The following is a 115,343-nucleotide window of genomic DNA, read 5'->3' on the forward strand; positions in this document are numbered from 1 at the left end:
TGGGGACGCCAGGTCGGTGAAAACACCATCAATCCCTAGGACGAGCAGGCCTGCGGACCCACCGGTCCACGACTACGTCGAAGCGGCGCTCAGCGGCCTCGATACATAGAATCGTCATATTCCGATGGAACTGGGAGACAGCGACATTGGGGCGGCATGCAGTCGCTCAGGAAGCGCTTCCTCGCCGGACGCGTAAGGGAATCGAAACAGGTCCTCGCAGTGAAGGATTGGTACCCCAGCGCACGGGTCCAGCAAGCTCCAGGCCGTCGAGTTCGTCCAGCAGATGGTCCACCGCTGTGATCACTTCGAGTCGTGCGAGATGAGCGCCCAGACAAAAGTGAAGTCCATGGCCGAATGCCAGGTGCCCGGTCGTGTCGCGATGAGGGTCGAACCGATCGGGGTCGCTGAACTTCGCCGGGTCTCGGTTCGCCGAGGCATAGAAGAGCAACGCCTTTGCGCCCTTAGGGATTACCGTGTCGCCGATCCGATAGGGCGCGGTAGCGGTTCTGGTGACCCACTGCACCGGCGAGCCCCAACGCGCGGTCTCCTCGACCGCCGGGCGAAGCAGGCTGCGGTCGGCTTTCAACGTCAGGAAGAACTCGCGGTCCTCGGCGAGCCTGACGAGCAGCATGCCCAACAGGTTTGTAGTGGTCTCGTTGCCGGCGACCAGAAGGATGAGCGCGTAGAAGAAAGCTTCCTGATCGCTGAGCTCGCCGGATTCTTTGGCTGCCTGCAACCAACCCAAGAGATCGTCTGCCGACGTGCTGGACCGCCGGCCCATCTCGACGTCTATGAAGCTGCGCATCTGCACGTAGGACTGAAGTAGCGAACCGACGTATCGCATGACCTCGTGCACCGACCGCGGTCCGAATAGTCTCGCGAACTTGTTGGATACGGTGCGAAAGGCCGGCCACTGAGGATGGGGAATACCCAAGATTGTGGCAATGACGTTGATGGGCATGGGGATCGTCAGCGCCGCGACCATGTCAATGACGTCGCCGTCTCGCAGTGGCCTGATCGCCTCATCGGACAACGCGCGAATATCTGTGGCCAGAGTCTGTACCGAACGCTTGCTGAACATGGGCGCGGTCAGATGCCGCAGGCGGGTGTGATCGGGTGGGTCTGTGGTGAGTACAGCACTGGTGACAAACGACCGCAGCATGATGCCGTCCCTCGACGAGAACACCTCATTGTTGCGAACGGCCTTGTGCACGTCCTCGTAGCGCCCCATCATCCAGACGCCGAGCCGCTCGTTGACGACCACCGGATGCTCACGAATGCGCAGCAGCTCGGGATAGGGGTCGGCGATGTTCTCGGCGAGCGTCGGATCGAATGTGGTTCGTGGCACCGACTTCGGCGCCGATGCAGTGCGTGGGCGCCGTAGATCGCGGTAAGCCCCTGTCGCAACCGGACGCCACAGATCAGTGACGGAGCTGCGAGTTGCAGAAAGCACCGCGCGTGGTGGGGGCCGTAGAAGATCCGTCGACATAACATGACGTTAGGCCGGTCGCAATGGCTCGATAATGACAGAATCAGACAGACATTTGATATTTTCAGACACATGCCTAGTCCGATGGCCCCGGTGTGGGACGTGGCGCGCTCCTCGGCGCCGGGTCGACACATCTTGGAGACCGCGGTACACCACGGCCTCAATCCTGAAATCTGTTTGTCTGGAACAGGACTCACGTCGCAGGGGTTGAGGGACCCGACCAGCGAGATGCATGCGAGTCAGGAACTGACGATGATTCGCAACCTGATCGGCCGACTCGGCGATCAACCGGGACTGGGTACGGAAACCGGTGCGCGCTACACCTTCGCCGACATGGGCATTCTGGGTTATGCACTGATTTCGAGTCCAACCGTTGGGGACGCGATAGACGTCGCCTGCCGGTACGCCGCACTCAGTACCGTCTACCTGAGTCTGGCCGCACCAGAACTCAACAACACCGAAGCGGTCATCGGTCTTGATAACGCCCAGGTTCCTCCCGATGTGCGGAGGTTTCTGCTCGAACGCGATTTTGCAATGTTCCTGCAGATCTTGCCGCCGCTCATGCGTGGCGTTGACGCGCCGATCGCGATGCGACTGGAGGTGGCGGATCTGCAGCTGCCGGCAAGTCTGGTGGAGATCGACAACGTGACGGTCACTGTGGAGAACGCGGTGCGCAACGCCCTGATTGTCCCCGCTGATCTGGTGAGCCAACCGATGCCCGCGCCAGATCCCCAGACTGCGGCGATCTGTATCCGCCAGTGCGAGGAGTTATTGAACCGTCGACGAACCCGTCGTGGCATATCAGCCTGGGTGCGGATGCGGATGATCCAAGATTCGACCCAGATCCCATCCATGGCGACCATCGCGAGGGAACTCTGCATCACCGATCGCACGTTGCACCGTCACTTGGCGGGAGAGGGAACCAGCTACCGCGCACTCGCAGACGAGGTTCGCGCAGCGCTGGCCGCCGAGCTGTTGAGTTCGGGACTCACTGTCGAGGAAACTGCACGCCGACTTGGCTATTCGGAGACGGCCGCATTCACTCGAGCCCATATTCGGTGGAATGGGCGCCCACCCAGTGAGTCCAAGCGCCGTGGGCGGTCAACGGCTCAAACGTGATGTGAGGGCAAGCTGCATGCTCACGCGCCGACGTCGACTGTCGGGCGGTATCGCGACGGTGCCGCAGTCCTTGGTCTAGTGGCGAGACGTTGTGGCCACCAGCTCCGTTCGCGCAGCAAAGTAGCGATGGCGGGTACGGTCAGCGTCCGGACCAGGAAAGTATCCAACAGCAGTCCGCAGCCAATGATGAGGCCGGTCTCGATCATGATCGCGACCGAGCCGATCATCAAGCCGAACATGCTCGCGGCGAAGATCAGGCCGGCGGAGGTGATGACCGAGCCTGTGGTGGCGACCGTCCGTAGAACGCCGATACGCAGATTGCTGCCGCTCTCCTCCCGCAGTCGCGATACCAGTAACATGTTGTAGTCGGCACCGACTGCCACCAGAATGATGAAGGCTAATAGCGGTACAGGCCAGGCGATTTCATGACCGAGTATCCATTGGAAAACGATGACTCCGATGCCGAGTGAGGCGAGGTAGTTCAGCACCACGGTGCCAAGGAGATACAGCGGTGCCACGAGCGCGCGCAGTAGCACCACCAGGATGAGTCCAACGATGACCAGGGTGGCGATGGCAAGTTGGATGAAGTCGGACGAGAGCAGACGCTGGATATCAGAATTGACCGCGGGGAAGCCGGCGACAGAGATCGTGGCGTTCGCCAGCGAGGTGTTCGGCCTGGCTCCATCGGCGACTTGGGTCATCTGGCGGGCAAGGTCCATCGCTTCGACGCTGTAGGGATCGTTGCTGGTCTCCACTGCGAATCGCGCCGTTTTCCCATCGGGTGACAGGAACTGCTTTGCGACGTCGGCGAATTGGCGGTTCGCAAAGGCGTCTGCGGGCAGGTAGAAGCCGGACGCGGCATCCGAACCCGCGGACGCGCGAGACGAGTTCTGAAGCTGGGTGGCGATTTGGCTCATACCGGATAGCATCTCAATATTGCTGTCCGCCAGCGTCTTTACCCCATCGGCCAGCGCGCGGGAACCGGAGGCGAGCTGGCTGATGCCGTCTTGTAGCCGGGTGATGTTGGCCGCGAGATCGGCGGGCTTTCCCAGCGCGCCGAATGCCTTGTTCATGGCATTGACGGCAGTCTGAACGTCGGCGATGGTGCCGGTTACGGTGGCGTTGGTGGCGGGGTCGTAGCGGTCACCCAGCGCGGCGACCTGGGAGAAGAATCCGTTGTTTCTCAGAGCAACCAGGATCTGGACCTGGTCGCGGATTTGAGCGCATTGGGGAGTTGTGACGCACCAGGGTGACCCATTGAGCAGGTCGACGAGCGGGTTCAGGGTGTCGATGGCGCCTTGTGTGCGTTCGGCCAGCGGGCGGATGCCTGGGCCGGCTTGTATTGCGTTGTCGATACTGGGGCTGGTCGCTGAGAGTTGGTGCAGAAGTGGGGCAAACCGTTGGAAGTCCTGGCCGGCGGACTGTGCTTGGGTGAGCACTGGGCCTAATGGTTTCAGTGCGGTCCGTACAGATGTGTCGAGCTGCGCGAGTCCGTTGGCCAGTTGGTTGGCTCCATCGGTGAGCTTGGCGAGGTCATCGCGGCGGGAATTGCCATCGGCGACGGCACCGGCCATCTTGTCGCCGATTTGCCTGTTCTGCCACGATAATTGCGCTTGGTCAAGGCGGGTGCCTGCCGGACGGGTGACTCCGGATATCTTGACCACGCCGGGGATCTGGGAGATGCGCGATGCCATTTCGTCGAGGTCGGCCAGCCCTTTCCCGGTGCGCATGTCGACGGGGTTTTCGACCACTAGGAACTCGGTGATGACGACGTCTTTGCGAAAGTGTCGGTCGAGGAGCTGGTAGCCCTCATTGCTAGCCGTGGTGGGAGGTTGTCCTTTTCGGTCGTCGTAGCTGATCTTCATCGTGGCAGCTGCACCGGAAAGAGCCAGGAGGATCATCAAGCTAGCAACGAGCAACGGCCGAGGGTGACGCACGACCGCCACAGCGACGCTGTTCCAGTACCGGCGGGTGCGGTCGGGCTTGGGTTCACCGATACCGCGTCGGGCCGCCAACGCCAACACTGGCGGCAACAGTGTCACCGTAGCCAGGAAGCCCACAAGTACGGCAACCGCGCACGCTGGTCCCAATCCGGCGAACACGCTCAGCGTGGCGAAGACCATGGCCAGAAAAGCCAGGGCGACAGTAGCTGCCGACGCGAAGATCACTCGTCCGATGCTGGCCGTCGCGTGAATGACAGCGAGATCGGCAGGGGTACCGGCGCGCCGCTGTTCGTGGTACCGGCTGATCAAAAAGACTGTGTAATCGGTTCCTGCGCCGAGAAGGATCGCGGTCATGAATGCCACGGTGAACTGCGAAACCGGCATGCCCAGCTGCCCGAATGCGGACAAGACACCACGGCCGACGGCCAGACTCAGCCCGATGACTAGCAAGGGCAATAACGCGGTAAACAACGACCGGTAGACCATCAGCAGGATCAACGCGATCAACCCGGCCGTTGCGATCGAGATGAACAGCAAATCGTGTTCGGCAGAAGCGATTTGGTCACTGAAGGTTGCCGGGGGACCGGTCACGCGGACGGTGATGTCCGACCCGTCGAAGGCGCGTTGGGCGGTGGCGCGGACTGCCTGCACCGATTCCGCTGCAGTGGGATCACCCAGAGTCCCGGCCACCCCCACCGGTAGGAACCACGCTTTGCCGTCTGCGCTGACGGCTTGTGCCTTCATCACGGGATCGGCCAGCAAGTCCTGCACCAGCAGCACGTGGGCGTGATCGGCTCGAAGGCGCTCGACGAGCCTCGAGTATCGATCCCGCGCCTGCTGCGTCAGCCCAGCGGGGCTTTCCATGGCGACGAACAGCATCGTCTTCGACCCTTGCTCGCCGAACGCAGCGCTCATGCGGTCAACAGTCTGAAATGACGGCACGTCCCGGGGAATGAGGTCGACCGACTGTCGCCGCACAACGGTTTCGAGCTGTGGGAACAACAGCGCTAGCACCACTGCAATGGCGAGCCACCCACCGATCACGAGCGCCTTGTGGTGAACCGTGAAGGCGGCAAGCCTGGCCAGCCGCGCACTGTATTCCGGCGACGCTGCGGGGTCGGCAAGACGGACGCGTCGAGAAACGGTCCCGACACCGTGGACATCATCAGCCACCGTCACGCCCCCTCAAGAGTGGAACTATCGGTATAGCACCGATACTAACGGTTTCCTATTTGCCCGCGCGACCCCCGGGCAAACGGCGGCTATCTCGGCAACCCGGCTCCGAATCATCGAATCAATTTGCAGCACCGTCAGTTTCGTCATCGACCAGGTCATGGCGAACGACGCGCACACGTCCATGCGGGAGGCAAGCCATGTAGCCATGCCGTTTGCCGTACAGCTCCCACGCCGTCTCGTGGCTGTCGGGATCGACATCGATGCAATGCCCGCGGGAGAAGCCCAAATGCAGCGCCCCCTCGTCATCGCACCAGGCCCGTGTGCACACTGCGCCGGCCAAATCGAGTAGTGGACGCTCCTGAGCCGACACCCGGGCGGGATCGATAAGCACTTCTTCGGACGGATGCGACCCGATCGCCGGCAAGGTCAGCCTCATGGGCCGCGCGATGACGAGTTCGTTGTAGTCGTCGAGACTCAGAACCAGGCCTTCTCGCAACGAAACTCGCTGGACGGTGCGCTGTTCGATCCACTGCGTATGCATGTCGGTCTCCTGTTCAACACTCCGATGTGTTGTATTTATGGTACTGCTAGTATCGGAGCGATACCAGAAGGTCCTATTTTGCAGCTCGTGGGTGCGGCGGTGGTGCTGTGCATTTTGCTGCGACGGGCACGGCGGGCAACTTCGAGCAAACGAGTCGTTGGGGACCATTCGTCAAGGGGTGCGTTCCTTGTCGGATCCCGCAGCGACCGCGCTATTGGCGTTCGGCATTCTCGTGACCTGGCCGACCGTCGCTTACATCAGCACGCGCCCCTGGGCGTCGCGTGTCCTGGTGACTGCATGCCACGACCCGGCCGAGCTTGAACGTGCCCGGGACAAGCTCTCCCTCTAGCTCGATTTAGACAACCTCGTCGAGGAAATCGATGACGGCTTCGGAGAACGCGTCGTTGTCGTCTCCAGCGATCATGTGACCAGCGTCGGTCACGTCCACCGTGCGCGCGTGCGGCACGAGGTCGACGAAGTCGTTCACTGTCTCCTCCGACACCACGTCCGACAACAGCCCCCGCACAAGAAGCGTAGGAGCAGATACCTGCCGTGCGCCGTCGATCAACACCATGCTCATCCGGTCGAACTCCGCTGCGCCCTCATCTGGATTACCTTGCAGGAAGCCAAAATTCGACGCCACAAAGGCCGGATCCCACCGCCATACCCAACGGTCGTCGGCGCGCTGCTGCAAGACCTTCCGTAGTCCGTCGAGGCTGCTTGGCTTCGATCTGTGTGGGTTGTACGCGGCGATAACCTCGGCGGCAGACTCAAGATCGGCGAAACCGTCGGGGTGCGCCGCCATGAATGCGACGACGCGCCGTGCGCCCTGCATCTCCATGCGTGGAGTGATGTCCACCAGCACCACGGCGTCCCACAGGTCAGGTGATGCGAGTAGGTGAGTGCCCAGGATCGTCAGACCGCCGAGGGAAGCTCCAATGGCCACAACAGGGTGCCCACCTGCCGCGTGCGAACGCACCGCGAGCAGGTCGCCGCCGAGTCGATCAAGGTCATAGCGGCCATCCGGGTCCCAGTCACTATCCCCGTGTCCGCGCGCATCGTAGGCCGCCGCGAGGTAGCCGCGTGCGTGTAAGCGCTGCGCTGTCGCATCCCACGCATGACGGCTTTGGCCTCCTCCGTGTAGCAGCAATACGGCTGCCCGCGGCTTCGCGCACGGATACAGGTCGACCGCCAAGGAGACTCCGTCGGTGGTGGGCACTCGCTGGAGGACAGGTCTTACCCTGCGCCGCCTGCCGAGCCCGGGGGACATCACGAGGCCGCCTTCTGGCCCACAACAGTCACAGTGCCCTGGGCAGCGCACACAGCCCGCCCGTCGTTGGTAATATCGATTCTCGCGACACCGCTGCTCTTCCCGAGCGAGATGATCTCGGCTACCGCGACGCACGTGCCGCTGGACACCGGTCGGAGTAGGTTCAGCTTGAATTCGGTGGTCGCAACCCAGGATCCGGCAGGAATGACGGGATAGAACACGACGCCGAGACAGTGGTCAACGAGCGCCGACAGACAGCCACCGTGCAACGAGCCGAAGGGCGTCTTTAAGTCGTCCCGGGCGTCCATCTCGACGACGAGGCGTCCCGCTAAGAAATCGGTATGACGAAATCCTAAGTAGCCAGCCAGGCCGCCGGCCGTCAACGCCGCCCCTTTTAACTGGTTGGCGACCTGCGCGTCGAATGCGGCGAAGTTCGCGGACATGTTCACCTCTCCTCGGTGTGGGGGCTGGTGTTTGAGACACTACGCCTGACTTGTTACATCACGTTGCGTCTTGGCCAGAGACGATTGCGGGTAGAAGAAGACGTTGCAGATAGGTGCGCAGTCCGTCTCTGCTTCGATCCCTTGGGCCACGAACGGTGAGCAGACTCAGCACGGTGCGAAGTATCCATTCCGCGGCGTCATCAACGGAGACCCCGGGCGCCAACTGGTTCCAGTGCGTCGCGAAGAGAGGCCGAAGAAACTCGGTGACGAGTTCGAAAAGCATGGTCGATGTTCCCTCGGCAAGGCCCACACCCGCGAGTTCACGATCGCTGCCGAATAGGACGCCGATGATGGGCCTTCGGCGGGCCGCAATCACAGTGTGATCGATGAAATCAACGATCGCAGAACCTAAGTCACTATGGCCGGACAACCGCGGTTCCATCCGGCGTAGGTATTCTTCGGTGGCGCGAATGATGACCCCAGAGATCACGGCCTCGCGACTCGCGAAGTACCGGTAAACCGTCGCCCGTGACACACCGGCATTTCTGGCGATGTCCTCCATAGTGGTGCCTGCGAGACCCTGCACCTCAAGGCAGCGCTCAGCGGCGTCGAGCAATCGGTCGCGCCCTGATCTCCCATCCGCCGCAGCGGACGCGCCCCAGCGCAATGACTTTGTCGCCACGTGATCAGTATGCACACGACTCAGCACTACGCGATCAACTATGCAACAGAGTTTCTAATCTGTCTCAGATAAAGGCACTCCTGGGCCCCTGAGAGGGGCCCCGCCTGACCACGAGCGTGGTTGTTCGCGGCACCGTTCTCTGCTGGGACCACTTTGGGGCCAAACGGCTTGCGCGATGCCGAACGGCGTGCGCGTCCGTCAATGTCACGAGCTGCCCTGAAACCATTACAACTGCTGCTGAACTGCGAAAACGTGCCACCGCCGCTTCCCGGGGGTCGCGTGGTCCTACGTAACACGGGCCGCTTAGATGCGACCTCGCCTAGCCGTCGGTGTCGGTAACCTGTTCAGCGGAAACAACTTTCAGCAGTTTGTCGCGGGCGGCGCAAAGCCCATCTAATGCTGAATTGAAGTCAAGCGCGGCATCGGCCAGCGAGGCGCGGCCGGCTGGATGACCGTGTGCCGCCAGCACCCGTGCTGCATATCGGAGATCGGTCGTGTAATGAATGAGGTCCACGATGTAGCGGGTGGTCGCGGTCGGCGCCGCGCCTTGAGGGCGCTGGAGGTTGCTGGACATCAGGCTTGTCCAGTCTGCGATTGCGCGGCGGTCGAAACTGTACAGCCCCTCGAGCATCCAACGTCGCCACCGGGCTGGACGGCCGCTACGAGCACCGGAAGGAAGCGGTGAGGAAGCCATCAATCGAGCCTAAGAGCTCACCCAGCGTTTTTCTGGGCCCATAAGCAGCGGTCTGAAGCGGCAATCGCCCCGTAAGCCGACCTTTGCCCACCGACGCCGAGACGCCTGTTGTCACGAGACCCCGGCGGCGGTCGCGACGCGCAGCTGGTCGGCTGCCACCCTCCATTTCCGAAGTGTCTGGCCCGCTGATCGGCCGAGTAAAGAGCGCCTTCGGCGCGACTTCGTCGTGGCTTCGCCACCCTTGACACAACCGATCGCAGCGACAGGACGGCCGCATGGGGAGCGGCCCGTTAGTGGCACCGCTTTTACGAGGCGAGTGACGACAGTTTTGACGACAACGCTGACGACAGTTGCTGCCTCAACGACGTCCCCTACACGACAACTTGCGACCTATCGTGCCTGGTCACGGACTCTGCCCGCTCCTGGCAGTGTGGGGGTCAGGGGTTCGAATCCCCTTAGCTCCACCAGGCACGACAGACTCGGTTCGTTGATCAGCTGGCTGTTTGACCACAATTCGTTGCCGGCCGATCCGGCGCATACGCGGCAAATCTGGCCGGTGAGCCGGCCACTAGCAGGACTCGCACAGACCAACGGCAACCCGGCCGATTTTGGTACGTCAGGGTTGCCGGTTGATCAGGTCGATGATTGCCCGTTGGGCTTCACCGACTTCGAGTGGCAGTGTGGCGAACATTTCGGCGATCATCATCGCGACCGGCGTCGTCCACAGCAGCATGCCCAGTGCCGCAGCGTTCTGGCCGCCATGGCTGGTTTCCAGCCGTTGGGTCACACTCGCGAGGGCCGCACCCAGTCGCTCCATGTGTCGGCTATCGAGGCCGGAACGCAGCTCTTTGGTGGATATAAGGATCTCGAGACCGGCCATTGCTTTGGGGTTGGCGAATGCTTCCCAGGCGCCGCGCACCAAGTCGCTGGTGTCGATCGGCTGGTCGGGGTCGGACAACGCTTCGAGAGAGGCGACCAGGCGATCGACGGCGTCGTCGATGACTGCGATCAGCAGGCCGTCGCGGTCGCCAAAGTGATGCTGGATGACGCCCCATGTCACACCGGCGCGTTCGATGATGTGACGTGCGCTCGCGGCTGAATATCCTTCTTCGCGGATGCAGCGGACCGTCTCGTCGATGAGGCGTTCACGAGTGCGGTCACCGCGTTCGCGACGGCCGGTGGTGGGACGGTCGGGACTCCTGCGTGCATTCATTGCCGTCCCTGCCTAGCGTGTCGCCTCATCCCTAGCACATTAGGACACCGGTGCTCGTCGACCGATTGCGTAGGCGTGCTACCCGTGCGTGTTGACGCTTGCCTTTCAAACATGGCATGTGCCATGCTAGCGAAGAGGCGGGTGCCGGCCGGGTCGAACATCAATCGTCAAGCTAAAGCAGCGGGTCCATCGGCACTTGCTACTGAATGTGGCTGCTGCCAGTGGAGCTTCGTCGAGCTCGTCTCCGGCAGGCAAATCCGGCGCGGGCATGGAGGCACGACGGTGACAGAGACGATTCCTCACGATGGCAAACGCGATTCGTCGACGAGGCGGGGACTGTCCGTACTGCAGAAGTCTCTTTTCGGCGTTCTGGCGTTCTTCTTCGTCATCCACATCTTCTTCTGGTACCTCGAATACCGTGTTGGGGTATCGCATGTCGTCGCCTCAACAACGTTGGTGGTGTTCGTCGTCGGCTGCTTCGTGACGACACTGGTCCTTCCGTGGCTACCCCTTCCGGGGCAGCGGGATTGGACGCGGGCGCAGCGACTAAGTGCGATGGTCATCGTGTGGGTGTTCATCGCCCTGATACCACGGTTTATCTGGGAACTGCCGTGGCTCTTGTTCTTCAACGAGATCCGAACGGGCGTCGAAAATGGCGCGCTCTGGACTTATATGTGGTCGCCGATCCTCCTGGGCGGTGACGCACGGTATTTGAATGGTGATCCGCTCATCGTGGTTTTGGAGTGGATCGCGTTCTTCATCGGTTTGTTCGAGGCGTATGCGATGGTGCAGTTCTTCCGAAATGGCAAGCGATTTACCAGCACTCAGCTGTCCTTCATCATGGGCGGCATGATCGTGGAGGTCACGCTGCCTGCCGTCTACTTCGGTGTGGAGATCGCGAACAACATGCAGAGCATGACCAGCCCGGTCGAGATGTGGATCAAGTTCGTGGTCCTGAACCTGTTGTGGTGCACCATGCCGCTGGTCACCTATTTCTGGGGCGTCCGCAGACTGACGCGCCAAGACTTCGCCGTTGCTTTCTAGGCCGTTGGATTCCTTTTGGCTCAGTTGGAAGCGATCCGGTGAAATGCCTTGTAGCGCAGAAGTAATCGGTGGAGTAAGGACTTCGAGCGTATTGGTTTCAGGTAGTCGATGAGGTCGTATGCGCGCCCGGTGGCTGGTTTGGCGATGGTGGTGGCCATCGTGGGCATTGTGATCGTGGCGGCGGGGATGTTCCGCGGCAGTTTCGCTGACACGGTGCCACTGACGGTGCTTTCGCAGCGGGCGGGTTTGGTGATGAATCCGGACGCGAAGGTCAAACTGGTCGGTGTTCCGGTGGGTAATGTTGTGTCGATCGAAGACCGCCCCGACGGTCAGGCCGCCATCCTGCTGGCCATGGATCCGACTGAGCTGACACAAATTCCCGACAACGTCAGAGTCGACATTTCCTCGGCTACGGTCTTCGGGGCGAAATCGATTGACCTTGTTGCGCCGGCGAATCCATCGACGCAGAAGTTGCGGCCAGGGCAGGTGCTGACCGCAGAGCATGTGACGGTCGAATTCAACACCATTTTTCAGCAGCTGTCCTCGGTGCTATCGGCGATCCAGCCGGAGAAGCTCAACGAGACCCTGGGGGCGATCTCCTCGGCGTTCAACGGCCGCGGCCCGCAACTCGGGCGCACCCTGAGCGATTTCGACGCACTGCTGGCCAAACTCGAACCCAGCCTGCCCAATCTCGCCCACGACAGCGCAACAGCGCCCGAGGTGCTCAACGCCTACGCCGATGCCAGCCGCGATCTCGTCACCACGCTCGATGACGCGACCCACATCAGCCAGACGATCACCGAGGAACAGAACAGCCTGGATGCGTTCCTGGTCAGCACAATTGGGCTTGCCGACATCGGCAACGACGTCCTCGGATCGAACCGCGCGGGCATCAGCGACGTGTTCCGAGTGTTGGTGCCCACCACCGATTTGACCAACCAGTATCACCAAGGCCTGAACTGCGGGATCGGCGCGCTGGCCGTGATCGCCTCGGGTCCACCGTTGGAGAAGCCGGGCATCACCGACTCCATCGGATTCCTGCTGGGCCGTGAACGGTACCGCTATCCGATGAATCTGCCCAAGGTCGCCGCCACCGGGGGGCCGCAGTGCACCTCGCTACCAAGAGTGCCATTCGACACCGGGCCACCGTTCGTCGTCACCGATGTGGGAACTAACCAGGCCCAGTACGGCAATCAGGGCATCTTGCTGAACTCCGATGGGCTCAAGCAATTGCTCTTCGGGCCATTGCCCGGACCTGCCCGCAACACCGCTCAGATCGGGGAACCAGGGTGAGCGGCACATGGGGAAACGTCCTGAAATTCGGTGCCTTCGGTGTCGTCATGGTCGTTCTGACCGCGTTTCTATTCATGATCTTCGGGCAGTACCGCACCGGTTCGACCAACGCCTACTCCGCAGTGTTCGTCGACGTATCGGGACTGAAAACCGGTGATTCAGTGCGAGCCGGCGGTCTACGTGTCGGCACCGTCGCCGATATCTCGATGCGGCCAGATCACACCGTGACGGTCGCGTTCGACGCTGACCGCACCGTCGTGCTCAGCAGCGGCACCCGCGCCGCGGTGCGCTACCTCAACCTGGTGGGCGACCGATTCCTGGAACTCATCGACGGACCCGGCTCAGCCAGAGTGATGCAGCCCGGCTCGCAGATCCCCGCCGATCGGACTGCACCGGCGCTGGACCTCGATCAGCTATTGGGCGGTCTCAAGCCGGTCATCCAGGGCCTGAATCCTCAAGATGTCAACGCATTGACCAACGCTCTGCTGCAGATCTTCCAGGGCCAGGGCGGCACTGTGGACTCGTTGCTGACCAAGACGGCATCGTTTTCCAACGGGCTGGCCGACAACAACCAGATCATCGAAGCGCTCATCGACAACCTCAACGCCGTGATCGGCACTCTCGCCACCAGCGGAAGTCAGTTCGCCGATGCTATCGACCGTTTCCAGCGGTTGGTCTCCGAATTGGCCGCCCACCGTGACCCCATCGGTGAGGCCATCAACGCCCTCGACAGCGGCACAACATCGATCGCCGATCTGCTCGGACAGGCTCGCCCGCCGCTGGCCGGCACCATCGATCAACTGAGCCGCTTGGCACCCCTACTCGACGATCAGAAAGGCCTGCTCGACGGGGCACTGCAATCAGCCCCGGACAACTACCGCAAACTCGTCCGGCTGGGCGCTTACGGAAGTTGGATCAACTACTACATCTGCGAACTCACCGTCCGCGTCACCGATCTGCAAAACCGGACCGCCGTCTTCCCGTTCATCAAACAAGACAACGGCAGGTGCGCCGAGTAATGCTGAAATACCGCCAACCACGCCTCGTGCGAACGGGATTCATCGGCGCCGTCCTGATCATTCTCGTCATCACCGTCGGCCTGCAACCCGAGCGGCTCACCGCGTGGGCCACCTCCTTGCGATTCCAGGCAGTCTTCGCCGAAGCCGGGGGACTGACCACCGGCAACGACGTCCGGCTGGCGGGAATGAAAGTCGGTCAGGTGGACGATGTTTCGCTCGACGACGAAGGTAAGGCACTGATCACCTTCAGCGTCGACAGTGCGATCACACTCGGCAACGACACGTCCGCGCACATCAGGACCGGCACCCTGCTGGGGCAGCGCATCCTCACGCTGGAATCCGCAGGCAACAGCCTGCTACGCCGCGGCGCGGTCATACCGCTATCGCGCACCTCCTCGCCGTATTCGCTGACCGAAGCCGTCACCGACCTCACCACCAACACCGCGGGCACCGACACCCAGAATATCAACACGTCCCTGGATGCGTTGTCGGACACCATAGAGCAGATCACGCCCCAGCTGGGGCCGACCTTCGAGGGGCTCACGAAGGTCTCGCGGTCCTTGAACGCCCGCAACGACAGTCTGCGTGAGCTACTCAAGAGCGCGGCGTCGGTCACCGGCACCCTGTCCGAGCGCAGCCAACAGCTCAACACCCTCATCCTTGACGCCAATGACCTGGTCGCCGTGCTCAACGAGCGGCGCGAAGCGATCGTCAGCCTGCTCGCAAGCACCTCGGCGTTGTCGCGCGAACTGTCCGGCCTGGTTGCCGACAACGAGAAAGAGCTGGCACCCACATTGCAGAGACTGAACTCCGTGACCGCGATGCTGGAGAAGAACCGCGACAACATCGCCAAAGCCCTGCCCGGTCTGGCCAAATACGAAATGACCCAGGGTGAAGCCGTGGCCAGCGGATACTTCTACCAGTCCTACGTCCCCAATCTCGTACCGGCGCAGGTCCTCCAGCCGTTCCTTGACTACGCGCTCGGATTCAGGCGCGGCGTCAACAACGGGCAACCGCCGGACAACGCCGGGCCCCGGGCGGAACTCCCGCTGCCCTACAACGGCATTCCGGGTGGTTCCCGATGAACGCCAGGAGGTTACGGCTGGCGGCCGTGGTGGTGTTGGTCGCCTTGCTGGTGGCCGGTGCTGCCGTGCTCATCCGCAACACGTACTTCGCGCCGAAGGTGATCACCGCCTACTTCACCAGTGCCACCGGCATTTACCCGGGCGACGAAGTCCGCATCTCCGGGGTCAAAGTGGGGACCATCGCTGCGATCGAACCGGCCGGCGCCAACGCCAAAATGACCCTGCACGTCGAGCACCGGATGAAAGTTCCTGCCGACGCCAAGGCCATCATCGTCGCGCAAAGTCTGATTTCGGCTCGTTACGTGCAACTCGCCCCGGCCTTCGCCAAGACCGGTCCCACGATGGCCGACGGCGCGGTGATCCCGGTCGAGCGGACCGCAGTGCCCGTGGAATGGGACGAAGTCAATACCCAAATAACCCGCCTGGCAACAGATTTAGGCCCGCACAGCGGCGTCTCGGAGACGTCGGTGTCCCGCTTCATCGACACCGCGGCCAACGCGATGGACGGCAACGGTGCCAGACTGCGCCAGACACTGGCCGAACTGTCCGGTCTGGGGCGGATTCTGGCCGACGGCAGCGGCAACATCGTCGATATCCTGAAGAACCTCCAGACGTTTGTCACCGCGCTGCGTGACAGTAACCAGCAGATCGTCGAATTCCAAGGACATTTCGCGACACTGACCAGTGTGGTCAACGACCGCACTGACCTCAACTCCACCCTGAAAGATCTGAACGCGGCGATCAGTGACGTGCACCGATTCGTCAAAGGCAGCCGCGATCAGACAGTTGAACAGCTGCAAAGGCTGACCAACGTCACTCAAACCTTGGTCGACCACAAACGCGATCTCGAGAACATCTTGCATGTCACGCCCAATGCCATCGCCAACGGCTACAACATCTACAACCCGGACACCCACAGCAATATCGGCTCCTTCGTGTTGAACAACTTCTCCAACCCGGCAGCCTTCCTGTGTCAGGCGATCGAAGCCGTCGCCGACGTCACCGCTGGTGAGACCGCAAAACTGTGCAGCCAATACCTCGGTCCGGCACTCAACACGGTCGGGTTCAACTATCTGCCGTTTCCGTTCAGCTCCTACCTGATGAAATCACCGAGCCCAGAAAACCTCATCTACTCCGAGCCCAACCTCGCCCCCGGTGGGAGCGGGCCGAGACCTGCCGCCCCCGATGCGCCGCCAGCGATCTCCGCCTATACCGGCCTGAACGGCGACCAAGCGCCCCCACCCGGATACGGTGCACCACCAGCAGTCGCCCCAGGCCCCTCGGCGCCGGATCACCTGCCCGCCGACCCCTCTCCGGCCCTCTACCCGGGAGCCCCGGTCCCGCAGTCGCGAAGCCTCAACGACCTACTGCTGCCCGCTGAGGCGACCCCTGCACCGGCATCGGCAGCGGAGGTACCGCCCTCATGACCACTCGCCGACGCAGCCGCATGCTAGCGGTCATCGCCAGCTGTGCAGTAGTGACGCTGTCCGGCTGCGGATTCAACGGCCTCAATTCCCTACCATTGCCCGGTGCGGTCGGACGAAGCACCGACGCCAGCGTCTACCATATTCAATTCGCCAATGTCGGTACCCTGGAACCGAATTCGCCGGTGATGATCGATGACGTCGTCGTTGGCAGCGTCCGACAGATGACCTTCTCCAACTGGCACATCGATGTCGAGGTGTCGGTGAAGCCGGACGTTGTCGTTCCGGCCAACGCCGAAGCCAGGATCGGCCAAACCAGCCTGCTCGGCTCGATGCACATCGCGCTCGACCCCCCGCTCGGCCAACCGCCCACCGGAAGGCTCAATCCCGGAGCGACCGTTCAACTCGACAAAACCTCGACCTACCCGTCGACCGAACAGACCCTGGCGTCGCTAGCCGCCGTCGTCAACGGCGGGGGACTGGGCCAGATCGGCGACGTCATCCACAACTTCGCAGCCGCCCTATCCGGCCACGAAGGCGACATCCGGGATCTGCTGACCCGCCTAAACACGTTCGTTGACACACTGGATCGCCAGCGCGACAACATCATTGCCTCCATCCAAGCTCTCAACCGACTGGCGGGGACCTTCGCCGAACAGCGCGACCTCATCACCACCGCGCTGAAAAAGATTCCGCCGGCACTGGACGTGCTGATCCGCGAACGTCCCCGCCTCACCACGGCACTGGACAAACTGCGCACCTTCAGCACCACCGCCACGGGGTTGGTCAACGACACCCAGGCGAACCTGGTCGAAGACCTGCAGAACCTGCAACCCACCTTGCAAGCGCTGGCCGATGTAGGGCCAGACCTCGACAACGCCCTGGTATTCGGCTCGGTGTTCCCCTTCGGACAAGACCTCATCAAGCGCGGTGTTCGGGGTGACTACATGAACTTCTTCGGCCAAATCGACCTGACCGTGCCCCGGCTCAAACGCTCACTACTGCTGGGCACCCGGTGGGAAGATCAGAAAGCCCAGCTCGTACCTGCCCCCGGCGAACCGTATTGGCAGAAGTACACCTACGACCCACTGGGCCTACCGATCGCTCCGCCGCCCCCGGGTGGGCCGCTCGGCCCGGTACCGGGGAACCCGCCGACACCCGGGCTGAATGCACTTCCACCCGGCGTTGTACTCCCGGTCAGCCCACCACCGCCTGTTGCCTCGGCCAAACCGGCGCAACCAGGCACACCACCGGTCTTCGCCGGACCATACGGCCCCGCCGACGCGACCCCTGCACCCGGAGACCGCTGATGCTCACCCGTTTCATCAAAACGCAACTCGTCATCTTCACGATCGCTTCGGTGGTCGGACTGGGGCTGATGGTGTTCAACTACCTGCAGGCGCCGGTGTTTCTGGGTATCGGCCGCATCACCGTGACCCTGGATCTCCCCGCCGCCGGCGGACTGTACCCGTTGAGCAACGTCACCTACCGTGGCGTTCAGATCGGCAAGGTCACTGACGTCAAAGCCGTCGACGCCAGATACGCCCAAGCGACGCTGTCATTGGACTCCAACCAGAAGATCCCCGCGAATCTCATCGCCCAAGTGCGCAGTGTGTCGGCCGTCGGCGAACAATACGTCGACCTGCAACCGGTCGACCAATCCCCGCCATATCTGCATGACGGCTCGGTAATTGGCATGGGGCAGAGCAGAATCCCGCAACGAGTCGGCCCGATGCTGGATCAGCTCAGTGCGCTGGTTGGGACCATCCCGAAAGACAAACTGAACTCGCTGCTCGACGAATCGTTCACCGCGTTCAACGGCGCCGGCTACGACGTCGGTTCGCTACTGGACTCCTCATCCCGGATCACCGGCGACCTCAACGGCGTCGCCGACCACACCCGCGCTCTCATTGACGACAGCGGCCCCCTCCTCGATGGGCAAGCAGCGACCACCGACTCGTTGAAGACCTGGGCGCACAATCTGGCCGGCATCACCGGCCAGATCAGACAGAACGATCCGCAAGTGAGGACACTGCTGCACACCGGCCCCGGGTTCGCCGACGAAGTCTCGGCTCTGCTCAATCAAGTCAAACCCACACTGCCGGTTCTGCTCGCCAACCTCACCACAGTCGGCCAAGTTCTCGTCACCTACAACAAGTCTGTCGAGCAGCTCCTGGTCTTACTTCCGCCCTACATCGGCGCAATCCAGTCGTCGACACCGGTCAACAATCCGACGGGAGATGCACTGGGCGACTTCTCCATCACCATCGCCGACCCACCCGCCTGCACCGTCGGATTCCTACCCCGCTCGGCCTGGCGCGCCCCGTCGGACACCACCGAAGTCGACACACCCGATGGGCTCTACTGCAAACTGCCGCAAGACTCACCGATCGCCGTCCGCGGCGCTCGCAACTATCCCTGCATCGAGCACCCCGGAAAACGTGCCGCCACCGTGCAGGACTGCGACAGCGACAAACCCTTCGAACCATTGGCTCTCCGCCAGCACGCGCTGGGGCCCGCCCCACTCGATCCCAACCTCATCGCACAAGGAATTCCCCCCGACGCCCGAGTGTCCGCCAATAACCAGATCTTCGGCCCCCTCGACGGCACGCCATTGCCACCCGCGGCCGCCCAGCCGCCCGGAACCACCCCGCCCACGCCGACTCCACCCGCAGAGCCTGCGCCGGCCTCTGGAGCCCAACCCGTAGCGCCAAGCGCATACACCAACCAACCCGCACAGCAGGCACCCGTCGCCGTTGCCCGATACAACCCCCAAACCGGTTCCTACATGGCACCCGACGGGCACCTGTACGCCCAATCCAATCTCGCCGCCACGGCAGCACCCAAATCGTGGACCGACCTCGTCATGACGACGGGATAGTTTGATGCGGAACATAACTCGGCTCACGAACGCCTGTGCCACGTACCTGCTCGCGGGCACTATGGTACTGACGACGGCACCGCCCTCCGCCGCCGACTACGACCAATACGCCATGAACGGAACATTCACCGTCGTCTCAAACGGTGAATGGGCCCAAATGAACGGCCGCTACCAAGACCAGCCAACAGTGCGAAGCACCTGGACGGTGTCCTCCAGGTGTAGCACGGGAATTACCTGCGCAGGCAAAGTCACCAGCTCCCTAGGGTGGACCGAAGACATCTACACCGAAGGCGGCTACTTCTGGTTCGTTCGACACTCAGTCCCCGACTGGATACCGTGCCCCGACGGCAGCACCGCCCCCGGACTCCAGGTCTACAGGTTCTACCCAGCCAAACAAGACGGCACATCACAGCCAATCTCTGACCTGTGGCTCGGAGAAGACCAAACCACCGGCGCCAGCGGAAACTGCGGACGAAACCAATCACTCGTTCTCAACATGCCGCTGAAAATCACCAAGGTCACGTGAGGCGGGCGCCGAGACGCGCAACGCGGCCGAGTCTCATCGCTCCACACGAGCTGACAATAGCCGCCGAGCACTGACGACAGATATGACGACAACGCTGACGACAGTTGCTCCTCGAACTACGCCCGCTACGCGCCAAAATCCGATCTATCCTGCCTGGTCACGCGATCTGCCTGGTCCTGGCAGTGTGGGGGTCAGGGGTTCGAATCCCCTTAGCTCCAGCAGGCACGACAGTCTGTTCGGCGATGGCCGAACCGCTGTTGATGACAAGTCCGACGGCGGCCACGCGTCTAATTCATTGGTCACCTGCCGTGCGGCGCTGAACGCAGGTGATTTGACAACGCCAGCAGTTGACGGTCGATGACCGCACGGCTTCGCCACCACCGACCGGATGATTGCTACCGGATCGACGCCCCCTCGGACGATATGAGGGCACGTGTTGGCGCGAGCGGTCCGCTGCGAGGGCGACGCCGCAACTGCGCCAAACGAACGAGCCGTTGTCGGAGCCCTGTGGGCCGGCTCGCTAGCGCGCCGACCTGACTGTGGGACAGCAGATTACGAAGGCGTCGATCAGAATCGGATCAGCCCTCGAATGTTCACGCCGGCGTGCATGTCGGCGTAACCCTGATTCACCTCTTCGAGGGTGTACTCGCGGGTGACGAGCTCTTCGAGCTTCAACTGGCCGGCTCGGTGCAGATCGAGCAGGCGCGGGATGTCGCGGCGCGGGTTGGAGGATCCGAATAATGATCCGCGAACCTGCTTTTCGTACAAAGTGAGGTCGAACAGCGACATGTCGACGGTCGTCTCGGTCGGGTGGGGGATCGCCGTCATCACAACCCGTCCTCGCTTGCCGACCAGGCTCAGGCCGTGGGCCACGTAGGCGCCCTCGGCGGAATCTGTGGTCACGACACACACATCGGCCATGGCCCCGCGGGTCAGATCGGTGACAAGCGCGTGGGCTTCTTCGAGTGTGGCGGCGGTGTGCGTCGCGCCGAACTCCAGCGAACGGTTGCGCTTGTACTCCACCGGGTCGAGGGCGACGATTACCCGGGCGCCGGCGATCCGGGCGCCCTGAATCGCGTTCATGCCGATGCCGCCCACGCCCATGACCACCACGGTGTCGCCGTCGCGGGTTTCGCCGGTGCGAACGGCGCTGCCGTATCCGGTGGTGACACCGCAGCCGACCAGCGCGGCGGTGTCCAACGCTATCGTCGGATCCACCTTGACCACCGAAGACACCGGAACGACGGTGTACTCCGAAAACGTTCCGAGCACACACATCTGGCCAAGTCCCTGTCCCCGGGCATGGAACCGGAAGGTGCCGTCGAGTTGCGGGCCGGCGATGATGGCCGCGCCGAGCACGCACAGGTTGCTCATGCCGCGCGCGCACGGCTCGCATCGCCCGCAGGCCGGGATGAAGCTCAGCACCACGGGGTCGCCTTCGGCAACGTCTTTCACTCCGGGCCCGACCTCGACGATCACGCCTGCGCCTTCGTGGCCGCCGACCACAGGCAACTGCATCGGCATGTCTCCGGTAACCAGGTGGTCGTCGGAATGACACAGGCCGCTGGCGGTCAACTTGACCAGGACTTCGTCCTCCTTCGGGCCGTCGAGTTCGACCTCCTCGACTTCCCACTTCTGATGCAGACCCCACAGCACTGCGGCCTTTGTCTTCACGTCATATCTCCTTGTAATTCAGTGCCTTTCGGGAGTCCATGTCGCCGGCAAGCTGTTGATGCCGTTGATGAAGTTCGCGATCTGGAACTCGGGTGCAGGCGCCGAGATGTCCGGGATGCGGGTGTAGACCTCGGTCAGCAGTGAGCGCAGCATCGTGCGGGCCAGCGCGGCGCCCAGGCAGAAGTGCGGTCCGCCGCCGCCGAAGGCGATGTGCGGGTTCGGGTTTCGCAGGATGTCGAAGGTGAACGGGTCGGCGAAGACGTCCTCGTCGCGGTTGCCGGAGATGTACCAGAGCACGACTTTGTCGCCGGCCTTGATCTCCGAGCCGCGCACGGTGACGTCCTGGGTTGCGGTGCGGCGCATGTGCAGCAGCGGCGACGACCAGCGCAACACCTCCTCGACGGCGGTGTCGATTCGACCTTCGATGTCCTCGATGAGCAGCGCCTTCTGATTGGGGAATCGGGAGAAGGTGTAGATGGCCTGGGCCGAGGCGTGCCGGGTGGTGTCGTTGGAGGCGACGGCGAGGAGGACGAAGAATGCCTTCAGCTCGTCGTCGGTCATCTTCTTGCCGTCGAACTCGGCCTGCACCATCCAGGTCAGCAGGTCCTCGCCGGGGTTGGCTCGGCGCTGGGGGATCAACTCGGCGGCCACCGCGTGCAGGTCCATGACCGCGCCCATGAACAGTTCCAGCTCGCTCTGGTCGCCGCGGACTCGCGGGTCCGTCCATCCAAGCAGTCGCTGGGCGGCGTTGGTCGCCCTATCTCGGATCTCTCCTTCGGGCAGCCCGAAGAAGCTGCCGAAGATGCGGGCGGGCAGTTTCACCGACACAAGTTCGACAAAGTCGCCCTCGCCGAGGTGGGACATCTCGGTGACCAAGTCACGCGCGTGGCCGCGAATCCATCCTTCGAGCCGACGCATGTTTTTGGGCTTGAATGCGTCCATGGTGATGCCGCGCAACTGGGCGTGCCGCGGTGCGTCCATGGCAATGAACGACTGTGCGATCTCGATCGCCTCGGGCGCGAAATCCTCCATGGTGATCCCTTGGGCGGAGGAGAAGATCTCGGGATGGCGGCTGGCCATCCGGATGTCTTCTTGCTTGGTCAGCGACCAGAAGCCCTTCGTGTTGAGTTCCGGTGGCAGCAGGTCGGATTCGGCCGGCCGGCTCCACGGGACGGGGTTCTCCTTGCGCAGGACGGCGAAGGCCTGATCCCGTTCGTCGGGATGTTGTGTCCAGAACGACCGGGCGCTCAGGTCGATGTCACCGTGGGTGGTGGCAGGCAGGGCTGTGGTCATGGCTGTCCTTCCAGTCAGCGCGCCTGGACAGCGCTGACTGTGGTGCGCGTCACTGTGGCGTTCGGACCCATGGTGGTCGTCGATGGCTCGGCACGGCACAGCCGTGCGTGCCACTTACTGGCCTGTGCGGGCCAGTATCAGGACGCCGCGGTCACCCGACCGGCACGCGGAAGGTTGCCACCAAGCCACCGCCGTCGCGTGCGGAGAAATCGACCCGTCCGCCCATCGCCTCGACGATCTGCTGCACGATCCACAGACCGAGACCGGCAGTTCCTCGTTGGCCGCCTGCGCTGACGTACTTCGCGGTCAGTTCGCCAAGGCTCTCGGCTGGGATGCCAGGGCCTCGATCCAGCACCGCGACGACGAGTTCGTGGCCTTGACGGCCGCAGGTGACATCGACCGGTTCGCCCCTGCCGTGCCGGGAGGCGTTCTCGATCAGATTCGTCAGTACCCGGCGCAGTCCCTGCGCATTCACGAGTACGGCCCCGACGTCTCCGCTCACTGTGAGTCGCATCCGCGGTGGTGCCACACCCGCCGCGTCGGCGGTGGCGGTGATCAGGTCGGCAACGTCGACGCGGCGCACACGGCCGTCGGAAAATGTAGGCCGCCGACTCAATGCCACGTCCGACAAGGCGTCGAGCATGTCGCTGAGATGGTGCACATGACGGTCCGCCAGCTGCAGGCTGACCTCCCGGTCGGACTCCGACATCGGGCGCTCCGAAGTCAGCGCCTCGGTGAGAGCCTCCAAGGAGGCGATCGGGGTACGGAATTCGTGGACCAGCACTTGTAGTCCGTCCTGCTGCGATTCGTACGACCTCAGCAGTCGGGTCCTGAGGTCGCGTTCCTCCTCGGCGGCCGCATGCTCGGCTTCGGCTTCCACCAACGCACGTATGCGAGATCGGTGTTCGCGTTCGGCGAGCGCCGAGAGTCCCGCGGTGATGATCGCCACGAATACCAGAAACACCGCCGACCAGCTCGCCTGTAGCGCAGGGGAGATGCTGACCGGTGTTCGCGGGGATAGGAGCATCGCGATGGGAACGAGTGCGGCACCCAAAAGCACAGCCACCACCAGCGTTTCGGTGAATGACAGGCGGGCGGCCGAGGCGACGATGACGAGCACGAGAACCGACACGACCGGGCTGTACACGCCGCCGGTCAAACTGATGATCGCGAGTGTGAACACCGCGTCGAATACGGTGACCAGCCACGAATGGCGGGTGCGCCGCACCTCCCATTGCGGATTGGCCAGCATCACGGCGGCGTACGCCATCGCCGCCGTGAGGACGGCAAACGTGACCGGAGCATGCTGGCGCACCCAGGCCGGGGCGATCAGCAGTACGACGCCGATGGACAGCACGACCACCGTCCGCACCGCCACCACGATGCGGGCCAGGCTGTAGTCGTCCCGTTCTGCCATACCGGTGACGCGATCGAGCGGTCTCACCCCGCTGACCATAGGGTTCCCACTAGCATCGCGGCAATGAGCGCCAACGCCGGCGGAAAGAAGATCGTCGTCGTGATCGTCGATGACCACGAGCTCTTCTCGCAGGGCCTGGCGTTGCTGCTGACCCGCGAATGGGGTGAGTTGTTCGCCGTCGGGGGCCAGACCACATATGTGGAGGAGGCCGCCGATCTGGTGGCGAGCTGCGATGCCGATGTCGCGATCATCGATCTGTCCATGCCGCCGCTGGGCGGGGTTGCCGCAATCCGCCACATCAAGACTCGCCACCCCAAGACCCGGATACTCGCGCTGTCCGGCACCGAGGATCTGGGGCTGGCCGAGGAGGCGCTGCGTGCCGGTGCCGATGGGTTCCTGCCCAAGACCGCACGGCCCGAGGCACTGGCAGGCCCGCTGTGGACGATCGCCGAAGGCGTTTGCGTACTGGACAGAGCCCTGCTCGGCGCCTTGCTGAGCAACACCCGCAAGCCGTCGCCGGTGCTGCTGGACAGCCTCAGCGCGCAAGACCTTCGGTTGTGGACGCTGTTGGCGACCGGGATGGAGACCGTCGACATCGCGGCGCGGATGCTCGTGTCAGAGCGTACGGCCAAACGCATGGTTGCAGCGCTGCTGCACAAGCTCGGTGTCACGAGCCGGATTGCGGCCGCGGCGATGGCCGGCCGCTTCGGTCTGCTCGACGACCTGGCTGATGCCGACGGGCTCAGTTGACGTGGATCGCCAGTGCGGGACACATCGCGGCCGCTCGTAGCGCCCGCTCCCGCTCGGACTCGGGCGGATCGGCGTTGAGCACGACGATCTGCTCGGCGCCGTCAGGCAGGTCGAACAGCTCGGGTGCGGCCATCAGGCACTGCCCGTGGCCTTCACACAGGTTGTAATCGACGGTGATATGCATGATCGCAGTATCGGCGGCGATCGCAGCGCAGCAGTCGGACCGCAAGAGCCAGATATGGCCTGCATGGGCCAAGTCGCCAAGCCCTACGCGCAACCCGCTACTGCAGGGTCGCGTAGGTTCTTAGGGAATCAAAACCGAGAACCAGCGCAGCATCCAACGAAAGCCAACATGTCCGAGGACGAGATCACAGACGTTCCACCGAATCACCTCTCCATCGATCCGCGCAGCCCCTTCTACGACGAAGAAGTGCTCCGTCGCGACGTGGGTATCCGCTTCAACGGCGTCGAGAAAACCAACGTTCACGAATACGACGTGGCCGAGGGTTGGGTGCGTGTTGAAGTCCCCACCGCGAAGGATCGCCGCGGCAATCCGATGGTCGTCAAGCTCAGTGGCACGGTCGAACCTTATTTCCGCGTAGCGGAGTAGCGCTGCGGGTTACCGGCCGACTGTTAGTCCGCGGCCGCGTGAAACTCGTTAGGTGCGGACGTTCTCGTCGAGCCGCGTCACGTCGGCGCCGGCGGGACCGTGAGCGCGGCCTACGTGAGACTCTGTGCGTATCCGCTCGATCATGTGTGGGTAGTGCAGCTCGAACGCCGGGCGCTCCGAACGGATCCGGGGCAGCTCGGTGAAGTTGTGCCGCGGCGGCGGGCACGAGGTGGCCCACTCCAGCGAGTTGCCGTGGCCCCACGGATCGTCGACGGTGACGACCTCGCCATAGCGCCAACTGCGAAACACGTTCCATACGAACGGCAGCATCGAGATGCCGAGGATGAACGCGCCGACGGTGGAGATCACGTTCAGCGTGGTGAACCCGTCGGTCGGCAGATAGTCGGCGTAGCGACGCGGCATACCCGCGTTGCCCAGCCAGTGCTGCACCAAGAACGTGATGTGGAAACCGATGAAGGTCAACCAGAAGTGCAGCTTGCCCAGGCGCTCGTCGAGCAGTCGTCCGGTCATCTTCGGGAACCAGAAGTAGATCCCGGCGAAGGTCGCGAACACGATCACGCCGAACAGCACGTAGTGGAAATGGGCGACGACGAAATACGTGTCGCTGACGTGGAAGTCGAGCGGCGGGCTGGCCAGCAGCACACCGGACAGACCACCCAACAGGAACGTCACCAGGAAGCCCATCGAGAACAGCATCGGCGTCTCGAACGTCAGCCGACCCCGCCACATCGTGCCGAGCCAGTTGAAGAACTTGATGCCGGTGGGCACTGCGATCAGGAACGTCATGAACGAGAAGAACGGCAGCAGAACGGCTCCGGTGACGTACATGTGGTGGGCCCACACCGCCACCGACAGCGCTGCGATGCTGATCGTGGCGTAGACCAGGGTGGTGTAACCGAAGATCGGCTTGCGGGAGAACACCGGCAGAATCTCCGAGACGATCCCGAAGAACGGCAGCGCCAGCACGTAGACCTCGGGGTGCCCAAAGAACCAGAACAGATGCTGGAACAGCGTGATCCCACCGTTGGCGGGGTCATAGATGTGCGCACCGAGGCGCCGATCGGCAGCCAGGCCGAACAGCGCCGCCGTCAGCAGCGGGAAGATGATGAGCACCAGGATCGACGTGACGAAGATGTTCCAGGTGAAGATCGGCATCCGGAACATCGTCATGCCGGGGGCGCGCATGCAGACCACCGTGGTGATCATGTTGACGGCACCGAGAATGGTGCCCAGACCACCGACGGCGACGCCCAGGATCCACAGGTCGGCACCGGCGCCCGGGCTGTGCATGGCATCCGACAGCGGGACGTAGACAGTCCAGCCGAAGTCAGCCGCACCGCCCGGCGTGATAAACCCACCAAGAGCAATCAGAGCCCCGAAGACGAACAGCCAGAACGACAGCGCGTTCAGCCGCGGGAAGGCGACGTCGGGGGCACCGATCTGCAGCGGCAGCACCAGGTTGGCGAAGCCGAACACGATCGGCGTCGCATAGAACAGCAGCATCGCGGTGCCGTGCATGGTGAACAACTGGTTGTACTGCTCATTCGACAGGAACTGCAGGCCCGGCACGGCCAATTCGGCGCGAATGAACAACGCCATCAAGCCACCGATGAAAAAGAAGCTGAAACAGGCGACGCAATACATGATGCCGATCAGCTTGTGATCGGTGGTCGTAACGAGCTTGTAGATCAGATTGCCCTTGGGGCCGGTACGGGCCGGAAAGGGACGGCTGGCCTCGAGTGTTCGCAGTTGAGGTGCTTCAGCTGTCATGACCTGCTCCGAACTCGGGCAGTGGTGTGGACTTTGTCCCTGTCACGGAATCCGCAGGAGCTGTGTGTGCTTCGTCGATGTCGTGGTCGATCACGCAGGCCTCCAATCGCTTTCGACGTCACCCGTGAGTCGATGCCGTCAGTGCCTGACCCTGCACTCCACGTCCACGACCTACCAGGGAACAAGGTCACCGATCAAATAGGACCGAGTCACTACAATTCGGGCCTTGGCCTGGTGGATCAGTCGAGTTTGACGGGCAGCTGAATAGCGAGCGCCCTCGACTACTGGCGCCGCTGCCCCCGGCAGTGAGCCTCGATAGGCGTTGATCGAATCGGCATCGATCGCTATGTGGCCGATCTGGCACCCGAACGTTATGGATTGCTGCTCGCCGGGGTCGGCGTTCAATGTCAGTGTCAATGCGTGGCATCCCAGAAGACAGCCAAGACCCATAGCCAGCTAGCAGCTCGGTGCGGCGCGGTGGCGTCGATCGGGGCAGCGGTCATCCACTTCGCTGTAACGCCGATGCACTGGCAAGACTGGATGCCGTCCGGGCTGTTCTTCGCATCGATCGCGGTGTTCCAGCTGCTCTGGGGATTCCTCGTGTGGTCACGACCGACGGCGTTGCTACTCATCGCCGGCGTCCTCGGCAATGCCGGTTCGGCCGCGTTGTGGGTGATGTCACGAACCGCAGGTGCGCCTATTGGCCCCAACGCCGGTGAGCCGGAGGCCGTGGAGGCGGCCGGCATCTGTGTGCTCTTGCTTCAGTGCTACGTCGTCATGGGTGCCGGGTGGGCGTTGTCTCGACGTTATCGCACCGACGAAGTTTCGGGGTGGGGGCGGGCTCTGGTGTTGTTGGGCGCCAACACCGTTATGGCCGGCGCAGTCACGGTCGGCCTGGCGTCGACCCTCCAAGGCCACCACCATCACCATGGTGCCGAAGCCGAGGCCGGACAGGAGCCGGCTCACACCACGCACATGGAAGGGCATCCGCACCATGCGGACCCCACGGTTCCGCCCGGTGGCGGACCGACCCAACCCTCGCCTGCAGCGGTGCCGGGCGAGCCGGGGCGACCGGTGACGGACATGAAGCTGAATACTCACAGTGATCAACCCAGTACCGACCCGCCTCGATCGGCTCCCACACCGGGGCCCGAGGCCGACGGTCACCAGCATCATCACGACGACTGAGATCGCGACAACGGCAAGGGCCGGCGCTCAGTGGTCGTGCTCGAAGAGCACCAGCGTGTGCACCAGCGAGCCATCGACGAAGTAGGCCCGGCAGTCGAAGTGGTCTTGGAGTGTGGAGCCGACTTCGGTGGGCGCATTCACCACACCCGAGACGTTCAAGACGGTGATACGTGATCTGTCGACACCCTTGAGGGACTCTTCCAGCGTCAGGGAGAATTGGTCTCGCCCGTCGGCGTCAAGGCTGGTCGCTTCGGTGCGGACGTCGGAAAGACGGGCCGTGGATGCGGACACCAATCGCTTGAGTACCTCTGCCTGGCAGCGATCCTGTGCTGACTGCTCAGCTGTAGGGCGGGTGTCGCTCGATCTCCACGGCGGCAGTGCGCCTGTGGAGATGGCGACGGCGACGACCGCCGCGCCTACCAGGACGAGAACGGCCGTCACCACGAGTCGGCTCCGGTTCCCGTGGTGATCACCGAGGATGCGTTTCACGATCTCCTACCGACAACCCTTGTGCTCCTAGGGCCCTGTGCGTTCTCCACGAGATATGCCCGGCGCCGTCTCGATCGAAGCGTGCAACTGCTCGCCGAAGGCTAGCGAACCGAACTTCTTCATCGAATCTTCACAGAACCACTAGGTCACCCCTATCCAATCCCGGGACGCTCGAAGGCGGATCGAGATGCCGGACCGATGAAAGGGATGCGCTGTGAGTAGGACAAAGATCGTGGTGACCGGAGTGGCTGCGCTGGCCGCGGTGGCCACCATCGGCGCGTGTAGCAACTCAGCCAACAACCAGGCATCATCGACGGCGCCGTCGTCCGCCCAGAGTTCTCCGGCGGCGCCGGCAGCCGCGCACAACCAGGCCGACATGATGTTCGCCCGGATGATGATTCCTCATCATCAGCAGGCTATTCAGATGAGCGACATGATCTTCGCCAAGCAGGGCATCGACCCCCGTGTCATCGACCTGGCCAAGCAGATCAAGGCCGCGCAGGGTCCGGAGATCGACCAGATGCAGGGTTGGTTGAACCAATGGGGCATGCCCGGGATGAACGGCATGCCCGGCATGAACGGTATGCCGGGCAACGCGCCGTCCGATCATGGCAACATGCACGGCTCCGACACCGCTACGGCATCACCCACGAGCACCGCGACCATGCCCATGCCCAGCGGTTCGATGATGCCGGGCATGCCGGGTATGGATGACATGCCCGGTATGGACGGGATGATGTCGCCGGCTGATATGCAGGCACTGCAAACAGCCCAGGGCGTCGAGGCCAGCAAGTTGTACCTCACTCAGATGATCAAGCACCATCAGGGCGCAATCACGATGGCGCAGAACGAGATCAAGAACGGCCAATACGCCGACGCCGTTGCGCTGGCCAAGTCGATCGCGACCAGCCAGCAGAAGGAAATCGACACCATGAACCAGATCCTGAGCAGCCTGTAGGAATCCACGAGGCCGGCGCGCACCCCCGTGGTCCGGCATGACGGGTGAGCACTCGATGCCGCGGAGGGGCATTCGGCGCCTCTGGGGACGTCGTCCACCGATGTCGCTGAGGCGCGGTCGGAACTTGAGGGAAACTTCACAGAACCAACACCAAACCCCTGTGGGCCCAGCGCAGTCTAAGAGGTGAGACTTCGGAAGACGGGATTGGTGATGCCTCGCAAGCCATTTGCCGCCGCACCCATGACACGGCGCGGCTTTCTCGCGGCCGGCGTCCTCGGTGGCGCCGCGTTGGTGGCGTGTAGTCGTTCCACCCGTCCCGGTGCGCCGAGTGGCACCACCGCGGCCGACGCGATCGCCGAGGCCGAGGCGGGCCGCCCGCATAGCGGCAAGACGGTCACTGCGCGCTTGGCGCCGGGGACGGCCGACATCGACCTCGGCGGGACCAAGGCGCGCACCCTGACCTACAACAAAGTGCTTCCCGGGCCGCTGATCCGGGCCAATGTCGGTGACGAGATAGCGGTCACGGTCGACAACGGACTCGACCACCCGACATCAGTGCACTGGCACGGCATCGTCTTGCGCAACGATATGGACGGTGCCGCGCCGGCCAGCCCCGACATCGCGCCCGGTTCCAGCTTCACCTACCGGTTCAGCTCTCCGTATCCGGGAACCTACTGGGCCCACCCGCACGCCGGCATGGACACCGACTACGGCCTGTACGTGCCGGTCATCATCGATGACCCCACCGACCCCGGCCGTTACGACGCCGAGTGGGTCGTGATCCTCGACGACTGGACCTCCGGCGTGGGAACCAGCCCCGACGAGATCTACAGGGGCCTACGCTCGATGAGCGGGCGCGGTGGCTCCATGCCCGGGATGCCCGGCATGGGCCAGATGCCCGGGATGCCAGGTATGGGCCAGATGCCCGCAACGCCGGGCGTGGGCGGGGCAGGGCCCAGCGATCTGCTCGGCGGCGACGGTGGCGACGTGAGCTACCCGTACTACATCATCAACGGGCGCATCCCTGCCGCGGCGACGGCGTTCAGTGCAAAGCCGGGACAGCGCATCCGAATTCGCATCATCAACGCCGCCGCTGACACTGCGTTCCGGGTCGCCCTGGCCGGGCACCGCATGACGGTCACCCATACTGACGGCTTCCCGGTGGTGCCCACCGACGTCGATGCCATCCTGCTGGGCATGGGGGAGCGCTACGACGTGATTGTGACGGCCGCCGACGGTGTGTTCCCGCTCGTGGCCTCCGCGGAAGGGAAGGATGCCGTCGCGCGCGCCCTGCTCACTACGGGAGCCGGCAGCCCGCCGGACTCCGCGTTCCGGCCGCGGGAACTCGCCGGTCGCGTCGGCACCGTCGACACCTTCACTGCCACACCGCAAGTCCAGCTCCCGACCCGTAGCGATGTCGACCTTCAGGCCCGCCTGTCGGGCACGATGATGCACTACAACTGGCTGATCAACGGCCAACCCTACGACCACACGGTCCCGCTGACCATCCATCAGGGTCAGCACGCCACCTTGACCTTCACCAACGCAACCATGATGTGGCATCCGATGCACCTGCATGGACACACCTTCCAGGTCGTCAAACCCGACGGCAGCGCGGGCCCGCGCAAAGACACCCTCATCGTCAAACCGATGCAAACGGTGGCTGTCAAGCTCGTCGCGGACAATCCTGGAATCTGGATGTTGCACTGCCACAACGGCTATCACATGGAGGCCGGCATGATGACCACCCTCGACTACACCGGCTGAGACCGCTCAGCCCACAAACGTGGAAGACAACGAGAGGAAAGGAGCAGGTCCCATGATGTTCTGGTCCGACCACGACATGAGCGGATGGGGGTACGCGGGCATGGCAATCGGGATGGTTCTGTTTTGGATCCTGATCATCGTCGCCATCATCGCACTGGTGCGCTTCAGCACGGGTGGTGCGCAGACTCCTACCGTTCTTCAGCCACCGCCATACCCCGAGTCACCAGAGCAGCTTCTTGCTGCCCGGTTCGCGCGCGGCGACATCGAAGAAGCCGAATACCAACAGCGCCTGGCTGTGTTGCGTGGCGGCACACCCCGCTGACGCCCGCAGAGAGATAGGGCGTTTGACTAATGACGGGGGCACACCTGACCTACGCAGCAGTGATGCGCGAGATCCGACGACAACATTTCGCGGTACTCGCCACCAGCGACGCGGCCGGCCGGCCGGCGTCCGCCGGCATAACCTACGGCGTCTCCAATTCAGGCACCACCATGTATCTGATGACCCGCCGTCATCTGCAGAAGGCCCGCAACATCGTTGCGAATCCACGAGTCTCGCTCGTCGTACCCACGCCTCGGCGGCTGTTGTGGTTCGTTCCTCCCGCCACCATGCAACTCACCGGACACGCCCGGGTGATCGACTGGACGGACCAGGAAGGAACCCGCATCTTCTCTGAGTTCTGGCTGGGGAGACGTATTTTGGATAGTTACCGCAGTCTTCATGTGCGCGGAGAGAGTCGCATCGCGTTTCTGCGTATCGAGCTCGAACCGGTGATCCACACCTACATGGTGGGCACGTCGGTGTGGCGGGTGCGCACCAATATGGAAGCCGGCGCATCAACCGTCATCAGGTCATAGCGACAAGCAATTGCATCTGGCTCCAGTCCCTTCAAGGCGGCCCATCGTCTAGCCGGGTGGGAAGACGAGCAGCGCGGGGTGTCCGTCGCGACCGGCCGGGACGGGGTAATAGCTGCGGTGGGTATCGGGGTCGACGGCCACGACGTGGGCACCGTCGGCGAGGAACGCCGAATTGGTGACGGTCAGGTCGCGGCCGTGCAAGTCCAAGGTGCTCACCGTGCCGCTTTCGGCCGCCACGTAAAGCCGGTGGGCGCCCGGGTCGTAGGCCAGCACGTCGGGGTCCTGGCCGACCGGGTTGGTTGCGGTCACCGCGTGCGTGTTCAGGTCGACGGTGACCAGAGTGGCGTTCTCATCGCAGGCGATGAATGCCAGTCGGTCACCGGTATCGATCGCCAGGCCGTGGGGGTGCGCGCAGCCAGGCAAGGCCACTCGATCGGTGATTGTCAGTGCGGCGGGGTCGATGATGGCCAGATCGTTGGTGCCCTGCACGGCCACCAGCATGCGGTCACTGTCGGAGTCGTAGCCCACGTTGCCGACCTGGCCACCCGCTTCGACCGTCCCGCGCTGGTGTAGGTCGGCGGCATCGAAAACCGTCTCCGTGCCTCCGGTTTCGTTCGTGGTCCAGATGGTGTTGCGCCGTGGATCGTAGGCAAGTCCGTCGGGGTATTCGCCGGTTGCCGCTGATGCGGCGATCTGACCGGTGGCCTCGTCGATCGCAACGACGTGATTGTCCCCGGTCGCGGTGGCGTAAACCCGGTTCAGCGATGGCACCGTGAGCACACCATGCACCCGGCTGATGTTGGGGATGGTGCGGACCACCTGCTGGTGGTCGACGTCGACTTCGATGACTTCACCGGCTCCCAGATGAGCGATGAACAACAGCCGATGAATGGGATCCAGGCTGGCGTAGTCGAAGCGTGAATTATCCCCCGGCAGAGGTATTTCGGCCGCGGGCTGCTGTGTGGGTGTGCGGGCGGGGGGATGGTGCGGAGCCGACGTCAGGCTGCAGGCCGCGACCGCCAGCGCGGCAATGATCACTGATGTCCTGCGGCACCCTCCACGCCGCCAAGCCATCATTCGACTGCGCTCCCAGCCCTGCGCTTGCGCCACAACGTGATTCGCGGAGTCTTCGACTACCGGGGTAACCGATGACTCAGCACTGCCCATTGGTCGGCATGTGGAGTCCGACCTGCACACCTTTCATGGAACCACGTCTGCACCCGCTCGGCGAAGAGGGCACAGGAATGTCACAGGCAGCACCTTGCTGCATGGACTATTATTTACGTATGAATGCAGATAACGTTTCTCCGGCGCCGTTGGAGGAGGACCAGGCGAACCTCATTGTCGAGGTATTCCGAATGCTGGCCGACGCGACCCGCATTCAAGTCCTGTGGGCACTTACTTCGGATGAGCTCTCGGTCAACGAGCTCGCCGACCGGGTCGGCAAGCCCGCGCCCTCGGTGTCCCAGCACCTGGCCAAGCTACGAATGGCCCGACTGGTCCGCACCCGCAGAGCGGGCACCACGATCTTCTACAGCCTGGAGAATGAACACGTACGCCAACTCGTCGTCGATGCCGTTTGCAATGCGGAGCACGCCGGACCGGGGGTGCCCTCCCACCATCGAGGAGAGCCGACCGTCCGAGGCATCGCCACCGACGTCCGGCAGCGAAAGGCCAATCAGCGATGACCGATCACGACCGCTCGAGCCACCCGGATTCCCACCGTCACGACCATCACGAGGGCCTGCGCGGTGTGATCACCGGGATCTTCGCCCCGCATTCCCACGATGCGGCCGACAGCCTCGACAATGCACTGGAGTCCAGCGCAGCGGGGATCCGCGCCGTCAAGATCAGTCTGCTGGTCCTGAGCATCACCGCGATCGCGCAGATCGTCATCGTCGTCGTCTCCGGATCGGTCGCCCTGGCCGCCGACACCATCCACAACTTCTCCGATGCACTGACCGCTGTACCGCTGTGGATTGCCTTCGCGCTCAGCACCAAAGCGGCCACCAGGCGTTACACCTACGGCTTCGGGCGCGCCGAGGATCTGGCCGGGCTGTTTGTGGTTGCCATGATCACCATGTCGGCCGTCGTCGCCGGCTACGAAGCCATCACGCGGCTCATCCACCCACAGCCCATCACACACGTCGGTTGGGTCGCCCTGGCCGGCCTGGTCGGCTTCATCGGCAACGAATGGGTGGCCCTCTACCGGATACGGGCCGGCCGGCGTATCGGATCGGCAGCCCTGGTCGCAGACGGATTGCACGCCCGTACTGACGGATTCACCTCGCTGGCCGTCCTGTTCGCCGCAGCCGGTGTGGCACTGGGCTTCCCGCTGGCCGACCCCATCATCGGGTTGATCATCACCGTGGCCATCCTGGCCGTGCTGCGCACTGCTGTGCGTGACGTGTTCCGTCGCCTCCTCGACGGCGTCGACCCCGAAATGATCGACACCGCCGAAGCCACCCTGGGCACTCGGCCCGGGGTTCGGTCAGTACGCAGCGTGCGCATGCGCTGGATCGGACACCGCCTCCACGCCGACGCCGAACTCGACATCGATCCCGCACTGAGCCTGGCCGAGGCCCATCGGATCGCCCACGATGCCGAGCACGACCTCATTCACGCCGTGCCCAAACTGATCACTGCCATGATCCATGCCTACCCCGCCGACGACGGGAACCCCGCCGAACAGCACCGTCAGAGCGCGGAAGCGATCACGCCTCCGCCCCGGGAGAGTTGAGAAGCCTGCTTGCGGCTACCCCGCCGATCACTCGCGGTCGTAGTGGCAAACGGCCTCCAGCATCACGCCGAACGGGTCGAGCCAGAACGTCGCGAAGTGGGGCGGCGGATACTGGGGGAAATCTTGTGGTTCGTGCAATACCTCGCCGCCCAGTTGTTGCACCAGGCGGTGGACGTCGTGAACGGCTGAGCGTGATTTGACCATGAACGCCAAGTGCTGCAGTCCGGCGCGTGTGCGTGAGTATGGGCTCGGATCGCCTGCGGGATAGAAGAATAGGTACGTCCCTCGCTTGCCGCCCGCGGGGCGGAACGCGAACTGGTCGTCGTCATCGAGGAACGGCTCGAAGCCCACGAGCGGCATCAGCGTGTCGTAGTAGGCCTTGGCCGCCGCCAAGTCAGCGACGTTGATTCCCAGGTGCCCGAGCATGAGTCATCGTGCCCCGCCATGCGCCTCAGTGGCAACGCGCCGTGTGCGCACCGATGTCCGGCAAATTGACTCCACCGTTGGTCCTGGTCCCGTATACACAGATGCATGAACGCGTCCGCTCACATCGGTCGGGTAGGTGGTCTTGCGATCGCATTGGGTATCGGCGCGGCGTTGGCCTCGGCGAATGCGGTGGCGTGGGCGGATTCCGACGACTCCGCCGGCCAGCATCCCGCTGCCTCCTCGGCGCGCGGCCACGCGGCCGGCCCGAGCGCACCCCGAGCAACCAAAGCAACCGCCGATCCGGCGCCCAAACGGTCCACGACGACGCAGAAGGTGACGTCGCAGCTGTCCGCCCCAACGACCGCCCGTGCGGCCGCTGCTCCCAGTGGGCCGGTCAACGTGACCGAGGTAGCGCTATCGGCGGTGGGCGCGTTGGGAACCTCGTATGCCGGAAGCAGGTCGGCAACCGCGTCCACCGCCAGACCCGGCGTCTCGGCACCGGCAGCCACCACGACGACGCCGATCTCGTCTTCCGCAGCACAGATCGCTGTGCCTCCGAACTTGACCGTCGTGTTCAACCAGCTGGTCTATACCCCGCTTCATATCGTCGTACAAGCTTGGATCGCAAGCGAAATCGGCCGACAGGTCGACAACTTCATCAACTCGGCGGCCGGCTCCTATGTGATCGGCAACGGCCCTGACGGCACCGAAGCCAACCACAACGGCGGCGCCGGTGGGTGGTTGCTCGGCGACGGCGGCGCCGGGTGGACGAGCACCCAGGACGGCGTCGACGGTGGCGCGGGCGGTCGAGCCGGGGCCTTGGGCAACGGTGGAGCAGGCGGGATCGGGGGTGCCGGCGCCGATGGCGGTCCGGGCGGGGCCGGTGGGCAGCTCATGGGTATCGGCGGAGCAGGCGGCAACGCCGGTGCGGCCATCGTCGGCGCGGCCGGGGGAGTCGGCGGTGCGGGTGGCGACGCAACCGGCCTGATCTTCGGCATCGGCGGCCATGGCGGCGCCGGTGCCGACGGCACCGACGGCGGCCGCGGCGGTCGCGGCGGTAACGGCGCGGCGTTCCTCGGCAGCGGTGGTGACGGTGGCAACGCCGGCAGGAGCGGTGTCGGCGGCAACTCGACGCAACTGCCGGCACTCGGCGGCGCGGGGGGCACCGCCGGCTGGCTCGGAAGCCATGGCGCCGTGGGCAATTCCGGGGCGACGGCCGCGGCGCAAACCCCCGGCGGATCGCTACCGCCGGTGTCGCAGACCGGCACGTGGCTCACTACCAGTGACGGGCAGGCGGTGATCCTGCACGGCGTCAACGAGGTGTACAAGCTCGCGCCCTATGAGCCGTCCGCGAGTGGCTTCGACGAAGCGGACGCGCAGTTCCTCCGGGACAACGGGTTCAATGTGGTGCGTCTGGGCGTGATCTGGGCGGCCGTGGAGCCGCACCCGGGTGAAATCAATACCGCTTACCTCGACTCGATCCAGGCGACGGTGCAGATGCTGGCGGACCACGGCATCTATACCGTCATCGACATGCACCAGGACCTCTACAGCGGAACGTTCTACGGTGAGGGCGCCCCCGAATGGGCGTCCGACGGCGGCGGACGGCCCAACCAGAACTCGGGGTTCCCGGGCAATTACTACGTCAACGGCGCCATGGCGCACGCCTGGGACGCGTTCTGGGCCAATTCCACAGCACCGAACGGCATTGGGCTGCTGGACAATTACGCGATGACGTGGCAACACGTCGCGAGCTACTTCACCGGCAATTCCGCGGTCATCGGCTACGACATCATGAACGAGCCGTTCCCGGGCTCGAACTACCCGGTCGCCTTGTTCGGCGGTTCCTTCTTCGTTGCGCAACAGCTCACGCCGATGTACAACCAGGTCGCTGCCGCCATCCGCTCGGTCGACGGGACCACGCCGCTGTACCTGGAACCGCCCAACCCCGCGGTCACCGAAATCCCCACCCTGCTCGGTATCCCGATAGCCCTGCTGGGGCGGATCAATGACCCGAATTACGTTGTGGCCTTCCATAATTACTGCGGTCCGATTGGTGGCGAGCTGTGCACCAAGATCGCCGACACGCTAGCGGCGCAAGCGGCGGATTACTCGAAGCAGCAGAATGTTCCGGCGATGATGAACGAGTTCGGCGCCACCGGCGACATCGATGCGCTCACCAAGGAGATGCGATCCGGTGACCGGTACTTCATGAGTTGGGCCGCGTGGGCGTACACCGGCGCGGGTGACATCACCGGGTCGCCCGATGTCGAGGGTCTGGTCTACGACCCGACGAAGGAGCCGACGGGCGACAACGTGAACATCGGCAACCTGCGCACGTTGGCGTCGCCCTACCCGCAGCTGATCTCTGGCACGCCGAAGAACTGGTCATTCACCGACGGCACCTTCACGTTCGCGTATTCCACCGCGAAGATCGATGGCTCCGGGACGTTCGCCGACGGCGCGCTGACCACGATTTCCGTCCCGAAGGTCGAGTTCCCCAACGGCTACGTGGTGACCGTCACCGGCGGCCACGTAGTTTCGGCCGCCAACGCCGCACAGCTCGTAATAGCCTCAGGTCCCGGCGCAACGACGGTCAGCGTCGTCGTCAGCCCCGCACCCTGACCGAGCACTGTCCCGGCGCGGGTCGCGCGTGCTACTCGAGCACGAAGACCGGGATCAATCGGTCGGTCTTGGTCTGGTACTCCGCGTACGGCGGGTAGGCCTCGACGGCCAGCTTCCACCAGTGCTCGCGCTCCTCACCGGATACCTCGCGAGCGGTCAGAGTGACGGTCGTGTCCCCATCCTGAGCCGTGACCGTGGGATTCGCCTTGACGTTGAAGTACCACGACGGATGCGCCGGGTCACCGCCCTTGGAGGCGACCATCGCGTACTTGCCATTTTCCTCGACGCGCATCAGCGGCACGTAGCGCTTCTTGCCGGATTTGGCTCCGGTGGTGGTGTACAGAACCACCGGGCGGTCCATGATGTGGACGCCGTCGGTGGTGCCTTGTTTCAGAATCTGCTCGGTCTGCTCGCGCACCCAATCGGTGGGGCTCAGTTCCGCATTCTCAGTCATGGACCGCTCAACTCCTCTCGTGTTTTGACTATTCCCTCATCCTGGGCGCGCTAACCGACGCTGTGCGCCGCTCAGCAACCGCCACCCGCCTCACCACGGTGAAGCGGGCGGTGGCGTCGGTGCAGGCAGTAGAGACCGAGTGGCTGAACAGGGTCACTGATCGTTGACTCTAGCGCCGATCGATTAGCCTGCGGGCATGACCAGCGATACTGGCCGCGTGCGGGTGGCCGTCCTTGACGACTACCAGAATGTGGCGTTGGAGATGGCCGACTGGTCCGCGGTTTCCGACCGCGCCGACATCACCGTCTTCGACGACCACCTGTCCGACCCCGACGAACTCGTCGCGCGACTGGCCCCATTCGACGTCGTGTTCGTGATGCGGGAGCGAACACCGTTGCCCCGCAGCATCATCGAGCGACTGCCGAAGCTGAAGATGATTGCGTCCACCGGGCCGTTCAACGCCTCCATTGACATGGCGGCGGCCGAGGACCACGGCATTCACGTCGGGACGACCGGCGGCACGGTGGCGTCGACGGTGGAACTGACGTGGGCCCTGATCCTGGCCGGCGCCCGAGATCTGGTTGCCGAGGCGTGCTCGGTGCGCGACGGCGGATGGCAGACGTCGGTGGGCCGCGAGCTGTCCGGGCGGGTGCTCGGCGTTCTCGGGCTGGGCCGCATCGGCGCCCGGGTTGCGCGGATCGGTGAGGCATTCGGCATGCAGGTGATCGCCTGGAGCCAAAATTTGACCGCGGAGGCGGCCGCCGAGGCCGGCGCGACCTACGTCGACAAGGATGAACTGTTCAGCCGATCCGACGTGTTGACGATCCATATGAAGCTCAGCGAGCGTTCCACCGGCCTGGTCGGTGCGGCCGAGTTGGCGCAGTTGAAGCCAACGGCATTGCTGGTCAATACCTCTCGCGGTCCCATCGTCGACGAGGCGGCGCTGGTCCGGGCGCTGCGATCCACCACCATCAAGGCCGCGCTGGACGTCTTCGACACCGAGCCGCTGCCCCAGGCGCATCCGCTGCGCACCCTCGACAACGTGATCGCCACCCCGCACATCGGCTACGTCGCCGACCGGCCCTACCGCATCTTCTACCGCGACGCGGTCGCCGCCATCGGGGAGTGGTTGGACCGCCGCTGATCAGAAAGCGTTCGGGTCCTGCTGCACAGCCGCCGGTACCGGATGCTGGTAGAGCCGCGACGCGTTCTCCCACGTCACCTTGCGGATGATGTCGTCGGGAAGTCCACTGATCTGCTCGCGGATCGTGCGCTGGGTGTGCGGCCATGTCGAGTCGCAGTGCGGGTAGTCCGCCTCGAGCAGGATGTTGTCCGCGCCGATCCGGTCGTACTGGACGAACGACGACTGGTCTTCGACCGCGCAGAAGCGGAAGTTGCGGGTGAACACCTCCGCCGGGGTCAGCCTCTCACCGAGTGCCTTCCACGTTCCGTACATCTCGTGGTAGCTCAGCATGTGATCCAGACGGTCCAGCAGTCCTGCTACCCAGCCGATTCCGCCTTCCGACAAGCAGATTCGCAGCTCCGGGTAGCGGGTGCACACCCCCGAGTACAGCCAGTCGACGGCCGCGCTGATGGCATAGGCGAAAAACAGCACACCCGGCACGTCCGGCGGAGCGTCGTCGGTGGTGGACGGAGATGTGCCCGACGAACCGATGTGCAGGTTGACCACCGTCCCGGTCTCCGCGCACGCCGCCATCATCGGCTCCCAGTAACCGGAGTGGATGGTCGGCAGCCCCAGCAGCGCCGGGTTCTCGCTGAAGGTCACCGCATGGAATCCGCGCTCGGCGTTCTCGTGGATCATCCTGGCACCCACTCCCGGATCGAGCAGCCAGGGCAGCTGGCAGGGAATGATCCGGTCGGGGTAGGCCCCAGCCCACGCCTCGATGTGCCAGTCGTTCCAGGCCCGCACCGACGCCATGGCCAGGTCGCGGTCGGTGGTCACCTGCTGCAGCCGCTGGCCGGCGAACCCGGGCAGGAACGATGGGAAGTTCAGTGACGCGTACACGCCGTTGATATCCATGTCCTTGACCCGGGCATGGATATCCCAAGCACCGCGGCGCATTTCGTCGAACCGGGCCGGTTCGAAGCCGTACTCCGACACCGGCCGGCCGACGACCGCGTTGAACCCGACGTTGGGCAGCGACTGCCCGTCATACATCCAGGTCTGACCGCCGTCCTCGGTGTCGACCACCCGCGGGGCCCGGTCGGCGAACTTGCTCGGCACCCGGCCCTCGAACGTGTCCGGCGGCTCGACGATGTGGTCGTCGACGGAGATGACGGTGTAAAACCGTTCGGCGCGTTCGGGTTCGGGCAGGAACGTGACGGTGCGGTCGGCGCCGGTCTTGGCGGTGGTGAAGTTGAGGTTCGACTGCAATTCGTCGATGGAAGCCATGGGAGTTCCCTTTCAGTCCAGCACGCCGCGGTCGGCCTTGATGGTCATGCGCGCCGCGCCGGCCCAGTACACGTCGGCGGCGCGTTCGATCAGCGAGGCCCGCATGCCGACCAGGTCGCCGTGGTTCATCTTCGACGGGGTGCGCCCGCTGACCAGCACGTCGTAGGCCAGCCGGCACACCCGCTCGATGGAGACCGCCCGGTACACCGCCGCGGCCAGGTCGTGTCCGGTGGCGATCACGCCGTGGTTGGCCAGGATCACCAGGTTGGCGGAACCGATCTGACCGGCCAGTTCGGCTGCGCGCCAGGGAGTGTCGATCTCGCCGTCGTACTTCTCGACCAGATACATGTCATCGAGGAACAACGCCCCGGTCTGGTGGACGAGCTGGGGCAGCATTCCCAGCGCCGCGATGAGGCTGACGTAGTAGGGATGGTTGTGGATCACCACCCTGGAATCGGGTCGCTGCCGGTGGATTTCGGTGTGGATGTGGATGGCCGGCGTGACGTCCCAGCGGCCGCGGACCACGTGTGCGTTCTCGTCGACGACGCAGATGTCGGATGCGGTCAATTCCTGCCACCACAGCCCCCACGGGTTGACGTACATCTCGGAGCGAGGCTTGTCCGAGCGACCATCCGGCCCGGTCTGGCCATCGGGCTGCCAGGTGATGTGGCCGGCCATGTTCTCGGCGAAACCGATCTCGGCGAGGTGGCGGAACGCGATCGCCATCTTCTGCTCGTCGGTGAGGTCGACGCCGATGGGCGGCGTCTTCGACGGGGCCCAGACTCCCAGGCCGCCCCGGCGCACTTCCGATGTGCTCATGATCGCTCCAGTATCGAGTGGATGGTTTCCCGGAGTTGGCCTTTGGCGATCTTTCCGCCGGAGGATCGTGGCAGCTCGTCGAGCACCTCGAGTCGTTCGGGCAGCAATTCCTTGGAGACCCCCTGCTGCAGCAGGTGCTCGACCAGCGCGGGCAGCTCGAGGGTGTCGCCGGGATTCTTGAGTTCGGCGAACACACACACCCGCTCGCCGAACAGGGGATCGGGCATGGCCACGGCCGCGGCTACCGCGATGGCGGGGTGGCTGGCCACGACCTCCTCGACGGCGACCGCGCTGATGTTCTTACCGCCGCGCAGGATGAAGTCCGAGGTTCGGCCCGCCAGCACCAGGTAGCCGTCCTCGTCCAGGTCGCAGATGTCGCCCATCCGCATCCAGCCGTCCTTGGTGTACAGCTTGTCGTGGTCGGTGCCGCCCAGATAGCCCAGGCTGAGCGCCGGCCCGCGGCAGACTGGCTGTCCGCGACCGGATTTCGTGACGTCGTCATCGCCGTCGAACAGCCGGACCTGCATTTCGGGGACGATGCGCCCGGCGGTCCGCAACCGGTGGTGCAGCGAGTCGTTGACGGTGGTGGCACTGAGCATGCCGGTTTCGTTGGACCCGTAGAACTGCAGGATCGTGACCCCGGTCAGCTCCTCGAACTGCGCGGCCTGCGTGTATGGCAGCGGCTCCCCGCCGGTGAACACCACCCGCAGGCTGGAAAGGTCGCGCTCGCGCGAGGCGTGGTTGGCCAGGATCATCATCAATTGCGTACTCACGCAGCACAACACGGTCACACGATGACGCTCGATGGCGGCGCAGGTTGCGGCGGCGTCGAACCGCTCGATGCGTACGGTCGTCGCCCCGAGGTAGATCGGCGTCGTGTGGGAGGTCCAGATCCCGAAGCCGAACGGGGTGGGGATCACCGGCAGGACGATGTCGTCGGTCGTCAGTTCACCGTTGGCGACGGCCTTCTGGTGAAAGTAATGCCACCGATTCTGGTTGTGGACAACGCATTTCGGTAGTCCGGTGGTACCCGAAGTGGAGTTGATCAGGAAAGGGTCGTCAGGCCCCACCGGTGAGAGTCCGGACATCGAACCCGGGGAGGGCTCGATGGCGAGGTCGCCGGCGCCGATCACCACGGCCGGCACCGCAGCCTCGGCACCTGCCTGTGCGGCCTGCGGGGAGCGACCCTCGTCGCTTATCAGGAGCGAGGGTTGGGCGGTCCGCATGATCTGTGCGGCCTCCCGCACGCCGGCCCGTGCGCCGAGGCCGACACTCACCGCGCCGCAACGTTCGATCGCCACCAGCAGGACGTGAATGGCAATGCTGTCGCGGTGCCAGATCGCCACCCGGTCACCGGGCGCCACACCCCGCCGATGGAGCTGCACAGCCAGGTTGGTGGCGGCATTGTCGAACTCCGGCCAGGTCAGTGCCCGTTCGGGTGGGTCGAGGCTGAAGTCGATGTAGGCCGCTTTGTCCGGCGCCGCGGCGGCGTTGCGACGGACGCAGTCGGACAGCGTCGTGTCCGTCCACCAGCCGGCCGCCCGGTATCGCGCCGCTTCGGCACTGGTCGTGGCGGCAGCGTCGACAGCCATCACCAAATCATATGAAAATAAGGCGGCGCGTCAATGATCCCAGTGCCGGACCATCGCGGGGTCGACGGATCCCGCGGAGCCCGGGTAGTGCTGTGCGGTGATCAGATGCGCGGCGGCCAGGTCATGGGCCAGGTGCGCATCGCCGGCCTCGATGGCGTCGATCACCCGCCGGTGTTCCTCGAGGACTGCCAACCGCTCGTCGACGGGGATGGCGCCCTCATCGCTCACCCGAGTGGACCAGCCCTGTTCGTGTGCCGACCACAGCGTCTCCAGGGCCCCGGCGAGCATGATCATGGTCTGGTTCCCGCACAACGCGACCAGCGCCTCGTGGAAGCGCCGGCTGGCCGAGATCGCGCGCTGGAAGTCATCGGCGGCGTCGACGGCTTCGGCATGCAGTTCCCGCAGCGCCGGAACGACGGCGTGCCCCGGTCGGCGCGCTCGGCGCACAGAGCCGCACACGCCGGCTCCATCTGCCGTAGTGCGCCCCCGACGTCGGCCAGGCTCACGTCCTGCGATCCGAGAACCAGGCCGATCGTGTACGCGACATTCGCGGCGTTGGGCCGGCGCACCACCGCACCACCGAGCTTGCCCCGGCGCACCCGCAGCAGTCCCTCGGCCTCCAGGATCCGCATGGCTTCACGCAACGACGGCTTGCTGACCGGGAACTCCCGCAGCAGTTCGTCCTCTTTGGGAAGGATGCTGCCGTCGGCGAGCTCGCCCAACAGAATTCGCCGTCGCAGTTGATCGGCAACCTGCTCGGCGAGGCGGCGGAATTGAATCGTCGGTTCGGACACTTATTTCTGTCTGCTGGTAAGTGTGTGCATCGTACAAGGGTTGCCGGACTAGACGAGGAGAGCAGCGATGGCGACGATGATGGCAATAGGTTCGTTCGCCGGCTTGCCGATCGACGATCCGCAGGCATTGCAGGACGTCGAGATCGACATACCCGAACTGCGTCCCCGCGACGTGCTGGTCGAGGTGGCCGCGGTGTCGGTCAACCCGGTCGACATCAAACGGCGTCAGACCCTCGAGCCCAGCAGCACGCCGGTGATCCTCGGCTTCGACGCGGCCGGTGTCGTCACCGCCGTCGGGCCGGACGTCAGCACGTTGTCCGTCGGTGACGAGGTCTGGTACGCCGGCGACATCTCCCGGCCTGGCACCAACGCCCAGCTGCACGCGGTCGACGAACGGATCGTGTCGCGCAAACCGCGGTCACTGTCATTCGCCGACGCGGCGGCGTTGCCCTTGACGACGATCACCGCGTGGGAATCGCTGTTCGACCGATTCGAACTCACCCGGGAGTCACGCGGCGACTTGCTGATCATGGGTGCCGCCGGCGGTGTCGGCTCTGTGATGATCCAGTTGGCCAAGGCGCTGACCGGCGTGCGGGTGATCGGCACGGCGAGCCGCGCGGAGTCCCGCCAGTGGGCCGGCGACCTGGGCGCGGACGTGGTCATCGACCACCACAACCTGCGCAGTGAGGCGCTTGCCGCCGCGGCCGACGGCATCGACTGGGTGTTCTCGCCGCATTCGGCGGGCAACGTCGAGGACTATGCCGAGATCCTGAAGCCGTTCGGCCATGTCGTCGCGATCGACGACCCGAAGGACCTGGACCTGATGCCGCTCAAGACCAAGAGCATCGCCTGGCATTGGGAGTTCATGTTCACCAGAGCGCTGTTTGCGCTGCCGGGTCAGCAGGAGTTGCTCGCCGCAACGGCGCAGCTGGTGGATGAGGGGATCATTCGCAGCACCGTCACGAAGACGATCGACGATTTCAGCGCGGCGGGTCTGCGAGAGGCCCATAAAGCGGTCGAATCTGGCCGCATGGTGGGCAAGATTGTCGTCCGCCGATGATGGCGGGGCGGCCGACCGCACCCAAAGGCGGGTCCGCCGTCGCCGCCGGTGGCGGGCTTACTTGTGCGCGGGGCGCTTCAGCAGGAACTGAAGCCAGCGAACGTCGATCAACATGAGGTTCAACGTATGGGCCAAAATTAAGGTGGCAAGCTCTTAGCGGTAATACGTCGCTAAGAATATTTGCCAGAACGCCATTAATTTCGGCCTGGCCAGCGGTTCTGCGCGAGCCCGCGTGACGCTTTGATTGCGAGAAAGCAGCGTGAGCGTTACTTCCCGGAAGCCGCTCCGTGGTCATCGACGCGGGACCGTTCGACGCTCGACCAGTAGCTGCGCTCCCGCTCGGTGAATTCGTTGTCGGTGATGGCGCCGAATGCGGCCGCCTCCCTGGCGAACCGGTCGGCCGCGTCGGGCAACGCGTCGGGACCGTCGAGCCGGAAGCAGCTCGGCGCAAGTGGTCCGAAGAGTAGCGCCCGCTGCAGATCCGGCCAATTCTCCAGTCGCGGCTCGACACCTGCAGCCCGGGCAAAACTGATGGCGGCCAGGTTCATTCGCGTCTTGCGTGGCCCGGCTGCGCGGCACGCGGCGACGGCGTTCCGCTGGTCAGTGTCATGGGCTTCGATGACGCCGCCCCAGCTGTAGGCGATCCATCGGGCCTGCAATTCCAGAGGTACCAAATAGCCACCTGACTGGTCCCACATGCCCATGAAGGCCAGCCCCGGCAGGTCGGGGTGGAAGGTGTACTTGTCGGCGTCGAAGCCACCGGCATCGAGGTTCAGGGTCGCGCGAACGTCGCCGTCGAGGAACGGCAGGCTCAGCGTGAAACCCGTCCCGAACACGATGCCGTCGAATTCGTCGGTGTGCCCGTCACCGAACGTCACTGTGGGTCCGTCGATCGACCGCAGCCACGGCCGGACGCTGATCGATCCTTCCGCGACGGCCGGCAGATAGTTCTGGTTGAGCGTCACGCCGGCGGCAAAGAGTGAATCCGCCGGCCGCGGGGCGCCGTACTGCTCGGGGCTGCCGGCGGATTCGACGACGATCTCCTTGAGCTGGCGGTCGATCTCGGCGACGGGCAGCGCCTCGTCGGCCAGCGCCCCGTATCGCGTGAACATTCGGTGATCCGACGGCACGCCCGCTACGAATTTCGGCAGCACGTAGCGCTGGCGCCGTTGGGTGACCGCGACGTGTTGCGCGCCGTGCCCGGCCATGTCGGCGGCGATCTCGAGGGCACTCACCGCGCACCCCGCGACCAGAACACGCTTGCCTCGATACGCCGCCGGGCCGCGGTATTCATACGAGGAGATCGCGCCGGCTGAGCCGGTGAAGGTATCCAGCCCGGGGACGGGTGGAACGAACGCGGAATGAAACCGGCCGGTGGCGACGACGACCTTGTCGAAGTGTTCGTCCCCACCGCCGTGACTGACCGCCCAGCGCTGCCCGGCGCGCGCGACGGCCTCGACACGAACGCCGAATCGGATGCGGGAGTCCAGCCCGAACAGGCGGGCGTAGCGGTGTAGGTAGTCGAGAATGTCGGCACCCGAGGGGAACACGAGATCGCCGTCGAGGGGCAGGTCGCTGAACGCGGTCAAGATGCGGCTGGTGTTGGTGTGCATGCCTGGCCACACACCGCTTCGCCCGGGCAGTGCGGTCCATTGACCGCCCAGCGTCGGACCCTGCTCGAAGATCGACGGCTCGAAGCCCTGCGACAGCAGCCACCGTGACACCACCAGCCCTGCCGGGCCTGCGCCGATCACTGCGACGTTCCCCGTCATTCGGCGAAGTCTGCCACGGTCTGTCGTACGATCGCCTCGATTTACGAGGGGAGACGGAAATGGGAGTTGGCTGGCGGATTTCGCGCCTGGCGGGTGCGGTACTGGTCGCCGCGGTCGGCTTGGCCAGTCCTGCAGTGGCAGCGCCGCCGCCGACGCCCGGCATTGAGGTCGACGACGAAAGTGGCCGATGCACTGCAGGTTTCGCCGCGCAGGGCAATGACGGCAGCTACTACTTGCTGACCAGCGGGCACTGCGATGCGCACGACGGCTCGGATTGGACATACGGCAGCGACGACACCCTGCTCGGGACTATCAGCGCCAGCGAGGTGAACGGCGACAAGCGCGACGCCGCCATCATCCGCCTTGCCCCACAGGCCGGCGCACCAACGGTGATGTCGGCGGCCGGTACCCGGTGCGGGATGTGCTGGGCGCCAGCCAACCTCACGCCGGTATGCCGTTCTGCAAGGTTGGCGCCGTCACGGGGGAGACGTGCGGCGAGGTCAAAGGCGTCGAGGGCGACGTCGTCGAAGCGAGCGTCTACAGCCTCGAGGGGGACAGCGGCAGTCCGGGCTTCGTCAAGAATCCTGACGGCACCGTGAGTGCGGTCGGCGTCTTGATGTCTTCACCCGACGGGGATGACTACACCACTTACTTCACCCTGGTGCAGCCCCTCCTCGCGCAGTGGGGACTGCGGATCCTGCCCTGACAGCGCGTCAGGCCGGCTGGCCGTACACCGCCACCACGACCGAGCGGTCCAGGCTGTTGACCGACCAGACGCCGATCGCGGTGTTTGCGCAATTGGACATGATCGCGAAGGCGGCCGGGTCGTAGTACCACTGGTTGATGACGTCGAGGTTGTTGATCGCCAGCGCGGGGTTGATGGCCACCGTCTGGGTGACTGTGCCACTGAAACCGGCTGCGGCGGCACGACTCTGGGGGGTGGAGCCGTCGGAGCCGAGGTCGCCGTCGAGGGCGCGGTTGGTGAGCACATCGTTGGCGTGCCATTCGGCGGCCTGGGTCAGCGCAGGGTTCTTCTTGATGTCGGTGGAACAGCCGGCCTGGTGTTGGACGGTGTAGACGTTGGCGACGACGCCGTTGTTGAGACGGGTGTTGTCGGCGTGCGCGGCCGGTGCGACGGCCATGGCCAGCAGGGCTGCGGCGCCCGCTGCGATGCCGGTGTGAATTGTTCGGTGGTGCAACGTCATTCCTTACCTAGGCGGATGGGACGTAGCCGGCGGCGGATTGGCGCAGCTGCCAGATGGCGGCCGGGCACAGTTCCTGGGCGGATTGGCTGATCAGATAGGACGCCTGGAACTCGTCGCTGGTGTTGAAGTCGGCTTTGATGGTGTTGACCAGTTGGCCGTAGCTCACGCCGGAGTTGATTTGGTCGCACACATTGTGGCCGTAGGCCAGGGCGGCGTCGGCGTTGGGGAAGTTGTAGCCCGGCCGTACCGTCACGTTGACCAGGTAGCCGATGTCGTCGGCGCGGGCGGGTTGCGCGCCGACCAGGAGGCCGACAGCGCTCATGGCGGCGAGGCCGGCGGCGACCAACAGGCGGGGTGCGGCGGTAGGCATGGCCATGGTCTGTCCCAGTGGTTGATCGGCGCAGGTCGCGGGCGTACTCGGGTCATAAGGTACATCACACCGCCGCGTCGCATCCCGGAATTGATCGTCCGGCGACCGGCCTGCCGGCTCCGACACCGGTGAAGACGCGGGTGCGAAAAAGCGGCCTAAAAGATCGTGGACCGGGGTTTCTCGCGGGGGCGCTGCGGGGGCGTCGGCTTCGAACCTCTTTCGCTCAGCCTGCGCCGATCTTTCCGGATGGACCGTCCTCGCACTCTTCTAGCCTGATTGGCTCAGTCGTTCACACCCGCCCAACGCCGGTCGACGGCATGCAAGCCAAGCCCCAACTGCTTCGCCCGATGCGCGGCGACCGGGGCAATTGACGACATATACCTATAGGTGTAAGGTTTACGACGCTTGGTGGTGCAGGTCACATCTCGGCCACAAGCGCTGTGCCGCAGGCCCTTAACGCAGATGCGGGCAAGCGTAGATTTCGCTCGCACCGTCGATGCGAGAGAACCGGAAGGTGGGTTACGTTTGATCGTCGGACGTGACGCCGTGGTTTTGACGCGGGACACCAGCCGCTTGGCCAGGATCTCATCGGCGCCGGCTGCCAAGCCGTTCCGTGCGCTCGGTGGTTTCTTCGCGATGGCCCTGGACGTCCTGGTGTCGATACCGCGGCGACCATTCGCCTGGCGGGAATTCCTGGTCCAGTCGTGGTTCGTGGCCCGGGTATCGATGGTCCCGACGTTGATGTTGGCGATTCCGTTCACGGTTCTGATGGTCTTCACCTTCAATATCCTGCTGGTGGAGTTCGGTGCCGCCGACTATTCGGGAACCGGAGCCGCCTACGGAACCGTGACCCAGATCGGACCTGTCGTAACGGTTTTGGTGGTCTCTGGCGCAGGTGCAACTGCTATGTGCGCCGATCTGGGCGCCCGGACCATTCGTGACGAACTCGACGCGTTGCGCGTCATGGGTGTGAACCCCATTCAAGCGTTGGTCGTGCCTCGGGTGCTAGCCGCAACCGTGGTCGCGACCCTGTTGTCATCGGTGGTCATCCTGGTAGGGCTGATCGGCAGCTTCGTCTTCGCCGTGTTCATCCAGCATGTGACCCCGGGCTCCTTCGTGGGTGGCCTAACCGTGATCACGAAGGCGCCCGACGTGGTGATTTCGTTGATCAAGTCGACCTTGTTCGGAATGGCGGCCGGGTTGATCGCTTGCTACAAGGGGGTGTCGGTCGGTGGGGGACCGGCCGGCGTCGGCAACGCGGTCAACGAGACGGTCGTCTACACGTTCATGGCGCTCTTCGCGATCAACATCATCGCCACCGCGGTCGGCGTGAAAGCAACCCTATGAGCAGCAGTGTGCCCAGCAAGGCTGGGTCGCAACTCCGGCATCTCATCGATGGTTGGATCGGCGGCCTCACGCGGATCGGGACGCAGGCGCAATTCTATTTCCGAACGCTGGTCGCCACCCGGGATGCCGTCGTCCATTACAAAGTCGAGACGATCCGACTGATCGCCCAAATGAGCCTTGGCACAGGTGCTTTGGCGGTCATCGGCGGCACAGTGGTGATCGTCGGCTTCCTGACGCTGTCCACTGGAGCCCTGGTGGCGGTGCAGGGTTACAACCAATTCGCCAATGTCGGTGTCGAGGCGCTGACCGGCTTCGCATCGGCATTTTTCAATGTCCGGCTCATTGCACCGGTGATCGCCGGAATCGCGTTGGCCGCCACCATCGGTGCCGGTGCCACCGCACAGCTGGGTGCGATGCGGATCAACGAAGAGATCGATGCACTTGAAGTGATGGGTGTGCGTGCAGTGGCCTACCTCGCGTCGAACCGGGTCTTGGCCGGCGTGGTGGTGGTGATCCCGCTGTACTGCGTCGCGATGATCACCGCTTTCCTGGCTGCGCGATTCGGCACGACCGTGGTCTACGGGCAGTCCAGCGGTGTCTACGACCACTACTTCGGAACCTTCTTGAACCCGATCGACATCGTCTGGTCGTTTCTCCAGGCGATCTCGATGGCGATCGTGATCATGCTGGTACACACCTACTACGGCTTCACCGCTTCGGGAGGACCGGCCGGGGTCGGTGAGGCAGTCGGGCGAGCCGTGCGCACCTCGATGATCTCAGCGGTCTTCGTCGTCTTGTTCCTTTCGCTGGCCATCTACGGTCAGTCCGGCAACTTCCATTTGTCGGGATAAGTGATGTCATCGCGAAACGGTGCTCGCGGTGGCCACCCGCTGTGGTGGACGGCCGGTCTCTTCGGGGCCATCATCGGCATGGCTGGAGTGTGTTCGGCGTTGTTCGCCGGAACTTTTCGCACGTATGTACCGGTCACGCTGACATCTGATCGAAGTGGTCTGGTGATGGAGTCCGGTGCCAAAGTGAAGATGCGCGGCGTCGAGGTGGGGCGCGTGTCCGGCATCGTCGGCGGCAGTGGACCGGTCGCGCTGAAGCTGGAAATATCGCCGGACCAGATCGCCCACATTCCCGCCAATGTCGACGCTCAGATCAAGGCCACGACGGCGTTCGGAGCGAAGTTCGTCGACCTCGTCTACCCCGCAGACCCCAGCACGAAGCGCTTGGCCGCCGGTGCGGTGCTGCACTCGCGAAACGTGACAACAGAGGTCAACACGGTGTTCGACAGTCTCGTCGGGCTACTGCGCAAGATTGACGTCTCCAAAGTGAACTCCGTGCTCACCGCACTGGCCGATGGTGTTCGCGGCGAGGGTGATCTGATGGGACAGGCCATCACCGATGCCAATCAAGTTCTGCTCGCGGTGAATCCCCGCATGGACACGGTGGCCGCGGACTGGCGTTCTTTCAAGGGCTTCAGCGACGCCTACAAAGCCGCGGCGCCCGACATTCTCGCCACCATGGATGCGGCCAGCACCACCAGCGAGACCATCACTGCGGACTCGAAGGACCTGGATGCACTGCTGCTCAACACAATCGGCTTGTCCAACAGTGGAATCGGCCTGCTTGCTCCGAATCGAGACAATGTCATCAAGAGCGTCAACGTCCTCGAGCCGACAACCGCTCTTCTGCTCAAATACAACCCTGAATACACCTGCACCGTCCAAGGCGCCAAGATATTCCTGGACAAGGCCGGACAGTGGTTCGGGGGGAACGGACGCACGGTTTACCTGGATGCGGGCTTGGCGTTCGGGGACGACCTCTACCGCTACCCCGAGAACCTCCCACTGGTCGCCGCCAAGGGTGGCCCGGGCGGTAAGCCGGGATGCGGGTCACTGCCTGACGTCGCCAAGAACTTCCCAGTGCGCCAGCTGATCACGAACACCGGGTGGGGCACCGGCCTCGACTGGCGGCCCAATCCCGGTATAGGCCAAACCTGCTCGGTCGACTACTTCCCGGTCACCCGGGGAATCCCCGAAGCCCCTCACGTGGGGCAGTGCTTGCCCGGACCGGCGCCCGGCCCCCGTCCGCCCTATCCCGGCGGTCCTCCGTACGGAGCGCCGTGGTACGCGCCCGACGGCACACCCCTCTACCCGGGCTTGCCGCAGCCTCCCGCGGCGCCGCTGCAGACCAGCCCGGCGGCCACACCGCCCTCCCCGTAACAGTGATGAGCGAGGAGCATCCATCGTGAACACCAATGTGCGCCGTGCCGCGATCAGTTTCGCGATCTTCGTAATCGTCTGTCTGATCGGGACGTTTGCACTGCTGGCCGTCTTCTCTCAGTTCCGGTTCTCCCGAGAGCAGGTTTACCGCGCAGAGTTCACCGATGTCAGCGGGTTGACCACCGGTGACTTTGTCCGGATTGCCGGCGTCGAGGTCGGCAAGGTGAAGAGAATCTCGATCACTGACAATGCACTGGCTTTGGTGGAGTTCTCCGCGGACCCTACGGTCTTCCTGACTAAGGGAACCAAGGCCGCGGTACGGTGGGAAAACCCGATCGGGGACCGGTACCTTGCCCTGTTGGAGGGCGCAGGCCGAGCTGAGCGCCTCGATCCGGGCGGAACGATAGCCGTCGCCAACACCATGCCGGCGTTGGATCTCGACACGCTATTGGGCGGCTTCCGGCCGTTGTTCCGGTCTCTGGATCCAGAGCAGGTGAACGCACTGTCGTCTCAGCTCATCGCCGCCTTTCAGGATCAGGGTGCTTCGATCGGGTCGTTCCTGAACCAAACAGCCTCAGTCACCAGCACTCTCGCCGATCGAGACGAACTGATCGGCCAGGTCATCACCAATCTCAACACCGTGACGGCATCACTGAGCGGGCAAAGCGGACAGTTCGCCAAGGCAATCGACTCGCTCGCCCAACTCGTGCACGGGCTGGCGACGCACAAACAAGACATTACCAACGCCGTCGCCTACACCAATGCGGCGACCGGTACGATCGCCGATCTGTTAGATCAGACCCGTGCGCCGATGAAAGATGTTGTGACGCAGACGGACCGAGTGAGCTCCATCGTCGACGCCGATCATGACTGGTTCGACAACTTCCTGGAAACCGTTCCGCATTCCTACAAGGTCCTCAGCCGGCTCGGCATCATGGGTGATTTCTTTACGTTCTATCTCTGTGACCTGATTCTGAAAGTCAATGGCAAAGGTGGCGAACCGGTTTACGTCAAACTGGCCGGCCAGGACACCGGACGGTGCGCGCCGAAATGAAGTCCTTCGCTGAGCGCAATCTGTTCCTCACCGGCGTGGTCGGTGCAGCGACGATCGCTGCAATGGTGGGCGCCGCTCTCGAGTACGACAAACTGCCGTTCGTCGATTCCTCGAGGGAGTACACCGCCTATTTCGCCGACTCGGGTGGGTTGCGGCCCGGGGCCGCCGTGCAGGTGGCCGGCTATCGGGTAGGAGAGGTCTCGTCGGTTGACCTTCGCGGCGCCGAAGTAGTAGTGACGTTCGACGTCGACGACGGCATTCGTCTCGGGCAGCAGAGCGAGGCAAATATCAGGACCAAGAGCCTGCTGGGCGCGAAGGTCCTCGAGATCACTCCGCGTGGCGATGGTCAACTGGCACAGCCGATTCCGCTAGCACGGACAAAGTCGCCCTACCAGTTGCCCGACGCACTCGGGGATCTTTCGGCCACCATCAACGGACTCAACACCGAATCGGTCTCCAATGCCCTGGCCACCTTGGCCGATACTTTCAAGGACACACCCACGGCTCTCCGGCAGGCAGTACAGGGGGTCGGACAATTCTCTCAGACACTCGACGCTCGAGATGCTGCCCTGCGCAACCTGCTCGCCGATGCCAACAAGGCGACCGGGGTGTTGTCCGAGCGCGCCGATGAGATCGCGAAGCTGGTCGTGGACAGCGATGCCCTGCTGGCCGAATTGCGAACACAGAGTGATGCTTTGGAACAGATCTCCGGTAACCTGTCGAACCTGGCCGGACAGTTGGCCGGATTCATCGCCGACAACAAGACCCAGTTGCGGCCGACGCTGGACAAACTCAATTCCGTTCTCGCGACTGTCGATAACCGCAAGGCCGGTCTGCAGCAGGCGATCAAGTACCTCAATCAGTACGCCATGTCGTTGGGTGAAAGCGTCGCCTCCGGACCCTTCTTCAAGGCGTATATCGCAAACCTGCTCCCTGGCCAATTCGTTCAGCCGTTCGTCGATGCGGCCTTCTCCGACCTCGGCTTGGATCCGAATGTGCTGTTGCCGTCTCAACGCACTGACCCGCAGATCGGGCAACCGGCCACCCCGCCGCTGCCGGTGCCGTTCCCACGTACCGGCCAGGGCGGCCAGCCCAACCTCAATCTGCCCGACGCGATCACCGGAAACCCCGGCGACCCCCGCTATCCATACCGAGAACCACTTCCCGGTCCACCACCCGGCGGGCCGCCGCCAGGCCCGCCTGCGGCACTCCCGTCCGCTCAGCCGGCCCCGGTCGAAGGGGGCCAGGGATGACGTCACGCTTCATGCGCACCGGCATAGCCCTCGTCCTGCTGGTGACCCTGGCCGCTGCCGTCCTCGTCCAGATCCGCAATCACGAGGCCGTACGGCGACTGCATGTCGTCGCCTACTTCGACAACAGCAACGGGCTGTTCACCGGCGACGAGGTGCGCATACTCGGGGTTCCGGTGGGACGGATCGACGGCATCGAGCCCGAGCCGCAGCGGGTCAGGATCAGCTTTTCCATCGATCCGAGATACCAAGTGCCTGCAGACGCCAAGGCCGCGATCATCTCACCGCAATTGGTCACCTCCAGAGCTATTCAACTCACACCGGCCTATACGGGCGGTCCGGCTATGCACGACGGTGCGGTGATCCCGCAATCGCGCACCGTCGTGCCTCTGGAGTGGGACGATCTGCGCCAGCAGTTGGTGAAGTTGACCGACGCCCTGCAGCCGACGCAGCCCGGCGGCGTGAGCACCCTCGGTGCGATCATCGATACCGCGGCGGACAATCTACGGGGTCAGGGGCCGAGCATCCGCGACACCGTCATCAAGATGTCCCAAGCCTTTTCCATCCTCGGTGACCGCAGCGATGACATGTTCTCCACCATCAGAAACCTCTCCGTCGTGGTTACAGCCCTGCAGGACAGTTCGGCGCTGCTGGTGCAGTTCAACCAGAACCTTGCCGCCGTTACCGCTGCGCTGAGCGCGTCCCCGGCCGCGATGGGTAAGGCGGTGAAGGATCTCAACGACGTCGTCGGTGACACCACGAAATTCATCAGCGATAACCGCGAGGCCATCGGTACAACGACCGACAAGTTGGCGTCCATCACCACTGCGGTACACGACAGTCTTGACGACGTCGAGCAAGCGCTGCACCTGTTCCCGAACACCCTGCAGAACTTCATCAACATCTACCAACCGACTCAGCAGGGGATCACCGGCGTACTGACGATGCAGAACTTCGCCAACCCAATCTCGTTCCTGTGCGGGGGAATTCAGGCGGCCTCCCGGCTCAACAGTGAGCAATCGGCCAAGTTGTGCGTGCAATATCTCGCTCCCATCATCAAGAATCGGCAGTTCAACTTTCCGCCGCTGGGCGCGAACTATGTTGTCGGAGAGTCAGCCAGGCCGAACGAACTCACCTACTCCGAAGATCGGCTGCGACCCGACCACCGGCCCACCATGGCGCCGGCGGAGGGCCAGGCGGCACCGACAGACCCCGCTGCCGGCCTGTCCGGGATGATGGTTCCCCCGGGAGCTGGGTCGTGAACCGGATCGGGCGAAACCTCTTCAAATACAGCGTTGCCGGAGTTGCGGTTCTGACGGCTGCCACCGGCACCACGGCCTGTGAATGGCACGGTTTGAACTCGCTGCCAATGCCCGGCACCGAAGGTCGAGGAAACGGGTCCTTCACTGTGCAGGCACAACTGCCGGACGTCGGCTATATCCAGCAGAATTCCCGCGTACGCGTCGGTGACGCCAACGTGGGGACCATCATGAAGATCGAACGCCAAGGCTGGCATGCGCTGGTAACGATCACCCTCAACAATGATGTCGATCTTCCTGCCAACAGCACAGTCAAGGTGGGGCAGACCAGCCTGCTGGGATCACTGCATCTCGAACTGGCCGCACCCGTCGATTCTGCACCGCAAGGCAAGCTGCACGACGGATCTCTCATCCCGCTGCAGAACGCCGGCGCTTACCCCGGCACCGATGAGACTCTGGCGGCATTGTCATTGCTGCTCAATGGTGGCGGTATCGGGCAAATCCAAGACATAACCGCGGCGTTCGCGACTGCGTTCGCTCACCGCGAGGCGGACCTCCGCAGCCTCATCTCACAACTCGACCAGTTCACAGCACGTCTCGACGCGCAGACGCACGACATCATCGCCGCCACCGACAGTTTCAACGGCCTGGTCACCCAATTCGCTGATCAAAAGCCAGTGTTGGACAGAGCGATACGGACTGTCCCTGATGCGCTCGCCGTGCTGGCCGAGCAGCGCGGCCACCTGGCCGACGCGTTGGCGGCGTTCGGCAAGTTCAGCGCCGTGGCAACCGATACGGTCAACCAGACCAAGGAGAATCTCGGTCAGGAGCTCAAAGAGGTCGCACCGGTGTTGCACTCACTGGCCGATGCGGGGCCTGATCTGACCCGCTCCCTTGACTTTCTCGGCACTTTCCCTTGGCCGAAAGGTCCGTTGGACAACTGGATTCGAGGCGACTATGCCAACATCACTGCCATCGTCGACCTGACCTTGAGCCGTATCGACAACACGATCTTCACCGGCACACGGTGGGAGGGCGACCTGACCGAGCTGGAGATGCAATGGGGACGCACCATCGGCCAGCTGCCGAGCCCGTACACGGCGGGTAACCCGCTCGTTGCTCCGTACCACCTCGATCAGGGACCGTGAGATGCATCTGAGCAAGTGGATCAAGCTGCAACTCTGCATTTTTGCGATCGTCACGGTGGTTGCCGGCGCGGTCATGGTGTTCGGTTACATCGACGTCCCGGCCATGCTGGGTGTCGGGAGATATACAGTCACGATGCAACTTCCGCAAACAGGCGGGCTGTATGAGGGCGCCAATGTGACATACCGCGGGACGGAGGTCGGCCGGGTCAGCGCCGTGACACTGACGGAGTCCGGAATTGATGCGAAGCTGTCGCTGCGGTCCGACCTGCGCATCCCGTCGGACGTGGATGCGCAGGTGCACAGCACATCCGCGATCGGTGAGCAATACGTCGCGCTGATACCTCGCATTGGGGGGACTCCGCCACTAAAGAACGGTGATGTCATCGACACGAACCGGACGTCGGTACCGCCGGACATCGGTGAACTGCTTGACGCGGCGAACCGCGGGTTGGAGGCCATACCGCGCGAGAACGTGAGAACTGTGATCGACGAAAGCTACTCGGCCATAGGAGGTTTGGGACCCGAACTGTCGCGCATCGTGAAGGGATCCACAAAGCTGGCGATCGACGCTCACGACAACCTCGATCCATTGGTGTCACTGATCGACCATTCCGGGCCGGTCCTGGATTCGCAAGCACAATCCGCAGGCGCCATCCACGCGTGGGCCGCTCACCTGGCCGACCTGTCCAGTCAGCTCAAAGACAACGACCGGTCTCTTGCCGGACTTCTGAAGAGCGGCGCACAGGCGGCCGATCAAGCAGGCCAACTGATGGATCGACTTCGTCCGAGCCTGCCGGTTCTGATGGCCAACCTCGCCGGCATCGGCCAGCTCGCGCTGACGTATCAGCCCGCGATCGAACAGTTGCTGGTGTTGATACCCATGGGGGTCCAGGTGATGGCGGCCGGGACGGTGGCCAACCGAGACAGCCAACATCCGGGATTGGTGTTGTCGTTCAATCTCAACCTCAATCTCCCGCCACCATGCACCACAGGCTATCTGCCTGCCCAACAGCAGCGGATTCCCTCCATGGTCGATACACCTGACCGAACGGCCGATGATCTGTATTGCCGCATACCCCAGGACTCTTGGGTGGCGGTCCGTGGAGCGCGCAATCTGCCGTGCCTGACCAACCCGGGGAAGCGGGCGCCGACAGCGAGAATGTGCCGAAGTGACGAGCAATACGTACCACTCAACGACGGGTTCAACTGGAAGGGTGATCCGAACGGAACGCTGAGCGGTCAAAGCATTCCCCAGCCGCCGCCGGATTCGGCGCAGCAGGTGCCCGTAGGGCAGGCTCCGCCGATCGCCGTTGCCTACTACGATCCCACGACCGGTAATTATGTCGGACCAGATGGCCTGAACTACACCCAGTCAGATCTGGTCGCGCACAGCGGACCTCGAACATGGCAGAGCATGCTCGTCCCGACCCCGTGAACCGGATCAGGAACAGGCGGTCAGGCCGATGTCTCTTCGGCGCCTCGCCGGTAGGCGTCGTTCGCCGTAACACCGTAAAGGAAGCTCCGGATTCGTTCGGCGAACACCTCTTTCACCGTCAGATCGTTGACTTTGATCGCCTCGGCGAGGTGAGGATATTTCTCGGCATCGAATGGGGGAAACAGAACGTTCCGTCCGCGGGGCATCCGGACCGCCTCGGACAGAACGGCGCCCACGCAGAGTGTCTCCATCCCGTCCAGGATCTGCGCGTGCAGGTGGACGGGTACACCTGATTCGGTGAGGAAGCGGGCGGCGTCTTCGAAGCTGCCGATGAGCGTCTCGCGCGGGAGATGCTCGATCAGGATCGACGCCGCGTTGCGGTGGCGCAGCACGGACTGCCGGAAATTCAGTGCGAGACTGACGAAGTACTCCGGCCAGTCCGGTCCTGGCGCGCGCCGCGGTTTGATGACCGATTTGCCGGCGATATGACGAGCGACCGCAATCAAAATCTCGTTCTTGTCGGCAAAGTGGTGGTAGAGCGACGGGGCTCGCACCCCGAGGTGCGCGGCGAGGCGAGGCAAACTGAATGCGTTGAGTCCCTCGGAATCGATGATCTCGATTGACGCCTCGACTGCGGCGGCACGGCTGATCAGCGGCTTGGATGGTCGCGGCATGTCAGCGCGCCCCGAATCCGCGGGCAGACCGCGGAGTCCCTCGTCGCATGTGGGTCACTATACCGAGCGCAGGGGTGATCACCGTGGTATCTTGCCCGTCCTGGCCAGGCGGCGCCGCCAGTCATGCGCGCCGAGGAGGCGGACGGCACGTGCAATCAGACGCGCACGTGCCGGAACGACTGGATACCAAAGTGGCTCAGACTTCATCGCGATCCGCTCCTCGACCACCGACTGCTGCCGGCAATACTTGAGCACGCCTTGTGCCCCGCCGAAACGGGTACCGAGACCGGAATTCTTCCAGCCGCCCATCGGTAGTGGCAGTTGGAAAGTCGCGACAAGCGCGTTGTTGATCGAGACCGATCCAGCCTCGATCCGACGCGACAATCTGTCGGCCTTTGCTCGGTCCCGGGTCCAAATGCTGGAGCTCAGACCATATTCGGAGTCGTTGGCCAAGGCGATCGCTTCGTCGGCGTCGGCTACCCGCATGACAGCCACGGTCGGCCCGAATGTCTCCTCCCGCATACAGCGCATGGTGTGGTCGACATCAACCAGAACTGTCGGCTCGAAGCAGTTGCCCTGCCGCCGTTTGCCTCCCACCACAACGCGGGCACCTTTGGCGACCGCGTCCTCGACGTGCTCTGCGACGATGTCCAATTGGGTGGCGGTCACCATGGCGCCGATATCGGAAGAAAAGCTGCCGGGAGCGTCCATGCCCTGGCGAAGTGCGCTCACCTTGCGGGTGAGCAGTGACACGAACTCTTCGTAGACCGGTGTTTCGACGTAGATCCGTTCGACACCGATACACGCTTGACCGGAGTTCGTCATCGCACCCCACACCGCGCCGGCGGCCGCGCGTTCGAGATCGGCATCAGCCAGGACGATACATGCGTCCTTGCCGCCGAGCTCGAGGCTGCACGGGATCAACCGTTCGGCACAGCGCACGGCGATCGCCCGGCCGGTGCGTACCGAGCCGGTGAACATGATCATGTCGGCTTGATCCACCACCGCAGCTCCGGTGGCGCCGCCGCCGTTGGCGACCGCGAGAATTGGGGGAGCCCCAATTTCCTCGCGCCAGCCGCGAACCGCTTCCGTCCACGTCAGCGGAGTGACCTCGGAGGGCTTGCACACCACTGCGGCACCAGCGACCAAGGCGCCGACCACGTCCATCATCGGACCCGCCAGCGGACCGTTCCATGGCGTGATCAGTCCCACGAGTTGATGTGGCCGGACCTGAACCCGCAATCTGCGCAGCGCGTTCGCCGGACCCGCCGGCTTGACGCGCCGGTCCGCCAGGAATTGTTCGGCGTGCTTGGTGTAGTAGTTGATCACGTCGACGGCTACCGACATCTCGAGTGAGGCGTCCGCCCACGACTTGCCGGTCTCCTGTTGAATCAACCTCAGCAGGCGTTGCTCGTTGTCGAGTAACCAATCAAGCCAGCGCAGCAAGTGAGCACCTCGGCCGCGCGGACCCATCTCCTCCCATGCCGGTTGGGCCTCGCGCAGCTCCGCGCAGAGGGCAGCGACCTGCTCCGCGTCGACATCGGGGACGTCGCCGATCGCCGTGCCGTCGGTAGGGCGCCGCACAGTGATCATCGGCCCAGGCATGAGCGCTCCGTTGCTTTCGTCTTTAGCGGATAATCTAACATCGTAAGATTTACAGACTCTGTGGCGCAATGGCTGCGGCCGTCCCTCCGCCGGCCGGACCCACACGATAGATGGACTTGAGCACCTGGTAGGCCGCTAATCCTTCGGGTCCCAACTCACGGCCCAGGCCGCTGGCCTTCACGCCTCCGAACGGTGACCGGATGTCGAGTTGGTAGTCATTGACTCCCACCGACCCGGTGCGGATGGCGCGGGCAATGTTGGTCGCGCGTTCGGAATCCTTCGACCACACCGTTCCTGCCAGTCCGAAGTCGGAGTCGTTGGCAATCGCGATGGCTTCCTCATCGTCGCGATAGGGGATGAGGACCACGACGGGCCCGAAGATCTCCTCCTGCGCGAGGCGGTCCGCATTGCCGACTTCGGCGAATACGGTGGGTGCCACGAACCATCCGCGAGGATGATCCCGCGGGGCCTTGCCTCCGGCCACGAGTTTGGCGCCGCCGGCGATCCCCGCTGTTATGTAGCCGAGCACGCGATCTCGCTGTGCCGCGCTGACCAATGGGCCCACCTCGGTGCAGTCGTCCAGTGGATCGCCGACGATCAGATTGTCGGCGAGTGCGGCGATGGCATCGACGAATTCGCCGTAGCGGGAATGTGGTACCAGTATCCGCGAGCTCAGATGACAGGTCTGTCCGTTGTTGGCAAACGACGCCGAACGTAGCCCGGCGATGGTGAGGTCCGCATCGGCGTCGTCGAGGATGACAGCCGCGGACTTGCCCCCGAGTTCGAGGGTGACCGGCCGAATGAGCTGCCCGCACGCCGCGCCGATGGCACGCCCGGCCGTTGTGGATCCCGTGAATGCCACCTTGTCGACGCCCGGGTGGCTCACCAGGTGTGCACCCGCAGCCGCATCGCCGGGTACCACGCTGAGTACGCCAGGCGGGAGGCCGACCGCCATGGCAGCCTCCGCGAAAACGAGAGCGTCCAAGGCGGTTTCGAGCGCAGGCTTGAGTACCACGCGGCAGCCGGCGGCGAGCGCGGGTGCCAACTTCATCACTGCCAGGGCCTGCGGGTAGTTCCACGGCGTGATGGCGGCAACGACTCCGACCGGTTCTCGCCGGACGATCGTGTGACCGATGAGCGCGGGTCGGATCTCCTCGACTTCGTTGTTGGCAACGAGCTTCGCGTAATAGCCGACCAACGCCGACGGAAACGCGCCGTTGGCGCCCCGGGACAGAGAGATCGGCATGCCGTTCTCACGGCTGACCAAGGTTGCGGTGGTGGAGGCGCGGGCCCCGAGAGCAGCGGCGAAACGCCTCAGGATGTCCACACGCTCGGCGGGCTCGGTGGCCGACCACGCTCGTGCCTGGGGGCCGTGAGCGGCGGCGACTGCGTCATCGATGTCCTTCGTGTCCGCACAGCCGGCGGTGCCCAGCACTTCTTCGGTCGCTGCCTCGAACACCGGAGCGGCGGCACTCGCCGGCCGCAACTTCCCTCCGACGAACAGCGTCCCGGTGGTGAAATCGGCGGTCATCATTGATGTCCTTCAGTCGTCGGTGCGGCGTACAAGACACCGCCTTCGATGAGTTGCTCGACGGCATCGGGGCTCAGCGACAGCATCTTTCGGGCCACCTCTCGGGTGTGCTCGCCGAGCAGCGGCGCCGGTCGGAGCTCCGCTGCCGCGATATGGCGGTACACCGCGGGCCGAGTCTCGGTGGGCAGTGCGACGTCTAACAGCGGATGTTGCATCTCGACGTAAAGCCCGCGGTGGCAGACCTGTGGATCGGTGAGCACGTCTGCGCCCCGATACATCGGCCCCGCCGGCACGCCGATCTCCTGAAGCTTCCTGGCGGTGTCCAGAGGTGACCGTGCGCGGGTGTAAGCGCTCACGATCTCGCGGAGCTCGCGGCGCGCCGCCCATCGGCCGGCCGCGGTGGTGAATCGGGGATCGTCGGCCAGCTCGTCCTGCCCGAGTGCCGTTGCGATGGCGGGCCAGTCGGCCTCTGGGCCGATCGTAACCGCACACCATTCGTCATCGCCCTGGCATGGGTACACGCCGTGCACGCTGGAATCGCCCCCGACCGGTGCGCCGGCCTGCTGCCCCCACAGCGATGCGTACAGGACGTCGAGCTGACTGACCGCGGTCTCAGCTTGTGAGAGGTGAATGTGGGCGCCGACCGCCGCACGGTCTCTTCTGATGAGTGCGGCCAGCGTCGCGATGGCGGCCAGGCGGGCGACGAGATGGTCGGGGAAAACTGTTACGGCATCGTGGAACTGGTGCCATGTATCCGAATCTGAGAGTTCATCTCGCCAGAGGTGGCTGATGCCGGTAGACGAGCGCACCAGCGGTCCGTACCCCATCCGTGTGCTCCACGGACCGGTGTCCCCGTAGGCGCTGCTCTCGGTCAGGACGATCCGCGGGTTGAACCGCTGAAGCGTGCTGTACGACAGGCCGAGAGACGCGAGTGTTCCCGGCTTGAAATTGGCGAATACTGCGTCGGCCTGGCTGACGAGCTCACCGAAAAGCGCAGTCCCGCAGTCGGTGCGCAAGTCGACGCCGAATGCGGCCTGGTTGCGGTGGGTCCACGCGAATGATTCGCTGATCGACTGACCTGGCCTGCCCTGCCGCAAGCCATCGGGATAAGAGGGACTTTCGACTTTGATCACATCGGCGCCCAGGTCACTGAAGAGTCGCCCCAGCTCGCCACCGGCGACGATGACACCAAGATCGAGAATGGTGAGGCCGCTCAGGGGTCGGCCGCCGGTGGTTTCGGTCAGCACGGGGGTGGGCCCGGTGAGCCATGCGGCCTCGCTGCTGCCCGCTGCGGGTGCCGGCCACCGGATCCCGGCGCGGTGGCCATCGATCACGATGCAACCGTTCGGAACCGTGAGCCCAGTCGCGTCGTCGAGGTCGACCGTTGTCCATGCGCCGGTGGCCTCAAAGTGGTCTGCGCACAACACTTCACGCGGCGGCAGAACCGCGGCGATTGGTATTCCGCGTTCAGTGCCCGACGCGACCAACTGCGCCATGGTGCGGGAACGGAAAAGCGTGGCGATGGCGGCACCGATTCGGTCGAAGGCGGCCGCCCGGGCGGCGATCGTGTCGAAGCGCGGGTCGAGAAACTCGGCGGGCTCACCCAGCCACGCCCGCATGGCCCGCCATTGGCGGGGGGCGAGGATACAGATGCGTACCCACCCGTCCCGGCAGGCGAAGATCGGGTAGGAGTCCTGGCCGTTGGGGCGGCCGCGCCTCGGATTGTTGATTCCTCGAGCCACTGCGGCTTGGCCGTGGGAGCCGAACGGGGGGTCCAATGCCTGGAGGACCCCTTCGTATCGTGAGAAGTCGACATGATCACCGCGTCCGCTGTGGATGCGGTGATAGTGAGCGACCAGAACGGCCCAGGCGGCCTGAGCGGCGGCGGTCGCCGACGCGATGCCGTCCGGTGGCAGGACCGGCGCTCCACCCGGCGGACCGGATCGCGACAACACCGATGACATCGCATACAGCACCGGGTCGGAGGCCGTCCAGCCCGCCAGTGGGCCAGCCGTGCCGAAGTCGGTGATGATCATGGTGACCACGTGTGGGTACCGGTCCGCGAGCTCGGCGCACGATGTACCGAATAGCGCTGCTTGACCGGGGATTCCACTGTCCATGACGATGTCGGCGCTCGCGACCTGATCGAAGAATCGTGAGCGGTCACCGCGGACGTCGCCGTCGAGAACGACGCTGCGCTTGTTGGCATTGCGGAGTGTGAAGGGCAGGCTCTGCGTTCCGATGGATGGTGATTCACGCCGCGATGGTGAGCCGCCCGGGGGTTCGACCATGAGGACGTCCGCGCCGAGATCGGCGAGGATGCGCGCGGTTTGAGCTGCGGGCCCGACGGTGAGGTCGAGAACCCGCACGCCGCTCAGTGGAGAGTCGGACATCAGCACGCCCATCGTCCTTCCTCGATCTGGACTGCGCCGTCAGGTTACGAAGACGGTGCAACATCCGCAATACCTAATGGCTATAGTTTTACTAACTGTGTCGAGCGAAGGAATTGGCGGCTGATGAAAATCCGTTTGATCGGTTCGAAGTGCGCGGGGCATGCGCGGTGCTACGCCGTCTCGCCCGACCTGTTTCCCATCGACGACGAGGGCTTTTGCATGCTCGAAGAACGAACGGTTCACCCCGACGAGGTCGCCGCCGCGCAGGCCGGTGCGGCTGCCTGTCCAGAGCTGGCACTTGTCATCGAGGAAGGCGACGATTGACGCGATAAACCTACAGGCGTAAGGTTTCACGAACTGTTGCAGGTCACGGGATCCTGAGTGCGAGGAGAAACATGAGACTTGAGGGCAAAGTCGCCGTCATCACCGGCGCCGGTTCGGGCCTTGGCCGGCACTGTTCACAACTGTTCAGTGCTGAGGGCGCCAAGGTTGCGATTGTCGACATCGACTCCGACCGCGCCGAGCAGACCCTGAAGTTGGTGACCGAGGACGGCGGTGACGCGATTGCGATTACCGCAGACGTTTCCGACAAGGAGCAGATCACCGCCGCGGTCGACCAGACCGTCGAGCACTTCGGCAAGCTCGACATCGCCTGGGCCAACGCGGGGATTGTTTCTCGCGGCGGGGCGGCCGCTCTGGGTCTCGAGGATCCCGTTGCCTTCGAGGACATGACCGAAGCCGATTGGCAGGACGTGCTCGGCGTCAACCTCAATGGTGTCATCTACACGGCTCAGGCAGCGGTCCCGCACCTCAAAGCCAATGGCGGTGGCACGATCCTGGCCACTTCGTCGGCGGCATCGCTGGTGGCGTACCCGAGCATCCCGTTCTACTGCGCCACCAAAGCTGGCGTCAACGGACTGGTTCGTGCGCTGAGCCTGGACCTCGGGCGCTACGGCATCCGGGTCAACGCGATTGCGCCGACGCACGGTATGTCACCCAACTTCCTGATGCCGCCCGGCTCGCCGGTGGTCGGCATGTCCTACGAAGAGTCGGCTGGCCCGTGGAATCCCACCGTGTCACCCATTCCACTGAAGCTCACTCGGCCGCCATCACTGTCAGACAACGCAAAGATTGCACTGTTCTTGGTCTCCGACGATTCGGGATACATGTCGGGTGCGGTGATCGGTGCGACTGATGGAGGAACGCTGGCTCGCGTCGGCATGTGGTTCCCGGATGACCTCAACCCGCAGCCGGTCGCCTGACACCACGACACTTTGAGGAGACCGCTGAGATGACGACCACTGAGAAGGTTCCCGCTCATTTGGTGACCGATTTCGATGTGTACGACCCGAGCCTGGCTGAGCCCGTCGATGTGATGCAGCAGAAGATGGCCGAGTTGGCCGCGATGGGTCCGGTGGTCTACTCCACCGCTCATGGTGGCCACTGGATCGTGACGCGCTACAAGGAAATTCACCAAGTACTCACCGACACCACCACGTTCTCGAGCTACCCCAACAACTTGGTGACCCCGGCCGATTTCGGAAAGTTCATCCCACTGGAGATCGACCCGCCCGAGCACACCGCATACCGCCACGCTCTGCAGCCCCTGTTCAGTCCGCAGCGGATGAAACGACTCTCGGACGACATTCGCCGCGTGGTCAATGAACTGATCGACCAGTTCGCCGCCAAAGGGGAAGCCGAGTTCATCTCCGAATTCGCCCATGAACTGCCCGCCAAGGTTTTTCTGGCACTGATGGATTGGCCGCTTGCGGACGCCCAGATGTTCACCGAGGCTACCGACGCCGTGCTGTTCGGGAAGCCCGGTGGGACCAAAGAAGAGTCCGACCAGGCGATGATGATGGCTGCGATGACCATCGCCGGCTACTTCAACACCGTCATCACCGAGCGGCGCGCCAACCCTGGTAACGACGCCACGTCCACTTTGATTCACACCGAGGTCGACCTGCCCGACCGCACCCGGTTGCTCACCGACGAAGAACTGTTCCGGATGTTTTTCCTCCTTCTGATGGGCGGCCTGCACACCGTGCAGGGGTCGCTCGCCTGGTCGGTCGTGCACTTTGTGAACAATCCGGCGCAGCGGGAACTCCTCATCGCCGACCCCAGCCTGCTGCCCAAGGCCGTTGAAGAAGTCCTGCGCATCGAGGCAGCGGTGACGGCGGGCCGGCGGGTCACGTGCGACACCGAACTGGGTGGGGTGCACCTGGCCGAAGACGATCAGCTCATCGTCTTGCTGTGCACCGCCAATCGCGACCCTGACTACTTCGAGTCGCCGGAGACCTTCGATATCACTCGGAATCCCAATCGGCACTTGTCATTCGGGTCGGGGCCGCATCGCTGCCTCGGCTCTCATCTGGGGCGTATCGAATTGACCATTGCGCTGGAGGAACTCCACCGTCGTATTCCGGACTATCAGCTCGTCGAATCCGACCCGCCGGTCTTCCACTCCACGCAGGTGCGCGGGTGCCGCCGCATGCCGATCACCTTCACTGCCGAGAAGTGAGGCGGCCATGACCACATCGTTGCCTCGGCCCGACCGGATCCGGCGAGCGATCGAGCTGCTGCGGAATGACACGACCGACAAGTTCGACGACGTAGTGACCTTCTCCGCGCACGAGTTCACCGATCCAGAACTCGCTCAGCGTGAGCGGGACCTGATCTTCGGTACGGTTCCGTCGATCATCGCCCACGCCTCGGAGATCGCCAAGCCGTACGACTTCATGACCGTGCAGATGCCGCGCAACAACGTACTGCTGGTGCGCCAGAAAGACGGCGGCGTCAAGGCGTTCGTCAACCTGTGCCGGCATCGCGGGGCCTTGCTCGAGGACAACGAGAAGGGCCGTTGCAGGTTCTTCTCGTGCCCCTACCATCGTTGGTCCTACGATCCGGACGGATCGTTACGAATGATCACCCGCGACAACACCTTCGGTGACATCGACCGGACCAAACAGGGGCTGGTCGAGTTACCCTGCGAGGAGCGGCACGGATTCATCTGGATCATCGACAAGGCCGATGCCGCAATCGATGTCGCAGCCTGGCTCGGGCCGGAGATGGATGCCATCCTGGCCGGTTACAACCTGGACGATCTGGTGTGTTTCCGGGCAGCCGGGTTCGACGAGCCGACCAACTGGAAGATCATGCAGGACGCCTTCCTGGATGGTTACCACATCCAGTACGCCCACCCGAACTCCGCCGGCAAGATCATCCACACCAATGTGATGGCGTTCGAGGACTTCGGCAGGCACTGCCGATTCATCGCGCCGCGAAAGTCGATAGACCGGTGGCTGGAAGAGGACCCCGGCGACCGGCCGCTTGACCCGTATGTCACCGAGACGCACTTTCTGTTGCCGAACAGCACGCTGCTACGGCAGCCCGACCACTTCCAGCTGCTGACGTTCCGGCCGCATCCGACCGACCCGACCAAGTCGCGGATGGAACAACGACTGATGGTTCCCGCGCTGGAAGCCTCCGGCATGGAGGAGGACCACTGGAATCATCGGTGGAACAAGAACTGGGAGATATTGCTGACCGTTCTGCACAACGAGGATTTTCCGTTGCTGCGCAACTCCCAACACGGCATGGGCAGCGCCGACGCCGGAGGCATGGTGTTGGGTCGCAACGAAACGGCCAACCAGGTGTTCCGGCGGGAGACCAAGCGTCTCCTTGCCGGTAGCCCACCGTCCTGAGCGCGATGATCAAGTACGAATGGCGCACAGAGCTGAGTTCGTCTGAGGACAGGGAGCTTTCGGGCCTGCTGGCACGAGCCGAGGACTACGACGCTGAACCCGGTTACAACACTATCGATTTCGCCGATGTGGAGAGGTCGCTGCCGGACACTACTTCGGCTCGGCATCTGCTCATCTGGATGTTGCCCCACGCCACCGCGATGGATGAGCCACCTGCGCCGGAGTGCATCGCAGGCCTGCTCCGCTTGACGGATGGATCGGCGGGCAGCGCTGAGGCCACCGTTGTCATCGAGCCCAGGCTCCGGTCGATCGGCATCATGACGTTGTTCCTTGAACAGGTCGGGCTCGACACGGCCGCTCCGGGCGGCTGGTTGGGTACCGGGTTGCACACCATCACGTCGTGGGCTCGGGGGAACCATCCGGCCAGTGGGCGGCTCAGCAACCGTTTCCTGATCCCCCGAACACGCCGGGTCTGGCAACTGATCCGCGGCACGGAATCCGAGGCGGATCTCGTCGCCGCGCCTGTGCTCGAGCCCAGCGGCTCCACCGGCAGTGGCCGACGCTTCGCGCTGAGGGAAAGCGGACGGCTCATCGGTTCCGTGACGATGCGCCGGCAACCGGTTCTGTCCGAGGAATTCGGCGAGTGCACGGTCGTGAGCGCCATCGAGGCCGCACCCTCATCCCCGCCGGAAGCACTCCGACGTCTCCTCGACGGCGTTGTCGCCATCGCGGCGGATGCCGGCCTGTCGGGCGTCATCGTGAACGTCGACTCCGATGACACCCGACTGGTCAACGCCGCCCGCTTGACGGGTTTTCACCACGACCGCACCGACGTGCGTTACCAACTCGGAGGAAACAGTTGAACGCGCCTGTGCCAGAGGAGCTTGTCGCGACGGTGGCGGCGCATGGCAAGGCCGTCGCGGCCGCCGACAACGACGCGGTGCTGGCAGACTTCCTGCCCGACCGCATCGGTCAGCTCATTGCGTCGGCGGCCGTCCCGAACCACCTGAAGGCGTGCGAAGTGCGCAGCATTGCCGACGTCGGCGACGAACGGTACGACGCCGTGATCCGCTATACCAAGCCCGACGACGACTGGTTCGAATTGCGTAGCCGCTGGGTACGATTCGAGGACGGTACCTGGCGGGTCTTCAGTGTTCGCAACATCCCCGACACGCCCCCGTGGATGGATATGGCGGGTCCCGCCGATGACGGACTCGACACGCCGCACTGGGAGGAGCTGCGTGACGGGAGATTGGTCCTGCAACAGTGCGCGGTTTGCGCCCGCTGGATCTGGGCCCCGCGGCCGATCTGTCCGGATTGCCACTCGTTCGAATTGGATTGGCACGAAGTCGATCCCGTCGGCACCATCTACTCGTGGACACGAACCTGGCAGCCTTTCGCCCGAGAGGCTACCGGGCACCTGCCGTACGTCGTGGTTCTGGTTGAGCTGCCTGCTGCCGACAGGCGACGCGTGGTTGGCATCCTGACGCATGCGGACGGTGTGCAGCCGACCATCGGTGCCGCGGTACGTGGGCAGATCGAGCCGCCCCCCGACGACGAGCACTGGCCATTGATTCGGTGGCAACTCGAAGTGGGCGGGCGATGAGTCATTTCCGTGGTGCCACCGCCGTCGTCGGTGTCGGCGCGACGGAGTATTACAAGCGCGGTACAAGCCCGTATTCCTCAGCGCAGCTGGTGATGCAGGCCATTCTGAGTGCATGTCACGATGCTGGTGCAGACCCGCGAGAGATCGACGGGTTTGTCTCCTACGCAGGTGATTCCAGCGAAGGACTGATGCTCGGGGCTGCGCTGGGAGTCCGTGAGGTCCGCTGGTCAACCCAGATATGGGGTGGTGGGGGAGGCGGCGTGGCCGCGGCTGTGAACTGCGCTGCCGCTGCGGTGTACAGCGGACAAGCCGACTGTGTCGTGGTGTACCGCGGCCTCAGTGAAGGCACCGACGGCCGTGGCGCCTACAACAAGGGGCACATGGGCCACCTCTACACCGCGCACGGGATGCTGGCACCAGCGCAAGTGTGTGCTTTGCGCACCCAGCGGATGCTGGAAGTCGACCGGGTACCCGCCTCTGCGCTCGAAGCGGTGGCCCTGGCCGGATACCAGCATGCCCAGAACAATCCGAAAGCGGTGGCATACGGCCGCCCGTTGGATCACGATCGCTACCAAGCTAGCCGGATGATCTCCGAGCCGCTGCGGTTGTTCGATTGCTCTCGCGAAAATGACGGAGCCACAGCGATTCTCATCGTCCGATCCAGCCGGGCAGCCGAGTATCGGGGCCGCCCCGCCTACATTCTGTCCGGGGTGCAGGGTGCCGCGGCAGGGTGGAGTGAGTCCGTCGAGAACGAGCACGACTACACAAGCGCAGGCTTTCATCCGGCGATGGTGCAGCGATTGTGGGCCGACGCGCGCATTGGACCGAAGGACGTCGACGTGGCTCAGGTGTACGAAAACTTCACCGGCCCAGCTGTCGCGGCAATGATCGATCATAGGCTGTGCCCCAACGGTCCAGCGGCGGGTGATTACTTGACAGTCGACAACCTGACCGTCGGTGGGGGAGGGCTGCCGATCAACACCGCCGGTGGCAATATCGCCGAGGGATTTGTGCACGGTATCGGGCTGGTTGCCGAGGCGGTACGCCAGATCCGCGGCGGCTCACCCAATCCGGTCAACGATGCCGACATCTCGCTTCTGATCGGTGGACCCATGGCACCATTGGTGAGCTCCACAGTATTCGGCTCAGCAGCAGCAATCTGACCGGAAGTCACAGGATCGAGGAGGACGATGGCCGCGACCGTGGCGTCTGCACTGCGCTGGTGGGCCAGGACCAAAGGCGACCAGACTGCGCTGATCATCGGCGACGAACAGATCACCTATCGCCAGTTGCACGAGTGGACCGGCCGCCTGGCGAGGTGGCTGGCCGACCAGGGAGTCAAGCCAAGTGACCGTGTCGGAGTGCTGGCGCCCAACACGCCGCAGTGGCCGGTCGCGGCACTGGCCGTGATGAAGTGCGGTGCGACGCTGGTACCGCTCAACGCGCGGCTGAAGCCGGCGGAGGTGCGGAAGATCGCTGATGATGCCGACATCAGTGCCGTCATCGCCGCGTCGACCCACGTCGATGTGGTTGACGAAGCACGCACGGCCGGACGCGATTTCACCGTATGGGGCCTCGGCGTCGTCGATACCCATCGGACGGGCGATGCGGACGACTTCGTGATCGAACCCGGCCCTGAGGATCCGATCGCCGTGATTTTCACCAGCGGGTCCACCGGACTGTCGAAGGGCGTGATACTCACCAGCAACACGCTGATGGGCATGGTGCTGGAGAACACCCTCACCGAGGAGGGTTTCCGGCCCGGCACCGTCACTCTGCTCGTGTTACCGCTGGCGTTCACACCCGGACTGGTCTACGGGCTGTTGATCACGTCGGTGCTCGGAGGAACCTTGATCGTCGAGCCAGAGCTCAACCCGTCACGAGCAGTGACCTTGATCGAGAACCATTCGGTGCGTGCACTTTTCGGCGTTCCTCTGGTGTTCGACGCATTGTCGCGCGCCGAGGAGTTCGCGGACGCCGATCTCAGTTCACTGCAGACCGCGATCGTCGGCGGCGCTGCCGTGCCGGTCGACCTGTTGCGGCGCTGGGCCGAAAAAGGTGTGCTGCTGCGTCAGATCTACGGGATGACGGAAACCGGCGGCGTTGCCACCGCGACCCTCAAGGCCGAGGCGCTCGAGCATCCGGACTCGTGCGGTAGCGGATCGATCTTCACCGAGGTGGCAGTGATGCTCGACGACGGATCGCTCGCGGGCCCCGGGGAACTCGGGGAACTGGTGGTCCGCGGTCCCGGCGTGACACCAGGCTATTGGAATGACCCGCAGACCACCGCAGCCGCGATTCGCGACGGTTGGCTGCACAGCGGCGATGTCGGTGTGCGCGACGAGCAGGGCCGCATCACCTTCCGTGATCGCATCAAAGAGCTGATCATCTCCGGCGGCATTAACATTTCACCGGTCGAACTTGAGTCCGCGATAAGCGCGCTCGACGGTGTCGACGAGGTCGCCGTCATCGCGGCACCAGATCCCCGGTTCGGGGAGACGCCGGCAGCCATCATCACTGTCGCCGCCGGCTCGAACCTCGATGAAGCTGCCGTGGTCCAGCATTGCGAACACGTGCTGTCGGACTACAAGGTGCCTCGCTACATCGTGCTGCGTTCGGAAATGCTGCCCCGGCTGCCCAGCGGCAAACTGGACAAGCGCGCGATCCGCGCCGAGTACAGCGACATCCCGGACCGATTCCAGCGCGCTCGGTAGCGAGCCGGCATAGGCCAGGTCGAGCGTCTCTTGATCCGCGCAATCCGCGTCGACGAATCGCCTAGATGATCTAGGATTCGGCCATGATTCGGCCGACGTACGTGGTCATGACAGCGTTCGCAGTGGCCCTCGGCGGCATGGCGATCGCCGCTCCCATCGCGAATGCCGGACCGCTGCCGCCGTGCTCGTACACCCTGTCGCCGCCCGTCGTCGGTCCCGGTGGGGTCTCCGCGACGGCGGAACTGGAGCAATGTGGACCGGGCGGGGGTCCGTATAAGGCGGTCGCGTGCCTGCTGGGTGCCGACGGGGTCACGCATTGCGCGCAGGGACGCGGGGCGGATCCCGCGACGATCACGGTGCCGTACCAGCCGGGCGTCACCTACATCGCGACCGGCCGCGGCTGCCCGGTCTGGCTGGGGCAGAACGTCGCGCCCGACTGCCAGCTCCTCGGCCCGCTCAACGCGACCCTCTAGGAAACACATGTCGATCGATAAGGCCGCGGTCGTCGCGGGCAGTATCCGTCTGGCCTCCGGCGTGCATTTTCTGGCCGACCCCATGGGTGCCAACAAACTGTGGGGCGAGCCGAACGATCCGGGTCCGTCGGCGCGGCTGCTGCTGCGGTCGATGGGCTACCGCGACGCGCTGATCGGCGGACTTCTGCTCTCGGCGGGCCTGCGCGGACGCAATACCCGCGGCTGGTTCTTGGCTTCCGGCGGCGCCGACGCGGCCGACCTTCTAGGCGGAAGCAGCGTGCACAGCGAGCTCACCCGCGGACAGCAGATCATCGGGCTCGGCGGCGCGGTGGTAGGCATCGGCGTCGGACTGTGGGGAGCGACTCGGCGGCGCAAGCCTGTGCCGGAGGTCGTGTCCTAATTCGGCGGGCAGGAGTTCTGCTTGCGGTAGCTGCCGCGGTTCTCGTGCAGTGCAGTCCTGCGCCCGACCGGCCGCCTGGCGCGTCGTCGTCGGTGACCACGACCATCACGCCGGCAGCCCTTGTCTCGCCGGTGACCGCGGCGGAGCTCGGCGCCTCCTGGCGTCCTGGCTGCCCAGTCGCTCCCGAACAGCTGCGCCGTGTCGAGGTGGACTACCTCGGACTCGACGGGCAGACCCATCGCGGCGCGCTCGTCGTTCACGAACAGGTGGTCGCCGACATCGTCGCGATCTTCGCCGACCTACGCCGGAAGGCCTATCCAATCGCGAAGATGCAAACTCCTGACCACTATCCCGGGGCCGCCGACGAACTGTCGATGGAGGACAACAACACCTCCGCCTTCAACTGCCGCCCACTGCCCGGCAGCACGAGCTGGTCGCTGCACGCCTACGGCCGCGCCATCGACGTCAACCCACTGCTCAATCCGTACATCGATCGCTCCGGTGATCTCGAGCCGACCACGGCCGGGCGCTATCTTGATCGCCGCCGCAGTGACCCGGGGATCCTGCACGCCGGCGACCCGGCCGTGCGGGCCTTCACCGATCGCGGGTGGACGTGGGGCGGCAGCTGGCACAACCCGATCGACTACCAGCATTTCGAACACCGCTGAGAGGTAGCAATCATGCAGTTGTGGGAACTGGTTGCCCGCGAGCGCATCCGGGACACCTTGGCCCTGTACAACTGGTCCGGCGACGCAGGCCGCCTCGAGGACCTCACCCAATCCTTCTGTCCCGACGGGATACTCGAGATCCGCGGGACCGCCACGGCGACCGGCCGCGCCGCGATCGCGGAGTTCCTCGGAGGCGTGACCCCTGCCCCGCCGGCTGTCACGGCCCAGCCTCAGGTCAAGCGGATCGTGCGGCACACCCTGACGAACGTGCGCTTCACCGAGCTGACGCCGCAACGCGCGCAGGTGTCGTCGTACTTCACGGTGTTCACCGAAGTCGGGCTGGACCATTACGGCCGCTACCGCGACGTCTTCGCTCCGGTCGACGAGGCGTGGTTGATCGCCCACCGATTCGTCTCGACGGATTGGGCCGCGCCGAATTCGACGATGGCACCGCCGTCGTCGGTGTCGTAGAAGTCAGGCGTACAGACGGGCCGCCAGCGATTCGCCGAATGCGAGCAGCGCGCCGCGGCCGATGTCCAGGATCGCCTCGTCGAAGTCGCTGTTGTCCCGGTAGGCCAGCTCGAGCACGCGATCGGCCATCTCGACGGCCACCAGCATGGCCCGCGGGTCGGTGTCGGCGGGGATGAGTTCGACGTCGACGAGGATGTTGTGCAGCCGGTCGGCGAGGGTGCGCATTCGAGCGTGGACATGTTTGGTCACGGTGGGGGAGGTCCGCCCGCCCAGCCACATCCCCGCGGCACTCGGATGCTTGCGGTAGTAGTCGACGTGCAGGTTGATCTCGTTGTTGAGCAGGTCGGCGATCGAGGTGATCGTCCACGTCTGCTCGGCGGCGACGCAGCGCGCGTCGATCTCCGTGCAGTGCCGCTCCATCAGCTCGTCGAAAATGGCGTCACGGTCGGCGAAGAACCGGTACAGCGACGGATAGGACACCCCGGCGCGGTCGGCGATTGTCCGGGTGGTTGCGGCGTCCACACCCTGCTCGTCGGCGATGGCCGCGGCGGCGTCCAGGATCCGAGCGACGGTCTGGCGGCTGCGGGCCTGAACAGGCGCTCGGCGCGGAACCGGCACCGTGGTCATCGCCTACCTCCTGGGGAACTCTTGACAGTGGTTCGCAAAACTATAACACTATTCACGTTACAGTTCCTGTTCTGATCCAGAAAGTGCCGCGATGACTGTGAGCTCCCTCAACCAGGCCCGCCCGACGCAGCCGCTGCGCGGCCATGTCGATGTCTTGATCGTGGGTGCCGGTATCTCCGGCCTCGGGATGGGTCACTATCTGGCCACCCTGCAGCCGGGCAAGAGCTTTGCGATCGTCGACAGCCGCGACGCGATCGGCGGCACCTGGGACCTGTTCCGCTATCCGGGCATTCGGTCGGACTCCGACCTGCACACCTTCGGCTACGAGTTCAAGCCTTGGACGAGTGACAACGCGATCGCCGACGCCCACGAGATCCTCGACTACCTACACGAGGTCATCGATGAGGACGACCTGGCCCGACGTATTTACCTGCACCACAAGGTGTTACGGGCCGACTTCGCCTCGGACGCCGCGCTGTGGACCGTCACCCTGGAGCGTGACGACGAACAGTTCGAGGTGACGTGTGACTGGTTGTTCGGAGCGACCGGCTACTACGACTACGCCAGCGGGCACCGGCCGCACTTCGAGGGGGAAGAGGACTTCGAGGGCGAAATCGTGCACCCGCAGTTCTGGCCGGAGGATCTGGACTACACAGGCAAGAAGGTCGTCGTCATCGGCAGCGGTGCCACGGCCGTCACCTTGATCCCTGCGATGGCCGGCGACGTCGACCACATCACCATGCTCCAGCGCTCACCGTCTTATGTGATGCCGCTGCCGCGCAAGGACCCGATCGCCAACTCGTTGCGGAAGGTGCTGCCGCCCAAGGCCGCCTACGCCGCTACCCGGCGCTTCAACATCGGTAAGGGCCGCTTCATCTACAACCTGTGCCAGCGCCATCCCAAGCTGGCGCGCAAGATCATCCGAGGCATCAATGTCAAGGCGCTGCCCGAGGGATTCGAAGTGGACACCCACTTCAACCCCAAGTACAACCCGTGGGACCAGCGTCTGTGCGCGGTGCCCGACGCGGACCTGTTCCGCGCGATCGCGAAGGGCAAGGCGTCAGTGGTCACCGATCGCATCGCGCGGTTCACCGCGAACGGGATCCTGCTGGAGTCCGGCAAGACGCTCGACGCCGACATCATCGTCACCGCAACCGGTTTGAAGCTGCTTCCGCTGGGCGGCATCCAGGTGTCCGTCGACGGTGAAGTAAAGGACCCGAACAGGTCGCTGCTCTACAAGAGCTTCATGATCTCCGACATCCCGAACCTGGCGTTCGCGTTCGGCTACACGAACTCGTCGTGGACGCTGAAGGTCGGCCTGGTATGCGAGCACCTGTGCCGGCTGCTCGCCTACATGGATCGGCATGGCTACACGACGGTGGTACCCGTCGTGGACGACCCGAACATAGAGAAGCGTCCGATGCTCGACTTCTCCGCCGGCTACGTCCAGCGCTCCGTTGACTTGTTCCCGCAGCAGGGTGCGACCGGTCCCTGGACTGTCGAGATGGACTACTGGGCGGATCACGACCGGCTGCGGAAGGGCCCCGTCGAAGATCCCGCGCTGCGCTTCAGCACAGCTGTTGGGGAAACGGCGGTTTCGGACCTGGCTTCGGGCCTGACTCGCGCATGAGGCGACCCACCTTCATTGAGGTGGATGGGCGGCGCACCCGAGTCCGTGTCGACGGCGATCCGGACAATCCGCCGCTCGTACTGATTCATGGAATCGGACGCAGCATGGAGGACTGGTCCACCCAGTACGAACGGCTGGGCCGCTCCTACCGCACGATCTCTCTCGACGTGCCCGGCTTCGGTTTCTCCGAGCGCCCCGGGGAAACCATCACCTTGCCGGTGCTGGCTCGCGGCGTCGTCGGTGCCCTCGATGCGCTCGGTGAGAAGAGGCCCGTGCATGTGGTCGGCAACTCGCTGGGGGGCGCGATCGCTCAGCAGCTGCTCGTCGAGCACCCCGATCGAGTTGCCAGCCTGGCGCTGATCAACAGCGCGGGCTTCGGCAGCGAGGTGACAATGCTGCTGCGGATGCTCACCATGCCGGTGCTTGGTGCGATGAGCATTCGACGGCCCACCCGTATGAGTGCGGTGCTGATGGAGCGGGTGATTCACGCGGACAAGGCAATTGCCACCAGGCAACGCATCGACCACGCGTTCGCGCTTGCGTCCCAGCCGGATGCCGGTGCCGTGATGCGTGAGACCGCACTGGCCCTGGGCACGCCGCGCGGGGTGCGGCCCGAGTGGCGCCGAGAACTCGCCGACGGCGTCGCTCGAACGCCCCGCCCGACGTTGATCATGTGGGGCACGCGAGATCGCATCCTTCCCTCACACCACATCACCGAGGCGATGCGGGTGTACCCCCACGCCGAGGTGCACCTGCTCAATGGTGTCGGCCATATGCCGCAGATCGAATGCCCCGAGCGGTTCGCCGGCCTACTATTGCCATTCCTGTTGCGCGCCAGCGCCTGAGCTCAGCGTGTATTGATCCCGTTTCCTGAAGCGCAGCAGGTATTCGGCGGGAATGGCATGGGCATGGGTGTCCATGCGGCTCGTCGCGGCGTCCTCCTCAGTCGTCGGCGATGCCGGCTCCAGCGAGTGCGGGCACGGTCTGCTCGGCGCGCAGCACCGAGTGTGCGCCTGCCATGAGCCGTTCCGCCAGCTGACCGAGGCTGTTGCCCTCGGGCGTGTGTCCCCAGATGCTGATGCCCTGGTGAGTGGTTGGTTCCCAGGTGGATTCGTCGACGACGATCGGGTTCCAGCCGACCTCCCACTCGAAACCCGACGGGCTGACCGCGTAGAACGACAGCTCCTTGTCGTTGGTGTGCTGGCCGATCGACAGGGCCATGTCGAAGCCGAGTTCCTTGATCCGCTGGTGCGCCATCGTCAGGTCGTTCAGCTCGGCGACCTGGACGTTGCAGTGCTGGATTCTGGTGCGTATCGGGTTGAGCGGCAGGCGTGTTGTCGCGGCGATCGCGATCGTGTGATGACGCTCGTTGACCCGCAGGAACCGGATCTTGAACTTGAGGCCACTGATCGTCTCGTCGATGTAGTCACTCAGCCGGGCGTCGAACACGGTGCTGTAGTAGCCGCGCATCTGATGCGGCCTCTTGGTGGCGATCGCGACATGACCCACCCCGGCCGGTCCGGTGATGAAACCGCCACTGGCGTTCAGCCGCAACGTCTCCGACCCCGCGCGGGGGCTGACGTAGATCTCCTGGGCCAGTCCGTTCGGGCCGGGGAATCGCGCGAATCGCTCCACGCCGCGCAGGGCGGCCTCCTCGGCGGAGCCCTCGGTCACCGGCACCCCGTGTCCGCGCACGCGCGCCTCGATGGCCTCGAAGGTGGCGTGGTCGTCGATCTCCCAGCCCAGTGCGGTGGTGTCCTCGGCGGGACCGCGCTGCAACAAGAAACGGCACTCGTTGTCGTCGAGACGGAACCGCATAACCCCGGGCAGCGTCTCATCGAGATGCATGCCGATGGCATCGCGGCCGAATCTGCGCCAGTCGGAGAACCTCTCGGTTTCGACGACGAGGTAGCCGAGGTGGACCTTGCCGAAGACGTCGGTCGTCATGCGATCGCGAGTTTCGATTCGGCGGAGAGGAATTCGGTGACGAGCTGGTTGAACAGATCGGACCGCTCCCATTGCATCCAGTGTCCGGTATGCGAGGTCATCACCAGCTCGGCGTTGGGCATGAGCCGCAGCAACATCGGTCCGCCGGCGGGCCGGTTGACCTTGTCGTCTCGACCCCACAGCACCAATGTCGGTGTGCCGAGCCGACGGATCCGCTTGTCCCGGGTCAGGTCCATCCGCCAGAGGGTCCGAATCCCCGACGGGCGTCGCAGCGGCGGATTGGCCACCACCTCGGGATCGATCGAGGCGCGATAGCGCAGGTCAATCAGGTCGTCGGGCACCGCTGCTCCGTCGTAGACGAGGTGGGTGCGGATGAACGTCGCGAGCTTCTCCCGGCTGGGTCCGTCACCCGAGTAGTACGAAAGCAAGCTCTTCAGTCCGTCGGTGGGAAGGCCGCGGGTTGTACCGATCCCACCCGGGCCCATCAGGACCAGCTTGCCGACGCGCTGTGGCGTGTCCAGGGCCAGCCGCAGAGCCGCCGCGCCGCCGTAGGAGTTGCCGACCAGATGTGCCGACGGCATGTGCAATTCGTCGAGGAGGCCGCGAATCGTGTCGGCCAGGTACCCGAACGGGTCGTTGTGGTCTACGAACTTGCTCGACCGCCCATAGCCGGGCATGTCCGGTACCAGCACACGGAAATGCTGTGCCAACGCCTCGATGTTGCGGGAGTAATTCGACAGTCCCGACGCGCCGGGGCCGCCACCGTGCAACAGCACCACGGGCGGTGCGTCACCACCGGTGTCGGCGATGAAGACCTCAGCACCGTTCACGCGTAACGAATATTGGCACTTCACTCCGAACATGCGTGGTCCTTAACTCGGACGACGGGCGCGGTCAGCCCCGCCGGGGGAGGGGGCAACGGCTGACCGTCGTTGCCGGCCGCGTAGATGAAACCGTCCGGTCGAACGGCAACGACCGATGCATTCTTCTTCGCCAGCCAGGCGATGAGCGTGCCGTCACGGTCGACGAGCTGGCTTGCGTCCCGGATGGTGCCCGGCGGAACGATTTTCATGACGGGCACGCCGGCTCGGTGCCACGGCAGCCAGGGGCTTTCGGGGCCGGTGTGAAGGAGCGCCCACTTGCCGCCGATGACGTCATCGAGTCGGACCTCGACGCCGTTGTCGCCGACGACCCACGGCTGTGGAATCAGCCAGCCGGCGGCCGGAACGCCGTTGTCGACGCGCAGCCCGGAGCGGTACTGCGCATCGGGTAGCCACCGATGATTGCGTAACCACGCGGTGAAGCCGGGTACCTTGCTGGCGGTGCGGAAGGATCGGTCGCGGACGGCCGCGCGCAGACGATTGCGTTCGATGATGACTTGGCCGACCTTGACCGCGCGTCGGGTGACTTCTTTGACGTGGGGCATTCGCTCGGCCTGGTAAGTGTCGAGCACCGAGTCGGGGAGAGTTCCGCAGATCACGGCGTGCAACTTCCAGCACAGGTTCGCGACGTCGCGGATGCCCGCACACATGCCCTGGCCGATCCACGGTGGCATTGCGTGCGCCGCGTCGCCGGCCAGGAAGACTCGGCCCACTCGCCATCCGTCGGCGAACCGAACGTGGTGGCTGTAGCAGGCGTAGCCGATGATCTGGACATTGGTCCTGGTGATCCCTTGGCGGCTCAGGACGTTCCAGACAGCGTCCTCGTTGAGGAGGTCGTCCTCGTCTTCGTCTTCGCGGACCGGGAACTCCCACCGATGGTGTCCTAACGGCGTCGGGCAGTCGACTGTCGGGCGTTCGGGGTTGCAATGGAAGCGAAGTTGGTCATGCCCGGGCCAGCTCTCGATCACCTTGGTATCGATCACGATCCAGCGCTCGGAATACGTTCGGCCGGCGAATCCGACACCCAGCTGCCCGCGAATGGCGCTCGAGCCACCGTCGGCGGCAATCACGTAGCCGGCCCGGATGCGGATGAACTGATCTCTCCTCAGATCGGCGAGCATCAGTTCGATCGAGTCGGAGCGTTGGGTGAGGCGAAGACATTCATACTCGAGGAGGAGCGAGACGTTCGGGAACCGGCTGACGCCCCGGCGCAGGACGCCTTCCACCGCGGGTTGATAGATGAACTGTTGCGGTGGGTGACCGTTACCCCGATCCGCGGGCACCAGCTTGACGATGCTCACGCCGTGCGCGTCGACGAAATCGGCACCGGCGCCGGGCTGCATGTCGGCGTTGAGTTGGTCCGCCAGGCCTACCTGCTGCCAGATCCGCAGCACCTCCTCGTCAGTCGAGATGGCGCGGGCGCGGAAGTAGATATCGGGATCACGTTCCACCACAACGACTCTCAGGCCCAGCTGGCCGAGGAGGTTGGCGGCGGTGGCACCGACCGGACCGTAGCCGACGATCGCGACGTCATACGTCGAGGCGCTGCTCATAGCTGTCTCCGATCTGGCTGCCGGATCACCGTTGACCGGCACTTGTTCCGTAGTGATCGATACGGTAGTGTAGTGATCACTACGGAGTCAAGGAGTGCGGAGAAAATGGCCACAGCGGAGGGGTCGAGGCGCCGGACGCGTCGCCTCGACGGCGAACTGTCACGCACCAAGATCCTCGATGCCGCGACCGAGATCGCCGCCGAAAGAGGTTACGAGGGAACGAGTATCGGCGCGGTCAGCGCAAAGTGCGGTTTACCGGCCAGTTCCATCTACTGGCACTTCAAGGACAAGGACGACCTCATCGCGGCGGTCATCGAACGCAGCTTCAACAGCTGGCTGAACGTCTGGCAGTTGCCGGACGACCTGGTCGCCCTTGATCGGCTCGTGGACGCCGCAACCGGAACCGCCAAGGCGCTGATGGAGTCACCTGACTTCCTGCGGCTGGGGCTGATGCTGGCACTCGAACGCCGCCCGGTGGAGCCGCGGGCACGGGCGATGTTCGTCGAGGTCCGCGACCAGGCGTTCGACGCGCTGACACGCAGCCTGGAGGGCATGGCTGCCGGCCTGACCGGCGCCCAGATACGCCAACTCGCGACCTATGCGATTGCCGGTGCGGACGGATTGTTCATCGCCAAGGAGATCGGAGGCGACAGTGTCGACCTCGGTGCGATGTTCGAGATCCACGGGCGGGCACTGCACGCCACCGCAATCCGGATGCTCGAGGAGAACGAGGCGCGGTCGCACTGAAGGGCAAGCCGGTCTATTCCGCTGCGCGGCAGTACCTATGCGACCGAATCGCTTCCGATGAGCTCGTCGAGGTCGGGTAGGGGCTGCCGGCAGATCTCGTCCGCCTCGTCGGCGGGCAGGCCCAGCATGACCAGCACGCCGCGGGTCGCGCTATCGGAAGCCTCGGCGCTCTCGCGCTCGGGTTGAGTGCGTAGCAGCTGTCCCAATCCCATCAAGGCGCCGGCCGCCACCGACAGGGCCAACTCCGGGTCGGTCACGGTGAATCGTCCGGCCTCCGCTGCGACGGTGATGTCCCGCAACGCCCGCGGGCCCAATCCACGGTCGGAGTGCATCAGGGTCAAACCGGTGTTGAGCAGTACCCGAGAGGTCTCCGGGCGCTGGCGAAACAAGCGGCCGACGATCCGAAAGCTGCGGGCGAACGTCAAGGCCGGATCCTCTCCGTCCACGGCGAGCTTGTCCAGTAGTTCGCCGATCGCATCCAGGATGTCGTTGACCGCGGCCTCGAACAGCTGTTCCTTGCTGTCGAAATGGTTGTAGAACGACCCCATCCCGACGTCGGCCGCCTGCGTGATCTCGAGCACCGGCACGTTGAGCTTTCCGGCAGCGATGAAGCCCTGAGCGGCGCGGACGAGCGCGTTGCGTGTTTGCGTTTTACGTCGCTCGAGGCGGTTTCCCGCCGTGGCCTGGGCCCCTGCCATGGGCAGATAGTAGCAGCAGAGCTCATTACTGAGGATTTCGTCAGAAACCTTGACTGAGGATCCTCTCGTAAGTGATGATTTCGTCAGTTGAGGAGAGGAGGCGAAGTGACCGAGCACCTCGACGCCCACAACGGCCTGCACAGCGAGCAGGGTGCACTGCGGGGCGAGCATCCTGGGCGATCGGACAACCCCGTCATCAAGGTGCGCGACCTGGCCTGGCTGGAGTTCGAGAAGCCGGATCTGGAGCGTGCCGAAACGTTCGCCCGGGCATTCGGTTTCACGACGGTGCTGCGCACCGATCACGAGCTTGCGCTGCGCGGCACCGACGCGGGTTCGGTGTGCGTGATCATCCGGCGGGGGCCGCGGTCGCGATTCGTCGGGCCGGTGTTCGCCGCGCAGGACGTCGTGGACGTCAAACGGCTTGCGGCCGCGGCCGGCAAGCCGACCGGCACGCTGCCGGAGACCCTCGGTGGTCTGGTGGTCGAACTCGTCGACCCGGGCGGGATGCCGGTGCGCGTCGTCGCCGGAATGCGCGAGCTGCCCGACCTTCCCGCTCAGCTCCCACATCGATTCAACTTCGGACGAGAACTGCTGCGCACGAACTCGACTCAACGACCGCCGCGTGAACCGGCACGCGTCCAGCGACTGGGGCATGTCGTGCTGCAGCGGACCCGCTACCGGCGCGCGCTCGACTGGTACCTCGACCACCTCGGATTGATCGTCAGCGACTTCTTGTACTACCCGGGCCAGCGCGAGCGCGGACCGACCATGAGTTTCATCCGCTGTGACCGCGGCTCGACGCCCGCCGACCACCACACGCTGGCCATGGTGCTGGGACCTTCGGATCGTTACGTCCACTCCGCCTATCAGGTATGTGACCTCGACGCCCTGGCGGCCGGCGGAGAGTATCTGCGCGAGAGCGGCTTCCACCGCTCGTGGGGCATCGGGCGTCATATCCAGGGGAGTCAGATCTTCGACTACTGGCGCGATCCGGACGGCTTCCTGGTCGAGCATTTCGCTGACGGCGACATGTTCGACAACACCCTCGAGCCGGGTTGGGCGCCAATGACGGCTTCCGGCCTTGCCCAATGGGGTCCGCCCGTCACGAAGGATTTCCTCGGGATCTCGCCCAGCAGGGAATCACTACGCGAGATGCGCTCAATGGTGAGCGCCATCCGTCACGACACCGAATTCGACCTCACCCGCCTGCGGGGACTACTGAAAGTGACACGCTCATGAGCATTTCGGTCTATCGCACCGTCGACGGATGGTGGGCCGGCTCGGCCGACTCCGTTGCCCGAGTCGACACCGCGGCATCGACAACCGCTCAACTGCTGGCCGACCGGGCGGCCCTCGAAGCCGCGGGCACCAGCACCGACACGGTGCCGACGTCGACGCTCGAGCTGCTGTCTCCGATCACCGCGCCATGTCGGGTGATCGCGCAGATGACGAACTTCGCGTCCCATGTCATTGACACCGGTGGCAACCCGAAAACCGTGCCGCTGACGTTCTTCCGGAAGTCCTCGGCATCGATCACCGGACCGTACGGCGACATCGTCAAACCTGCTCACGTCCGGTTGCTGGACTACGAAGTGGAGATCGGCCTGGTGATCGGACGAGACCTCCCGGTCGGCACCACCATCACCGCGGACAACCTCGCCGACTACGTCTGCGGGGCCGTGGTCACCAACGACGTGTCCGCGCGGGATGTGCAGCTGACCAAAACGCAGTTCTACGAGGCGAAGTCGTACCCCGGCTTCACTCCGGTCGGCCCGGCGCTGGTGCTTCTCGACGCCGACGAGTTGACGCGCTTCGACGAATTGCGCCTGCAACTCAAAGTCAACGGCCAACAGCGGCAGGACAGCACGGTCAAGACCGACATGATCTATCGGCCGGCGGAGGCGCTCGCCGCGCTGACCCGCTTTCAAGACCTCGCCGCCGGTGACCTGATATTGACCGGAACCCCGGTCGGCACGGCACTGTCCGCACCTCCGAAGGCGGTTCAGAAGATCGTCGGGCTGCTGCCCGACGATCTGAAGTGGAAGCTGTTCTTCAAGGGGCAGGCCAAGAATCCCAAGTATCTGCGCGACGGTGATGTCGTCGAGGCGACTGTCGGAACCGACGATGGCAAGATCGACCTCGGAACCCAGCGCAACGGAGTCAAATTCGCATGAGCGCTCTGCCCACCTTCGTGCCCGTGGTGATCGTCGGTGCTGGGCCGACAGGCATCGCGGCTGCGACCAAGCTCGCGCAGTACGGCATCCATTGCCTGCTGCTCGATCGGTGGGCCGATGTCTATCCCCAACCGCGGGCCGTCCACCTCGACGACGAAGTGTTCCGTCTGCTGGCGGGATTGGGAATCGCCGAGGAGTTTGCGGCGATCTCGCGGCCGACCCGGGGATTGCAGCTTCGTGATCCGGCGATGCGCGTGCTGGCCGAGTTCCGCCGCGAAGGCCGTTCCAGCGCCAATGGCTACCCGCAGGCCAATATGTTCGACCAGCCAGAGCTCGAACGGCTGCTGCGAAACAACCTCAAGAAGTATCCGGAAGCCGTCTTGCGGGGCAATGCCGAGGTGGTCGAAGCCGTTCAGGTCAGCACCGATCGCGTCCGTGTTGCCTTCACCGACCGGCTCAGCGGCGAGCAGCACACCGTGGATGCGCGATACGTCCTCGGCTGCGACGGTGCGAACAGTCTGGTGCGCAGGGCTATCGGGGCCCGCATGGAGGATCTGAAGTTCGAACAGCGCTGGCTGGTCGCCGACGTGTCGACAGACGCCGACCTGCGCCAGTGGGACGGCGTACACCAGGTGTGCGACCCGTATCGCGCCGCCACATATATGCGGATCGGGTCGGACCGTTATCGCTGGGAGTTCCGCCTGCGTGACGGCGAAACCGCCGACACCTACTGCACACTCTCGGCGCTGTATCCACTGATTCGGCCCTGGGTTGAACGTGTGGCCGTCGATGACCTCCATCTGGTGCGGGTCGCCGAATACACCTTCCGTGCTCAGGTCGCCACGCGGTGGCGCCGGTCGAACATGTTCATCCTCGGCGATGCCGCGCACCTGACCCCGCCGTTCATCGGCCAGGGTATGGGTGCCGGGCTTCGCGACGCGACGAACCTGGCGTGGAAACTGGCCGGTGTGGTCAACGGCTGGTGGCCCGACACAATGCTCGATAGTTACGAGGTCGAGCGAAAACCGCACGCTCGCAAGCTGATCCGACTCGCGCTTGCTGTCGGCGCGGCGATGACGGCTGGCGGGCGCGCCGGAGACGCGCTGCGCCGGATCGTGGTGCCTCGGTTGCATCTGATACCCGGTGCGCGCGGCAAGATCGTGGGCAGCGCAACCCCGGCACTGCGCAGCAGTGCGCTCGTGGTTCGTTCGCGGGGGCTGCGACAGCTGGCCGGAAGGCTGTGTCCGAATCCGCTTATGCCCGACGGCAAGCGATTCGACGAGATCGTTGGCCACCGATTCGCCGTGGTCACCACCGAGTCGCTCAAGCCCTCTCAACGCGATGACATGGATCACCGAGGTGCGGTGGTGATTTCGGCACGTCCCGGGTCGGAGTTGGCGATGTGGCTGCGGGGCGGGAGAGCTGGCGCCGCGGTGGTGAGGCCCGACCGGACTGTGTTCCTGGCGGGCCGCGTTCTGTCCGACGTGCTCGATGCGGTACCGGCGTTCGGGCCGCAGTCAGCTCACGGCTCTGGCCAGTAGCGGTGGTAGCTGATCGGCCACCAGCGGAAAGGACAGCGGCGAGGTGAACGCGATGGCGCCGGACTGCTCCCTGGTGGTGAAGACATTGCGGTTGCCGAACGCTGCTACGGCGGGAATTGCTTGTAGCGCAGCGATATCCGCGTCACCCTCGGTACGCCACAGCAGCACGTCGACGCCACCCAGCGCGGCGTCGATCTGGTCGAGTGGGATATAGGCGCGATCATCGTCGGCGTGACCGAACGCGTCGAGCGTGGCGGGGATGACGAAGCCCATCTGAGTGAGCCATTCGGTCTTCCAGCCGGCTCGGGTCGCGATGGCGCTGTCTTGCCACCGCGTCGAGCCCTGCAGCGAGGCGATCGACTTGCCCTGAAACTGTGGAAACGTCCTGGCGACATTGGTGAAAGCGGCGTCGATCGCCTCGATTTGAGACTTCATCGCTTCGGGCCGAAATACCGCCTGGGCGATCGCGGTCGACTGTTGCTTCCAGGATTCGAAGAACGGCACCGCGCCCGACTGGGGGATGGTCGGGGCGATCGCCGAGAGCCGTTGGTAGGAGGTGGCATCGACACCCGCGTTGGCGGCCACGATGAGATCGGGTTTCAGCGCGGCGATTCGGTCGATCTGGATGCCGTTGGCCAGGCTCAGCACCGTCGGCTGGGCCCCACCGAGGCGGGGCTGCGCCCACGGCCAGACCGCATACGGTTGATTGCCGAACCACTCGGTTGTCGCCACCGGGACGACGCCGAGCGCGAGCAGATCGTCCTGCTCGGTGAAGCCGGCGCTGACGACGCGTCGCGGCGGTGCCGCGATGTGCGTACTACCGAACGCGTGAGTGACGGTGACCCCGCCCGGGGCCGCCGAAGCGGTGGCCGCCGAGACGACTGCGAGCCCGGTCGTGGCAGCCAGTTCGATAAAGCCCCGTCTGCTCAACTCCGAGTGCACGGCGACTCCTGTCTCGAGGTCATTGGGACGACTGCCGTAACGGTACAGCTGATCGGCCGTATCGTGATGCGGTGAAACGATGGGGCTCCCGCTGGATACTGGCCGCGGTGTCGATCGCCCTGTTCTGCGTCCAGATCGACTACTTCGCCGTCAATCTGGCGCTGCCGAGGATCGCCGCCGATCTGGACACCACCACGACCGATCTGCAATGGGTCATCAGCGTCTACATGCTCACGCTCGGCGCATTCATGGTGCCGGCTGGGCGGATTGGCGACATCTTCGGCCGGCGCCGCGCGCTCTTGACCGGTATCGCCGTGTTCGGAGTCGCATCAGTCTGCTGCGCACTGGCCCCCAGCGCCGTGGTGCTGATCGCCGCCCGCGCCGCACAGGGTATCGGCGCCGCCTTGATCTTTCCGGTCTCGGTCAGCGTGTTGACGAATGCTTATCCGGCTGAGCAATCAAGCCGCGCAATCGGTCTGGCGTACGGGATCGCCGGTCTTGGAAATGCGGCCGGCCCGGTTGTCGGTGGCATTCTGACCGACACCCTGGGGTGGCGAGCGGTGTTCTGGTTGCTGGTCCCGTTCGCTCTGGTGTCACTGATCCTTGGTGCGCTGGCGATCCCGGAGACATTCGACCACACGGTTCCGCGTCGGTTGGATCTGGTGGGTCTCGCGTTGATCACCACCGGGGTCGGGCTCTTCACGCTGACCGTCGATCGCGCGCCCTCCTGGGGATGGACGTCGGTGGCCACGATCGGCGCCGCCGTCGCGTCGCTGGCGCTGCTTGGCGTTTTTGTCTTCGCCGAACGCCGGACTCGCTGGCCGCTGTTGGATCTCTCGCTGCTGAGCAACGCGAGGTTCGTGGTCTTGGTCGCCGCGGGCACCGTGGCCAACATCGCCTACGCGGTGACGGTGTTCCTATCGACGCTCAATCTCCAACAGGTCCGTGGACTGAGCCCGCTTGCGGCCGGGCTGATGTTCCTCGGCCCGTCGGCCGGCGCGGCACTGGGCGGCGTCATCTCGGGTCGTCTCGCGACGCGTCATGCCCCCGCCACGGTGATGGGCGTCGGATGCACAGCCGCGGCAGTGGCGTTGGCGGCGCTGGCTGCTGCGGCCAACCCGGTGCTGTACGTCGCCGCGCTGACCGCATGCGGGTTCACGATGGGATTGGTGTACGCCTTCACGACGGTCGCAACGCAGACCGTTGTGGCACCGCAACGCGCCGGCGAGGCCGCCGGAGTCACGCTGACCTTTCTCGTCACGATCGCCGGAGTCGGGGTGGCGGTCGCCGGGACGTCACTGGAAGTGTTGCAGCGCAATGGTTTCAGTACCGGCGGTGGCATCGGCACGATACTGGCGATCATCGCAGCCCCGCTGTTGGTGGCGGGGCTCGCCGTCCTCATGCGGGCGCGGCAGGCACGGCAAGCTAGTTGACCGGCACGTCGAGAATGGGGCGCTGGACCCCGGCGCCGGGGCCGTCGAAATGCCACCACTCACCGGAGTAGACGGCCAGTCCACCAGCGGCCATTGCTGTGCGCAGCCGGGCGCGGTTGGCCTGAGCCGTGGCGCTGACCCCGTCGGTGGCAAATGCCTGCGCATGGGCGGAGAAGTCGTCGAAATCAGTGCCCATGTCGACCAGTTGCCCGCGCTCGGCAATCGTCACGTCGACTGAACGACCCGCCTCGTGGCTGCGCGCGTACGGGCCGGGTTTGGCCACCCATGCCGGGTTGGGTACCGCCTCGAACATCCGCACCTGGACATCGTGCGGGCGGTAGCAGTCCCAGAACACCAGGACATCGCCCTGTGCCCGCAGAGTCTCGGCGGCCTTCGCCAGCCCTGGCGCCATCGAATCGTGCACCAGGCAGCGCGCGTCCGCCGGATACAGCGGCGCACCGACAAAGTTGTGCGGCGTCGCGTAGCGCAAGTCGATCAGAGCGTCGGGCACCACTGCGCGCACGTCCACGAATCCGGCCGCGGCGGCTTGCGGAGTGACCGGCGGGACATCACCGCCCGGGAGGGCGTGGACCGGTGCCGCCGCTCCCATCGGGGCCGACAAGATCGCCGTGATGGTCAACAGACCGCGGAGGACCCGCACCTCAGGGCTGCGCCTGCTGCGGATTCCCGATCCGCCGGTCGGCGGTGAGCAGCAAGTTGTCGTAGGCCGATCGCGGCGGCGACGCCTCGAACTGAGACAGGGCGACGAAATCGGCGACCACCTGATCGGCGAGGAGCCGGAGTTTGATGTTGGCCTCCTGGGAACGCCAGCGCAGCAGGTCGAATGCGGCCTGCGAATCAATGCCGTACACAACCATCAGCATGCCCTTGGCCTGTTCGATGGTCGCCCGGTTCTCGGCGATCTCGGCGATCGCCTCGGTGAACTGCTTCTGGTTGCGGTCTTCAATGGGCGTGACGTCGACGTAGAAGCCCTTGGTGCCGATCACCTCGCCGCTTTCGTCCTGCAGCTTGTCGGCCACCACGATCACGTGGTGGATCCGGCCGGTGGTGTCCACGATCCGGTGTCGGGTGCTGAAGGCCTGGTGGTGGCGGCGCACATTGTCCAGGGTGGTCGCCACCTGCTGATAGTCATCGGGATGCTTGTGCGACAGCACCAGCTCCGTGGTCGGCGACACCGTGCCGGGCTCGTAACCGTGCATGAGCTGCACCTCGTCCGACCACTCCCAGCGTTCGTCGTCGAAGTAGAACCGGAATTGCCCCGCCAGTTGCGGACGCGCGTCGGCCACGTCGTAGCCGTCATCACCGTTCGGTGCCGGATCCTCGTCCGCAACCATTGACACCCCTCGCCCCAACAACCCTTGGTTGTCTCCCTGCACAGATGCCGCAGCAGGCCGGACGCCGAAGAGTGCCGTGTAGGCAGAACCCATCGCCGTCCCAGGTTCTGCGGGCAACGATTTTTGTACTACGACACCCGGTGTCTTTTCAAGCGGACGTGCCAGTCGCGACGTGCCACGCGAGGGTTCTGGGACTGAGGTGACACCAGTGACAGATGTAACGAAACGCCGTCGGCGTCGAAATCACTGGTACAGGGCGTTCACGCCACGGGGACGCCGCCCTGCGAGCCGAGGATGACACGACGGTGACGATCACGACGAATGCAGCTGTCTGGGTGCGTCGCACCTCACTCGGTCTCGGCGCGTTGGGCGTTTGGGCCGCCGTCCTCGCAGTTCCGGTGGCCGCCGCCGACCCGTCTGATCCCGCTGATCCGCCGGCCCCGGCGGTGGTAACCGGCGACGCCGGCGCCCAGCAGGCTCCGGTACCGGTTCAGCATCTCTCCAGCCCGGACAACCTGCCCCCCGGCACCACCTCGACGGACGTGCCGCCGCAGGGCCGGCTGGGCTACTGGCGCGACCTGTTACATGCCATGCGCACCCAGCAGGTGTCCGGCGGTGACGCGCTCTTACTGCTGACCCAGCGTCCGCTCGACGCCAATGCCGCGCCCCCGCCCGGCATGTCGTCGACCCCGACGGGGCCGGTCGGGACGTCGGCCGTGCCGCCCGCGGCCGATCCGCCCGCGGCCGATCCGGGTGCGCAGGCAGGCTAAGCCCGTTCCACCGCGGCGACCGCTGCGGTGATGGTCGGCTGGTAGCGGCCTTCCGCGTCGAACTCGTGCCACCATTCGGTGCGTTGCACCATCCGCAGTGTCTTGTCAGGCAGTGCGGCGATCATCAACCGGATCCCGGCGCCGGACAGTTCGAGATCGAGGTCGATCAAGAGGTTGAGCACGGTCGACTCCAAGACGGTCTGTCGGACCAGGTCGAGCACAACGGTCGCCGGCTGGGTGTCCGCCTCGAGAGCCGCGTTGCAGATCGCGGCGATATTCGGACGCACATTGGCCGCATAGAGGGGGACAAGGCACCTGAGCACGAGCGGGTCGGCCGGTATCAGTGCGGCGTTCTCGGGTTGTTCGATCCACGCGTGGTCGTCCTCGCGCACGACCTGAACGACGTGCGGCGAATTCACAAGGTGCAGCACCAACAGTAAGGTGACCGCAACCGCGACGGCCACCGCGGCGATGAGTCCGAACGCCAGACCGACCAGCGCCACACCGACGGCACCGAAACACTCCCGCGGGTTGAGGTGGTAGAGCCGGCGCAACGCGCCGACGTCGACCAGTCGGGTCACCGCGACGACCACGACCGCGCCGAGCACCGCCTGGGGCAGCAGGCTCAGCAACGGCGCGACGAAAAATGCGACCATCACCGCGAGCACGACCATGACGAGTCCACTGATCTGGCTGCGCGCTCCGTTGCGCAGATTCACCGAGGTCTGTGCGAAACCTCCCGCCGGAGGCAGTGAGTGAAAGAAGGCACCCGCGAACGATGCGACACCCAACGCCAGCAGCTCGCGGTCGGGATCGATCGTCGGTTCCTCCGCGCGGCGAGAGGTCCGGGCGACCGCAATGGTCTCCAAAAACGCCATCACAGCGATCGCGAATGCTCCGGGAAGCAACGGCACGATATGACGGTCCAGGCGCGGGACCTCTGGAAGCGGGAATCCGGAAGGCACCGTCGGGATGAGACTGACCCCGTGTGTCGGGAACGCCACCGCGGCGCTGACCGCGATGCCCGCGGCAATGACGATGAGCGGGCCCGGAATGCGCGGAAAGAATCTCATCAACGCAAGCAGCACGACCAGGCAGACCACCGACACCGCCACGGTGACAAGGCTCGCGTTCGGGATGTCCGACAGCGCTGCCCATGCCACTTTGAAGAAACCGGTGGTGCGCGGATGCGGCGCGACGCCGAGCAGCTTGGGTAACTGGGCCGCCATCACGGTGAGCCCGACCGCGATCTTGATGCCCACCAGCGTCATGTCGCTGATGTTGTCGACCAGCATGCCCAGCCGAAAAACCCTCGCGATCAACAAGAACAGCCCCACCAGGAGTGTGAGGGTGATCAGATCGCCACGCTGATCCTCCGAGCCGATGAGGACGCCGCCGGCGAGCATCGTCGACGCGGTCAACGTCGAAACGGTGGACGAGGTGCTGATGCTGGCGACTCGCGAGCCACCGATGAAGGCGTACACAACCACCGGGACGATGCAGGTGTACAAGCCCATCTGCACGGGCATGTTCGCGACGGTCGCGTATGCCATCGCCAACGGGATGACTACCGCGCCGGTGCCCAACCCTGCCGGAATGTCGGCCTTCAGCCAACTCGCGTGATACGGCCGGATGGCCGGGGCCAGCCAGGTGGGTGCGGTGGTGGGCACGACCGGAATTGTGGCACCTGGGCGCCCCGCGCGTGCGCTATAGATTCCTCAGTCGATCACGAGTCCACGGCGACGCCGACGACGACTTCGTTGCGGCGCCGGCACGGCAGGGTCCACGGTGGATCGTAGAACCACGCCAGCGGATCACCCGTCGCCTCGATCTCGTGGCGATACAGGGTTTTCAATAGCTGACCGATGCGCGCATTGACCGCCGCCGGGTCGGTGCTTCCGTTGAATCGCAACACCGCAACCGTCTCCGCGGGAACCGGCACCAGACGAACCCGGTCGTCCTTCGGTGTGGGCAGGGTCTCCAGGGTGTACTTCGAGGGCATGAAGAAACGAATGACCCATTGGCCCGATGGCATGCGTTGGGTCGCGACCGGCGCGGTCATCGCAATCTTCTCGCTGGGTTGTTGAGCCACCGGAGCCGTCATGGCGATCTTGGTGCTGCCGGAGTTGGCACCGAAGATGTAGCGGGCCAGTAGCCGGAATCCCTGATTTCGGGCGGCCTCCTCGTCGGCGTCGATGGCTGTCTCGGCGGCGATGCGGGGCCCGTATCGCCGGATCTCGACACCGTCGATTGTGCGTTCGACTGTGAACTCGGGCTCTTCGGTGCCGAGCCGGATGCCCACGATGTTGCCCACACCCTCGGCGATCTGTACCGCCGTTCCGACAATCGTCTTCAACACGGACACCTCCCTATTTCACAACAGGCATACCCCGCCGGCAGGTGAAAGCCGATGACATGTTTCTGACGCACTTTCAGCCCTCCCGACTGCCGACTCGGGCGCTGCATATATCGTCCGGGCATGACTCGGGTTTCGGTGATCACCGGTGGTGCGGGCGGCATGGGGCTGGCGACGGCGAAGATCATCGGCCGGGACCACTCGTTGGTGCTGTGCGATGTCAGGCAGGACCGACTGGACGCCGCAACCACTGTGCTGGCCGGCCTCGGCATCAGTGCGACAGTGGTCAACTGCGACGTCACCGACCGGGATGCCGTCACACGACTCTTCGAGACGGCGGCCGACATCGGCACGATCGCATCGGTGATCCACACCGCGGGTGTCAGCCCGAGTATGGGCGATGCCGACTACGTCATGACCACCAACGCGATCGGGACGCTCAACGTCAACGAGGTGTTCTTCGCCTCGGCCGGCGAAGGATCGGCGATCGTCAACGTCGCGTCGATGGCGTCGCACATGTTGCCCGACGAGATCGTTCCGGCACAGCATTTCGACCTGGCCTTCACCGATGAACCGCGGTTCTTGACCGAGATGCTGGCGGCGTGCGACATCGCGGGGGAGGAGATGCGCTCCGGGCTGGCCTACGGCGTGAGCAAGACCTTCGTCCGGTGGTACAGCTCCGCACAGGCCGAACGGTTCAACGGCCGCGGCCTGCGCATCGTTTCGGTGTCACCGGGATCCGTGGACACCGAGATGGGTCTGCTGGAAGCCGACGCCGGTGCCGGAGCGATGGTCGCCAACGCAGCCGTGCCCCGGTGGGGCAAGGCTGAGGAGATGGCCGAGCTGTTCGCCTTCTGCGCGAGCGACCGCGCCACCTACCTGACCGGAACCGACATCCTCAACGACGGTGGCGTGATCGCGTCGATGCGGGAACGGGCCCGGCTGGCCGCCCAAAACGCCTAGGGGCGGGTCAGTTTGGCGTATCGCGTGCGGTGTTCGTCGGTGGACCCGAACTCATACTGCAGCGCGGTGAGCCGCTTGAAGTAGTGGCCGATCGCCAGCTCCTCGGTCATGCCCATACCGCCGTGGAGTTGGACGGCGTTCTGGCCGATGAATCGAGCGGCTCGACCAATGGTCGCTTTGGCCGCCGAGACCGCGCGTGCCCGAACCTGCGGCTCGGCTTCCAGGTTCAGCACTGCGAGATACACCGCGGCAACGGACTGCTCGAGTTCCATGTACATATCGACCATGCGATGCTGCAGGACCTGGAAAGTGCCGATCGGCTGACCGAACTGCTGACGTTGCTTGCAGTACTCCACGGTGTCGGACAACACCTTTCGCATACCGCCGACCGCCTCGGCGCATACCGCGGCCGCACCTTCGTCGCGGGCCTGGGCCAGCGACGAAGACGCATCCCCGGCCAGCAGCGCGTCGGCAGGTAGCCGAAGACCGGCAAAGGTGAGGTCGGCTCCGCGCCGGTCGTCGATGGTGCGATAGCCGTGAACCGCCAGCCCCGGCGGCGGGTCGGCGGGATCGAACTCGGTGAGGAACAGCGAAACGCCTTGCACGTCAGTGGGTTCACCGGATGTCCGCGCGGTGATCAGCAGATGGGTGGCCAGCGGTGCTGCGGTGACGACGACCTTGTCGCCGGTGATGACCCACTGCTCACCGTCGCGGACCGCTGTGGTCGACACCGCATGATCACCGGTTTCCGGCTCGGTGCCGGCCAGGGCGACGATGGCGCTACCGTCGGCGATGCGCTCCAGCAGCGCTGCGGCGGCCGGGTGGTCGGCTCGCTGCAGCAGACCGCCCGCCACCACCACGGTATCGACGAAGGGCTCGATCGCCAGGGCGCGGCCGAGTTCCTCCGCGATCACCATGATCTCGACCGGGCCTCCGCCGATACCGCCAACAGACTCTGGGAACGCGGCGCCGAGGATGCCGAGTTCGTAGGCCAGGCCACGCCAGATCTCAGGCTGCCAGCCCGGTCCGATCTTGGCCGCGGTGCGGCTCTTCTCGAGGTCGTAGCGGGTGGCCAGGAACTTGCTCAGGCCGTCACGCAGCAGCTCTTGTTCTTTGTTCAAGTTGAAGTCCATTACAGCCCCAAAGTCGCTTTGGCCAGAATATTGCGCTGAATTTCGTTGCTGCCCGCGTAGATTGAGCCGGCGCGATCGTTGAAGTAGCGGAGTGGGGCGACCGCCTGCCACGGTTTGCCGCTGACGTAGCCGTCCGCGGGTGGTTCGAAGTCTGCGACCGGTCCACCCGGGCGGGTCGCGTGCGGCTGGTATACCCGGCCGCGCGGCCCGGCCGCCTCCATCGCGAGTTCGGTGATGGCCTGCGAGAGTTCAGTGGACAGGACCTTCAGCATCGAAGACGCGGCGCCGGGGTTGCGGCCTTCGGCAACTGTTGTCAGGACGCGGTATTCGAGGATCTCGAGCACTTCGGTGCGGATGCGGATATCGGCGAGTTTGGCCGCGAATGCGGGGTAATCGATCAGCGCGCCGCCGGTGGGTCCGGGCTGAGTGGTGGCCTCGGTGGCGATCGACTCTGCCATCACCTGCAGCGCGGGTGCCGTTGCGCCGCCGCCTCGTTCGAACTCCAGCAGATATTTGGCGACCGTCCAGCCGTCGTCGATCTCGCCGATCACGTTCGACTTCGGCACGCGCACCGCGTCGAAGAAGATCTGGTTCTGCACCTTCTCACCGGAGGTCATCACCAGGGGACGGATCTCGATGCCCGGCGTGGCCATGTCGATGAGCACGAACGTGATGCCCTGCTGGCGCCTGGCCGATCGTGAGGTGCGAACCAGGGCGAAGATCCAGTTGGCCTCTCCCGCGTGGGTGGTCCAGATCTTGCTGCCGGTGCAGATGAGGTCGTCACCGTCGTCGGTAGCCGACATCGTGAGGGCGGCCAGGTCCGAACCGGCCTCGGGTTCGGAGTAACCCTGGCAGAAGAACACCTCACCGGTCAGGATGCGCGGCAGGAAGAAGTCCTTCTGTTCCGGCGTGCCGTAGGCGATGATCGCGTGCGCGACCATCCGGATGCCCATCGGCGACAGCGACGGCGCGCCCGCCAGGGTCGACTCGCGGCTGAAGATGTAGTGCTGGGTCAGCGTCCAGTCGCAGCCGCCGTATTCGACCGGCCACGCGGGGGCGGCCCAGCCGCGCTCGTGCAGGATCGCCTGCCAGGCCATGCTGGCCTCGTGATCGGCGTAGACGCTGGTCATCAGCCGGCCAGCCGCCTGCAGATCAGGGGTGAGCTTCTCGTCGAGGAACGCCCGCACCTCGTCCCGGAATTCGAGGTCCTTCGCTGACCATGACAGGTCCATCTGCTGTTCCTCCATCTGCGCACGGCCGTTCTCAGAAGTAACCGTAGCCCGTCGTCCGTGGCGGGCTGCGCTGGGTGTCGTTAATTCTGCCGCTCGGGTTTGAGGTTCCAAGGCCCGGGGAACAGGTTCGGAGGACGCCGCCGGGCAGTCCCCTCACAACGTGACACTGAGAGGTCCGGTCCCTGCACAAGGGACCGGGCCTTTCGTCTGTGCGGGTCAGGCTGTGGGCGCGGCACCCAGCACCCGCTGGATGTCGGGCTTCATCTCCTGGAGCTGCCCACCCCAGTACCCCCAACTATGGGTGCCGTTGGGCGGGAAGTTGAACACGCCGTTGCGTCCGCCCGCGGCCTGATACCGAGCCTGGAACTGCTGATTGGTGCGAATGGTCAAGCCCTCCAAGAACTGCGCGGGAATCTGCGCGTTGCCCAGGCCGGCGTCGAGGTCGGTCGGGTTGCCGTTGCCGCTGTAAACCCAAACGCGGGTGTTGTTGGACACCAGCTGGCCGATGTGCAGCATCGGATCGTTGCGTTGCCAGGCACTTCCGCCGTACGGACCCCACATGTCCAGCGCGTTGAATCCGCCGGCGTCAGCCATGGCCACCGAGACCAGCAACGGCCAGGAGTTGGCCGACAGGTTCAGGAAGCCCGACAACGATCCGGCGTAGACGAACTGGCCGGGATGGTAGGCGGCCATGATCAATGCGGCGCTGCCTGACATCGAGAGGCCGACCACCGCGTTCCCGCTTGGGCTGACGCCCTTGTTTGCCGAGAGCCAGGCCGGCAGCTCCGACGTCAGGAATGTCTCCCACTTGTAGGTCTGCGTGGTGCCGTTGCCGACCGCGGGCCGGTACCAGTCCGTGTAGAAGCTCGACATGCCGCCGACCGGCATGACTACGGAGATTCCGGAGCCGTTGAACAACGGGAATGCGTTGGTGTTGATGTCCCAGCCGCTGCGGTCGTCCTGAGCGCGCAACCCGTCCAGCAGGTAGACCGCCTTGGCGCCCCCACTCTGGAATTCGACGGTGATGTTGCGTCCCATCGATGGCGACGGGACGCTGAGGTACTCGACCTCGGCGGCCGCGGCCGTTGGTGGCTGGGCCGCGACGGCGCCGAGCACCAAGAGCGAAGCGGCTGCGGCGGTGGCCGCTCGAATGATCCCCCGATTGCGTATGTTGCGAAATAGATCCATGAGTAGTCCTGGTCTGCAGTCGTTCCCTCCCCGACCTACCTGAGCTATCGGAGGCGGTCCACCATCAGTTACGCCGGCGAAAGTTCAATCGATCGTGTTGTCTCGGAGACCGTGGCGGTTCTCGACGCCGCACCGAGCCGTGTGTTAGTCGGCATCACCGGGCCGCCCGGGGCGGGCAAGTCGACACTCGCTCAGGCGGTGGTGAGTCGGATCCAAGGAGCGTCGTACCTGCCGATGGACGGCTTCCACCTCTCCAATACCGTGCTGGCGCGGCTGGGCCGGTGCGATCGCAAAGGCGCCGCGGATACCTTCGACGCGGCCGGGTACGTGAGTGTGTTGCACAGGGTGCGGTCCGACTACCGCCTGCGGGATGTCTACGTACCCGACTTCGACCGTCGCCTCGACGAACCAGTCGCAGCCGGACACGTCATTGCTGCCGACTGTCGGTTGGTGATCACCGAGGGCAACTACCTCGGCGTGCCCGACGGCGAGTGGTCAGGCGTGCGCGGGCTGCTGGATCGCCTCTTTTATGTGGACTGTCCGGCGGACGTGCGATGGGAACGGTTGGTGGCTCGGCATATTGCCGGCGGGCGTACGAGGGCGGCGGCCGAGGCGTGGGTCGACGAGGTCGACGAGCCCGATGCCACGTTGATCGCGACGACGCGGCAGTGGTGTGACGCGGTCATCGACGGCTGCTGAGGCGCCGAACGTAACCCCAGGGCGCGATCCGACGCCGAGCGTCACCCTCGCGTTACATTCGGCGAGCCGTCAGCAGCAGCGCGCGGTCGGGTTGGCGTCGGCGTCGGCGTGCCGTTTGCGCCAATACTGCGCCTCGCTGAGCACCGGTTCGCCCGGATGTGTGCGGGCCCGGTGCTCCAGATAGCGGCGGTAGTGGCTGTCGCCCATCAATGCGCTGACGTACCAACGGATCTGGCGTGCGGTGCGGGTAGCGCCTCCCATTGCTTCTGCACCTCCTTCTCGGCGGCGGTGGAGATCAGGCTCGACGGACCGAAGATCTTCGACGGCACCGGGGTGTCGTCGCTCAGCGGCGGGCCGCCGCCGCGGAGGGCCCGCAGCGCCACGATCACTCCGGCGACGAACACGATGATCACGGCCGCGGCGAACACGATCGACAGCGTGCCCTGGATGAAGGTGTTGCGGATGACGGCGTGCAGCTGATCGACGTTCTTCGCCGACCCGAAGGCCGTCTTGCCCGCGTCCGCGGCGGCGCGGTACTGGAAGTGCTGTGTCCAGTAGCCGACCTTGGGATCGCCGGAGAAGATCTTCTGCCACGACGCGGTGAGCGTGACGGTCAGATCCCACAGCAGCGGGACCGCAGGGATCCAGGCCCATTTCAGCAGACCCCGCTTGACGACCACGACCGTCACCACCGTCAACGCGATCGCCGCCAGCAACTGGTTGGCGATACCGAACAGTGGGAACAGCGTGTTGATTCCGCCGAGCGGATCGGTGACGCCCATCAGCAGGATGGACCCCCAGCCGGCGACCACCAGCACGCTGCAGATCCACGCCCCGACCCGCCAGCTCGGGTTGCGCAGCCGCGTGAACGGGCCGCCGAGGTTGGCCAGTCCGTCGGAGAGCATGAAGCGGGCGACCCGAGTGCCGGCGTCGACGGTGGTCAGGATGAACAGCGCCTCGAACATGATCGCGAAGTGATACCAGAACGCCCGAAGACCCGGCCCGCCGAACACCTGGTGCAGCACTTCGGACATGCCGAACGCCAATGTCGGCGCGCCGCCGGTGCGCGAGATGATCGAGTGCTCACCGACACTTGCAGCGGCCTCATTGATCTGACCCGCGGTGATCGGGGCCCCGGATAGGCCGAGCCCGTTGACGTATTTGGCCGCGGTTTCGGCCGTCGTACCCGTCTGAGCCGACGGTGCGTTGATCGCGAAGTACAGATGCTGGTTGAGGATTGCGGCGGTGATCAACGCCATGATCGCCACGAACGACTCGGTGAGCATGCCGCCGTATCCGATCAAGCGCATCTGGCTTTCCTTCTCCAGCAGCTTCGGCGTGGTTCCCGAAGAGATCAGAGAGTGAAAACCAGACAGCGCCCCACAGGCGATGGTGATGAACAAGAACGGGAAAAGCGAGCCGGCGAACACCGGGCCGGAGCCGCTCTCGGCGAACTTGGACACCGCCGGAGCTTCCATGATCGGCCGGGCCAGCAGGATGCCGACCGCGAGCAGCACGATGGTCCCGACCTTCATGAACGTCGACAGGTAATCGCGCGGCGCCAGCAGGAACCAGACCGGCAGCACCGACGCGGCCAGGCCGTAGACGATGATGCACCACGACAGCGTGACCTTGGACAGCGTGAACCAGTTTGTGCCCCAATCAGTATCGGCCACCCAGCCGCCGCTGGCCACGGCCAGCAGGAGCAGGGCCACGCCGATCAACGAGACTTCGGAGACCCGCCCGGGCCGCAGGAAACGCAGATAGAGACCCATGAAGATGGCGATCGGGATGGTCATCGCGATCGAGAACACGCCCCATGGGCTTTCCGCGAGTGCGCCGACCACGACCAGTGCCAGCACCGCCAGCAGGATCACCATGATGGCGAGTACGGCGATGATGGCCGCGACGCCGCCGATGGCGCCCAGCTCGTCGCGCGCCATCTGTCCCAGGGAGCGTCCGCGGCGACGGGTCGAGATCGCCAGCACCAGGTAGTCCTGCACGCAGCCGGCGAACACCGCGCCGAGGATGATCCAGATTGTGCCGGGCAGATACCCCATCTGCATGGCCAGGACCGGGCCGACGAGCGGGCCGGCCCCGGCGATCGCGGCGAAGTGGTGACCGAACAGCACCCGCCGGTCGGTGGGCATGTAGTCGGTGCCGTTCTCGAAAATCTCTGCCGGAGTGGCGTTGTCGTCGCGTGGGCGAACGATCTTCATCTCGATCAGCCGCGCATAGAACCGGTAGCCGATGACGTAGGTGCAGATTGCGGCAATGACGAACCACACCGCGTTGACGGTTTCGCCGCGGAAGAACGCGATGATGGCCCACGCGATCGAACCGAGGACTGCGATGGTGCCGAAGATCAGTTTGTGCCGGAGGGTGATCGGCGATCGGTCGACGACGGCCACCGGCGGCAGATCGGGATCGGTGCGGATGTAGGTGACGTCGCCCTTGGTCTCTTCAATGTGTTCCGACGGCGTGCCGGTCGGTGCAGCCACAGTGTTTCTCCTTGCCGAGACGTGTATTGCCAGGCCGTTGCGTCATCCTTTCATTCACAGGTTCGGCGGGATCGGGAACGGGCCGGAAAACCCGCGGCGACTTGTCAGTGCCGTGGAGGGGCCCGGGGAACTGACCACGCCGAAGCTGTTGTTATCACGCAGAAGTTCGAGTAGCACGCACGATAACTACAGCCTCGGCGGGCCAGCCCCTAGTCGCGCTCGTAGAAGGCGCGCACCGTGTCAACGGTGTCGGCCTCGGCTGGACTCTTGTCGTCGCGGTAGCGCAGCACCCGGGCGAACCGCAGTGCCATGCCGGCGGGGTACCGGCTGGAGCCCTGCACGCCGTCGAACGCGATCTCGACGACCTGCTCGGGACGAACCGGCACCACATACTGATCGAGCGGACCCACCGCGAGCTCGCTGAACCTCGCGGTCTGCCACTCCAGCATGGCGTCGGTCATGCCCTTGAAGGTCTTGCCGAGCATCACGAAGCCGCCGCTGTTCGGGTCGCGTGCGCCGAGATGAATGTTGGACAGCTTCCCGGTGCGCCGCCCGGAACCCCACTCCACGGCGAGCACGACCAGATCCAGCGTGTGTACCGGCTTGACCTTCAGCCAGCCCGCACCCCGACGGCCCGCCTCGTAGGGCGAACTGGGGGACTTCGCCATCACCCCTTCGTGACCGGCGGCCAGTGTGACGTCCAGAAACTTCTGTGCGGCAACAGCATCCGTAGTCGCGAGCCGGTCTACACGCTGATCGTCGGGCACGATCTCGTCCAGTGCGGCCAGCCGGGCACGCGTCGGCTCGTCGAGCAGGTCGACACCGTCCAGATGCAGGATGTCGAAGAAGAAAACCGAAAGCGGCTGCGCCGCCCGCGCGGCGGCGACGTCGATACTTCTCCCGAATCGCGAAGCGGTGACCTGGAACCGGTGGGGGCGGTTGTCGGAGCGCAGGGCGATGGCCTCGCCGTCGGCGATCAATTCCGTTACCGGCAGCGCGAGCGCCGCGTCCACCACCTCGGGCAGCCGGGCGGTGACGTCGTCGAGGCTGCGCGTATAGACGGTGACGTCGTTGCCGGAACGGTGAATCTGCACGCGGGCGCCGTCGAGTTTCGCCTCGAAAATGGCGTCGCCGCTGAGGCGTTCGAGGGCGTCGGCCACGCCGGTGGCGGTCTGGGCGAGCATGGGGCCGACCGGCCTGCCGACCTTGAGAGTGAATTCGTCTAGCGCTTCGGCCCCGCCGGTCAGCGCCGAGGCCGCCACCGCCGGCAGGTCGCCGCCGAGCATGGCGGCACGGCGGACGGCGGCGACGGGCAGGCCGGCCGACTTCGCGACTGCGTCAGCCATCACCCCGGCCAGCGCACCCTGACGGAGTTCGCCACCGAGCAGCCGGCGCAGGAACACCTGCTCGGTCTCGGTGGCCGCGCCAAACAGGCCGCCGAGCAGTTCGGCCCGTCGGGCTTGCGACCCCTTGCCGGCGACGGCGCCGATCTCGGTGAACGTCGCGTCGACCGCCGACACCGTCAGCGAGGGCTCCTCAGCGTGTGGGGGCAGTGAGCGCAGCGCCGCCCAGCCGACCCCGATCTGCCGTTGCGGTAGCTCGCCGGACAGCCACGACACCACCACCTGCACGACTCGCGGATCCCCGACGCCGGTCAGCAGTTGGGCGATCCGCGCCACCTTGGCCAGCCGCGACGACGTCGCCGACACATCGGCTGAGGCCGCCGCGACATCGCCGAGCAACATGCCTCCAGGTTGGCACGACATCAAAGACAACGCGCGCCGCGTCAGGCGACTTCGAAGGACACCGAATGCCAGCCCGTCGCGCCGTCCGGCGCCGGCGGTGCCTGGTCCTCGGTCTGCACCGCGCCGGTGTTGTCCGTGGCGCGCACCGTGATCGCGTGCGTACCGGTCTGGGTGGCCGTCCACGGAAAGCTCCACAGCCGCCAGGTGTCGTTCGAGTACGCCGCGCCGAGCTTGGCCTGCTGCCACGGTCCATCGTCGATGCGGACCTCGACGGCCTTCACGCCCCGGTTCTGCGCCCACGCCACCCCGCCGAAGGTCACCGGCCCCTTGCCAACCCGCTGACTGTCACGCGGCACGTCGATCCGCGACTCGGTCTTTATCGGGCCGCGCTCGGACCAGCCCAGCTTGCTCCAGTAGGCCTGCGCCTTGTCGAAGCGGGTGAGCTCCAAATCCACCACCCACTTGGTGGCCGAGACGTAGCCGTACAGCCCCGGCACCACCAACCGGGCGGGATAACCGTGCTCGACGGGCAGGGGCACGCCGTTCATCCCGATCGCCAGCATCGCGTCACGCCCGTCGGTGAGCGCCTCCACTGGGGTGCCCGCGGTGAACCCGTCCACCGATGTCGAGAGCACCATGTCCGCGTCGGTGTGAATACCAGCGTCGCGCAACAGGTCCCGAACCCGGTAGCCGGTCCAGGTCGCGTTGGAAATGAGATCGCCACCGACCGGGTTGGACACGCAGGCCAGCGTCACGACCTTCTCGATCGGCTCGAATCTCTTGAGGTCGTCGAAGGTGTAGGTGAGTTCACGGTCCACCATCCCGTGGATGCGCAACCGGAAGTCGGCGCGCGAGAGCTGCGGGACGCTCAGCGAGGTGTCGATGCGGTAGAAGTCGCCGTTGGATGTGATGAAGCTCGGCAGCTGGACGCCGGCCGGCGTGATGTCGGAAGGAACCGGCGACGGCGGCGGTGCCGACGGCAGCGCGAAGCTGTCCCGGTCGCCGGACACGCTGTGCAGCCGTCGACTGATCACTGTGCCCGCGACGCCGCCGAGGAGCCCGAGTCCGACGAACCCGAGCGTGGCCAACGAGAGCCGGCGTCCCGGATCCACTTCCGAGGCGTCGGTGGCAGGGCCGACTGGTCCTTCGGAGATCCGGCCGGAGGTGAGCAGCCGCAGCACCAGGATCCCGCACACCGCGCCGAGCAGGGTCGGGATGATGTCCACCGGCCGGGCGCCGGGACGGGCCAGCACCGCGGCGCTTCCGGCGCCGGCCGCGAGCGCGAATGCCAGTGAGCCGACCGGTACGCGAGACCGCTCCCAGATCGCGGCGGTGGCCGCGAGCACCGCGACGACCGCGATCACCGCCACCGACAGGAACAGCTTGTCGGCCGTGCCGAAGGTCAGGATCGCCCATTCCTTCACCGGCCCGGGCGTCGCGTTGATGACGGCCGTGCCGACGGCGGTGCGGGCGTCGGCGGCCGGTGAGAAGAACGCGGCTGTCAGCTGGACTACGCCGAGGGCGACGGCGGCGGCCGCCACCCCGGCTCCCATTCGCAGACCGACCGTGGATCGGGCCATGCGAGCCAACCTACCGCTGGGTAGGCACCCTTGGTCATTACCGATTGATGACGAGCGGTAACGTGCGTACCGGCTCGGGCGCCACCGGGGTGTCCCGCGAATCGAACAGCGAACTGTAAACCGCACGGGAGCCGTGCCGGCGTCAACTGACAGGAGTAACAGATGGAGATCTCGGGCAAGAAGGTGGTCGTCATCGGCGGCGCATCAGGCTTCGGCCGGGCGAGCGCTGAGCGGCTGGCCGCCCAGGGCGCCAAGGTGGCGGTCCTCGACCGCGAAGGCACCGACGGCCCCGAGGTCGCATCCGGTGTCGGGGGCCCCTTCATCCCGGTCGACGTCACCGACTTCGCGGGCACCGAAAAGGTGCTGCAGCAGGCGGTCGACGAGCTGGGCGGCCTGCACGTCGTGCTGACCACCGCCGGCGGCGGTGTCGCGGAGAAGACGTTCGGCAAGAACGGCCCGCACGCCCTGGAGACCTTCCAGAGCACGATCAATCTCAACCTCATCGCCAGCTTCAACATCAGTCGCCTCGCGGCCGCGCACATGGCCAACAACGAGCCCGAGGACGAGGAGCGCGGCGTCATCATCAACACCGCCTCGATCGCCGCGTTCGAAGGCCAGATCGGACAGGTCGCCTACACCGCCGCCAAGGCCGGTATCGCCGGTATGTGCCTGACCATGGCCCGCGACCTCGGACCGGTCGGTATCCGCGCGCTGGCGATCGCGCCGAGCCTGTTCGCCACCGGCCTGACCAAGGGCATTCCCGACGAGTTCGCCAAGGCGCTCACCAAGGACGCCGCCTTCCCGAAGCGGCTGGGCCGGCCGGAGGAATTCGCCATGCTGGTCTCCGCGATCGTGGAGAACCCGATGCTCAACGGCCAGTGCATCCGCCTGGATGCCGGGCAGCGTTTCGCCCCCAAGTGACCAAGGCGCTTTACCGCGGCAACGACTGACTGTGGTAAGGCATTAGAGCAATAGGGATTGGGCCGGGCACCGCCGCCTCGAGGAGGATCCGATGGGTATCGCACTGACCGACGACCACCGTGAACTCAGCGAGGTAGCGCGCTCGTTCCTGACTACGCAGAAGGCCAGGGCGGCGGCGCGCGCACTTCTCGGCGACGACGCCGAGGAGGCGCGTCCGCCGTTCTGGACCGAGCTGGCCGGGTTGGGCTGGCTCGGGCTGCATGTCGACGAACAGTACGGCGGTTCGGGTTTCGGCCTGCCCGAGCTGGTGGTCGTCATCGACGAGCTCGGCCGTGCGGTGGCGCCGGGCCCGTTCGTGCCGACCGTCGTCGCATCGGCGGTGGTGTCCGCCGTCGGCAGCGACGAGCAGAAGGCACGCCTACTGCCCGGCCTGGTCGACGGATCAGTCACTGCCGCAATTGGATTCGGCGGCGACGTCACGGTCTCGGGGGAGACGGCCAGTGGTGATGCCGGCGTGGTCCTCGGCGCCGGCCTTGCTGAGGTGTTGGTGCTTGCCGCCGGTGACGACGTGGTGCTGGTGGAGCGCAGCGGTGACGGCGTCTCGGTGGACCTGCCCGGCAGCCTCGACCGGGCGCGGCGCTCCGGGCGGGTGACGCTCCGCGACGTCTCGGTGGCCGGCAACGTGCTGGCCGGGGCGCGCACCGCCGCGGTGGCCCTGGCACGGACGCTGTTCGCCGCCGAAGCCGCGGGTGGAGCGTCGGACTGTGTGGACGCCGCCGTCGAATACGCCAAGGTGCGTGAGCAATTCGGCCGCACCATCGCAACCTTTCAGGCGATCAAGCACCACTGCGCCGACATGATCGTCGGCTCCGAGTCCGCGGTCGCCGCCGCGTGGGACGCCGCACGGGCGGCCGGCGACGACCAGAAGCAGTTCGAACTCGTTGCCGCTGCTGCCGCGGCATTGGCATTCCCGGCCTATGTTCGCAACGCGGAGTTGAACATTCAGGTGCACGGCGGCATCGGCTTCACCTGGGAGCACGACGCACATCTGCACCTGCGCCGGGCGCTGACGGTGCAGGCGGTGTTGGGCGGGGACGGTCCGGTCACCGACGTGTTCACCCTGACCGACGCCGGTCACAGCCGGGCCAACAGCCTGGACCTGCCTCCCGAGGCTGACGATCTGCGTACTCAAATCCGTTCTGACGCAGCTGAACTCGCTAAGCTCGACGAGAAGGCGCAACTCGACGAGCTGATCGCGAGCGGATACGTCATGCCGCACTGGCCGAAGCCGTGGGGCCGTGCCGCGGGCGCCGTCGAACAGCTGCTGATCGAGGAAGAATTCGCCGCCGCCGGTGTCAAGCGACCGGACTACGGCATCACCGGCTGGGTGATCCTGACCCTGATACAGCACGGAACCCCCTCGCAGATCGAGAGATTCGTCGAGAAGGCGTTGCGTAAAGACGAGATTTGGTGCCAGCTGTTCTCCGAACCGTCAGCGGGCTCGGATGCCGCGGCGGTCAAGACGCGGGCTACCCGCGTCGACGGCGGCTGGACCATCACCGGCCAAAAGGTGTGGACCAGCGGGGCGCACTACTGCAAGCGCGGCCTGGCCACCGTCCGCACCGACTTCGAGGTACCCAAGCACGCCGGCATCACGACGGTGATCCTGGACATGGAGGCGCCGGGAGTCGAGGTGCGGCCACTGCGCCAGATCACCGGCGGTGCCGACTTCAACGAGGTGTTCTTCAACGACGTGTTCGTCCCCGACGAGGATGTGGTCGGGGAGCCGAACGCCGGCTGGACGGTCGCGCGGGCCACGCTCGGCAATGAGCGGGTCAGCATCGGCGGCGGCGCAGGCACGATCGCACCGGCCGCGGCCTGGCTGGTGTCGCTGACCAAGGCCCACGGCGACCGGGTCGCCGGCGCGGTGCAGTGGGTCGGCCGGTTCTTGGCCAGGGATCAGGCGCTGCGTCTGCTGAACCTGCGACGCGTCGTCCGTGCGCTCGAGGGTGCCGGCCCGGGGCCGGAAGGCAACATCACCAAACTCATTCTGGCCGAACAGTTTCAAGAGCAGGGCACCATCGCCGCGGCCCTGGTCGGTCCGGAGGCGGCGCTCGACGGCGGCGAGGGTGAACTGGCCGGTCGGTCGGCGCTGGGGTCCCGGGCCCTGTCCATCGCCGGCGGAACATCGGAGATCACCCGCAATCAGATCGCCGAGCGCATCCTCGGTATGCCACGCGACCCGCTGATCAAGTAATTGACGCGGTGATACGCCGTTGGCAAACCGTTTCTGTGGTATTCACCGCCGGAACTGCAGTTGTTGGCTAATCTTCGTGCATGCGAATGAAAGGTCTGGCACTGGCCACACTCGTTGTTGTTCTGGCGGCCTGCGGTTCCAGTCCCAAGGCTGGCACCCCGACCACCCAGGTCGCGAAGGCCGACGACATCAAGATCAGCGGCGATGCGTCGACGCCGGTCAACAAGCTGGCGATCTCGGCGATCGCCGATCTGCAGAAGTACTGGGGCGAGGAGTATCCGAAGCTTTACGGCAGTGACTACAAGCCGGTCGCGGGCGGCTTCTTCGCGGTGGTCCCGTCGTCCGGGAAACTACCGCCGTGCGCCGAGAGCTCCAGCGACATTTCAGGCAACGCCTTCTACTGCGCAACCAAGGACGTGGTGGCGTGGGACTCCGAAAAACTGCTACCCGAATTGCAGTCGAAGTTCGGCGATTTCGTCATCCCGATCGTGCTGGCACACGAATGGGGGCACGCCATCCAGGCCCGGTCCAATTTCACCGCACGCACGGTGACCAAGGAATTGCAGGCCGACTGCTTCGCCGGTGGTTGGGCCAAACACGCCAAGGATGCCGGGGTCTACAAGGTCAACGCCGCCGAGATGGACAACGCCCTGGCCGGCATCCTCGAGTTGCGCGACTCCCCGGGAACCAGCAACATCGACCCCTCGGCGCACGGCAGCGGCTTCGACCGGGTCGGTGCGTTTCAGGACGGCTATGACAACGGGCCCACCGCGTGCAAGGCCTACCGTGACGACAACCCGGTGGTCGTCGAGTTGCCGTTCCAGAACGCGGAGGACGAGGCAGCCGGTGGCGACATGCCGTACGACGCGATCGTCAACGACGTGCCCTACGACATCGAGGACTACTGGGCGCACGTCTATCCGGAGCTGACCAACGGCGAGGCGTGGGTTCCGGTCAAAGGGCTGGAGCCGTTCGACCCGGCCAACCCGCCGACGTGCGGTGGTAACCGGGCCGAAGGATATGCGCTGTTCTATTGCGTCCCAGAGGATTACATCGGGTGGGACAACGTAGACGCGATGCCGACGGTGTACCGCCAGGGCGGCGACTTCGCCGTCGCGACCCTGCTGGCCACGCAGTTCGGACTGGCCGCGATGACCCGGGCCAACGACAAGTCCGATGACAAGACCCAGTCGCTGCGCGGCGACTGCTTCGCCGGCGCGTACACGGCGAGCGTCCTGCTGCAGAACCGTAAGGACACCAGCAGTTTCGGTATCTCACCCGGTGACCTCGATGAAGCCATCACCGCGCTGCTGGTGTTCCGCGGTGACGGTGACGTCGAACGCCAGGGTGCCGGTTTCGAGCGAATCCGGCACTACCGCAACGGCGTGATCAATGGCGCGGAGGCCTGCCTCAAGGACTGAACGGCGCACTGTCCCGGTGAACAGATCCGCCATGTTGTCCTGTCCGGCACTCGTCAGGCATGCTCCGGGGTGTGGCAGGCAGCGACAAACTGGTTCTGGGTGCGAGTGGTTTCCTCGGCTCGCATGTGACGCGGCAGTTGGTGGAACGCGGTGACAACGTCCGCGTCATGCTCCGCAAGACGAGCTCCACCCGCGGCATCGACGACCTGTCGGTTGAGCGCTTCTATGGCGACATCTTCGACGACGCCGCGCTGAAGGAAGCGATGGACGGCTGCGACGTCGTGTACTACTGCGTCGTCGACACGCGCGCCAACCTGCGCGACCCCGCACCGCTGTATCGCACCAACGTCGAGGGGCTACGTCACGTCCTCGACGCAGCGGTCAACGCCGACCTGCGCAAGTTCGTGTTCACCAGCACGATCGGCACGATCGGACTGGGCACCGGCGAGGTCGTGAACGAGGAGACCCCGGTTGATTGGGGCAACAAGGGCGGCGGTTACATCGGCTCGCGGATCGCGGCCGAGAAGCTGGTCATGGACTACCACCGCGACAAGGCGCTGCCCGCCGTCGCGCTATGCGTGTCCAACACCTACGGCGCCGACGACTGGCAGCCGACGCCGCACGGGTCTCTGGTTGCTGCCGCTGCTGCCGGCAAGCTGCCCTTCTACATGGATGGGATGGCCACCGAGGTGGTCGGCATCACCGACGCAGCCCGTGCGCTGCTGCTGGCTGCCGACCACGGCCGGGCGGGGCAGCGCTACATCATCTCGGAGCGCTTTCTGTCCTACCGCGAGTTGTACGAGACCGCTGCGCGCGCCGTCGGCCGGCTGTCGCCTCGATGGGGCATTCCCAAACCGGTGATGAAGGCGATCGGGATCCTCGGCGGTGCCGCCGCCGCACTGACCCGCCGTGACCTGCCGCTGAATCCGACCACCGTGCGGCTCATTGGAATCATGGCGCCGATGGACCACAGCAAGGCGGTTCGCGAACTGGGCTGGCAGCCCCGCGATGTGCACGAGTCGATCCGGGAAGCCGCCGAGTTCTTCGATCGGCGTCGACGCGACCGTCAGGGTCCCTGAAGAATCCCTCGGGTTTGCCGACGGGTGACTACGCTCGTGACGTGTTTGCGGCCCGGCTGATCCACAGATCACAGAGTGGGGCTGCGTGAGCCCTTCGAACGTGCGCGATCGGATCGGATTCGCCGCAGGCTTGTTCGGCTGGGTCGCATTGCCCTACCTCGCCGGGTCGGTGTTGTCCTGGCAGACCTTCGGCGGGGGGATCGGGCCCGCGTTCTTCCCGCCCGCGGGGGTGACGGTCGCGGCCATGCTGCTGACCCGGCGGACGATGTGGCCGGTGATCGTCGCCGCGATCGTGGTCGCCGAGCTGGCCGTCGACCTCCGCTACGGAGCGGGATGGCCGGCAGCGGCGGGATTCGCGGTGGCCAACTCGGTAGAGGCGCTCGTCGGAGCGTCGCTGGTGCTCGCCTGGTGCAAGGGGCCACCTGATCTGCGCAAGCGCGAGGACCTGGCCCGATTCGTGGCCGGTGCCATGCTGCTGGGGCCGCTGCTGGGCGGCGTGATCGGCGCGACGACAACTGCGCTGCATGATCAGGTCGCTTGGCCGATGGCGATGGTGCACTGGTGGGCCGGCGACGCCGTCGGCGTCTTGATGATCGGCGCGCCGATCTTGTTGTGGCCGTTGCAGTCCCACATCCTGCGGGCACGGATGCTGGAAACGATGACCGTCCTCACCGGTATGGCGGTGCTGACGGTGGTGTCATTTCGGCTCGAGCTTCCGCCTGCATTGTTCCTCCTGCCCGTGATGGCGTGGGCGGCGTTACGACTCGACATGCTCGGGGCGGTGCTCTGCGGCGGGGCGCTTGCCTTCACCGCCAACGGCATGGCCAATGCCGGATACACGACATTCGAGAACCTCGATCTGCGCCGGCCGGGTCAGCTGGCGATCGCTCAGGCCTTCATCGCCGTCGTCGTACTGGTGGCGATGTTGACGGCGCAGGAAGCGGGCGGCCGGGTCACCGCGGTGCGACAGCGCCAAGCCGAACGACGCGAGCGGGAGCGCCTGGAAACGCTGGCGAACCTGGGCCAGATGCTCTCCGGTGCCCTGACCCAGAATCAGATCGGGGATGCCGTCCTCGGACAGGTGATCAACGAAGCGGGCGCACAAGCACTCGCGGTGGCACTCCTGAATGACGACGGCACCGCACTCGATTGGCTGGCGATGGGCGGCTATCCCGAGTTTGCGGCGTATCAGTTTCACGACAGCGTGGCCTTGGACGAGCCCACTGCGGCCACCGACGCGGTCCGCACGGGTGAGCCCGTGATCATTCGAACCGTCGCGGAGTATCGCCGACGGTATCCCGAGAACGCCAAGTGGATGGTCGCCAGCGGCGGCGCGGCCGTCGTGAGCTGGCCGTTGACGGCGGGTGGCAAAGCCCTTGGGGCGCTGGTGCTGGCGTGGGCCGACACCCAGCCGCTGGACACCGCGCAACTCGCCTACACCTCGGCTGTCTCCACCATGATCGCGCAGGCGCTGGTACGCGCCCGGATCTACGCAGACGAACACGCCCGCGCGGCGGTCTTGCAGGCAGCGGTGCTGCCGACCAGCCCGGCCCCGATCGACGGTGTGGACGTCGGGGTCAGTTACGAGCCCGCCGATCTGGTGCAGGGTCTCGGCGGGGACTGGTATGACGCGCTCGAATTGCCGGAGGGCCGAACGTATCTGGCCGTCGGCGATGTGGTGGGCCACGGGCTGCCCGCCGTCGAGGACATGGCCCAGCTGCGCACCGCCGGGCGAGCGCTGGCCCTGCACGGTTTGCCCCCGGCCCAGTTGCTGATGGCGCTCAACGTGTTCACTCGCCGCGCCAGCAACGGGAAGTTCGCGACAATGGGTGTGGCCGTGCTGGATCCGGCGTCCGCCACCCTCTGTTACGCCTCTGCCGGTCACCCGCCACCATTGCTGCGACGCGCGTCGACCGGGACGGTCATTCGGCTGGTCGGTGCGCACGGTCCGGTGTTGGGCCCGATCGAGCGCGCGTCCTACAGCGAGGGCACCGTCGAAGTCGGGGAGGGAGACATCTTCGTCATGTACACCGATGGGCTCATCGAGCGGCGCGGTCAGGACATCGAATCCGGAATGCAGCGCGTGGAGCAGCTCGTCGGCGACTGGAGTGGTGGCGAGGCGCTGCCGTCGGCCTGCCGGCAACTGACCCAGACGGTGGCGCCCCCACCCCGCAACGACGACGTGTGCGTGCTCGCAGTGCGCTTCGGCGCTACCGACGCACCGAGTTCACCAGTTCCAGGATTGACACGGTAGCCTCGGCCAACGCGGCCGCCTCCTCACTACTGAGCTGCCCGCATATCCAATCCCAGTGGGCTGCAACGGTATCCCCGGGCGATGGCGGCGGTGCCAGCGTCACATCGCCGCGGCGCCAGCGGACCGTTTCCGGCTTCGGGTCGCCCAGCAGGAGCCGCCTACCATCGAATCCCAGTGGCTGGGAAACCAGCACAACGTGCTCGTCGTCAACCGACTCGACCAGGCCCCACCGGATGCGGCACGCCTGCAGGATGCGCAACGGTGTGGTCGGGTCGCCGTCGAGGAAGCGGACCCACGGATAAACGACGAACACATGAAAGCTGTGGTGCGCCAGGCCATGTTCGTGGACCTCATCGAGCAGGCCGGTGGGCTGGCGGGCGAAGGCGGTGCGCAAACGCCTCGTGAGGGTAGCTGGATCGACGGCGTCCAGCAGTGGGCCGCCCACCCAATAGCTGCGCACCACCTCGGCGTGCAACGGATCGCTGATGCCGGCCGCAGCGGCGATCTCCTCGAGGTATGTCCAAGCGCCGTCGAACCCCTGCGCGTGTCCGGAGATCTCGTCATATCCGCGGCCGGGTAGTAGAACCGTGGCGTCAGGGGGGCCGCAGTAGCCCAGCTCATTCGGCGGAAAGGCGAAGCGGGCAAACAACTCCCAGCCATTGCGGCTCGTCGGCAGGTGGGTGGTCATGAGGAGTCGTCGAGTCCGCTGCCCATCAGCCGGAGACCGGTCCACGCTGCTTGCGCACCCTGTGCGTCGGTCTTCTCGACCACGAATCCCATATGAATGATCACCCAATCGCCCGCGTTGAATGTCTCCTCGGGAAGCATGCCGATGTTGACCCGACGGTGCTCGCCGGCAACGTCGACCAGCGCCAGCTGACCGCCATATCCCTCCACCAGGCTCACCACCCTGCCGGGTATGCCCAGACACATCGCGTCACACCCCCTGCGCCGCAAGCTTTTCGCGCAGTGTCGCCACTGTGTCACGTACCGCGTCCACCGCGGCGTTCACAGACGCGCGCACCGGTTCACTCAACCCGATTCCCTCTGCGGTGTCGGCCACCTCGCACCCGACGACAACGGTGGGCGGCGCCACACCGCCCAGCGCCCGCAGGCTGGCGAAGACGGTGCCGGGGTCCATGCCATGGGCATCCAATGCGGCTGTGGCACCTAACGACTCGTGGTCGGCGACGAACACGTGCAGGGCTCCTGGCGAACCCCGGTCCGGTAGGGCGTCGACCAGCACCAGTGCCGCCCACGAGTCGAGTAGGTCGTAGGCCAGGTGCATGCCGCCGATACCGTAGTCGGTGACCTGAATGTCGGGCTCTGCACCGACGGTCTCGCCCAGGGAGCGGATCACTTCGGATCCGAACCCGTCGTCGCCGAGGAAGATGTTGCCGATCCCGGCGACCAGAATGCGTTGCTTCATCGGATCGCTACATGTGTCGCATTCTCATGTAGCGCTGGACATCCGGGATCGACCGGATCCCAACCACCACGCCCGCCACCACGACGATTGCCACCAGACCGCTGGCGATCCATCCTACGACTGCCATCTCGAACTCCATTCTTGACTAGACGGTTTCACGTCGAGCGGCTCGACCTCGTCGGGCGCGAAGTAGAGATAGCGCCCGTACCAGGCGTGCAGATCGGCGGCCGGATCGTCTTCGACCACGACGCCGACATGCGTGTTGCCGTCGACGTCTTCGTGAACGGAGGTGACCCGTGCGGTCTTGCCCGCCACGAAGATGTCTTGCGCGTCGGCGCGACGGCTCGGCCGCAACCGCACCCGGCTACCGCGGGACACCGGGACACCGGCCACCAGGACGGCGTCGACCTCGGGACGGACCTCATGGTCCACCGACGGATCCCACCAGTCGACGCCGTCGGGCACTTCGGGGATGAGACCCCGGGGCGTGGATTCAGCGTGCGGGTCGCGGAGCACGCCGTGCAACCGCTGCATCGCCTCCGGTGACATCGCATCGCAGCGCTCGATGATGGCGGCTGCCAGCGGATCGGTTGCGCGTGCCTGGGCTTTCTCCTCGTCGGTCATGGTCATCACCCGCAAGGTGAGGATCTCGTCGATCTCGGTCGAGTCGAAGAGGGCGCCCTCGCTCTGCTCTGCCACCTGCGGATGGTCGTAGAGAATTATCGGGGAGACCAGCAGGAGGTTGTCCTCACCCGGCGCCCCGGCAAGGACCGGGAAGCACCGATTGTGCCGGCAGCGTGCCGCTGCCGCCTCGTAAGCCGGTACCGGTTCGAGCAGCGAGACGAACCGGCCGCCGCAGATTTCGGCGATGACGTGCGTGCCGATCATCGACGCGGCGATGGCCTCGTGCGGCTCCGTGGCAGCCGCCGCGGTGTTGACGACCGTGAGACTCACGCGATCCAGGCCGTCATCACGAGCCACGTCGACGGTTACCGCGCCGCGCAGTTCATGTCGGGTGCGCACCAGCCTGCCCCCGTCGAGAGCTTCCAGCTCAACACCACCGGGCACCGTCAATGGCAGTGTCCACGACCGCTGTCGACCGTTCAGATCCAGCGGGCCGAAAGCGATCTCGCACTCCACGGCCTCATCCCAGGTCAGCCACCGCCCGCCAGGTGTCACGAGTTCGTCGGTTGGAACCCAGTTCTCGCCGTCGAATCGTTCGGCCTGCCGCCGCTGGAGTTGCAGGAACCGCACGACGAGCGTCAGCGTTGCACCGTCGTCGACCAGAAACTGGGTGTCCAGTGAATCTTCTTCGCCGATACCGGCCCCGGCGGCACCCGGAGGCCCGAGAACGCCGAACTGCCAGCGGCATTGGTTCTTTCGGGACGATGCCCGGTACGGGTAGAGCAGATACCCCTCG

105 protein-coding genes and 2 pseudogenes (2 of these 107 cut by a window edge) are annotated in these 115,343 nt (G+C 64.9%); 57 read left to right on the forward strand and 50 right to left on the reverse strand.

The features are described from left to right. A protein-coding gene (locus tag AB431_RS09240) for an MCE family protein (protein WP_230986017.1) crosses the window boundary here: on the forward strand, positions 1–39 show its 3' portion. It extends 1,119 nt beyond the left edge of the window; 39 of the gene's 1,158 nt are visible here — the last part of the coding sequence; its start codon lies off the left edge, out of view; its stop codon occupies positions 37–39. 127 nt (positions 40–166) lie between these two features. Here the strand turns inward: AB431_RS09240 and AB431_RS09245 are convergent, their stop codons facing one another. Continuing rightward, complete coding sequence (locus AB431_RS09245; RefSeq protein ID WP_225509173.1) at positions 167–1,348, reverse strand: cytochrome P450; 1,182 nt, start codon at positions 1,346–1,348, stop codon at positions 167–169. 225 nt (positions 1,349–1,573) lie between these two features. Here AB431_RS09245 and AB431_RS09250 point away from each other — a divergent pair, with 225 nt between their 5' ends. Then, positions 1,574–2,608 (forward strand): AraC family transcriptional regulator, encoded by a 1,035-nt coding sequence (locus tag AB431_RS09250; protein ID WP_179475362.1) that lies wholly within the window; start codon positions 1,574–1,576, stop codon positions 2,606–2,608. A 20-nt stretch (positions 2,609–2,628) separates the two neighbouring features. On the opposite strand, the gene AB431_RS09255 is transcribed toward AB431_RS09250, so the two are convergent. The 7 genes from AB431_RS09255 to AB431_RS09290 form a co-directional block, all read right to left on the reverse strand. Further along, positions 2,629–5,724, reverse strand: a complete 3,096-nt coding sequence (locus AB431_RS09255) for an RND family transporter (protein WP_225509172.1) — start codon at positions 5,722–5,724, stop codon at positions 2,629–2,631. 121 nt (positions 5,725–5,845) lie between these two features. After that, the gene (locus tag AB431_RS09260; protein WP_036339711.1) at positions 5,846–6,268 is read right to left on the reverse strand and encodes a DUF6188 family protein; all 423 of its coding nucleotides are present in this window, start codon (positions 6,266–6,268) and stop codon (positions 5,846–5,848) included. Between the two features lie 355 nt (positions 6,269–6,623). Further along, a complete protein-coding gene (locus tag AB431_RS09265) occupies positions 6,624–7,538 on the reverse strand; it encodes an alpha/beta fold hydrolase (RefSeq protein ID WP_047329672.1) in 915 nt (304 codons plus the stop codon). Continuing rightward, the gene (locus tag AB431_RS09270) at positions 7,538–7,981 is read right to left on the reverse strand and encodes a PaaI family thioesterase (protein WP_036345885.1); all 444 of its coding nucleotides are present in this window, start codon (positions 7,979–7,981) and stop codon (positions 7,538–7,540) included. Before AB431_RS09270 ends, AB431_RS09265 begins: the two co-directional genes overlap by 1 nt. Positions 7,982–8,039: 58 nt before the next feature. Continuing rightward, positions 8,040–8,663: a TetR/AcrR family transcriptional regulator gene (locus AB431_RS09275; protein ID WP_225509170.1), complete on the reverse strand. Its 624-nt coding sequence runs from the start codon at positions 8,661–8,663 to the stop codon at positions 8,040–8,042. A 319-nt stretch (positions 8,664–8,982) separates the two neighbouring features. After that, positions 8,983–9,294 carry a hypothetical protein gene (locus AB431_RS09280; protein WP_225509169.1) on the reverse strand — a complete coding sequence of 104 codons (312 nt, stop codon included), beginning with the start codon at positions 9,292–9,294 and terminating at the stop codon, positions 8,983–8,985. Between the two features lie 679 nt (positions 9,295–9,973). Next, complete coding sequence (locus AB431_RS09290) at positions 9,974–10,570, reverse strand: TetR/AcrR family transcriptional regulator (RefSeq protein WP_047329673.1); 597 nt, start codon at positions 10,568–10,570, stop codon at positions 9,974–9,976. A gap of 282 nt (positions 10,571–10,852) precedes the next feature. Here AB431_RS09290 and AB431_RS09295 point away from each other — a divergent pair, with 282 nt between their 5' ends. Then, positions 10,853–11,614, forward strand: a complete 762-nt coding sequence (locus tag AB431_RS09295; protein ID WP_047329674.1) for a membrane protein — start codon at positions 10,853–10,855, stop codon at positions 11,612–11,614. Between the two features lie 20 nt (positions 11,615–11,634). Here AB431_RS09295 and AB431_RS30915 read toward each other — a convergent pair whose 3' ends face one another. Beyond that, on the reverse strand, positions 11,635–11,772 hold the full coding sequence (locus AB431_RS30915) for a hypothetical protein (protein ID WP_162489404.1): 138 nt from the start codon (positions 11,770–11,772) through the stop codon (positions 11,635–11,637). Here AB431_RS30915 and AB431_RS09300 point away from each other — a divergent pair. From AB431_RS09300 to AB431_RS09325, 6 genes are read left to right on the forward strand one after another with little or no spacing between them, the layout of a single operon-like run. Next, positions 11,723–12,907 carry an MCE family protein gene (locus AB431_RS09300; protein WP_047329675.1) on the forward strand — a complete coding sequence of 395 codons (1,185 nt, stop codon included), beginning with the start codon at positions 11,723–11,725 and terminating at the stop codon, positions 12,905–12,907. The genes AB431_RS30915 and AB431_RS09300 overlap by 50 nt on opposite strands. Further along, entirely contained in the window at positions 12,904–13,926 is a 1,023-nt protein-coding gene (locus AB431_RS09305) for an MCE family protein (protein ID WP_047329676.1), read from the forward strand. The genes AB431_RS09300 and AB431_RS09305 overlap by 4 nt, the downstream gene beginning before the upstream one ends. After that, on the forward strand, positions 13,926–15,011 hold the full coding sequence (locus AB431_RS09310; RefSeq protein ID WP_047329677.1) for an MCE family protein: 1,086 nt from the start codon (positions 13,926–13,928) through the stop codon (positions 15,009–15,011). Before AB431_RS09305 ends, AB431_RS09310 begins: the two co-directional genes overlap by 1 nt. Beyond that, the gene (locus AB431_RS09315) at positions 15,008–16,438 is read left to right on the forward strand and encodes an MCE family protein (protein WP_047329678.1); all 1,431 of its coding nucleotides are present in this window, start codon (positions 15,008–15,010) and stop codon (positions 16,436–16,438) included. Before AB431_RS09310 ends, AB431_RS09315 begins: the two co-directional genes overlap by 4 nt. Next, the gene (locus AB431_RS09320; RefSeq protein ID WP_047329679.1) at positions 16,435–17,745 is read left to right on the forward strand and encodes an MCE family protein; all 1,311 of its coding nucleotides are present in this window, start codon (positions 16,435–16,437) and stop codon (positions 17,743–17,745) included. The genes AB431_RS09315 and AB431_RS09320 overlap by 4 nt, the downstream gene beginning before the upstream one ends. Continuing rightward, complete coding sequence (locus tag AB431_RS09325) at positions 17,745–19,316, forward strand: MCE family protein (RefSeq protein ID WP_047329680.1); 1,572 nt, start codon at positions 17,745–17,747, stop codon at positions 19,314–19,316. Before AB431_RS09320 ends, AB431_RS09325 begins: the two co-directional genes overlap by 1 nt. A 1,093-nt stretch (positions 19,317–20,409) precedes the next feature. Here the strand turns inward: AB431_RS09325 and AB431_RS09335 are convergent. The 3 genes from AB431_RS09335 to AB431_RS09345 form a co-directional block, all read right to left on the reverse strand. Further along, positions 20,410–21,516 carry an NDMA-dependent alcohol dehydrogenase gene (locus tag AB431_RS09335; protein ID WP_047329681.1) on the reverse strand — a complete coding sequence of 369 codons (1,107 nt, stop codon included), beginning with the start codon at positions 21,514–21,516 and terminating at the stop codon, positions 20,410–20,412. An 18-nt stretch (positions 21,517–21,534) separates the two neighbouring features. Beyond that, positions 21,535–22,809, reverse strand: a complete 1,275-nt coding sequence (locus AB431_RS09340) for a cytochrome P450 (protein WP_047329682.1) — start codon at positions 22,807–22,809, stop codon at positions 21,535–21,537. A 151-nt stretch (positions 22,810–22,960) separates the two neighbouring features. Then, positions 22,961–24,253 (reverse strand): sensor histidine kinase KdpD, encoded by a 1,293-nt coding sequence (locus AB431_RS09345; RefSeq protein ID WP_235435865.1) that lies wholly within the window; start codon positions 24,251–24,253, stop codon positions 22,961–22,963. Between the two features lie 36 nt (positions 24,254–24,289). On the opposite strand from AB431_RS09345, the gene AB431_RS09350 reads away from it, so the two are divergent. Continuing rightward, positions 24,290–24,976 (forward strand): response regulator transcription factor, encoded by a 687-nt coding sequence (locus AB431_RS09350; protein ID WP_200902709.1) that lies wholly within the window; start codon positions 24,290–24,292, stop codon positions 24,974–24,976. On the opposite strand, the gene AB431_RS09355 is transcribed toward AB431_RS09350, so the two are convergent. Then, positions 24,969–25,160, reverse strand: coding sequence for a ferredoxin (locus AB431_RS09355; protein WP_047329684.1), 192 nt, complete (start codon positions 25,158–25,160; stop codon positions 24,969–24,971). The genes AB431_RS09350 and AB431_RS09355 overlap by 8 nt on opposite strands. A gap of 168 nt (positions 25,161–25,328) precedes the next feature. Between AB431_RS09355 and AB431_RS09360 the strand changes: the two genes are divergently transcribed. After that, the gene (locus tag AB431_RS09360; RefSeq protein WP_047329685.1) at positions 25,329–25,586 is read left to right on the forward strand and encodes a DUF3297 family protein; all 258 of its coding nucleotides are present in this window, start codon (positions 25,329–25,331) and stop codon (positions 25,584–25,586) included. A gap of 48 nt (positions 25,587–25,634) precedes the next feature. Here the strand turns inward: AB431_RS09360 and ctaD are convergent, their stop codons facing one another. Continuing rightward, positions 25,635–27,377 carry a cytochrome c oxidase subunit I gene (gene ctaD / locus AB431_RS09365; RefSeq protein WP_047329686.1) on the reverse strand — a complete coding sequence of 581 codons (1,743 nt, stop codon included), beginning with the start codon at positions 27,375–27,377 and terminating at the stop codon, positions 25,635–25,637. A 420-nt stretch (positions 27,378–27,797) separates the two neighbouring features. Between ctaD and AB431_RS29500 the strand changes: the two genes are divergently transcribed. After that, positions 27,798–28,565: a hypothetical protein gene (locus AB431_RS29500; RefSeq protein ID WP_144418227.1), complete on the forward strand. Its 768-nt coding sequence runs from the start codon at positions 27,798–27,800 to the stop codon at positions 28,563–28,565. Positions 28,566–28,592: 27 nt separating this feature from the next. Here AB431_RS29500 and AB431_RS09375 read toward each other — a convergent pair whose 3' ends face one another. Further along, positions 28,593–29,054 (reverse strand): hypothetical protein, encoded by a 462-nt coding sequence (locus AB431_RS09375; protein ID WP_235435866.1) that lies wholly within the window; start codon positions 29,052–29,054, stop codon positions 28,593–28,595. A gap of 214 nt (positions 29,055–29,268) precedes the next feature. Between AB431_RS09375 and AB431_RS09380 the strand changes: the two genes are divergently transcribed. The 4 genes from AB431_RS09380 to AB431_RS09395 all read left to right on the forward strand — a co-directional run bounded on the left by AB431_RS09380 (position 29,269) and on the right by AB431_RS09395 (position 32,637). Continuing rightward, on the forward strand, positions 29,269–30,012 hold the full coding sequence (locus tag AB431_RS09380; protein ID WP_047329687.1) for a DUF305 domain-containing protein: 744 nt from the start codon (positions 29,269–29,271) through the stop codon (positions 30,010–30,012). Positions 30,013–30,222: 210 nt separating this feature from the next. Beyond that, positions 30,223–31,779 carry a multicopper oxidase family protein gene (locus AB431_RS09385; RefSeq protein WP_047329688.1) on the forward strand — a complete coding sequence of 519 codons (1,557 nt, stop codon included), beginning with the start codon at positions 30,223–30,225 and terminating at the stop codon, positions 31,777–31,779. A gap of 52 nt (positions 31,780–31,831) precedes the next feature. Continuing rightward, a complete protein-coding gene (locus tag AB431_RS09390) occupies positions 31,832–32,101 on the forward strand; it encodes an SHOCT domain-containing protein (RefSeq protein ID WP_047329689.1) in 270 nt (89 codons plus the stop codon). Between the two features lie 62 nt (positions 32,102–32,163). Next, entirely contained in the window at positions 32,164–32,637 is a 474-nt protein-coding gene (locus AB431_RS09395) for a pyridoxamine 5'-phosphate oxidase family protein (RefSeq protein ID WP_235435867.1), read from the forward strand. A gap of 48 nt (positions 32,638–32,685) precedes the next feature. Here AB431_RS09395 and AB431_RS09400 read toward each other — a convergent pair whose 3' ends face one another. Further along, positions 32,686–33,675: a YncE family protein gene (locus AB431_RS09400; RefSeq protein WP_369803004.1), complete on the reverse strand. Its 990-nt coding sequence runs from the start codon at positions 33,673–33,675 to the stop codon at positions 32,686–32,688. Positions 33,676–33,923: 248 nt separating this feature from the next. Between AB431_RS09400 and AB431_RS09405 the strand changes: the two genes are divergently transcribed. Continuing rightward, positions 33,924–34,325 carry a metalloregulator ArsR/SmtB family transcription factor gene (locus tag AB431_RS09405; protein ID WP_047329691.1) on the forward strand — a complete coding sequence of 134 codons (402 nt, stop codon included), beginning with the start codon at positions 33,924–33,926 and terminating at the stop codon, positions 34,323–34,325. Then, positions 34,322–35,377: a cation diffusion facilitator family transporter gene (locus AB431_RS09410; protein WP_047329692.1), complete on the forward strand. Its 1,056-nt coding sequence runs from the start codon at positions 34,322–34,324 to the stop codon at positions 35,375–35,377. The genes AB431_RS09405 and AB431_RS09410 overlap by 4 nt, the downstream gene beginning before the upstream one ends. A gap of 27 nt (positions 35,378–35,404) precedes the next feature. Here the strand turns inward: AB431_RS09410 and AB431_RS09415 are convergent, their stop codons facing one another. Beyond that, a complete protein-coding gene (locus AB431_RS09415) occupies positions 35,405–35,803 on the reverse strand; it encodes a VOC family protein (protein ID WP_047329693.1) in 399 nt (132 codons plus the stop codon). Between the two features lie 105 nt (positions 35,804–35,908). Here AB431_RS09415 and AB431_RS09420 point away from each other — a divergent pair, with 105 nt between their 5' ends. Next, positions 35,909–38,428, forward strand: a complete 2,520-nt coding sequence (locus AB431_RS09420) for a cellulase family glycosylhydrolase (RefSeq protein ID WP_082135613.1) — start codon at positions 35,909–35,911, stop codon at positions 38,426–38,428. 31 nt (positions 38,429–38,459) lie between these two features. Here the strand turns inward: AB431_RS09420 and AB431_RS09425 are convergent, their stop codons facing one another. Further along, positions 38,460–38,882 carry a nitroreductase family deazaflavin-dependent oxidoreductase gene (locus AB431_RS09425; protein ID WP_047329694.1) on the reverse strand — a complete coding sequence of 141 codons (423 nt, stop codon included), beginning with the start codon at positions 38,880–38,882 and terminating at the stop codon, positions 38,460–38,462. Positions 38,883–39,078: 196 nt separating this feature from the next. Between AB431_RS09425 and AB431_RS09430 the strand changes: the two genes are divergently transcribed. Then, positions 39,079–40,026: a D-2-hydroxyacid dehydrogenase family protein gene (locus tag AB431_RS09430; protein WP_047329695.1), complete on the forward strand. Its 948-nt coding sequence runs from the start codon at positions 39,079–39,081 to the stop codon at positions 40,024–40,026. Here AB431_RS09430 and AB431_RS09435 read toward each other — a convergent pair whose 3' ends face one another. The 4 genes and pseudogenes from AB431_RS09435 to AB431_RS09450 all read right to left on the reverse strand — a co-directional run bounded on the left by AB431_RS09435 (position 40,027) and on the right by AB431_RS09450 (position 44,500). After that, positions 40,027–41,295 carry an amidohydrolase family protein gene (locus tag AB431_RS09435; protein ID WP_047329696.1) on the reverse strand — a complete coding sequence of 423 codons (1,269 nt, stop codon included), beginning with the start codon at positions 41,293–41,295 and terminating at the stop codon, positions 40,027–40,029. 12 nt (positions 41,296–41,307) lie between these two features. Next, positions 41,308–42,114: a class II aldolase/adducin family protein gene (locus AB431_RS09440; RefSeq protein WP_047329697.1), complete on the reverse strand. Its 807-nt coding sequence runs from the start codon at positions 42,112–42,114 to the stop codon at positions 41,308–41,310. Continuing rightward, complete coding sequence (locus AB431_RS09445; RefSeq protein ID WP_047329698.1) at positions 42,111–43,706, reverse strand: class I adenylate-forming enzyme family protein; 1,596 nt, start codon at positions 43,704–43,706, stop codon at positions 42,111–42,113. Before AB431_RS09445 ends, AB431_RS09440 begins: the two co-directional genes overlap by 4 nt. Before the next feature lie 30 nt (positions 43,707–43,736). Further along, positions 43,737–44,500: pseudogene (locus AB431_RS09450) on the reverse strand (FadR/GntR family transcriptional regulator). Positions 44,501–44,567: 67 nt separating this feature from the next. On the opposite strand from AB431_RS09450, the gene AB431_RS09455 reads away from it, so the two are divergent. Further along, positions 44,568–45,560 (forward strand): zinc-binding alcohol dehydrogenase family protein, encoded by a 993-nt coding sequence (locus AB431_RS09455; protein ID WP_047329699.1) that lies wholly within the window; start codon positions 44,568–44,570, stop codon positions 45,558–45,560. Between the two features lie 266 nt (positions 45,561–45,826). Here AB431_RS09455 and AB431_RS09460 read toward each other — a convergent pair whose 3' ends face one another. Further along, on the reverse strand, positions 45,827–47,332 hold the full coding sequence (locus AB431_RS09460; RefSeq protein WP_047329700.1) for an NAD(P)/FAD-dependent oxidoreductase: 1,506 nt from the start codon (positions 47,330–47,332) through the stop codon (positions 45,827–45,829). A 59-nt stretch (positions 47,333–47,391) separates the two neighbouring features. On the opposite strand from AB431_RS09460, the pseudogene AB431_RS09465 reads away from it, so the two are divergent. Next, a pseudogene (locus tag AB431_RS09465) lies at positions 47,392–48,038 on the forward strand (S1 family peptidase). Between the two features lie 7 nt (positions 48,039–48,045). Here AB431_RS09465 and AB431_RS09470 read toward each other — a convergent pair. Both AB431_RS09470 and AB431_RS09475 read right to left on the reverse strand, forming a co-directional pair. Then, on the reverse strand, positions 48,046–48,537 hold the full coding sequence (locus AB431_RS09470) for a CAP domain-containing protein (RefSeq protein WP_047329701.1): 492 nt from the start codon (positions 48,535–48,537) through the stop codon (positions 48,046–48,048). Positions 48,538–48,544: 7 nt separating this feature from the next. Beyond that, complete coding sequence (locus tag AB431_RS09475; RefSeq protein WP_369803005.1) at positions 48,545–48,913, reverse strand: DUF732 domain-containing protein; 369 nt, start codon at positions 48,911–48,913, stop codon at positions 48,545–48,547. Between the two features lie 630 nt (positions 48,914–49,543). On the opposite strand from AB431_RS09475, the gene AB431_RS09480 reads away from it, so the two are divergent. The 8 genes from AB431_RS09480 to AB431_RS09515 are packed head-to-tail and all read left to right on the forward strand — an operon-like array spanning position 49,544 to position 58,628. Continuing rightward, entirely contained in the window at positions 49,544–50,254 is a 711-nt protein-coding gene (locus AB431_RS09480) for an ABC transporter permease (protein WP_047333256.1), read from the forward strand. Further along, complete coding sequence (locus AB431_RS09485; protein WP_047329702.1) at positions 50,251–51,105, forward strand: ABC transporter permease; 855 nt, start codon at positions 50,251–50,253, stop codon at positions 51,103–51,105. Before AB431_RS09480 ends, AB431_RS09485 begins: the two co-directional genes overlap by 4 nt. A 3-nt stretch (positions 51,106–51,108) precedes the next feature. Beyond that, positions 51,109–52,482: an MCE family protein gene (locus AB431_RS09490; RefSeq protein WP_047333257.1), complete on the forward strand. Its 1,374-nt coding sequence runs from the start codon at positions 51,109–51,111 to the stop codon at positions 52,480–52,482. 25 nt (positions 52,483–52,507) lie between these two features. Then, entirely contained in the window at positions 52,508–53,536 is a 1,029-nt protein-coding gene (locus AB431_RS09495; RefSeq protein WP_047329703.1) for an MCE family protein, read from the forward strand. Next, positions 53,533–54,789 carry an MCE family protein gene (locus AB431_RS09500; protein WP_047333258.1) on the forward strand — a complete coding sequence of 419 codons (1,257 nt, stop codon included), beginning with the start codon at positions 53,533–53,535 and terminating at the stop codon, positions 54,787–54,789. The genes AB431_RS09495 and AB431_RS09500 overlap by 4 nt, the downstream gene beginning before the upstream one ends. Next, a complete protein-coding gene (locus AB431_RS09505; RefSeq protein WP_047329704.1) occupies positions 54,786–56,048 on the forward strand; it encodes a virulence factor Mce family protein in 1,263 nt (420 codons plus the stop codon). Before AB431_RS09500 ends, AB431_RS09505 begins: the two co-directional genes overlap by 4 nt. A 5-nt stretch (positions 56,049–56,053) precedes the next feature. Further along, on the forward strand, positions 56,054–57,193 hold the full coding sequence (locus AB431_RS09510) for an MCE family protein (protein ID WP_082135875.1): 1,140 nt from the start codon (positions 56,054–56,056) through the stop codon (positions 57,191–57,193). Between the two features lies 1 nt (position 57,194). Next, positions 57,195–58,628 (forward strand): MCE family protein, encoded by a 1,434-nt coding sequence (locus tag AB431_RS09515; RefSeq protein ID WP_047329705.1) that lies wholly within the window; start codon positions 57,195–57,197, stop codon positions 58,626–58,628. 20 nt (positions 58,629–58,648) lie between these two features. Here the strand turns inward: AB431_RS09515 and AB431_RS09520 are convergent, their stop codons facing one another. From AB431_RS09520 to AB431_RS09535, 4 genes are all read right to left on the reverse strand, one after another. Beyond that, a complete protein-coding gene (locus AB431_RS09520) occupies positions 58,649–59,302 on the reverse strand; it encodes a TetR family transcriptional regulator (RefSeq protein ID WP_047329706.1) in 654 nt (217 codons plus the stop codon). A 78-nt stretch (positions 59,303–59,380) separates the two neighbouring features. Beyond that, positions 59,381–60,907: an aldehyde dehydrogenase family protein gene (locus AB431_RS09525; RefSeq protein WP_047329707.1), complete on the reverse strand. Its 1,527-nt coding sequence runs from the start codon at positions 60,905–60,907 to the stop codon at positions 59,381–59,383. 49 nt (positions 60,908–60,956) lie between these two features. Beyond that, entirely contained in the window at positions 60,957–62,438 is a 1,482-nt protein-coding gene (locus AB431_RS09530; protein WP_047329708.1) for an aldehyde dehydrogenase, read from the reverse strand. After that, the gene (locus tag AB431_RS09535) at positions 62,438–64,837 is read right to left on the reverse strand and encodes a CoA transferase (RefSeq protein ID WP_047333260.1); all 2,400 of its coding nucleotides are present in this window, start codon (positions 64,835–64,837) and stop codon (positions 62,438–62,440) included. The genes AB431_RS09530 and AB431_RS09535 overlap by 1 nt, the downstream gene beginning before the upstream one ends. 117 nt (positions 64,838–64,954) lie before the next feature. On the opposite strand from AB431_RS09535, the gene AB431_RS09540 reads away from it, so the two are divergent. The 12 genes from AB431_RS09540 (at position 64,955) to AB431_RS09595 (ending at position 74,867) form a co-directional block, all read left to right on the forward strand. Continuing rightward, entirely contained in the window at positions 64,955–65,155 is a 201-nt protein-coding gene (locus AB431_RS09540; RefSeq protein ID WP_047329709.1) for a ferredoxin, read from the forward strand. 71 nt (positions 65,156–65,226) lie between these two features. Continuing rightward, entirely contained in the window at positions 65,227–66,093 is an 867-nt protein-coding gene (locus AB431_RS09545; RefSeq protein ID WP_047329710.1) for an SDR family NAD(P)-dependent oxidoreductase, read from the forward strand. A gap of 29 nt (positions 66,094–66,122) precedes the next feature. Beyond that, complete coding sequence (locus AB431_RS09550) at positions 66,123–67,352, forward strand: cytochrome P450 (RefSeq protein WP_047329711.1); 1,230 nt, start codon at positions 66,123–66,125, stop codon at positions 67,350–67,352. A 7-nt stretch (positions 67,353–67,359) separates the two neighbouring features. Further along, complete coding sequence (locus AB431_RS09555) at positions 67,360–68,535, forward strand: aromatic ring-hydroxylating dioxygenase subunit alpha (protein WP_047329712.1); 1,176 nt, start codon at positions 67,360–67,362, stop codon at positions 68,533–68,535. A 5-nt stretch (positions 68,536–68,540) separates the two neighbouring features. Then, the gene (locus AB431_RS09560; RefSeq protein ID WP_047329713.1) at positions 68,541–69,398 is read left to right on the forward strand and encodes a hypothetical protein; all 858 of its coding nucleotides are present in this window, start codon (positions 68,541–68,543) and stop codon (positions 69,396–69,398) included. Next, positions 69,395–70,141, forward strand: a complete 747-nt coding sequence (locus tag AB431_RS09565) for a Zn-ribbon domain-containing OB-fold protein (RefSeq protein ID WP_047329714.1) — start codon at positions 69,395–69,397, stop codon at positions 70,139–70,141. The genes AB431_RS09560 and AB431_RS09565 overlap by 4 nt, the downstream gene beginning before the upstream one ends. Further along, a complete protein-coding gene (locus tag AB431_RS09570; protein WP_047329715.1) occupies positions 70,138–71,304 on the forward strand; it encodes a transporter in 1,167 nt (388 codons plus the stop codon). Before AB431_RS09565 ends, AB431_RS09570 begins: the two co-directional genes overlap by 4 nt. A 27-nt stretch (positions 71,305–71,331) precedes the next feature. Beyond that, on the forward strand, positions 71,332–72,855 hold the full coding sequence (locus AB431_RS09575) for a class I adenylate-forming enzyme family protein (RefSeq protein ID WP_047329716.1): 1,524 nt from the start codon (positions 71,332–71,334) through the stop codon (positions 72,853–72,855). An 83-nt stretch (positions 72,856–72,938) separates the two neighbouring features. Continuing rightward, positions 72,939–73,328 carry a hypothetical protein gene (locus AB431_RS09580; RefSeq protein ID WP_047329717.1) on the forward strand — a complete coding sequence of 130 codons (390 nt, stop codon included), beginning with the start codon at positions 72,939–72,941 and terminating at the stop codon, positions 73,326–73,328. A gap of 7 nt (positions 73,329–73,335) precedes the next feature. After that, positions 73,336–73,728 carry a DUF4267 domain-containing protein gene (locus AB431_RS09585; protein WP_047329718.1) on the forward strand — a complete coding sequence of 131 codons (393 nt, stop codon included), beginning with the start codon at positions 73,336–73,338 and terminating at the stop codon, positions 73,726–73,728. Between the two features lie 17 nt (positions 73,729–73,745). Further along, positions 73,746–74,396: a M15 family metallopeptidase gene (locus tag AB431_RS09590; protein WP_369803062.1), complete on the forward strand. Its 651-nt coding sequence runs from the start codon at positions 73,746–73,748 to the stop codon at positions 74,394–74,396. 12 nt (positions 74,397–74,408) lie between these two features. Then, on the forward strand, positions 74,409–74,867 hold the full coding sequence (locus AB431_RS09595; RefSeq protein ID WP_047329719.1) for a nuclear transport factor 2 family protein: 459 nt from the start codon (positions 74,409–74,411) through the stop codon (positions 74,865–74,867). A 3-nt stretch (positions 74,868–74,870) separates the two neighbouring features. Here the strand turns inward: AB431_RS09595 and AB431_RS09600 are convergent, their stop codons facing one another. Then, positions 74,871–75,494, reverse strand: a complete 624-nt coding sequence (locus AB431_RS09600) for a TetR/AcrR family transcriptional regulator (RefSeq protein WP_047329720.1) — start codon at positions 75,492–75,494, stop codon at positions 74,871–74,873. Between the two features lie 91 nt (positions 75,495–75,585). Between AB431_RS09600 and AB431_RS09605 the strand changes: the two genes are divergently transcribed. Together AB431_RS09605 and AB431_RS09610 are read left to right on the forward strand one after the other, a co-directional pair. Further along, positions 75,586–77,124: an NAD(P)/FAD-dependent oxidoreductase gene (locus AB431_RS09605; protein WP_047329721.1), complete on the forward strand. Its 1,539-nt coding sequence runs from the start codon at positions 75,586–75,588 to the stop codon at positions 77,122–77,124. A 20-nt stretch (positions 77,125–77,144) separates the two neighbouring features. Then, on the forward strand, positions 77,145–77,969 hold the full coding sequence (locus AB431_RS09610; protein WP_235435868.1) for an alpha/beta fold hydrolase: 825 nt from the start codon (positions 77,145–77,147) through the stop codon (positions 77,967–77,969). Positions 77,970–78,066: 97 nt separating this feature from the next. On the opposite strand, the gene AB431_RS09615 is transcribed toward AB431_RS09610, so the two are convergent. From AB431_RS09615 to AB431_RS09625, 3 genes are read right to left on the reverse strand one after another with little or no spacing between them, the layout of a single operon-like run. Beyond that, positions 78,067–79,071, reverse strand: a complete 1,005-nt coding sequence (locus AB431_RS09615; protein WP_047329723.1) for a VOC family protein — start codon at positions 79,069–79,071, stop codon at positions 78,067–78,069. Continuing rightward, positions 79,068–79,934, reverse strand: a complete 867-nt coding sequence (locus AB431_RS09620; RefSeq protein ID WP_047329724.1) for an alpha/beta fold hydrolase — start codon at positions 79,932–79,934, stop codon at positions 79,068–79,070. The genes AB431_RS09615 and AB431_RS09620 overlap by 4 nt, the downstream gene beginning before the upstream one ends. After that, positions 79,922–81,505, reverse strand: a complete 1,584-nt coding sequence (locus tag AB431_RS09625; RefSeq protein ID WP_047329725.1) for a bifunctional 3-(3-hydroxy-phenyl)propionate/3-hydroxycinnamic acid hydroxylase — start codon at positions 81,503–81,505, stop codon at positions 79,922–79,924. The genes AB431_RS09620 and AB431_RS09625 overlap by 13 nt, the downstream gene beginning before the upstream one ends. Positions 81,506–81,610: 105 nt before the next feature. On the opposite strand from AB431_RS09625, the gene AB431_RS09630 reads away from it, so the two are divergent. Beyond that, on the forward strand, positions 81,611–82,252 hold the full coding sequence (locus tag AB431_RS09630) for a TetR/AcrR family transcriptional regulator (protein ID WP_047329726.1): 642 nt from the start codon (positions 81,611–81,613) through the stop codon (positions 82,250–82,252). Positions 82,253–82,287: 35 nt separating this feature from the next. Here AB431_RS09630 and AB431_RS09635 read toward each other — a convergent pair whose 3' ends face one another. Continuing rightward, entirely contained in the window at positions 82,288–82,950 is a 663-nt protein-coding gene (locus AB431_RS09635; protein WP_047329727.1) for a TetR/AcrR family transcriptional regulator, read from the reverse strand. Positions 82,951–83,055: 105 nt separating this feature from the next. On the opposite strand from AB431_RS09635, the gene AB431_RS09640 reads away from it, so the two are divergent. The 3 genes from AB431_RS09640 to AB431_RS09650 are packed head-to-tail and all read left to right on the forward strand — an operon-like array spanning position 83,056 to position 86,665. Further along, on the forward strand, positions 83,056–84,189 hold the full coding sequence (locus tag AB431_RS09640; RefSeq protein ID WP_047329728.1) for a VOC family protein: 1,134 nt from the start codon (positions 83,056–83,058) through the stop codon (positions 84,187–84,189). Then, complete coding sequence (locus AB431_RS09645; RefSeq protein WP_047329729.1) at positions 84,186–85,124, forward strand: fumarylacetoacetate hydrolase family protein; 939 nt, start codon at positions 84,186–84,188, stop codon at positions 85,122–85,124. The genes AB431_RS09640 and AB431_RS09645 overlap by 4 nt, the downstream gene beginning before the upstream one ends. Further along, positions 85,121–86,665, forward strand: a complete 1,545-nt coding sequence (locus tag AB431_RS09650) for a bifunctional 3-(3-hydroxy-phenyl)propionate/3-hydroxycinnamic acid hydroxylase (RefSeq protein ID WP_047329730.1) — start codon at positions 85,121–85,123, stop codon at positions 86,663–86,665. The genes AB431_RS09645 and AB431_RS09650 overlap by 4 nt, the downstream gene beginning before the upstream one ends. On the opposite strand, the gene AB431_RS09655 is transcribed toward AB431_RS09650, so the two are convergent. Further along, positions 86,642–87,607: an ABC transporter substrate-binding protein gene (locus AB431_RS09655; RefSeq protein ID WP_200902711.1), complete on the reverse strand. Its 966-nt coding sequence runs from the start codon at positions 87,605–87,607 to the stop codon at positions 86,642–86,644. The two genes, AB431_RS09650 and AB431_RS09655, sit on opposite strands and share 24 nt — an antisense overlap. A gap of 71 nt (positions 87,608–87,678) precedes the next feature. Between AB431_RS09655 and AB431_RS09660 the strand changes: the two genes are divergently transcribed. Continuing rightward, entirely contained in the window at positions 87,679–89,040 is a 1,362-nt protein-coding gene (locus tag AB431_RS09660) for an MFS transporter (RefSeq protein ID WP_235435869.1), read from the forward strand. Here the strand turns inward: AB431_RS09660 and AB431_RS09665 are convergent. Both AB431_RS09665 and AB431_RS09670 read right to left on the reverse strand, forming a co-directional pair. Next, entirely contained in the window at positions 89,033–89,650 is a 618-nt protein-coding gene (locus tag AB431_RS09665; protein ID WP_144418453.1) for a M15 family metallopeptidase, read from the reverse strand. The genes AB431_RS09660 and AB431_RS09665 overlap by 8 nt on opposite strands. Before the next feature lie 52 nt (positions 89,651–89,702). Continuing rightward, positions 89,703–90,395, reverse strand: a complete 693-nt coding sequence (locus tag AB431_RS09670; protein ID WP_047329731.1) for a PAS and ANTAR domain-containing protein — start codon at positions 90,393–90,395, stop codon at positions 89,703–89,705. 305 nt (positions 90,396–90,700) lie between these two features. Here AB431_RS09670 and AB431_RS09675 point away from each other — a divergent pair, with 305 nt between their 5' ends. Next, the gene (locus AB431_RS09675) at positions 90,701–91,165 is read left to right on the forward strand and encodes a hypothetical protein (protein ID WP_052960244.1); all 465 of its coding nucleotides are present in this window, start codon (positions 90,701–90,703) and stop codon (positions 91,163–91,165) included. Here AB431_RS09675 and AB431_RS09680 read toward each other — a convergent pair. Then, positions 91,162–92,835: a SulP family inorganic anion transporter gene (locus AB431_RS09680; RefSeq protein WP_047329732.1), complete on the reverse strand. Its 1,674-nt coding sequence runs from the start codon at positions 92,833–92,835 to the stop codon at positions 91,162–91,164. The two genes, AB431_RS09675 and AB431_RS09680, sit on opposite strands and share 4 nt — an antisense overlap. Positions 92,836–92,891: 56 nt before the next feature. Then, entirely contained in the window at positions 92,892–93,524 is a 633-nt protein-coding gene (locus AB431_RS09685) for a heme-binding protein (protein ID WP_047333266.1), read from the reverse strand. A gap of 120 nt (positions 93,525–93,644) precedes the next feature. Between AB431_RS09685 and AB431_RS09690 the strand changes: the two genes are divergently transcribed. Next, on the forward strand, positions 93,645–94,484 hold the full coding sequence (locus tag AB431_RS09690; RefSeq protein WP_047329733.1) for an SDR family oxidoreductase: 840 nt from the start codon (positions 93,645–93,647) through the stop codon (positions 94,482–94,484). Here the strand turns inward: AB431_RS09690 and AB431_RS09695 are convergent. From AB431_RS09695 to AB431_RS09705, 3 genes are all read right to left on the reverse strand, one after another. Next, positions 94,481–95,617, reverse strand: coding sequence for an acyl-CoA dehydrogenase family protein (locus tag AB431_RS09695; protein WP_047329734.1), 1,137 nt, complete (start codon positions 95,615–95,617; stop codon positions 94,481–94,483). The two genes, AB431_RS09690 and AB431_RS09695, sit on opposite strands and share 4 nt — an antisense overlap. Then, positions 95,617–96,849, reverse strand: coding sequence for an acyl-CoA dehydrogenase family protein (locus AB431_RS09700; RefSeq protein ID WP_047333267.1), 1,233 nt, complete (start codon positions 96,847–96,849; stop codon positions 95,617–95,619). The genes AB431_RS09695 and AB431_RS09700 overlap by 1 nt, the downstream gene beginning before the upstream one ends. Positions 96,850–97,065: 216 nt before the next feature. After that, entirely contained in the window at positions 97,066–98,037 is a 972-nt protein-coding gene (locus AB431_RS09705) for an esterase family protein (RefSeq protein WP_047329735.1), read from the reverse strand. Between the two features lie 87 nt (positions 98,038–98,124). On the opposite strand from AB431_RS09705, the gene AB431_RS09710 reads away from it, so the two are divergent. Further along, a complete protein-coding gene (locus AB431_RS09710; protein WP_082135614.1) occupies positions 98,125–98,736 on the forward strand; it encodes a nucleoside/nucleotide kinase family protein in 612 nt (203 codons plus the stop codon). Between the two features lie 69 nt (positions 98,737–98,805). On the opposite strand, the gene AB431_RS29895 is transcribed toward AB431_RS09710, so the two are convergent. The 4 genes from AB431_RS29895 to AB431_RS09725 form a co-directional block, all read right to left on the reverse strand. Next, positions 98,806–98,997 (reverse strand): YbdD/YjiX family protein, encoded by a 192-nt coding sequence (locus AB431_RS29895; RefSeq protein ID WP_082135615.1) that lies wholly within the window; start codon positions 98,995–98,997, stop codon positions 98,806–98,808. Next, the gene (locus tag AB431_RS09715) at positions 98,943–101,237 is read right to left on the reverse strand and encodes a carbon starvation CstA family protein (protein WP_047329737.1); all 2,295 of its coding nucleotides are present in this window, start codon (positions 101,235–101,237) and stop codon (positions 98,943–98,945) included. The genes AB431_RS29895 and AB431_RS09715 overlap by 55 nt, the downstream gene beginning before the upstream one ends. 209 nt (positions 101,238–101,446) lie before the next feature. Continuing rightward, entirely contained in the window at positions 101,447–102,982 is a 1,536-nt protein-coding gene (locus tag AB431_RS09720; RefSeq protein WP_047329738.1) for an ATP-dependent DNA ligase, read from the reverse strand. A gap of 41 nt (positions 102,983–103,023) precedes the next feature. Then, a complete protein-coding gene (locus tag AB431_RS09725) occupies positions 103,024–104,562 on the reverse strand; it encodes a molybdopterin-dependent oxidoreductase (protein WP_047329739.1) in 1,539 nt (512 codons plus the stop codon). A gap of 162 nt (positions 104,563–104,724) precedes the next feature. On the opposite strand from AB431_RS09725, the gene AB431_RS09730 reads away from it, so the two are divergent. The 5 genes from AB431_RS09730 to AB431_RS09750 all read left to right on the forward strand — a co-directional run bounded on the left by AB431_RS09730 (position 104,725) and on the right by AB431_RS09750 (position 112,494). Beyond that, positions 104,725–105,483, forward strand: coding sequence for an SDR family NAD(P)-dependent oxidoreductase (locus AB431_RS09730; RefSeq protein ID WP_047329740.1), 759 nt, complete (start codon positions 104,725–104,727; stop codon positions 105,481–105,483). Positions 105,484–105,574: 91 nt separating this feature from the next. Beyond that, positions 105,575–107,740, forward strand: a complete 2,166-nt coding sequence (locus tag AB431_RS09735) for an acyl-CoA dehydrogenase (protein WP_047329741.1) — start codon at positions 105,575–105,577, stop codon at positions 107,738–107,740. A gap of 80 nt (positions 107,741–107,820) precedes the next feature. Then, positions 107,821–109,161, forward strand: coding sequence for a neutral zinc metallopeptidase (locus AB431_RS09740; RefSeq protein WP_047329742.1), 1,341 nt, complete (start codon positions 107,821–107,823; stop codon positions 109,159–109,161). 59 nt (positions 109,162–109,220) lie between these two features. Beyond that, complete coding sequence (locus AB431_RS09745) at positions 109,221–110,240, forward strand: NAD-dependent epimerase/dehydratase family protein (RefSeq protein ID WP_047329743.1); 1,020 nt, start codon at positions 109,221–109,223, stop codon at positions 110,238–110,240. An 85-nt stretch (positions 110,241–110,325) separates the two neighbouring features. Then, complete coding sequence (locus tag AB431_RS09750; protein WP_047329744.1) at positions 110,326–112,494, forward strand: SpoIIE family protein phosphatase; 2,169 nt, start codon at positions 110,326–110,328, stop codon at positions 112,492–112,494. On the opposite strand, the gene AB431_RS09755 is transcribed toward AB431_RS09750, so the two are convergent. From AB431_RS09755 to AB431_RS09770, 4 genes are all read right to left on the reverse strand, one after another. Continuing rightward, positions 112,451–113,182: a DUF6390 family protein gene (locus tag AB431_RS09755; protein WP_047329745.1), complete on the reverse strand. Its 732-nt coding sequence runs from the start codon at positions 113,180–113,182 to the stop codon at positions 112,451–112,453. The two genes, AB431_RS09750 and AB431_RS09755, sit on opposite strands and share 44 nt — an antisense overlap. Then, on the reverse strand, positions 113,179–113,427 hold the full coding sequence (locus AB431_RS09760; RefSeq protein WP_047329746.1) for a HypC/HybG/HupF family hydrogenase formation chaperone: 249 nt from the start codon (positions 113,425–113,427) through the stop codon (positions 113,179–113,181). Before AB431_RS09760 ends, AB431_RS09755 begins: the two co-directional genes overlap by 4 nt. A gap of 4 nt (positions 113,428–113,431) precedes the next feature. After that, the gene (locus tag AB431_RS09765; RefSeq protein WP_047329747.1) at positions 113,432–113,923 is read right to left on the reverse strand and encodes a hydrogenase maturation protease; all 492 of its coding nucleotides are present in this window, start codon (positions 113,921–113,923) and stop codon (positions 113,432–113,434) included. A 114-nt stretch (positions 113,924–114,037) separates the two neighbouring features. Beyond that, positions 114,038–115,343, reverse strand: partial view of a hypothetical protein gene (locus tag AB431_RS09770; protein ID WP_047329748.1) — the 3' portion only. 50 nt of this gene lie beyond the right edge of the window; the window shows 1,306 of its 1,356 coding nt (coding positions 51–1,356); its start codon lies off the right edge, out of view; it ends in the stop codon at positions 114,038–114,040.

Source organism: Mycobacterium sp. EPa45 (genome assembly GCF_001021385.1).
Taxonomy (GTDB): Bacteria; Actinomycetota; Actinomycetes; order Mycobacteriales; family Mycobacteriaceae; genus Mycobacterium.

Bases quoted from the DNA above. Each gene is read 5' to 3' on its own strand.
- AB431_RS09250 (WP_179475362.1), top strand. From the start codon at position 1,574: ATGGCCCCGGTGTGGGACGTGGCGCGCTCCTCGGCGCCGGGTCGACAC.
- AB431_RS09260 (WP_036339711.1), bottom strand. From the start codon at position 6,268: ATGCATACGCAGTGGATCGAACAGCGCACCGTCCAGCGAGTTTCGTTG.
- AB431_RS09265 (WP_047329672.1), bottom strand. From the start codon at position 7,538: ATGTCCCCCGGGCTCGGCAGGCGGCGCAGGGTAAGACCTGTCCTCCAG.
- AB431_RS09270 (WP_036345885.1), bottom strand. From the start codon at position 7,981: ATGTCCGCGAACTTCGCCGCATTCGACGCGCAGGTCGCCAACCAGTTA.
- AB431_RS09280 (WP_225509169.1), bottom strand. From the start codon at position 9,294: ATGCTCGAGGGGCTGTACAGTTTCGACCGCCGCGCAATCGCAGACTGG.
- AB431_RS09290 (WP_047329673.1), bottom strand. From the start codon at position 10,570: ATGAATGCACGCAGGAGTCCCGACCGTCCCACCACCGGCCGTCGCGAA.
- AB431_RS09300 (WP_047329675.1), top strand. From the start codon at position 11,723: ATGAGGTCGTATGCGCGCCCGGTGGCTGGTTTGGCGATGGTGGTGGCC.
- AB431_RS30915 (WP_162489404.1), bottom strand. From the start codon at position 11,772: ATGGCCACCACCATCGCCAAACCAGCCACCGGGCGCGCATACGACCTC.
- AB431_RS09310 (WP_047329677.1), top strand. From the start codon at position 13,926: ATGCTGAAATACCGCCAACCACGCCTCGTGCGAACGGGATTCATCGGC.
- AB431_RS09315 (WP_047329678.1), top strand. From the start codon at position 15,008: ATGAACGCCAGGAGGTTACGGCTGGCGGCCGTGGTGGTGTTGGTCGCC.
- AB431_RS09320 (WP_047329679.1), top strand. From the start codon at position 16,435: ATGACCACTCGCCGACGCAGCCGCATGCTAGCGGTCATCGCCAGCTGT.
- AB431_RS09325 (WP_047329680.1), top strand. From the start codon at position 17,745: ATGCTCACCCGTTTCATCAAAACGCAACTCGTCATCTTCACGATCGCT.
- AB431_RS09340 (WP_047329682.1), bottom strand. From the start codon at position 22,809: ATGACCACAGCCCTGCCTGCCACCACCCACGGTGACATCGACCTGAGC.
- AB431_RS09350 (WP_200902709.1), top strand. From the start codon at position 24,290: ATGAGCGCCAACGCCGGCGGAAAGAAGATCGTCGTCGTGATCGTCGAT.
- AB431_RS09355 (WP_047329684.1), bottom strand. From the start codon at position 25,160: ATGCATATCACCGTCGATTACAACCTGTGTGAAGGCCACGGGCAGTGC.
- AB431_RS09360 (WP_047329685.1), top strand. From the start codon at position 25,329: ATGTCCGAGGACGAGATCACAGACGTTCCACCGAATCACCTCTCCATC.
- ctaD (WP_047329686.1), bottom strand. From the start codon at position 27,377: ATGACAGCTGAAGCACCTCAACTGCGAACACTCGAGGCCAGCCGTCCC.
- AB431_RS09385 (WP_047329688.1), top strand. From the start codon at position 30,223: ATGCCTCGCAAGCCATTTGCCGCCGCACCCATGACACGGCGCGGCTTT.
- AB431_RS09390 (WP_047329689.1), top strand. From the start codon at position 31,832: ATGATGTTCTGGTCCGACCACGACATGAGCGGATGGGGGTACGCGGGC.
- AB431_RS09395 (WP_235435867.1), top strand. From the start codon at position 32,164: ATGCGCGAGATCCGACGACAACATTTCGCGGTACTCGCCACCAGCGAC.
- AB431_RS09405 (WP_047329691.1), top strand. From the start codon at position 33,924: ATGAATGCAGATAACGTTTCTCCGGCGCCGTTGGAGGAGGACCAGGCG.
- AB431_RS09410 (WP_047329692.1), top strand. From the start codon at position 34,322: ATGACCGATCACGACCGCTCGAGCCACCCGGATTCCCACCGTCACGAC.
- AB431_RS09415 (WP_047329693.1), bottom strand. From the start codon at position 35,803: ATGCTCGGGCACCTGGGAATCAACGTCGCTGACTTGGCGGCGGCCAAG.
- AB431_RS09420 (WP_082135613.1), top strand. From the start codon at position 35,909: ATGAACGCGTCCGCTCACATCGGTCGGGTAGGTGGTCTTGCGATCGCA.
- AB431_RS09425 (WP_047329694.1), bottom strand. From the start codon at position 38,882: ATGACTGAGAATGCGGAACTGAGCCCCACCGATTGGGTGCGCGAGCAG.
- AB431_RS09430 (WP_047329695.1), top strand. From the start codon at position 39,079: ATGACCAGCGATACTGGCCGCGTGCGGGTGGCCGTCCTTGACGACTAC.
- AB431_RS09435 (WP_047329696.1), bottom strand. From the start codon at position 41,295: ATGGCTTCCATCGACGAATTGCAGTCGAACCTCAACTTCACCACCGCC.
- AB431_RS09440 (WP_047329697.1), bottom strand. From the start codon at position 42,114: ATGAGCACATCGGAAGTGCGCCGGGGCGGCCTGGGAGTCTGGGCCCCG.
- AB431_RS09445 (WP_047329698.1), bottom strand. From the start codon at position 43,706: ATGGCTGTCGACGCTGCCGCCACGACCAGTGCCGAAGCGGCGCGATAC.
- AB431_RS09455 (WP_047329699.1), top strand. From the start codon at position 44,568: ATGGCGACGATGATGGCAATAGGTTCGTTCGCCGGCTTGCCGATCGAC.
- AB431_RS09460 (WP_047329700.1), bottom strand. From the start codon at position 47,332: ATGACGGGGAACGTCGCAGTGATCGGCGCAGGCCCGGCAGGGCTGGTG.
- AB431_RS09470 (WP_047329701.1), bottom strand. From the start codon at position 48,537: ATGACGTTGCACCACCGAACAATTCACACCGGCATCGCAGCGGGCGCC.
- AB431_RS09475 (WP_369803005.1), bottom strand. From the start codon at position 48,913: ATGGCCATGCCTACCGCCGCACCCCGCCTGTTGGTCGCCGCCGGCCTC.
- AB431_RS09480 (WP_047333256.1), top strand. From the start codon at position 49,544: ATGGCCCTGGACGTCCTGGTGTCGATACCGCGGCGACCATTCGCCTGG.
- AB431_RS09485 (WP_047329702.1), top strand. From the start codon at position 50,251: ATGAGCAGCAGTGTGCCCAGCAAGGCTGGGTCGCAACTCCGGCATCTC.
- AB431_RS09490 (WP_047333257.1), top strand. From the start codon at position 51,109: ATGTCATCGCGAAACGGTGCTCGCGGTGGCCACCCGCTGTGGTGGACG.
- AB431_RS09500 (WP_047333258.1), top strand. From the start codon at position 53,533: ATGAAGTCCTTCGCTGAGCGCAATCTGTTCCTCACCGGCGTGGTCGGT.
- AB431_RS09505 (WP_047329704.1), top strand. From the start codon at position 54,786: ATGACGTCACGCTTCATGCGCACCGGCATAGCCCTCGTCCTGCTGGTG.
- AB431_RS09515 (WP_047329705.1), top strand. From the start codon at position 57,195: ATGCATCTGAGCAAGTGGATCAAGCTGCAACTCTGCATTTTTGCGATC.
- AB431_RS09520 (WP_047329706.1), bottom strand. From the start codon at position 59,302: ATGCCGCGACCATCCAAGCCGCTGATCAGCCGTGCCGCCGCAGTCGAG.
- AB431_RS09525 (WP_047329707.1), bottom strand. From the start codon at position 60,907: ATGCCTGGGCCGATGATCACTGTGCGGCGCCCTACCGACGGCACGGCG.
- AB431_RS09530 (WP_047329708.1), bottom strand. From the start codon at position 62,438: ATGACCGCCGATTTCACCACCGGGACGCTGTTCGTCGGAGGGAAGTTG.
- AB431_RS09540 (WP_047329709.1), top strand. From the start codon at position 64,955: ATGAAAATCCGTTTGATCGGTTCGAAGTGCGCGGGGCATGCGCGGTGC.
- AB431_RS09545 (WP_047329710.1), top strand. From the start codon at position 65,227: ATGAGACTTGAGGGCAAAGTCGCCGTCATCACCGGCGCCGGTTCGGGC.
- AB431_RS09550 (WP_047329711.1), top strand. From the start codon at position 66,123: ATGACGACCACTGAGAAGGTTCCCGCTCATTTGGTGACCGATTTCGAT.
- AB431_RS09555 (WP_047329712.1), top strand. From the start codon at position 67,360: ATGACCACATCGTTGCCTCGGCCCGACCGGATCCGGCGAGCGATCGAG.
- AB431_RS09560 (WP_047329713.1), top strand. From the start codon at position 68,541: ATGATCAAGTACGAATGGCGCACAGAGCTGAGTTCGTCTGAGGACAGG.
- AB431_RS09570 (WP_047329715.1), top strand. From the start codon at position 70,138: ATGAGTCATTTCCGTGGTGCCACCGCCGTCGTCGGTGTCGGCGCGACG.
- AB431_RS09575 (WP_047329716.1), top strand. From the start codon at position 71,332: ATGGCCGCGACCGTGGCGTCTGCACTGCGCTGGTGGGCCAGGACCAAA.
- AB431_RS09580 (WP_047329717.1), top strand. From the start codon at position 72,939: ATGATTCGGCCGACGTACGTGGTCATGACAGCGTTCGCAGTGGCCCTC.
- AB431_RS09585 (WP_047329718.1), top strand. From the start codon at position 73,336: ATGTCGATCGATAAGGCCGCGGTCGTCGCGGGCAGTATCCGTCTGGCC.
- AB431_RS09595 (WP_047329719.1), top strand. From the start codon at position 74,409: ATGCAGTTGTGGGAACTGGTTGCCCGCGAGCGCATCCGGGACACCTTG.
- AB431_RS09600 (WP_047329720.1), bottom strand. From the start codon at position 75,494: ATGACCACGGTGCCGGTTCCGCGCCGAGCGCCTGTTCAGGCCCGCAGC.
- AB431_RS09605 (WP_047329721.1), top strand. From the start codon at position 75,586: ATGACTGTGAGCTCCCTCAACCAGGCCCGCCCGACGCAGCCGCTGCGC.
- AB431_RS09615 (WP_047329723.1), bottom strand. From the start codon at position 79,071: ATGACGACCGACGTCTTCGGCAAGGTCCACCTCGGCTACCTCGTCGTC.
- AB431_RS09620 (WP_047329724.1), bottom strand. From the start codon at position 79,934: ATGTTCGGAGTGAAGTGCCAATATTCGTTACGCGTGAACGGTGCTGAG.
- AB431_RS09625 (WP_047329725.1), bottom strand. From the start codon at position 81,505: ATGAGCAGCGCCTCGACGTATGACGTCGCGATCGTCGGCTACGGTCCG.
- AB431_RS09630 (WP_047329726.1), top strand. From the start codon at position 81,611: ATGGCCACAGCGGAGGGGTCGAGGCGCCGGACGCGTCGCCTCGACGGC.
- AB431_RS09635 (WP_047329727.1), bottom strand. From the start codon at position 82,950: ATGGCAGGGGCCCAGGCCACGGCGGGAAACCGCCTCGAGCGACGTAAA.
- AB431_RS09645 (WP_047329729.1), top strand. From the start codon at position 84,186: ATGAGCATTTCGGTCTATCGCACCGTCGACGGATGGTGGGCCGGCTCG.
- AB431_RS09650 (WP_047329730.1), top strand. From the start codon at position 85,121: ATGAGCGCTCTGCCCACCTTCGTGCCCGTGGTGATCGTCGGTGCTGGG.
- AB431_RS09665 (WP_144418453.1), bottom strand. From the start codon at position 89,650: ATGGGAGCGGCGGCACCGGTCCACGCCCTCCCGGGCGGTGATGTCCCG.
- AB431_RS09670 (WP_047329731.1), bottom strand. From the start codon at position 90,395: ATGGTTGCGGACGAGGATCCGGCACCGAACGGTGATGACGGCTACGAC.
- AB431_RS09690 (WP_047329733.1), top strand. From the start codon at position 93,645: ATGACTCGGGTTTCGGTGATCACCGGTGGTGCGGGCGGCATGGGGCTG.
- AB431_RS09695 (WP_047329734.1), bottom strand. From the start codon at position 95,617: ATGGACTTCAACTTGAACAAAGAACAAGAGCTGCTGCGTGACGGCCTG.
- AB431_RS09700 (WP_047333267.1), bottom strand. From the start codon at position 96,849: ATGGACCTGTCATGGTCAGCGAAGGACCTCGAATTCCGGGACGAGGTG.
- AB431_RS09705 (WP_047329735.1), bottom strand. From the start codon at position 98,037: ATGGATCTATTTCGCAACATACGCAATCGGGGGATCATTCGAGCGGCC.
- AB431_RS29895 (WP_082135615.1), bottom strand. From the start codon at position 98,997: ATGGGAGGCGCTACCCGCACCGCACGCCAGATCCGTTGGTACGTCAGC.
- AB431_RS09720 (WP_047329738.1), bottom strand. From the start codon at position 102,982: ATGTTGCTCGGCGATGTCGCGGCGGCCTCAGCCGATGTGTCGGCGACG.
- AB431_RS09725 (WP_047329739.1), bottom strand. From the start codon at position 104,562: ATGGCCCGATCCACGGTCGGTCTGCGAATGGGAGCCGGGGTGGCGGCC.
- AB431_RS09730 (WP_047329740.1), top strand. From the start codon at position 104,725: ATGGAGATCTCGGGCAAGAAGGTGGTCGTCATCGGCGGCGCATCAGGC.
- AB431_RS09735 (WP_047329741.1), top strand. From the start codon at position 105,575: ATGGGTATCGCACTGACCGACGACCACCGTGAACTCAGCGAGGTAGCG.
- AB431_RS09740 (WP_047329742.1), top strand. From the start codon at position 107,821: ATGCGAATGAAAGGTCTGGCACTGGCCACACTCGTTGTTGTTCTGGCG.
- AB431_RS09745 (WP_047329743.1), top strand. From the start codon at position 109,221: ATGCTCCGGGGTGTGGCAGGCAGCGACAAACTGGTTCTGGGTGCGAGT.
- AB431_RS09755 (WP_047329745.1), bottom strand. From the start codon at position 113,182: ATGACCACCCACCTGCCGACGAGCCGCAATGGCTGGGAGTTGTTTGCC.
- AB431_RS09760 (WP_047329746.1), bottom strand. From the start codon at position 113,427: ATGTGTCTGGGCATACCCGGCAGGGTGGTGAGCCTGGTGGAGGGATAT.
- AB431_RS09765 (WP_047329747.1), bottom strand. From the start codon at position 113,923: ATGAAGCAACGCATTCTGGTCGCCGGGATCGGCAACATCTTCCTCGGC.